Here is a 115343-nt window from a genome sequence, read left to right as displayed (position 1 = left end):
GGTGGAGACGTACGAACCGGCGACCGGGAGGTTGAAGGAGGCGAGGCGGCGGCGCTCGGCCTCACGGGCCGCGCGCTCCTTGGCCTCGCGGATCTCCTGGGCGCGGGCCTCGGCCTTGCGCTTCGCCTCGGCGCGCGCCTTGGCCCGGGCCTCGGCCTCGGCGGCCTCCTGCTCCTGGGCGGCGGCCTGCGCGCTGACCTGGTCGGCGAGGGACTCGTCGGCGATCACCTGGGTGAGGCCGGTGTCCTCGGCGGACCGGTTGTCCGTGTCGGCGGCGAGCGCCGGGGAGGCGAGGGTGCCGACGACGCCGGTGGTGGCGAGGGCGGCGACGCCGGCGATGCCGGCGCTGCGGCGAGCCAGTCGGCTCGCGCCACGGTGCTTCCCGGTGGCACGGGTGAACGCCAAGACGGTTCCTTTCCTTCCTTCTCGCCTACCGGGTTAGCTGACGGGTTCGGAGCAGGAAGGTCTCCTACGGGCCCCTCCGCGTGGCGAAGGCGTCCGATTCACCCCAGGGACTGCGTGGGTCCCCGGCTCCCCAGGCTCGCGCCTGACGGGGACTCGGCGATGGCTGTCCGGGTGCCGCGGGTGCGGCGCGTGCGTCGGGTCGGACAGACGGACCGACGCTAGGCCGGACGGATGTCAATCGCCAAACAGACACGCCCATTTGTAAGACATGCCACAGGGCATACGATCACCCTTATCTCTATAACGGACAAAGCGGAGGTCTCCGGCGCTTCTGCGCATCGGAGACCTCCGCCGGAGCCGACGACGGGTCAGCTCACCACGGTCACCTCGCCGATGCCGAGGGCCCGCACGGGCTCCTCGATCTGCGCGGCGTCGCCCACCAGGACGGTGACGAGCCGGTCCACCGGGAAGGCGCTGACGACCGCGGCCGTGGCCTCGACCGTGCCGGTCTCGGCCAGCCGCGCGTACAGCCGGGCCTGGTAGTCGTCCGGCAGGTGCTGCTCGACCTGGTCGGACAGCGTCGCGGCGACCGAGGCCGCCGTCTCGTACTTGAGCGGGGCCACGCCCACCAGGTTCTGCACCGCGATGTCCCGCTCGGCGTCGGTCAGACCGCCCTCGGCCAGGGTCCTGAGCACCTTCCACAGGTCGTCCAGGGCCGGGCCCGTGTTGGGGGTGTCGATCGAGCCGCTGATCGCGAGCATCGAGGCGCCGTGCCCCTCGCCGTCCGAGCGGAGCACCTGCCCGAAGGCGCGCACGCCGTACGTGTACCCCTTCTCCTCGCGCAGGACGGCGTCCAGACGCGACGTCAGGGTGCCGCCGAGGCAGTAGACCCCGAGGACCTGCGCGGCCCAGACGGCGTCGTGGCGGTCGGGACCGATCCGGCCGATCAGCAGCTGGGTCTGGACGGCCCCGGGGCGGTCGACGATGACGACCCGTCCGGTGTCGTCGGCGGTGATCGGCGGCATCGGCCGCGGGGCGGCCGGCTTGCCGGTCCAGCCGCCGAGGGTCTCGGCCAGCACCTCGTCCAGGTCGACGCCCGTGAGGTCGCCGACGACGACCGCCGTCGCCGCGGCGGGCCGCACGTGCGCGTCGTAGAACGCGCGGACGGCCTCCGCGTCGATGGCCTCCACCGTCTCCTTGGTGCCCTGGCGCGGCCGGGACATCCGGGCGGTGGCCGGGAACAGCTCCTTGTAGAGCTGCTTGGCCGCGCGACGGCTGGGGTTCGCCGCCTCGTGCGGGATCTCGTCGAGCCGGTTGTCCACCAGGCGCTTGACCTCGTCGGCGTCGAAGGCCGGGGAGATCAGGGCCTCGGCGACCAGCCCGAGCGCCTTGCGGAGCCGGGAGACCGGGACCTCCAGGGAGACCCGGACACCGGGGTGGTCCGCGTGCGCGTCGAGGGTGGCGCCGCAGCGCTCCAGCTCGGCCGCGAACTCCTCGGCGCCGCGCTCGGTGGTCCCCTCGGAGAGGGCGCGCGCCATGATGGTGGCGACGCCGTCCAGCCCCTCGGGCTCGGCGTCCAGCGGCGCGTCGACGAAGATCTCGACGGCGACGACCTGCTGGCCGGGGCGGTGGCAGCGCAGCACGGTCAGGCCGTTGTCGAGCGCGCCGCGCTCGGGGGCCGGGAAGGCCCACGGCCTGGCCGCGCCGGGCTGCGGCTGCGGGTGGAACTCCATGCTGGTCAGAGACACGGCGGCGTCGGTCACTGGTCCGCTCCCTCTTCCTCGTCGCTGTTCTCGTCGGCCTCCGGGCCCTCCACGGGCTCGTAGACCAGCACCGCGCGGTTGTCCGGGCGCAGTCGGGCCGCGGCCACCTCGCGCACCTCGTCGGCGGTGACGGCGAGGACGCGGTCGACCGCGGTCAGGGCGAGCTGCGGGTCGCCGAACAGCACGGCGAAGCGGCACAGTTCGTCGGCGCGGCCGGCCACGGTGCCGAGCCGGTCGAGCCACTCGCGCTCCAGCTGGGCCTGGGCGCGCTCCATCTCCTCGGCGGTCGGCCCCTCGGCGGCGAAGCGGGCCAGCTCCTCGTCGACGGCCGCCTCGATGGCGGGCACCTCGACGCCACCGGACGTCTTGACGTCCAGCCAGCCGAGCGAGGGGGCGCCGGCGAGCCGCAGCAGGCCGAAGCCGGCCGCGACGGCGGTGCGGTCACGGCGGACCAACCGGTTGTGCAGGCGGGAGGACTCGCCGCCGCCGAGCACGGTGAGGGCGAGGTCGGCCGCGTCGCACGCGCGCGTGCCGTCCTCCGGGAGCCGGTAGGCGGCCATCAGGGCGCGGGCCGGGACGTCCTCGACGACGACCTCGCGCAGCTGCTCGCCGATGACCTCGGGCAGGCCGCCGTCGCGCGGGGCGGGCTTGCCGTCGTGGCCGGGGATGGAGCCGAAGTACTTCTCGACCCAGGCGAGCGTCTGCTCCGGGTCGATGTCGCCGACGACCGACAGGACCGCGTTGTTGGGCGCGTAGTACGTGCGGAAGAAGGTCCGCGCGTCCTCCAGGGTGGCCGCGTCCAGGTCCGCCATCGAGCCGATGGGGGTGTGGTGGTACGGGTGGCCCTCGGGGTACGCGAGCGCGGTGAGCTTCTCGAAGGCCGTGCCGTACGGCACGTTGTCGTACCGCTGGCGGCGCTCGTTCTTGACGACGTCGCGCTGGTTCTCCATCGACTCGTCGTCGAGGGCGGCCAGCAGCGAGCCCATCCGGTCGGCCTCCAGCCAGAGCGCGAGCTCCAGCTGGTGCGTCGGCATGGTCTCGAAGTAGTTGGTGCGCTCGAAGCTGGTCGTGCCGTTGAGCGAGCCGCCGGCGCCCTGCACCAGCTCGAAGTGCCCGTTCCCGTGCACCTGCTTCGAGCCCTGGAACATCAGGTGCTCGAAGAGGTGGGCGAGGCCCGTGCGCCCCTCGACCTCGTGGCGCGAGCCGACGTCGTACCAGAGGCAGACCGCGGCGACCGGGGTCAGGTGGTCCTCGGAGAGGACCACCCGCAGGCCGTTCGCCAGCCGGTGCTCGGTCGCTGTCAGGCCGCCGGAGCCGGCCTCGGCCGTGGCCGTGTGACCCATGGGCATGTACGTCCCTTCGATCGCGATCTGAAAAGTCCTGCCACTGTATGCAAGCGCGCCGACACCTGGCGAAGTTCCCGGACCCCTGAGATGTCCCTCGTCCGGGTCGCGGTCGGGGTTGTCGGTGGCACGGTCCACAATGGTCCGCGTCAGATCAAGCTTTGTCGGAGAAGGAGCCGCAGCCGCGATGGCCCGCCGCAGCACGAAGACACCGCCGCCGGACGACGCGTACGAGGAGAGGATCCTCGACATCGACGTCGTCGACGAGATGCAGGGCTCCTTCCTCGAGTACGCCTACTCGGTCATCTACTCGCGCGCCCTGCCCGACGCGCGCGACGGCATGAAGCCCGTCCAGCGGCGCATCGTCTACCAGATGAACGAGATGGGCCTGCGCCCCGACCGCGGCTTCGTCAAGTGCGCCCGCGTGGTCGGCGAGGTCATGGGCAAGCTGCACCCGCACGGCGACGCCTCGATCTACGACGCCATGGTGCGCATGGCGCAGCCGTTCTCCATGCGCGTGCCGCTGGTCGACGGCCACGGCAACTTCGGCTCGCTCGGCAACGACGACCCGCCGGCCGCCATGCGGTACACCGAGTCGCGAATGGCCCCGGCCGCCCTGTTGATGACCGACTCCATCGACGAGGACACGGTCGACTTCGCGCCCAACTACGACGGCCAGGAGCGGGAGCCGGTCGCGCTCCCCGCCGCGTACCCGAACCTGCTGGTGAACGGCGCCTCGGGCATCGCGGTCGGCATGGCGACCAACATGCCCCCGCACAACCTCGGCGAGGTGATCGCCGCCGCCCGCCACCTGATCCGCTACCCGAACGCGGACCTGGACGCGCTGATGCGCTTCGTCCCCGGCCCCGACCTGCCGACCGGCGGCCGGATCGTCGGCCTGAACGGCATCCGGGACGCGTACGAGTCGGGCCGCGGCACCTTCAAGATCCGGGCCACCACCACGGTGGAGACCGTCACGGCCCGCCGCAAGGGCATCGTCGTCACCGAACTGCCCTTCTCGGTCGGTCCCGAGAAGGTCATCTCCAAGATCAAGGACCTGGTCGGCTCGAAGAAGCTCCAGGGCATCGCCGACGTCAAGGACCTCACCGACCGGGCCCACGGGCTCCGCCTGGTCATCGAGATCAAGAACGGCTTCGTGCCCGAGGCCGTCCTGGAGCAGCTCTACAAGCTGACGCCGATGGAGGAGTCCTTCGGCATCAACAACGTGGCCCTGGTGGACGGCCAGCCGCTCACCCTCGGCCTCAAGGAGCTCCTGGAGGTCTACCTCGACCACCGCTTCGAGGTCGTCCGCCGCCGCTCCGAGTACCGCCGCGGCAAGAAGCGCGACCGGCTGCACCTGGTCGAGGGCCTGCTCGTCGCCCTCCTCGACATCGACGAGGTCATCCGGCTCATCCGGGAGAGCGACAACTCGGCGCAGGCGAAGGAGCGCCTGATGGAGCGCTTCTCGCTGAGCGAGATCCAGACCCAGTACATCCTGGACACCCCGCTGCGCCGGCTCACGAAGTTCGACCGCCTGGAGCTGGAGACCGAGCGCGACCGGCTGACCGGCGAGATCGACGAGCTGACCGGGATCCTGGACTCCGACCCCGAGCTGCGCAAGCTGGTCTCGGCCGAGCTGGCCGCGGTCGCGAAGAAGTTCGCCACCGACCGGCGCACGGTCCTCCTGGAGTCGGCGGGCGCGCCCGTCTCGGCCGTCCCGCTGGAGGTCGCCGACGACCCGTGCCGGGTGCTGCTCTCCACGACCGGTCTGCTGGCCCGCACGGTCTCGGCGGAGCTGCCGCCGGCCGACCCGGACGCCAAGCGGACCAAGCACGACGCGATCGTCTCGTCGGTGGCGGCCACCCAGCGCGGCGACGTCGGCGCGGTCACGTCGACGGGCCGCCTGCTGCGGATCGCGGTCATCGACCTGCCGCAGCTGCCGGACACGGCCGCCGCGCCGAACCTGGCGGGCGGGGCGCCGCTGAGCGAGTTCCTGTCGCTCGACGGGGACGAGACGGTGATCTGCCTGACCACGCTGGACGAGTCCTCCCCCGGCCTGGCCCTCGGCACCCTCCAGGGAGTGGTCAAGCGGGTGGTGCCGGACTATCCGGCCAACAAGGACGAGCTGGAGGTCATCACCCTCAAGGACGGTGACCGGATCGTCGGCGCGACCGAGCTGCGGACCGGCGACGAGGACCTGGTCTTCATCACCTCCGACGCGCAGCTGCTGCGCTACCCGGCCTCCCAGGTGCGCCCGCAGGGCCGCCCGGCCGGCGGCATGGCGGGCATCAAGCTGACGGCCGGCGCCGAGGTGCTGTCCTTCGGCGCGGTGGACCCGGCGGCGGACGCGGCCGTCTTCACGGTGGCGGGTTCGACCGGAACCCTGGACGGCTCGGCGGCGACCTCGGCGAAGCTGACGCCGTTCGACCAGTACCCGCGCAAGGGCCGGGCCACCGGCGGCGTGCGCTGCCAGCGCTTCCTGAAGGGCGAGGACGTGCTGATCCTGGCCTGGGCGGGCGCCCTGCCGGCCCGTGCCGCGCAGAAGAACGGCACCCCGGTCGAGCTGCCGGAGCCGGACCCGCGCCGTGACGGCTCGGGCACCCCGCTGCCGGCGACGGTCGACGTGGTGGCGGGCCCGGCGAGCTAGCCGGGCGAGACCGCACGACCTCGGGCCCCCCGCTCCGGACGGAGCGGGGGGCTTCGTCGTGCACGGGGCTTCGTCGTGCACGGGGCTTCGTCGTGCACGGGGGCTTCGTCGTGCACGGGGCTTCGTCGTGCACGGGGCTTCGTCGTGGAACGGGTGCGCGGGCGCCCGCGCCCAGGCCCCGCGCCCCGTGCTTCGGGCTCCATGCCCCCGTGCTCCGGGCTCCGCGCTTCGGGCTCCGGGCTCCCGGCTCCGTCAGGCGCGTGCGGCGCCGGGGGCGTACACCGTCTCGATGCCGGCGACGATCAGCCGCAGGCCCTCCTCGAACCGGTCGTCGTAGCCGGCGAAGATCTCCGCGCCGGCCGCCGCCGCGAGCGGGTACGCGGCGAGGCGCCCGGCCCGCTCCTCGATGTCGAAGCCCTCCCGGGGCTCGCCGGGCTGGGACTCGGTGCCCTGCTCCTCGATGACGAACCCGAGCGTGTACATGTACGCCGTCGTACTGGCCCGCACCGCCTCGCGCAGCGAGAACCCGGCGTCGACGAGGGCGCCGAGCTGCCGCTCCATGTCCTGGGCGTGGTCGGTGCCGGTGAACCGGGCACCGCTGTAGACCTTGGCGCCGTCGCGGTAGCGCAGCAGCCCGGCGCGCAGGCCCCGGTTGGCGATGAGCACCAGCTCCTGCCAGCTCTGCCCGGGGGCGGGCCGGGCGGCCGGGTCGGCGACCATCCGGCGGTACATGACGGTCGCCATCTCAGGGCCGGGGCCTGGACGTGCAGTTCCTGGGCGATGGCGCGGAGCGTGAGCCCCTCCAGGCCGCGCTCGTTCAGCAGCCGCAGGGCGGTCTCCGCCACCTGGCCGGGGTCCAGCTTGCTCGTCTTCTTGGTCGCCACCCCGTCACGGTATCCCCTTGACTCCTTAACACCGTTAAGGCGATGCTGTGGGCACCGGCATTTAACATCGTTAAGGACTGGAGGCGGTCAGCCATGACAGCGCACGGGGACACGGACGTCGTCATCACCGGAGCGGGCCCGACGGGACTCGTGCTCGCCCTCGACCTCGCCCGCCGGGGCGTCCGGGCGCTCCTCCTGGAGCGGGCGGACGGACTCTTCCCCGGCTCCCGGGGCAAGGGGCTCCAGCCACGCAGCCAGGAGGTCCTGGACGACCTCGGCGTCCTCCCCGAGGTGCTGGCGGCGGGGGGCCCTTACCCCCGGATGCTGGCCTGGGAGGGCACCGAGCGGCGGGGCGAGTGGGACATGATCGAGCGCTCCGAGCCCACCGAGCGGGTGCCGTACGCGAACACCCTGCTGATCCCGCAGTCCCGCACCCAGGAGCTGCTGTACGCCCGGCTGACGGCGCTCGGCGGCGGCGTCCGGTTCGGGGCCGCGCTCACCGGGCTGCGCCAGGACGACACGGGCGTGGAGGCCCTGCTGAGCACCGGGGAGACGATCCGGGCCGCCTTCCTCGTCGGCGCCGACGGGGGCCGCTCCACGGTCCGCCGGGCGCTCGGCGTCGGCATGACCGGCGAGACCGTCGACCCCCGGCCGATGCTCGTCGCCGACGTGCGGATCTCCCCCGGCGCGGTGGCCGACCGGGACCACTGGCACGTCTGGCGGGCCGCGGACGGCGGGGTGGCGCTCTGCCCGCTGCCGGGCGGTGACGGCCTCTTCCAGCTCGCCGCCACCTTCGAGGACGCGGACGCGGGCGTCGACACCACCCCGGAAGGCGTCCGCGCGCTGCTGGCGGCCCGCACGCCGCTCGCGGCGGAGGAGATCACGGAGGTGCCCTGGGCCTCCGACTACCGGGCCCGGGCGGCGCTCGCGGACCGGTTCCGGGAGGGCCGGGTCTTCCTCGCCGGCGACGCGGCCCACGTCCACTCCCCGGCCGGCGGCCAGGGCCTCAACACCGGCGTCCAGGACGCGTACAACCTCGGCTGGAAGCTCGCCCAGGTGCTGCGGCACGGGGCCCCCGCCGCGCTCCTGGACAGCTACGAGGCCGAGCGCCGCCCGGTCGCGGCGGACGTCCTCGGGCTCAGCACCCGCCTCCACCGGGCGACCGCCGACGGCGACGCCCCCCAGCGGGGCAGGGACGTCCAGCAGCTCGGCGTCGGCTACCGCGACTCGGCGCTCGCGGTGGACACCCGCGCCCAGGGACCGGGTGACGCCGTGCGCGCCGGCGACCGCGCCCCGGACGGGCCGCACGGAGACGGGCGCCTCTTCGACCTCTTCCGGGGCCCGCACTTCACCCTGCTCGCGGTCGGGCCCGCCGAGCCTCCCGCACTGCTCCCCGAGCAGGTCCGCGCGGCCCGGCTCACGGCCTACGAGCCGTACGGCCCCGGTCTCTTCCTGATCCGTCCGGACGGGTACGTGGGCTGGGCCGGCGCGCGCGCCGACGCGAGCCTCGACGCCTACCTGGCGGCGGTCGGTCTGACCCTCGCGGGCGTACGGGCCTGAGCCGGGGCTACGCCTCGCCGGGCGGCTCCTCGCCCTGCGGGTCGTCGCCCCGCGGCACGTACCGGAGGACGCCCCACATGCTGTGCTCGTCCGGGGCGTCCGCGGGTCCGTCGACCTCGCAGCCGGCGAGCTCCTTGCGCAGGGCCGCCGCGTCGACGCCGGTCCCGATCAGGACCAGCTGCGAGAGGCGCTCCTCCCCGGCCGGCCAGGGCTCCGGGTAGAAGCGCAGGAAGCGGCCGACCGCGTGCACCAGATAGCGGTGGTCGGGGTCGGCGGCGCCGAAGTCCACGAAGCCCTTGAGGCGGTACAGCCCCTCGGGACGGGAGTCGAGGAAGGCCATCAGCCGCCGGGGGTGCAGCGGCACCGCCGTGGCCAGGGAGACGGTGTCGTAGGCCGCGTGGGGGTGGGCGTGGCCGTCCTCGTCCGCGTAGAGGACGTCCTCGATCGACATCTGGCCGGCGATCTCGTCCTCCGGGACGACCCGGTCGAAGAGCAGCTCGGGATCGATCCGGCCGTGCGTCGCCTCGATCACCGCCGCCCGGTCCGCGAGCCCGGCGACGGTCTCCCGGACGGCCCTCAGCTCGTCCTCCGAGACGCGGTCGGCCTTGTTGACGACGACCAGGTCGGCGAGGGCGAGGTGGCGGTCGGTCTCGGGGTGCCGCTGCCGGGTGGCGGCGAACTCGGCAGCGTCGACGACCTCCACGAGGCCGCCGTAGACGACCCGCCGGTTCTCGCTGGCGAGCACCATCCGGACCAGCTCCTGCGGCTCGGCGAGCCCGCTGGCCTCGATGACGATCACGTCCAGCCGCAGCTCGGGCCGGGTCAGCACCTCCAGGTACTCGTCCAGCTCGCTCGCGTCCACCGCACAGCACAGACAGCCGTTCCCGAGGGAGACGGTCGACCCCACCTGCCCGGCTACCGTCATCGCGTCGATCCCGATGTCGCCGAAGTCGTTGACCATGACCCCGATCCGGGTCCCCCGGGCACCGCGCAGCAGCTGGTTCAGGAGCGTGGTCTTCCCCGCCCCGAGAAACCCGGCGAGGACGACGACGGGGATCTGCTGCGCGCTCAAGAAGCAAGCCTTTCGCTGGACGGCACGAGGGGCGACTCTCCGACCCCTCCCAGGAGCGGCCGGCCCTCCAGGATAGGCAGCCCACCCCCACGCTCCCCCTGCCCCACGCGCGCGTGGGGCACTCCATCACCCCCCTCGCGGCCCCGGCCCGGCCCACCCCGCCAGGAGCCCCCTCGACGGCGCTCCGCCGGAAACCCGTCCCCCACGCGCGCGTGCCCCGCCGGGGCTCCCGCCCCCCGATCCCGTCGCGTTTCCGGTCGCGCGCGCCGTCCCCGTACCGTTTCGGGCATGACCCGCAGCGCTTCGATCCCCTCCGCACGCCCCGCCGTGCGCCGACGGCGACGGCTGGGATGGCCGCGGCGGGTGTTCTCGCAGGTGCTGCTGATGCAGCTGGCCGTCGCCACCGGCGTCACGGTGCTGGCCACCGGCTTCTTCCTGGCCCCGCTGAGCGCCCAGCTCGACGACCAGGCCATGCGGCGGGCCCTCGCCATCGCGGAGACCATCGCCTCCACCCGTACGGCCGCCGACCTGGCCGGCGGGCCCCCGTCGGCGACCGGGCCGGTGCAGCGCGAGGCGGAACGGGTCCGGGCGGCGACCGGCGCCGAGTACGTGGTCGTCATGGACACCCGCGGCGTGCGCTGGTCGCACCCCGACCCCGTCCAGATCGGCCGGACCGTCTCCACCGACCCGAGCGAGGCCCTGGCGGGCCGCGAGGTCATGGAGATCGACAGCGGCACCCTCGGCCGCTCGGCGCGCGGCAAGGCGCCGCTGCGGAACGCCGACGGCGGGATCGTCGGCGCGGTCTCCGTCGGCATCGCGTACGACAGCGTCCGCGACCGGCTCCTCTCCGCGATCCCCGGCCTCCTGGCCTACGCGGGCGGCGCGCTCGCGGCCGGCGCCCTCGCGGCGTACCTGATCTCCCGGCGCATCCAGCGACAGACCCGTGACCTGGCCTTCTCCGACATCTCGGCACTGCTCGCCGAGCGCGAGGCGATGCTCCACGGCATCCGCGAGGGCGTGGTGGCCCTCGACCGCAAGGGGTCCGTACGGCTCCTCAACGACGAGGCCCAGCGCCTGCTCGGCCTCGGCCCCGACGCCGCCGGACGGCCGCTCGACGCGCTCCTCGGCCCCGGCCGCACCGCGGACGTGCTGACCGGCCGGGTGACCGGCGCCGACCTGGTGACCGTCCAGGGGCACCGGGTGCTGATCGCCAACCGGATGCCCACGGACGACGGCGGCGCCGTGGCGACCCTGCGCGACCGCACCGAGCTGGAGCGGCTCGGCCGGGAGCTGGACTCCACCCGCGGTCTGATCGACGCCCTGCGGGCCCAGGACCACGAGCACGCCAACCGTCTGCACACCCTCCTGGGGCTCCTGGAGCTGGAGCTGTACGAGGAGGCGGCCGACTTCGTCACCGAGGTCGTCGGGGTCCACCGGGCGACCGCCGAGCAGGTCACCGAGAAGGTCCACGACCCGCTGCTCGCCGCCCTCCTGGTCGGCAAGGCGACGGTCGCCGCCGAGCGCGGCGTCGCGCTGCGGATCGCCCCCGACTCGCTGCTCCCGGACCGGCTGGTCGACCCCCGCGAGCTGGTCACCGTCGTCGGCAACCTCGTGGACAACGCCCTGGACGCCGCCTCGGGCGGCCCGGACGCCCGGGTCGAGGTGGCGCTGCGCGCCGACGGCCGGACGGTGGTCCTGCGGGTCGCGGACAGCGGGCCCGGCGTCCCCGAGGAGCGCCGGGAAATGATCTTCACCGAGGGGTGGACGACCAAGGAACCGCCCGCCCACGGCCGGCGCGGCCTCGGCCTGGCACTGGTCCGGCGCCTCGCCGAACGGCGCGGAGGCAGCGCGCGGGTGGCGGCCGGACCGGCCGGCGGCGCGGAGTTCACCGTGGTCCTGCCGGACGCCCTGACGGAGACCGCGCCGCCCGCACCGCGCGGACCGGTGGACCCGACCGCGGCCGAGGAGCTCTCCCGATGATCGACGTGCTCGTCGTCGACGACGACGCCCGCGTGGCGCGGGTGAACGCCGCGTACGTGACCAAGCTGCCCGGCTTCCGGGTCGCCGCCACCGCCCACTCGACGGCCGAGGCCCTGGCCGTGCTGGACGGCCGGCCGGTGGACCTGGTCCTCCTCGACCACTACCTCCCGGACGAGAACGGCCTCGCCGCCATCCGCGAGCTGCGGGCCCGCGGCCACCAGTGCGACGTGATCATGGTGACCGCGGCCCGGGACGTGGCGACCGTGCAGGCGGCGATGCGACACGGCGCCCTCCAGTACCTGGTCAAGCCGTTCAACTTCGCCGGACTGCGCTCCAAGCTGGAGGCGTACGCGACGCTCCGCCGCACCCTGGAGGGCGGCGGCGAGGCCGAACAGGCCGAGGTCGACCGCATCTTCGGCACCCTGGCGGCGGGCGCCGCCACCCCCGACCTGCCCAAGGGGCACTCGCCGACCACGGCCGAGCTGGTCCGCCAGGTGCTGCTGGCCGCCGACGGCCCGCTCTCCACCCAGGAGCTGGCCGAGCGGGCCGGCGTCAGCCGCCAGACCGCCCAGCGCTACCTCAAACTCCTCGAACGCTCCGGGCGGGTACGGCTCTCCCTCCGGTACGGCGAGACCGGTCGCCCCGAGCACCGCTACACCTGGGTCTCCTCGCCCTGACGCGCCGGGAGGGATCAGACGGCCCCGGCCCCGGTGAGCGCCCGCACCTCGGTCTCGGCGTGCCGCGCCTCGTCGGGCGGCTCGGGCGAGGTGACGGTGCCGAGCCAGCCGGCGAGGAAGCCGAGCGGGATGGAGACCACGCCCGGGTTCTGCAGCGGGAAGACCTGGAGGTCGACGCCCGGGAAGAGCGCGTCCGGACTGCCGGAGACCACCGGTGACAGCAGCACCAGGAGCACCGCGGGGACGAGTCCGCCGTAGACGGACCAGACCGCTCCCCGGGTGGTGAAGCGGCGCCAGAAGAGCGAGTAGAGCAGCACCGGGAGGTTGGCCGAGGCGGCGACCGCGAAGGCGAGCCCGACGAGGAAGGCCACGTTGAGGTCGCTGGCCAGCAGCCCCAGTCCGATCGCGGCCGCGCCGATGACGGCGGCGGCCACCCGGGCGACCGCGACCTCGCTGTACTGCCTGCCGTCGGGCCGCCGCAGCGAGGCGTAGAGGTCGTGGGCGACGGAGGCCGAGGAGGCCAGGGTGATCCCGGCGACGACGGCGAGGATGGTCGCGAAGGCGACGGCCGCGACGACCGCGAAGAGCACCGTGCCGCCGGTGGAGCCCGCTCCCCCGCCGAGGTCGAGCGCGAGCAGCGGGACGGCCGTGTTCCCCGAGGCGTTGGAGGCGCGGACCTCGTCGGAGCCGATGAGGGCGGCGGCACCGAAGCCGAGGACGATCGTCATCAGGTAGAAGCCGCCGATGAGGCCGATGGACCAGACGACGGAGCGGCGGGCGGCCCGCGCGGTGGGCACGGTGTAGAAGCGGGACAGGATGTGGGGCAGTCCGGCGGTGCCGAGGACGAGCGCGAGGCCGAGGCTGATGAAGTCGAGCCGGGCCGTCCAGTCGCCGCCGTAGCGCAGCCCGGGGCCGAGGAAGGCGGTTCCGTGCCCGCTGCGCTCGGCGGCGGTGCTGAGCAGGCTGTCGATGTCGCCGTGGAAGCGGATCAGGACGAGCACGGTGAGCGCCACGGTGCCCGCCATCAGCAGCACCGCCTTGACGATCTGGATCCAGGTGGTGGCCCGCATCCCGCCCAGCGACACGTAGATCACCATCAGCGCGCCGACGCCGATGACCGTCCAGGTGCGGGCCGCCTCGCCAGTGCCGCCCAGCAGGAGGGCCACCAGACTGCCGGCGCCGACCATCTGGGCCACGAGGTAGAGCACCGACACGGCCACCGAGGAGGTGCCGGCCGCGATGCGGACGGGCCGTTCGGCCATCCGCGCGGCGACGACGTCGGCGAGGGTGAACCGGCCGCAGTTGCGGACGAGTTCGGCGACGAGCAGCAGCACGACCAGCCAGGCGACCAGGAAGCCGACCGAGTAGAGCATGCCGTCGTAGCCGTAGAGCGCGATGAGGCCGGAGATGCCGAGGAAGGAGGCCGCGGACATGTAGTCGCCGGCGATGGCGAATCCGTTCTCCATCGGCGAGAAGAGCCGGCCGCCGGCGTAGAACTCCTCGGTCGAGCCGTGCCGGTTGCGGCTCACCCAGGTGGTGATGCCGAGGGTCACGGCGACGAAGGCGCTGAAGAGCAGCAGGGCGAGCGTCTGGTGGTCTCCGGTCACCACTGTCCGGCCCCTCTCGTCATCTCCTGGGTGTCCCAGCGCAGTTCGAGCGCCGCCCGGTCCCGGCGCAGCCGCGCGTGGCGCGCGTAGGCCCAGGTGAGGAGGAAGGTGGTGAGGAACTGGCCGAGGCCCGCGACCATCGCCACGTTGACCGCGCCGGCCACCGGGCGGGCCATCAGGCCGGGTGCGGCCGTGGCGGCCACGACGTAGGCGAGGTACCAGAGGAGGAAGGCGACGGTCGCGGGGAAGGCGAAGCGGCGGTAACGGCGCCGCACCTCCTGGAAGGCGGGGCTCCGCTGGACCTCCAGGTAGATCTCGGCCGCCCCGGGCGTCCGGTGCCCGGCCTCGTCGTACCGCGGGCGCGGCACCCCCGTCGCCGCCCCGTCGTCCCGCGCCCCCGCGCGCTCCTGCTCGTCCAGCTGCTCCACCGGTCAACTCTCCTTGTCAGCGAACCGTTTCGGCCGCGTGCCCAAGGATGGACAGAGTGGGCAGATCCCGGACTCTTCTCCCTCCGGTCTTCACCCCATCAGGTGACTCTTCGTCCCGGTTCCTGACCGGACCGCACCGATATGCGTATGGACGCCGCACCCGCCCGGCGCCGGCCGGGCGGGGCCGGGCGGGTGCGGGTCGTGCGGTGGTGCGGGTCGTGCGGTGGTGCGGCTCAGGCGTCGATGCGCGAGCGGTCGAGGGTCGCCGCGGAGCTGGTGATGAACTCCTTGCGCGGCGCCACGTCGTTGCCCATCAGCAGGTCGAAGACCGTCTCGGCCGCGTCCAGGTCGCCGATGTTGATCCGGCGCAGGGTGCGGTGGCGCGGGTCCATCGTGGTCTCCGCGAGCTGGTCGGCGTCCATCTCTCCGAGGCCCTTGTAGCGCTGGATGGAGTCCTTGTAGCGGACCCCCTTGCGCTGGAACTCCAGGAGCGTCTGCCGCAGCTCGTTGTCGGAGTACGTGTACACGTACTTGTCCTGGCCCCTCTTGGGCTGGACCAGCTCGATCCGGTGCAGCGGCGGCACGGCGGCGAACACCCGGCCGGCCTCGACCATCGGGCGCATGTAGCGCTGGAAGAGGGTCAGCAGCAGCGTGCGGATGTGCGAGCCGTCGACGTCGGCGTCGGTCATCATGATGACCTTGCCGTACCGGGCCGCGTCGATGTCGAAGGTGCGGCCGGAGCCCGCTCCTATGACCTGGATGATCGCGCCGCACTCGGCGTTCTTGAGCATGTCCGAGACGGACGACTTCTGGACGTTGAGGATCTTGCCGCGGATCGGCAGCAGGGCCTGGAACTCGCTGTTGCGGGCGAGCTTGGCGGTGCCGAGCGCGGAGTCTCCCTCGACGATGAAGAGCTCGCTGCGCTCGACGTCGTCGCTGCGGCAGTCGGCCAGCTTCGCCGGCAGCGAGGAGGACTCCAGGGCGGTCTTCCGGCGCTGCGCCTCCTTGTGCTGGCGGGCGGCGATCCGGGTCCGGGCCGCGGCGACGGCCTTCTCCAGGACGGCCCGGGCCTGGGCCTTGGCGTCCCGCTTGGTGGAGGTCAGGAAGGCCTTGAGCTCGCGGGCGACCACGGTGGCGACGATCCGGCGGGCCGCCGAGGTGCCGAGGACCTCCTTGGTCTGGCCCTCGAACTGCGGCTCGGCGAGACGCACGGTGACGACCGCGGTCATGCCCTCCAGGGCGTCGTCCTTGACGATGTCGTCCTCGGCGACGCGCAGCATCTTGGCCGAGCGCAGCACCTCGTTCACCGTCTTGGTGATGGCCTGCTCGAAGCCGGAGACGTGGGTGCCGCCCTTGGGGGTGGCGATGATGTTCACGAAGGACCGGACGGTGGTGTCGTACCCGGTGCCCCAGCGCAGGGCGACGTCGACGCCGAGCTCGCGGGTGACCTCGGTGGGGGTCATGTGGCCGCGGTCGTCGAGGACCGGCACGGTCTCCTTGAAGGTGCCCTGGCCGGTGAGGCGCAGCACGTCGCAGACGGCCTTGTCCTGCGCGAGGAACTCGCAGAACTCGCTGATGCCGCCGTCGAAGCGGAAGACCTCCTCGCTCTTGCCGATGCCCTCCAGGTCCCGCTCGTCGCGGACGACGATGGTGAGGCCGGGCACGAGGAAGGCCGTCTGGCGGGCGCGCTGGTGCAGCCCGTCCAGGGCGAGCTTGGCGTCCTTGAGGAAGATCTGGCGGTCGGCCCAGTAGCGGACGCGGGTGCCGGTGCGGGTCTTGGGCACCCGCTTGCCCTTGACCAGACCGCTCGCCGGGTCGAAGGGGCTGTCGGGGCCCTGCTCGGTGAAGATGCCGGGGACGCCGCGCCGGAAGCTGATCGCGTGCGTGGCGCCGTTCCGGTCGACCTCGACGTCGAGGCGGGCCGAGAGGGCGTTGACCACGGAGGCGCCGACGCCGTGCAGACCGCCGGAGGCCGCGTACGAGCCGCCTCCGAACTTTCCGCCGGCGTGCAGCTTGGTCATGACGACCTCGACGCCGGACAGGCCGGTCTTGGGCTCGACGTCGACCGGGATGCCCCGGCCGTTGTCGCGGACCTCGACGGACCCGTCGTCGTGGAGGATGACGTCGATGCGGTCGCAGTAGCCGCCCAGGGCCTCGTCGACCGAGTTGTCGATGATCTCCCAGAGGCAGTGCATCAGGCCACGGCTGTCCGTGGACCCGATGTACATTCCGGGACGCTTGCGGACCGCTTCGAGCCCTTCGAGGACGAGCAGGTGCCGCGCGGTGTAGTTGGAACCGTCACGGTCTGCGGTCAGCAGCGCACTGGACGGCACGGACGTTTCGGCGGTCACGCGGTTCGCTCCTCGCTGAATTTGAGATCTTGCCCGATGGGGTGAGTATCGGCGTCGCTCACCGCACAGAGGGTACCGATGCCTGGTAGGGCCGCTGAAACGCCACCCTCCCGGTTTGCTCATGCTAGTCCAGACTCGTATGGATGTTCGATCCCTCGATGGGGTGACGCGAACATCACGTTCCCTTCCCGGCATGAACCATCTAGGCTCCGGGCACGTCCTCATCAACAACCGGCAACCCCGCCGGGAGGACGGCCGACACACCACAGCAATGCGAAACCCGTAGAGCGACGCAATACGGCTCATTCGCCGCCAACCGGCAGCAAACAGCCACCTTGGGAAAAGTTTCAAGGAAAAGCCACGAGCGGGAACGTTTTCGGCCTGGTTGGATGTTGACCCTGGTACGACAGCTCGTCGAGCTAGAGAAGAGGCGACGTGACTACTGTTCTGACCCCCGCGAGCCCCCTGACGGCCGCTGACCGCTGCGACCGCTGCGGCGCCCAGGCTTACCTGCGTGTCGTCCTGGCCAGCGGAGGTGACTTGCTCTTCTGCGCCCATCACGGTCGCAAGTTCGAGCCGGAACTCAAGAAGATCGCCGTTGAGATACAGGATGAGACGGACCGGCTGACCGACGTGCCGGCCCGCACGGTGGGCGACGAGCACTGACTCCGCGCTACCACGACGAGCTAAGGGCCGGTCTCTGACGACCGGACGACGGGCGGTCATCCCCTGCGGGGGATGACCGCCCGTTCTCGTACCCACGGGGGCACCGCCGTCATCGGACCGCGCCTCCGCTCGCTCCGCGCCCCTGTCGGGCAGGTGTGCCGGTCCGCTGCCGGGCCGCCAAGGGCCCCTGCGGCGCCTCAGAGGCGCTCGGGCAGCACCGTGGACACCCGCGTGTAGACCCCCGGGTTCTCGGCCTGTCCGCAGCCGCTGCCCCAGGACACGAGCCCGACCAGCACTCCGCGTGCCACCAGCGGGCCGCCGCTGTCGCCCTGGCACGCGTCCCGGCCGCCGCGGGGGTCGCCGGCGCACAGCATGGTCTCCTTGCGGTACGAGACCCCGCCGAAGCCGTCCGGGTACGCGCGCTCGCAGGCGGCGTCCGGGAGTACCTGGACGTGCGCGGAGCGGAGCGAGGAGGCGTAGCTGCCGTTCCCGCTCGTGTCGCCCCAGCCGTACACCTCGGCGGCCGTCCCCGGGTTCTCCGCCGCGTCACCGCGCGCGGCCACCTTGATGACGAAGGACTCCGGCAGGGATTCGGCGAGGGTCAGCACGGCGAGGTCGCCCGAGTTGGTCGTCGGGTCGTAGTCGGGGTTCACCCAGGTGTCCGCGATCCGGACCTCCTGCCCGCCCTGCCCGCGCAGCGACGCGCGACCCGCGATCACCGAGAAGTCCCGCAGCTGCCAGGGCTGACCGCCGAGCACCTCGCGCCCCAGGCAGTGGGCCGCGGTGAGCACCTTGGTGGGCGCCACGACGACGCCGCCGCAGAACTGGCCCGCCCGCGTACCCCCGAACCGGTCACGGCTGGACAGGGCCACCACCCAGGGCGCTTCGGTGATCGCGGCCGGGCTGCCGCCCACCACGACGCTGTCCGCCGCGGCCGGGGCGGCACCGGCCACCACTCCTGCCACCGCCGTGACCAGACCCAGGGCACCCGTCAACGCTCGGGCGAAGGGACCACGCATGGAGCCTCCTGACTCTCCGCTGATATCCGTTCACCCAGCGTCCAGCACGGAGGGGTCCCCTGCACCGCGAACGGCCGAAGGGCCCGGCTCCCCGAGCGGGGAACCGGACCCTTCGGCCACTGCCGTGCGTCCCGGACGGACCGGAACGGTCAGTCGAGGTAGTCGCGCAGGACCTGCGAGCGCGACGGGTGGCGCAGCTTCGACATCGTCTTCGACTCGATCTGGCGGATCCGCTCGCGGGTCACGCCGTAGACCTTGCCGATCTCGTCGAGCGTCTTCGGCTGGCCGTCGGTGAGACCGAAGCGCATGGAGACCACGCCGGCCTCACGCTCGGAGAGCGTGTCGAGGACGGAGTGCAGCTGCTCCTGGAGGAGCGTGAAGCTGACCGCGTCGGCCGGGACGACCGCCTCGGAGTCCTCGATGAGGTCACCGAACTCGCTGTCGCCGTCCTCACCCAGGGGGGTGTGGAGGGAGATCGGCTCACGGCCGTACTTCTGGACCTCGATGACCTTCTCGGGGGTCATGTCGAGTTCCTTGGCCAGCTCCTCCGGGGTGGGCTCGCGGCCCAGGTCCTGGAGCATCTGGCGCTGGACGCGCGCGAGCTTGTTGATGACCTCGACCATGTGCACCGGGATACGGATGGTGCGGGCCTGGTCGGCCATGGCGCGGGTGATCGCCTGACGGATCCACCAGGTGGCGTACGTGGAGAACTTGTAGCCCTTGGTGTAGTCGAACTTCTCGACCGCGCGGATCAGACCCAGGTTGCCCTCCTGGATCAGGTCCAGGAAGAGCATGCCGCGGCCGGTGTAACGCTTGGCCAGCGAGACCACCAGACGGAGGTTGGCCTCCAGGAGGTGGTTCTTGGCGCGGCGGCCGTCCTCGGCGATGATCTCCAGCTCGCGCTTGAGCTTGGGAGCGATCTTGTCCGAGTTGGCGAGCTTGTCCTCGGCGAAGAGACCGGCCTCGATGCGCTTGGCGAGCTCGACCTCCTGCTCGGCGTTGAGCAGCGGGACCTTGCCGATCTGCTTCAGGTAGTCCTTGACCGGGTCCGCGGTGGCACCGGCGACGGCGACCTGCTGGGCGGGAGCGTCGTCCTCGTCCTCGTCGGACAGGACGAAGCCCTTGGTCTCGCCCTCGGTCTCCTCCTCGTCCTTGCCCGGCGCGACGTCCTCGAGGAGCTCCTCGCCCTCGATCATTTCGTCGTCGGACTTCTTGGACGCGGTCTTCTTGGCCGCCGTCTTCTTGGCGACGGTCTTCTTGGCCGCCGTCTTCTTGACGGCGGTCTTCTTCGCGGCCGCCTTCTTGGCGGGCGACGCGGCCTCGTCGGCCGGGTCCGCGCTCTCGGCCGCGGGGGCCGCCGAGCCGGTCGCGACGGTGGTCCTCGTCACCGTCGCCGCCCTGGCGGTGACGGTGGTCTTGGCGGCGGTGCGCTTGGCCGGGCTCTTCGCTGCTGCGCTCTTGCGGGCGCGCTTCGGCGACTCCGCTGCACTGACCATCAGCGTCACACCCTCTTCCTCGAGGATCTGATTGAGGCTGCGCAGAACATTCTTCCACTGGGTTGGCGGAATCTGGTCAGCCTCGAAGGCCCGACGCACGTCATCGCCGGCGATCTGCCCATCAGCCTTTCCCCGCTCGATGAGCGCCATCACAGACTCGGACTCGGCGATCTCCGGCGGGAGCGTACGGGATGTGCTGGCCGACACGAACAACCTCTCGGAACGATGGAAACGGCTTCCGGCCCCGCCCGAAGGATCGGACCGGAGCCGACGACCGTCGACGGGGAATGTGCCGACGGCGCGGGCTGGACCGGGGAACTGCACAGCGCCTGCACCGGCAGCTGTATTCCTTCCTCGGCTGTCACCTCTTAGGTCATCGCACGGGTCGGAGGAGTGTTACGCCCAATCTTCGTGTCCCGAGTCACACCGCATCCGCGACGAACCGGGCGGAACGGTACTCAAGCGTACATTCGGCGCCGCCGGAACCCTGGCGCGGTCCGGGGAACCCGGTCGGGCTCCCCGGACCGCGCTCGGATCCGGCGGCTCTCCCTGCGTACGCACCCGTGCGCTTCCGGCCACGGTCCGCGGATCAGTGCTCGCGGGGGGAGGGGACGACGGGGGGCTCCACCCCGGGGTGGACCGTGAGCAGTTGGCGCATGGCGGTCTCGGCGGCCACCGCGTCCCCGGCGGCGAGGGCGTCGACGATGCGGCCGTGGTGGGCCAGGCAGCTCTCGCCGGGGCGGTCGCAGGCGGTGACGGGACCGCCGGAGACCTGGAGGGCGGCGGCGACGATGCCGGAGAGGTGCTCCAGCATGCGGTTGCCGGCGAGCTGGATGAGCAGGGAGTGGAACTCGGTGTCGGCGCGGGAGAAGGTGATGCCGTCACCCTGCGCGTACGCGTGACCCATGATCTCGACCATGTCGGCGAGGCGCTGCTGCACATCCTCGCGGCCGTGACCGGCGGCGAGGCGGGCGGCCAGCGGCTCGATCGTCCAGCGCAGCTCGTTGAGCTCGCGCCGCTGGTCGTCGCGCTGCGGGCCGAAGGCGCGCCACTCGATGATGTCGGGGTCGAGCAGGTTCCAGTCGCTGACCGGGCGGACCCGGGTGCCGACGTTGGGGCGGGCGCTGACGAGGCCCTTGGCCTCCAGGACGCGGAGGGACTCGCGCACGACGGTGCGCGAGACCTCGAAGCGCTGGCCGATCTCCTCGGGGACGAGGGGACGATCCGCGCCGAGGTCGCCGGAGACGATCATCTGGCCGAGCTGCTGGACGAGCTGGCCGTGCAGTCCGCGACCGCGGCTGCCGGCGGTGCGGCGGCCCACGCGGCCGAGGTCCGTCTCCACCCCCTCCCAGGAGGGCGGGCCCACGCGGTCGGCGACGGGGGCCTCCGCGTAGGGGTAGCGGTCGAGATCGCCCGGGGCGCCGAGGCCGGAGTCGACGGAGCGGGCGGCGGTCATCATCGTGTGCGCAAGGGTACTCACGCATCCTTTGTCGGCGTGGCCTCCGTGGCCCTTGAGGTCTTTGGTGAAAAGCACACGAAAGGGTGATCGGCACCCCCTACACAATTGACGATTATTCGGACATAAGCGGCATTGTGCAAGGGAGTTGCGACCCAAGCGGAACATACCGATCCGGAAATGATCACCAACGCGCCTGCCGACGAACCCCGGTGACCAGATAGGCGCAGAGCAGGACCGTCAACGTGAGCAGGAGGGCCACTCCGGCGGGCTGCGCCACTACCTCCAGCGCCCCGGCGATCCACCGGTCGAGGGGTGGCGCCCACCGCGGCCCCGCGAACTCGCCCAGGCGGGCCGGGAGTCCGGCGACGGACCGGACGGCGGGACCGCTCATCACCTGCCGCAGCAGCGGGACGAAGGCGACCGGGACGAAGAGGACCGCCGCCACCCCGGCCGCCGCGGCCCGGAACACCCCCGCCCCCAGCACCCCCGCCCAGGCGCAGCCGACCGAGAGGCCCAGCCAACTCGCCGTCATCGCGTGCCAGTTGTCGGGCACGATGATCAAGTCGGCCCCGTAGAAGAGCCGGAGGGCCGCCAGGTCGGCACCCGCCACCAGCACACCGAGGACCAGGGCGACGGCCGCGGAGACGGCGAGCTTGGCGAGGAGCAGCGCGAGGCGGCGCGGCACGGCCCCGCGGCCGGCGGCGAGCGCGGGGTAGCGGTACTCCTCGCCGAAGGAGAGCGCGCCGATCAGCCCGGCACCGAGCGCCGCGGGCGGCAGCGGCAGGAGGTCGGGCCAGGCGGCGAGCACCGCCGGGAGCGAGGTGCCGCCGCCCCGCCCGAGCAGCACCGCGAGCACGGCCGACACGGCCAGGGCGCCCGCCAGGACCAGCGCCGTGGACGGTACGCCGGTGATCCGGCGCAGCTCGTACCGGAGCGGCCGCAGCGGCGAGCGGACCGGGCGTCGCGCCCCGGCGACCCGGTCCGGAGCGGCGGCACCCGTCCCGGGGAGCGGACCGGGCGCCGCCTCCTCCCCCACCCCGGCGGGACGGCTCTCGCCGGTCTCGTCCGCGAGCCGGTGGACGGGCACGCCGTGCCGGAAGGCCGTGTCCCCCACCTGGGCACAGTCGCCGCCGTACACCAGGAGGAGGTTGCCGTCCTCCGTCACGACCTCGACCGGACGGCGGGCGGCCCTGGCCTCCTGGGTCACGGCGGCGGCGAGCCGTGCGGCCTGCGGGGTGCGGACGACGACCCGGGGCCGCAAGCGGGTGCGGGCGAACTCTCCGGCGTCCTGGGCGGCGGCGAGGCGGCCGCCGTCGAGCGTGACGACGCGGTCGGCGTTCCTCGCCGCGTCCCTGGCGTCCCGGGTGGTGTAGAGGACGGTGCCGCCGGCGTCCGCGTGCGCGCGCAGCAGCGCGTGCAGCCGCCCCCGCTCCTCCGGGGACAGCCCCGCTCCCGGGTCGTCCAGGAGCAGCGCGTGCGGCTCCCCCAACAGAGCTGCGGCCAGGGCGAGTCGGCGCTCGGCCCCGCGCGGCAGACTGCCGAGCCGTCGCCCTTCCAGCCCGGCGAGGCCCACGGCGCGGATCGCCTCGTCGGCCCGGGCGACCGGAACTCCCGCGCCTGCCGCGAGCATCCGCAGCTGCCCGCGGACGGTACGGGACGGGTGTCCGGGTACGTCTCCGAGGACGATCCCGACCTCGCGCGCGGGCTGGGCGATCCGGTGCAGCGGCCGGCCCCGGAAGTAGGAGAGTCCGCGCCCCGGGTCGAGTTCGAGCAGGAGGCGCAGGGCGGTCGTCTTGCCGGCGCCCGGGGGGCCGACGAGGGCGGTCACGGCCCCGGGCGGGGCCTCGAAGGTCAGATCGTCCACGGCGGGCGGGCGATCGCGGCGGGGGTTGCTGGTCAGTCCGATGGCCTGGAGCATCGCTTCTCTCGCGGTAGGAGTCACCGCTCCGCGGCAGGGCGGCGCTATCGCAGCAAGATAACGCCAGATTTCGGACTTTTGGCGCAGGGTTGCCGCCCCGGGGGCGGCGGGGGCGTGTGCCCCTCAGACCTCGGGGCGCAGCATCGGCGGGTTGAGCAGCGTCGCGCCACCGGCCCTGAACAGCTGGGCGGGGCGCCCTCCCTGACGGGTGGTGGTCCCGCCGGTCGGCACGAGGAAGCCGGGGGTGCCGGTGACCTTGCGGTGGAAGTTGCGCGGATCGAGCGAGACGCCCCAGACGGCCTCGTAGACCCGGCGCAGCTCGCCGACGGTGAACTCCGGCGGGCAGAACGCCGTCGCGAGCGAGGAGTACTCGATCTTGGAACGGGCCCGCTCCACGCCGTCGGACAGGATCTGGGCGTGGTCGAAGGCGAGCGCGTCCGGGGAGTCGGGCCCGGCGGCCCGCGCCTGGTCGAGCAGTTCCTCCACGGGGGCCCAGCGCGCGCTGTTGGCGTCGCCGCCGGGCCGGGGGGCGGGCAGATCGGGGGCGAGCGCGAGGTGCGCGACACTCACCACCCTCATCCGCGGGTCGCGCTTGGGGGCGCCGTAGGTCGCGAGCTGCTCCAGGTGCGCGCCGTTGTCCGGCACCGACGCCGCCGACGGGTCGTGGGCGCACAGTCCGGTCTCCTCGGCCAGCTCGCGCGCCGCGGCGGCGCCGAGGTCCTCGTCGTCGCGGACGAAGCCTCCGGGCAGCGCCCACCGTCCCTGGAAGGGCTCTTCCCCCCTGCGGACGACGAGGGTGCACAGGGCGTGACTCCGCACGGTGAGCACGACCAGGTCGACGGTGACGGCGAAGGGCGGGAAGGCCGACGGGTCGTAGGGGGGCATGCCGCGATCATAGTCGTCTTCCTGACGATAAACACGCCTCTCGTGCTCTCCGCCTTCGACGTCCTCGCCCTGTCGCGAGGGTGTCCTCGTCTCCGTGTCCGGCATCCGTCACACCCCCAGCTGCAGGCCCTCGGCGGCCTCCTCGACCATACCGAGTCCGAGACGGCTCACCCGCACGGCGAAGGGCTCCCCGGCGACCACGAGCCCCGAGAGGCGGAGCTCGCCCAGCGGAGCCGAGGCCATCGGCTGCACGGCCACGCTCCGGCCGGGGGCGTCGGGGCGGATGCCGGCCAGGGCGGGGAGCGCGTGGACGGCTCCGGCGGCGGCGCCGGCGGCGGGCCGGCGGGCCGCCGGGTGCGGCACGGGGCGCGCGCCCGCAGTCCTCTGCTCGCCCGCGTACATCTCGGGCAGCCGGTGGCCGAAGTGCTCGGCGGCGTCGAGGAGGCCTCGCAGCAGGGAGGCGGCCTCCTTCTCGTATCCGGCGGCGGCCAGACCGGCGACGGCGACGGCCGTCTCGTGGACGCGGACGGCTCCGGCCCGGTGGCCGAACGGGTTGTGGCCCGGCTCCTTGGCGCCGAGGCCGCGCAGTCCCCAGCCGGAGTCGAGGGCGGGGGTGCCGAGCAGCCGCGCGACCTGTTCGGTCTCCGTCCGGTCGAGCAGCCCCTGGGCGTACCGGCCTCCGTCGAGGAGCCCGGTGTCGAGGAGGTGGGCGGCCCACCCGCCGAGCTGGGGCCAGGAGCGGCCCTCCGGCGCCCGGGCGGCGGCGGGCCGGCCGCCGGACGGGTCGTCGATCCAGAAGGTGCTCCGGAAGCGCTCGCGCAGGGTGCGGGCCGCGGCCCGGAGCTCCGCCCCGCCGGGCCGGCCGCAGGCGTCGAGGAGGCCGGCTCCGAGCAGGGCGGCCCGGTGGGCGTGGGCCTGGGTCTCGGCGCGCCAGGGGCCGCCGGGCGCCGGGTCCGGCAGGAGCCCGTCCGCGGTGAGCCCGCGGCGCAGCCAGCCGAGGCACCGCTCCGCCACCGGAAGGAGCTCGTCCAGGTCGGCGCCGGGGAGGCCCCAGCGCCGGGCCTCGGCGAGGACGACGGGGAAGGCGAGGGTGGCCTCGACGCCGGTGCAGCGGGGCGGTAGGTGCGGCCCCGCGTCCCGCAGCGGGCCGGGGAGGCGCCCGGACTCGGCTCCGCCGGTGAGCTGGGTGCGGCCGAGGGCGCGGAGGGTGCCGGCGGCGAGCCGGGTGCCGAGCGGCAGGGCCATGCGGGCCGCCCAGAGCGCCTCCGCGGTGACCGGTCCGCAGCGCCACGGGACGCCGGCCGCGAGATGGACGTCGGCCGGGTGGGCGGGGTCGCGCTGGAGGAGTGCCCGCAGGTCCTCGACGCAGGTGCGGAGCAGGGCGCCGGTCCTGCGGTCGTCGCCCTCCGCCTGGGCGTCCGGGAGCAGGTGCCCGCCGGGGCGGCCGCCCGCGCCGGGCGGAGCGGCACCGAAGGCCCGGTCGGCGTGGACGCGGAGGTGGAGGGTGGTGGCGGTGCCGGGGGCGAGATCGGTTTCCCAGCGGAGGACGCCGACCGCCGCCAGGGAGTCCGTGGGCGCCGGGTCGGCCGTGACGGCGACGGACCGGCCGTCGGGGGCGGTCCAGCGGAGGCCGGTGCCGTGCACGCTGGGTCGGAGTTCGGGGCAGGGCCGGCCGGACGCGACCGCTCCCAGCTCCGCGAGATCCGTGCCCAGAGCGAGCTCCACCGGGACCCGGACCGTTCGGGCGCAGGCGCTGCGAAGGGTGATCCGCTCGGTTCCGTCGGCGCCGCGGGAGCGTTCGACGGTGACTCCCGGATCGGGTCCGGTGTCGCCGGGGACGCGCAGGGCGCCGACGAACACGGCCCGGTCGGCGGCGGCGAGCCGTCCCTGGAGTGGGACGGGCTCGCGACCGGCGACCCGCAGGACGCTGCGGGAGAGGAGGCGCCGCCCCGACGCGTACACGCCTTCCGGCCCGTGTCCGGTGAGCTGGCCGTGCTCGGGGGAGACGGCGAAGGCGGGCAGGGCGACGCACAGGAGCGCGTCGTGGACCGGGGGGAGTTCGCCGGGTCGGGTGCCGGGGACGCCGCCGGTGCCGCCGCCCGCGGCCGGGCGTCGGAGGGGGTGTCCCGTCGGGTGTCCGGGGGCCGGGACAGGGCTGAGGACCATGGGAGGTGTGGCGTGCTCTCTGTGCGATCCGGACGGCCTGCGGGGCCTCGGCGGCACGGCTCGCCCGGCTCCGCCACAGAGGTGAACGGTCCGGTGGCGGGCGGAGTCACGGTCGTCATCGCCCGCTCCTGGTCCCGCGCCGCCCGCCGCGGTGCGGGGCGGGGTTCCCCGGCCGCGTCGCGGCGCGACCGGCGGGCCGCACGCCCGGCGTCCCCCGGCCCCGGCGGGTGGCACCGCGCCCCGCCCGCGGGAGCGCCGGCCGCGGTCCTCCGGGACGGGCTCCCCGCGTGCGGGTCCGCGTGCGGACGCGGCGGGCGGGTTCGAGGGCCGCCTTCCCGGCCTCGGCCAGGCTCTCCCGCCCCTGTCGCAGGCAGGAGCGCAGCGACTCGGGATCGAGGCCCTGGTTGCACGCCTGGTGCAGGAGGCGGGCGAAGACGTACTCGGGATCGGCCCGGAGGGCCAGGCCGAGGGCGACGCGGGCGGTCGGTTCGTCGCCGGTCGACCAGGACGCCCAGCCGGCGAGGGTCAGCGGTGCCGCCGCGTACTCCTCGTAGGGGGCGACGCAGCGCCGGGCGAGGACCCGCCAGAGCCGCACGGCCGCGGCTCCTTCGGGGCCTTCCATCCACGCGGCGAGGTGGTCGCGGGTGGCGCGGTCCTGGAGGCCCAGGATCACGGCCGCGGCCTCGCCGGGGTCGACGCGGGCGTCGTCGTCGGCCTCGATCGCGGCGCGGCCCCGGCGGGCCCCGTCCTCGCCGATCCGGCGCGGCGGTTCGGCGAACCTGCCCAGGAGCCGACCGGCGAGGGCCAGGGTCGCCTCGCGCAGCCGTGCCCTGCCGTGCTCGTCCGCGCCGTCCACGACGCGGGGGACGATCTCGGCCGCGGCGGCGTCGAGGGCGAGGCGCTGCCGTGCGTCCCCCGGGGCGCCGGTGGGCCTGAAGCTCGCCTCCATCTCCCGCAGCGTTCCGCGCACCTCGATCCCCGCGTACACGGCGGCAGCCGCCGTGGCGGAGGTGCCGCCGAGGGAGAGCGGGGTGCCCTCGGGCGGGCAGCAGCGGATGTCGGGGCAGCAGTAGGAGAAGTGGCGGCCGTCGGAGATGCACAGCACTTCGTAGACGGGGATGTCGAGGACTCCGCAGGCGGTCCGGAGTCGCTGGGCGAGGGGCCGCAGCCGCTCGTGGACCTCGCGGGCGGTCTCACCGGGGCCGGGGTCCTGGCAGAGGAAGCCGACGATGCCGTCGGGTGGCGCGGTGCGCTGGGCGGATGCCTCGACGAGGCACTCGGCCAGATTGTCCGCGGTGGCGTCCCACTCGCCGGGCGAGCGGGGGATGCCGACCCTGATCCGGCCGCCGAAGCGCCCGTTCTCACCGTGCAGGGCGACGAGCACGACGGAGTCGCTCGGGTGGAAACCGAGCACGAACGGCAGGGCGTCGGCGAGCTCGGACGGGCTGCGCAGGGTGATCTGCGGGCCTCGGGCGGATGCGCTGATTTCATGGTGATTCGCGTTCATGGCGAGGACCGTCTCGTGATCTCACGTTTCCGACAACCCCTGTGGATAACTCCGCACATACGGTGTGATGAACCTATTTGCACTGTCCACAGATCGTGGTCTCGTTCGCCGAATGTCCGAGGCATCGGGTTGCATGGACGCATGACCCACGCAGACCGCCCGGAAGACCGCGCCGCGCTCCGCACCGCCGCCGACGCCGTACTGGCCCGACTCGTCGGAGACCCGACCGGAGAGGCGAGACTGCGCGAGGACCAGTGGCGCGCCATCGAGGCGCTCGTCGCCGACCACCGCCGGGCGCTGGTGGTCCAGCGGACCGGCTGGGGCAAGTCGGCTGTCTACTTCGTCGCGACCTCCCTGCTGCGCGAGCGCGGCAGCGGGCCCACCGTCATCGTCTCTCCGCTGCTCGCCCTCATGCGCAACCAGGTGGACGCGGCGGCGCGGGCCGGCATCCGGGCCCGGACGATCAACTCGTCGAACACCGAGGAGTGGGACAGCGTCAACGAGGAGGTCGACGCCGGCGAGGTCGACGTCCTGCTCGTCTCCCCCGAGCGGTTGAACAACCCCGACTTCCGCGACCGGGTCCTCCCCCGGCTCGCGGCGGCGACGGGGCTGCTGGTGGTGGACGAGGCGCACTGCATCTCGGACTGGGGGCACGACTTCCGGCCCGACTACCGCCGGCTGCGCACGATGCTCGCCGACCTCCCGGCCGGCGTTCCCGTGCTCGCCACGACCGCCACGGCGAACGCCCGGGTGACCGCCGACGTCGCCGAACAGCTCGGCACCGGCGCGGGCACCGACGCCCTCGTGCTGCGCGGCCCGCTGGACCGCGAGTCCCTCAGCCTCGGCGTGGTCACCCTGCCCGACGCGGCCCACCGCCTGGCCTGGCTCGCCGACCACCTCGACGAGCTGCCGGGCTCCGGCATCGTCTACACCCTGACCGTCGCCGCCGCCGAGGAGGTCACCGCCTATCTCCGTCAGTGCGGGCACACGGTCGCCTCGTACACCGGCCGGACGGAGAACGCGGACCGCCAGCAGGCCGAGGACGACCTGCTGGCGAACCGGGTGAAGGCGCTGGTAGCGACCTCGGCCCTGGGCATGGGCTTCGACAAGCCGGACCTCGGTTTCGTCGTGCACCTCGGCTCGCCGTCCTCGCCGATCGCGTACTACCAGCAGGTCGGCCGTGCCGGGCGCGGCGTGGAACACGCCGAGGTGCTGCTGCTGCCCGGACAGGAGGACGAGGCGATCTGGCGGTACTTCGCCTCCGTGGCCTTCCCGCCGGAGGAGCAGGTCCGCAGGACCCTCGACGTCCTCGCCTCCGCCGGCCGCCCGATGTCGCTGCCCGCCCTGGAGCCGCTGGTCGAGCTGCGCAGGACCCGCCTGGAGACGATGCTCAAGGTTCTCGACGTGGACGGGGCCGTGCACCGGGTGAAGGGCGGCTGGGAGAGCACGGGCCAGCCGTGGGTCTACGACACCGAGCGGTACGCCTGGGTGGCCCGCCAGCGGTCGGCGGAGCAGCAGGCGATGCGCGAGTACGCCACCACGACCGGTTGCCGGATGGAGTTCCTGCGGCGTCGGCTGGACGACGAGGAGGCCGCGCCCTGCGGCCGCTGCGACAACTGCGCGGGCCCGCGCTTCGATCCGAAGGTGACGGGCTCGGCACTGGACGCGGCCCGCGGCGAGCTGGGCCGCCCGGGTGTGGAGGTGGAGCCGCGCCGTATGTGGCCGACCGGGCTGGCCGCCGCCGGGGTGGACCTGAAGGGCCGGATCCCGGCCGGGGAGCAGGCGTTCGGCGGCCGCGCCCTCGGCCGTCTGTCGGACATCGGCTGGGGCAACCGGCTCCGGCCGCTGCTCGCCGAGACCGCGCCGGACGGCCCGGTACCGGACGACGTGGTGCAGGCGGTGGTCCAGGTGCTCGCCGACTGGGCGAAGGGCCCTGGCGGTTGGGCGTCCGGCGGTCCCGACGCACCGCCCCGGCCGGCCGGTGTGGTCACGGTGGCCTCGCGCCGGCGGCCCACTCTGGTGGGCTCGCTCGGCGCGCGGATCGCCGAGATCGGGCGGATGCCCCTGCTCGGATCGGTGCGGTACGCGCCCGAGGCGGAGGACACGCACCTGTCCCGGACCAACAGCGCCCAGCGCGTGATCGGCCTGCACCGGGCGTTGGAGGTCCCGCCCGAACTGGCGGAGCGGGTGGCCTCGGCGGGTGGTCCGGTGCTCCTGGTGGACGACCTGTCCGACACCGGCTGGACCCTGGCCGTGGGGGCCCGGCTCCTGCGCCGGTCCGGCGCGGAAGGCGTCTTTCCACTGGTGCTCGCCGTCCAGGGCTGAGAAGGACCGGGAAACGGCGAGTGAATACTGGGTAACTGGGCAGGGATATCAGTGGCATAACGGTTGATTACCGTCAGCCGCCTCAATTGCTCGTTGCCGCCCCGCTCGGGCCAAGCAAGAATTGGGGAACCGCCCCACACGGCTCGAAGCGGTCCGGAAGGACTGTGCCGTGCTGCGCCCTCACCCGACCTTGCCCGCCTCGCGGGCGCGTATCCGAAGGGAGGACCGTGACCCTCGGATTCGCTCCGTCCACCGCCTCGCTCGGCTCGAGCTCCGCCTCAGCGAGCCGGCTCGCCCGGATGCTGGAGCCCGCCGATTGGGCCGCGGCCGGAATTCCCTTGCTGCGCAGTCCACGTGAGGTCGTGAGCGGACTGCACTCGCGCCATCGCCCGCTGCCCACGACCGCGGTCGTGGCGGTGCTCGACCACGAGGAGCGTCTCACCGCGAGCGCCTCGTTCGTGCGCCGTCCCGGCCCCGCCGACGGCTGGGAGTTCCGGAACGCGCTCCTGGCCCACCTGCGGCGGGTGGTCCCGCACGACCTCCGGCGGCGCGCCCCCGTCAGGACGGCGGTACTGGTCTACTGCCGCGACGGCGACGAGCGGTGGACGGAGGAGGACGGGGCCTGGATGTGGGGGCTCCGTGACGCCTGCACGCTCCACGGGCTGCGCTGCGGCGCGTACATCACCCTGACCATGGCCGGTTGGCAGGTCTTCGGCGAGGGCCGGGGCGGTCGTCGGCCGAGTTCGGACTCCGTGCCGCTCGCGCTGGGCGAGCCGACCGACGAGCCGGGGCACCTCGCTCCGCGGACGGCGGGCGGGGCGGCCGAACCCCTACGCAGGGTCGCGGCACGCTGAGCGGGCCGGCCGCTCCGCCGGGCCGTTGCCGGTCCGGCGGAGACGCGACCGGTCAGACTCCGGCGCCGAGGACCGTGCCGACCCGCTCCGGGTCTCCGCAGACCACGAGCAGGGCACCGGCGCGGGACCGGGCGACGGGCAGGGCACGGGCGGCCACGTCGTCGCCGCCGTTGACCGCGACGATCACCACGGGGCGGGCGGTGACCCGTTCCACCGAGGCGGCGTCCGCGAAGAACACGTCCTCCGCGGTCTCCTGCTGGGCCCAGTAGGAGGACTCGCCGAAGGACAGCTCGTGCGCGGTCCAGGGGTGGCGATCGCCGGTGGTGAGCACCAGGACCTCACCGGGCGACCTGCCGCTGTCCAGCAGCAGGTCGAGGGCCTCCTCGGCGGCGTCGAGAGCGCCGTCCGCGGAAGCCGGGATGAGCTGGAGCTGGGGGCTGCCGTCGCCGGAACGATTCTCCGGACGGCTCTTGGGCGCGGGCGGGCCCGGAACGGGACGCGGGGCCGGCGGTCCGGGACGGGCCGGGCCGGGAACCGGTCCACCGGGACGCGGGGTGGCCGCGGAACGCGGGCCGGGTACGGGACGAGGGGTCGACGCGGGGCGGCCGGCGGCCGCGGTGGCGCTAGGACCCTGGGCGCTCTCGTGAATCTGAGGCTCCTCGGGAGGGAGAGGCATGGGTGGATGTCTATCAAATGCCGTTTCGGACGGCACCGTCGGGTGGGCACACAGGTGCGCCCCCGGTCCTTCGGATCCTCGTCGGTGAGGTTCCGCGGCCGGAAGATCAGAAGTCGAAGCCGAGTTGGCCCCCGCTCTCCAGAGCGGCCGCCTCCGCGGAGAGACGGACCTTCTTGAGGTGGCGCCATCGGGGCATGGCGTCCAGGTAGGACCAGGAGAGCCGGTGGTACGGGGTGGGTCCCAGCTCTTCGAGGGCGGCCTTGTGGACGGGCGAAGGGTAGCCCGCGTTGGCCGCGAAGCCGAAGCCGGTGCAGTCGGCGACGGAATCCAGCTCGGCCATCATGGCGTCCCGCCGCACCTTCGCGATCACGGAGGCCGCGGCGACGGCGACGCAGGACTGGTCGCCCTTGATCACCGTGCGCACCCGCCAGGGGGTGCCGAGGTAGTCGTGCTTGCCGTCGAGGATCACCGCGTCCGGGCGGACCGGCAGGCCGTCGAGGGCGCGGACGGCCGCGAGGCGCAGGGCGGCGGTCATCCCGAGCTCGTCGATCTCCTGAGGGGACGCCTCGCCGAGCGCGTAGGCGGTGACCCAGCGCTCGAGCTCGACGGCGAGGGTGGTGCGTCGCTTCGGGGTGATCAGTTTGGAGTCGGTCAGGCCCTCGGGCGGACGGCGCAGGCCGGTGACGGCCGCGCAGACGGTGACGGGCCCGGCCCATGCCCCGCGTCCGACCTCGTCGACCCCGGCGACGATCTTGGCGCCGGTGGTGGCTCGGAGCGACCGCTCGACGGTGTGGGTGGGAGGTTCGTACGGCATGGCGCCTGACAGGTTACGCCGCCGAGTACCGCGTGCGGTACCCGGATTCCCGTCAGGCGCCCCTCCCCCGCTCCGCGAGCCCGGTCAGGACGGCGACGAACGCACCAGCGGCAGCATGTTCCGGTCGACGACCTCGGCCATCTCGCCGTCGACCCATTCGCTGCCGCACACCCTCGGCCGGCGCATCATCATCGCCGGGATGACATCGAGGACAAGACCGTCGAGGGCCTCGGGACACACCTCTCCGCGCGCGATCCCGCGCTCCAGGAGGCGTCCGAGGAGCTGTTTCGGAGCTCTTTCAAGGGGCCGACGACGCCCGCCTCGATCAGCGTGCGGAGGCACACGGCGGCTCCCTCGTCGCACTCGTGAAGGGCCGCGCACAGGGCGAGGCCGGGGCGCGAGTTCCTCACGTCGCGGACGCCGTGCACGACACCCTCCACGGTCGGGCCGTTCCAGCCGACGCCGCTCAGCTGGTCGAGCGCCGTGTCCAGGATGGCGCGTTCGAGCACGGCTCCGCGTCTCCTGCTCGCCGTCCGGGCCCTCGAAGGCGTGGGCGGTGCGATCGCCTCGCCGACTTCGCTCGCCCTGATCACTCAGCGGCAAGGCCGAGGCTGCGGGCCCCGTGGCCTGACGGGCTGTGCGGTGGCCCGGGCCCGCGGGCCCGGGCCACCGCGATGTTCAGCTCCGGGCGGGAGCCTGGGGCACCCAGGCGGGGAGCGCCTCCGTGCTGTCCAGCCATGCGGCGGGGGGCGCGCCCTCGGCCGCGGAGGCCACCACGCCGCCGGCGATGGCGCAGGTCGTGTCGACGTCTCCGCCGACCTGGGCCGTCGTCCAGAACGTCGACTCGAAGTCGCCCAGGCCGCGGGCGGCGGACCAGAGGGCGAAGGGAACCGTGTCGTGCGCGGTGGTGCGACGGCCGCTGCCGAGCACGGCCGCGACGGTGCCGGCGTCGCCGTAGTCCAGCATGTCGCGGGCCCGGCGCAGCCCCGCGCCGACCGCGCTGCGCGGGACCAGGGCGATCACCCCGTCGAGCAGCGCCTCGGGGGTGGGAGGACCGGCCGGGTCGGCCGCGAGGGCGGCCGCCGCGGCGACGGCCATGGCGCCGACCACGGCCTCCCGGTGCTGGTGGGTGGGGTAGGCGGAGATCTCGGCCTGATGGGTGGCCTGCTCCGGGTCGTCGGCGTACCAGGCGCCCAGCGGGGCGATGCGCATCGCGGCGCCGTTGCCCCAGGATCCCTGTCCGTTGAAGAGGGCGGCGGACAGTTCGCGCCAGTCACCGCCCTCCCGGATCAACCGGAGCATCCGGTTGACGGCGGGGCCGTAGCCCCGGTCGAAGTCGTGGTGGTCGGCGAAGGAGGCGGCCAGCGCGTCCTGGTCGACGCGGTCGTGTCGGGCGAGGACGGCCAGGACGGAGCAGGCCATCTCCGTGTCGTCGGTCCACTGCCAGGGGCCGGGCGGCAGTTCGCACCGCTTCAGCAGGGGGTAGTGCGCGGGGACGAAGAACTGGGAGCCCAGTGCGTCCCCCACGGCCAGTCCGCGCAGACTGGCGAGGGCGCGGTCGAAGCGCCGGTCGAATGAGGAGTCAGCGGTCATCGGTGCGCCACTCTATCCGGTGGGGCCGTACGGTTCCGGGGTACACCAGCGTTCGAACGGGCGGTCCAGCCGGTAGCGCCCGTCCTCCCCGAGCAGCAGGACCCGGGTCTCCGCGTTGCCCGGATTCGAGAGCGACTCGAATTCGGCCACGCTCCAGTGGAACCATCGCATGCAGAAGAGACGCATGGTCAGCCCGTGGGTGACGAGCAGGACGTTCGGGGGATGGTCGGGGGCCTCGAAGCTGCGGTAGAGGCTCTCCAGGAACGCCCCCACGCGGTCGTACACGTCCGCTCCCGACTCCCCTTGCGCGAAGCGGTAGAAGAAGTGCCCGTACGCGTCCCGGTAGACCTTCTGAAGGCGTACGTCCTCCCGGTCCTGCCAGTTGCCCCAGTCCTGTTCCCGCAGTCGCGGTTCCTCTCGGATCCTCAGTTGCCCCGGTGGCAGCTTGAGGGCGTGGAGGGTCTCGTGGGTCCGCCGGTAGGGCGAGACGTACACGCTGACCGCCTCGTCCCCGAAGAGTTCCCTCAGCCGCTCCCCCGTCTCCTCCGCCTGCCGCCGCCCGGTCGCGGTGAGCCGGAGGGCGTGGTCGGGCTCCCGTTCGTAGACGGTGTCGTCGACATTGCCTTCGGATTCTCCGTGCCGTACGAGAACGATGCGCCGCGGTCGTGCCATGCTCCGACCCTAGAGGGAGACGCCCCGTTCGGCTCAGTCGAGGAGGCGGCCGGAGTCCATCCGGCGTATCCGCCCGGTGAACGCGCGCCGCAGTCCGCGGTCGTGCGAGACCACCACGAGGGCCCCGGGCCACTCCTCCAGGGCCCGCTCCAGCTCCTCGACCAGACCGAGGGCGAGGTGGTTGGCGGGCTCGTCGAGGAGCAGCAGGTCCGCGGGGCGGGCGAGCAGCCGTGCGAGCGCGAGCCGGCGCAGCTGTCCCGCGGAGAGGGCTCCCAGCGGCACGATGAGGTCGTCCGGCCGGAACAGTCCGTACGACAGGAGCCGTTCGGCCAGGCCGTCCTCGTCGAGCCCGAGTCCCAGTCCGTGGCCGAAGGCGGTGAGCAGGGGCTCGGCGGGCCGTCGGACGGTCACCTCCTGGGAGAGGAAGCCGATCCTTCCCTGTCGCCTCACCTCACCCGCGTCGGGCGTGAGCCGACCCGCCATGACGCGCAGCAGGGTGGACTTGCCGGCCCCGTTCTCCCCGTGGACGAGGAGCCGCTCGCCGGCCCGGAGGGTGAGGTCGTCGACGGCGAGCCGTTCGTCGACCCGGACCCCGCGCAGGGCGAGCAGTTCGCCGTGGGCCGCTCCGGCCTGGGGGCGGGCGGTGAAGGCCAGGGGTGGGGCCGGCTCGGACACCGGTTCCGCCCTGAGCCTGCGCAGCCGCTCCCGGGCGTTGCGGACGCGTCCGGACACGGATGCCTGGACGCGGCCGCCGGCCCGGTCGTAGGCCATCTTGTTGTTGTCCTTCATGTCCCGGCCCGCGGCGACGGAGTGGGCCGCTCCCTCCGCGTAGGCCTCCAGGCGCTCGGTCTCGGCACGCCACTCCTCGTACTCCTGCCGCCGGCGACGGCGGGTGGCCTCGTGTGCGGCGCGGAATCCCGCGTATCCCTCACCGTGCCGGACGAGGGCCTTCCGGTCGGTGTCGACCTCGACGAGGGCGGTGGTGACTCCCTCCAGGAAGACGCGGTCGTGGGAGACGGCGACGATCGTCCCCCGGTGGCTCCGGAGGGACTCCTCCAGCCAGTCGAGCGCCCCGGCGTCGAGGTGGTTGGTGGGTTCGTCGAGCAGGAGGACCTCGGGTGCGGCGGCGATGGCGCAGGCGATGCCGAGCCGGGCCTGTTCCCCTCCGGAGAGGCTGCCGAGCCTGCGGTCCCGGGCAATGTGGGCGATCCCGAGGGCGTGCAGCGCCTTGTCGACGCGGGCGTCGGCCTCGTATCCCCCGCGGAGCTCGTAGGCGGTGAGCAGTTCGCCGTATGCGGCGAGGTCGTCGGCGGCGGCGCGGTCCAGGCGAGCCTCGAGGGCGCGCAGTCGGGCCTCCATGGCACGTAAGTCGGCGAGCGCGGCGTCGACGGCGTCGGCCACCGTGTCCTCCGGCGGCAGCTCGGGGGTCTGGTGGACGAGCCGCAGGCCGCCGTCGGTCAGGACTGTGACCCGCCCCTCGTGCGGCGCGATCCTGCCGGCGAGCAGGTGGAGGAGGGTGGACTTGCCCGCGCCGTTCTCCCCCACGATTCCCACGCGCTCGCCGGGGCGGACGGCGAGCGAGACGTCGTCGAGGAGTAGCCGCTCCCCACGGGAGACGGTCACGTCGTGGAGCGAGATCTGTGCAGGCATGGCACCTCCCGGAACGGAATGCAAACACAACCCTTGTTGCGTTAATGGCGAGTGTGGCACACTCGGAACCACTAATGCAACGGGAGTAGCAATTGAGCGAGACGAGTGAAGACTCCGGCGCCCCCGCGCCAGGCAGCCGGCGCCCCGGCGGACGCACCGCCCGCACCCGGACCGCCGTCCGCGACGCCGTCCTGACCGGACTCACGGAACACGGGTACCCCGCCCTGACGGTGGAGTACGTGGCGGAGCACTCCGGCGTGCACAAGACGACGCTCTACCGCCGCTGGGGCGGGGTGGAGGGCATGGTGGCCGACGCCCTCGACCTCGCCGGGGAGGACGCGTGGACTCCGCCCGACACCGGCAGCCTCGCCGGCGACCTGCGCGCCCTCGCCCGCGAGGTCGTCGAGGGGTTCAGTGACCCGGCCCATGCCGCCGCGCCCACCGCCTTCGTCGGCGCCGCGTTCCAGTCACCGCGCGCCGCAGACGCCCTGCGCTCCTTCTACGCCGAGCGGTTCCGCCGCTGCGAGGAGGTCGTGACCAGGGCGATGGACCGCGGCGAGGCCCCCGCCGCCACGGACGCCGGGGCGGTGGTCCGGGCGGTCTCCGCCCCTCTCTTCCTCCGCCTCTTCGTCACCCGTGAACCCGTCGACGAGAGCGTGGCGGACCAGGCCGCGGACGCGGCGCTGGCAGCGGTGAACGCGGGCGTCTTCGGCAGACGGACCGAGCGCCCGGGCCAGGCGTCGGCCCCCGGCGCGGCCGTCGGCACGTCCGCCGCCGGGAGCTGAACGGTCAGACGGTCCAGGTCGGTTCGAGCCGCACCACGTCACCCGTGAGCGCGGCCACGTCGGCCTCGGTCTGCGCCCGCAGGCCGAGGCGTTCGACCCGCTCCTCGCGGTACTTGCCGTGCTCCGCAGCGGAGTTCCACAGGGAGAGCACCAGGAACTCGTGGCCCGGCGACTCGCCGAAGAGTCCCCGCAGCATGCCGGGGGACCCGGCCATCGCCGGGTTCCACACCTTCTCCTGCATGAGGGCGAAGTGCTCCACCCGCTCCTCATGGACGCGGCAGTGCGCCACCCGCGCGACGTCCGCGTCGGCGAACTTCGGCTCGAAGCCGGTCTTCACGTCGAAGCGGTGGTCGAAGAGCTTGATCTGCGCGTCCTTGAACGTGCCGGACTGCGCGGCGGCGAGCCGGTCGTGCGAGCGGGCCATGAAGGAGTCGTAGAAGGCCCGGCTCTCCCAGAAGGAGAAGATGTGCGCGACCTCGGGGCGGGCGCGGCTCCAACCGCCGCCCTGCCCCCGGAAACCCGGCTCCCCGAGCAGCCCCGCCCACTTCCGCTGCCCCCGCTCGAACCCTCGACGGTCCACGACGGCGCAGCGAATCCACTTGACCAGCACCGCGCCATCGTACGGGTCAGGGGAGCGCCCCGGCAGACCGTCGCCCCAGATGGACAACGGCGCTTGAGGTGCCGTCAGGCACCCCTTCCTTTCAGGCCAGTCGGGCGTCGAGTTTCCGGCACGTCCCGCCCCGGAACAGCACTCGGAGACCTCAGCCGACCCAACTGTCCTACGTGCGTGACACCATGAAGAAGGACCCGGGGCGACGGGCCCGCACAGGTGATCGGGGAGAGGGGAAGCATCGTGAGCGGACTCAACAAGGGCGTCGGCAAGGTCGAGGTGGCGCTCAAGTGGGACCCGGCGCCGGCGGGCGCGCCCGCGCACGACCTGGACCTCGTCGCCGCCGTCTTCACCGCCGACGACCCGCACGGGACGCCCGCCCAGCTGGTCCACTTCGGCAGCCGCTCCCCCGACGGGACGATCACCCTCCTCCGCGACAGCCGCACGGGGCAGGGATTCGGCTACGACGAGGCGATGACCCTGGAGCTCGACCGGCTCGCGCCGCGCTACGTCCGCGTCGTGGTCGGCGTGGCGATACAGCAGTCCGGCGGCCGGATCGTCTTCGGCTCCATAGCCCAGACCGCCGTGCGGGTCAGCGAGGGCTACACCGAACTGCTCGACGACGACCTCTCGGCAGCCGCCGACGCGACCGCGGCGACGGTCGTCGAGTTCACCCGGGACGGCTCGGCGGGCTGGACCTTCCGACGCCTGTCCCGAGGGTTCGACACCGACCCGGCGACCTTCGGCTCGCTCATGGGCTCCGCGCGCGCCTGACCCGGCGCTCCCACCGCCCCGGCGCCCGCCGGAACGGTCCGGACACGACGAAGGGCGGCGGAACCGGCGTCCGGTCCCACCGCCCGCCCGCCGGGATCACTCCCGGCGGGTTCATCGCCTCAGGTCAGCTGCAGCCGCTGGTGGAGCCGCAGCCCTCGCAGATGTAGCAGGAGCCGGCGCGCTGCATCTTCGTACCGCAGGAGAAGCAGAGCGGGGCGTCGGCGCTGATGCCGAGCTGCATCTCGACGAGCTCCGCCGAGGTGTGCGCCTGCTTCGGGGCCGGAACCTCGGCCTTGACCACCGGAGCCGGGGCGGCGACGGCCTTCAGCTCCGTGGCGACCGGGGCGGACTGGGCCAGGCCCTCGACGTCCACGTCCTCGTCGGACTGCTCGTAGGAGCCGGTCTCCAGGTGACGCTGACGCTCCTCGGCGGAGTGGATGCCGAGCGCGGAGCGGGTCTCGAAGGGCAGGAAGTCCAGCGCCAGGCGGCGGAAGATGTAGTCGACGATCGACTGCGCCATCCGCACGTCCGGGTCGTCCGTCATGCCGGCCGGCTCGAAGCGCATGTTGGTGAACTTCGAGACGTAGGTCTCCAGCGGCACGCCGTACTGCAGACCGACGGAGACGGCGATGGAGAAGGCGTCCATCATGCCCGCGAGGGTCGAACCCTGCTTCGACATCTTCAGGAAGACCTCGCCGAGACCGTCGTCCGGGTAGGAGTTGGCGGTCATGTAGCCCTCGGCGCCACCGACGGTGAAGGAGGTGGTGATCCCCGGGCGGCCCTTCGGGAGACGCTTGCGGACCGGGCGGTACTCGACGACCTTCTCGACGGCCTCGCGGATCGTCGCCTCGGTCTTCGCGGTCACCTCGGCCTTCTCGTCCTCCTTCTTCTTGGCGGAGAGCGGCTGGCCGACCTTGCAGTTGTCGCGGTAGATCGCGAGCGCCTTGACGCCCATCTTCCACGCCTCGAAGTAGACCTCCTCGACGTCCTCGACCGTGGCCGTCTCCGGCAGGTTCACGGTCTTGGAGAGGGCGCCGGAGATCCACGGCTGGATGGCGGCCATCATGCGGACGTGGCCCATCGCGGAGATGGAGCGCTCGCCCATGGCGCAGTCGAAGACCTCGTAGTGCTCGGTCTTCAGACCCGGGGCGTCGATCACATTGCCGTGCTCGGCGATGTGGGCGACGATCGCCTCGATCTGCTCCTCCTGGTAGCCCAGGCGGCGCAGGGCCTGCGGGACGGTGCCGTTGACGATCTGCATCGAGCCGCCGCCGACGAGCTTCTTGAACTTGACCAGGGCGAGGTCGGGCTCGAGGCCGGTGGTGTCGCAGGACATCGCGAGACCGATGGTGCCGGTCGGGGCGATGACGGACGCCTGGGCGTTGCGGAAGCCGTTCTTGGCGCCGAGGCGGATCACGTCCTGCCAGGCCTCCGTGGCGGCGGCCCAGATCGGCGAGTCCAGGTCGTCCACGCGGACGGCCGTCTCGTTGGCGTCGGCGTGCTGCTTCATGACGCGCTGGTGCGGCTCGGCGTTGCGGGCGTAGCCGTCGTAGGCGCCGACGACCGCGGCGAGCTCGGCGGAGCGCTTGTACGAGGTGCCGGTCATCAGGGAGCTGATGGCACCGGCGAGCGCGCGGCCGCCGTCGGAGTCGTACGCGTGGCCGGTCGCCATCAGCAGGGCGCCGAGGTTGGCGTAGCCGATGCCGAGCTGGCGGAAGGCGCGGGTGTTCTCGCCGATCTTCTCGGTCGGGAAGTCGGCGAAGCAGATGGAGATGTCCATCGCGGTGATGACGAGCTCGACGACCTTGGCGAAGCGCTCGACGTCGAACGACTGGTTGCCCTTGCCGTCGTCCTTGAGGAACTTCATGAGGTTCAGCGAGGCGAGGTTGCAGGACGTGTTGTCCAGGTGCATGTACTCGCTGCACGGGTTCGAGCCGTTGATGCGGCCGGACTCGGGGCAGGTGTGCCAGCGGTTGATCGTGTCGTCGTACTGGATGCCCGGGTCGGCGCAGGCCCACGCGGCCTCGGCCATCTTGCGGAAGAGCGACTTGGCGTCGACCTTCTCGATGACCTCACCGGTCATGCGGGCACGGAGACCGAAGGTGCCGCCGGACTCCACGGCCTTCATGAACTCGTCGTTCACGCGGACGGAGTTGTTGGCGTTCTGGTACTGGACGGACGTGATGTCGTCGCCGCCCAGGTCCATGTCGAAGCCCGCGTCACGGAGGGCGCGGATCTTCTCCTCCTCCTTGACCTTGGTCTCGATGAAGTTCTCGATGTCGGGGTGGTCGACGTCGAGGATGACCATCTTGGCGGCGCGGCGGGTGGCGCCACCGGACTTGATCGTTCCCGCGGAGGCGTCGGCGCCGCGCATGAAGGAGACCGGGCCGGAGGCGTTGCCGCCGGAGGAGAGGAGCTCCTTGGAGGAGCGGATGCGGGAGAGGTTCAGGCCGGCGCCCGAGCCGCCCTTGAAGATCATGCCCTCTTCCTTGTACCAGTCGAGGATCGACTCCATGGAGTCGTCGACGGACAGGATGAAGCAGGCGGAGACCTGCTGGGGCTGGGGCGTGCCGACGTTGAACCAGACCGGCGAGTTGAAGCTGAAGATCTGGTGGAGGAGGGCGTACGTGAGCTCGTGCTCGAAGATCTCGGCGTCGGCGGGCGAGGCGAAGTAGCCGTAGTCCTCGCCGGCCTTCGTGTAGGTCTTCACGATGCGGTCGATGAGCTGCTTCAGACCGGTCTCGCGCTGCGGGGTGCCGACGGCCCCGCGGAAGTACTTGCTGGTGACGATGTTGACCGCGTTCACCGACCAGAAGTCGGGGAACTCGACGCCGCGCTGCTCGAAGTTGATCGAGCCGTCGCGCCAGTTGGTCATGACGACGTCACGGCGCTCCCAGTTCACCTCGTCGTACGGATGCACGCCGGGGGTGGTGTGGATGCGCTCGATCCGCAGGCCCTTGCTCGCCGCCTTGGCTCCCTTGGTGCGGGAACCACGTGCCGGGCCGCTCGCCGTCTCTGTCATGCCGCCTCCCATATACGGGCAAAACACCCTTTGGCGCCCAGATAATTCCAGAGCACCGTCTTCTGTACTACGTTCTGTACTGCTTGACCCGCGGGCACCACGGAGGTCGCCCGGGGCAGGTCTTCACGGCCGCACGGCGGCCGGTCGCCGGGCCGCGAGGGCCCGGGCCGCCGTCAGTCGGCGGCGCCGGCGGGAACGGACACCTCGGGGGTGCCGGTCCCGCCCTTCTCAGCGGGAGGCCGCACGCGGAGTTCCGCGATGGCGGCCTCGAAGTCTTCGAGCCCCTCGAAAGCCTTGTACACGGACGCGAAGCGCAGGTACGCGACGAGGTCGAGCTCCCCCAGCGGTCCGAGGATGGCCAGGCCCACGTCGTGCGTGGTCAGCTCGGCACTGCCGGTGGCGCGCACCGCCTCCTCGACCCGCTGGCCGAGCTTGGCGAGGGCGTCCTCGGTGACCGGCCGCCCCTGACACGCCTTGCGGACGCCGGAGATGACCTTGGTACGACTGAAGGGTTCGGTGACGCCGGAGCGCTTGACCACCATGAGCGAACAGGTCTCCACCGTGGTGAAACGGCGGGCGCAGTCGGTGCACTGACGGCGGCGTCGGATGGACGTGCCGTCATCGGTGGTGCGACTGTCGACGACCCGGCTGTCGGGGTGCCTGCAGAAGGGGCAGTGCATTGGTTACGACCCTCTCCTCACGGCATGACCGAACAGCCTCGCCAGGCCCGTCAAGGCCCTCGAAGCGACCACCAGCATAGGCGATGGACGGCACCCCGGCAGACCGGGGACCACTATCCCTGGGTGGCCGGTGACATCCAACCACTAGATCTTGGGTTGGGGACGTTGCGACACCCCCGCGTGTCGCGGGACCCCCGGAGCCGCGTCCGTGCCCCGCGAATGGGAGACTGGGAGGGCGTGCCGGGGCCGGACAACCCAGCGGCGAAGGCTACCGTAAGGGCGGGCGCGGCCCCCTCGGCCCCCTCGGGCCCCACCCCCATACACCCCCACCCCCGCACACGTAAGGCAATCTGCGGATTTTCACTCGAACGTGTGTTTGGCGCAACCTTTCGAAAGCTACTACCGTTGTGCCAGCCAGGGAGACCATTCGAGAGGGGCCGACGACGTGACCACCACCGCAGACAGCGCCACCATCACCGCCCAGGACCGCTCCCAGGGCCGACTCGAGCCGGTGCACGCCATGAACGACACAGCCATGAACGGCGAGGAGCCCGGGCGTCCCGCCCGAGCCCTCCCCGGAAGGCCTCCAGGCATCAGGGCCGACAGCTCCGGTCTCACCGACCGCCAGCGCCGGGTCATCGAAGTCATCCGCGACTCGGTCCAGCGGCGGGGCTACCCGCCGTCGATGCGCGAGATCGGTCAGGCGGTGGGGCTCTCCAGCACATCGTCGGTGGCGCACCAGCTGATGGCCCTGGAGCGCAAGGGCTTCCTCCGCCGCGACCCGCACCGTCCCCGGGCGTACGAGGTGCGCGGCTCGGACCAGCCCAGCACGCAGCCGACCGACACCACCGGCAAGCCCGCCGCGTCGTACGTGCCGCTCGTCGGCCGGATCGCGGCTGGCGGCCCCATCCTGGCCGAGGAGTCCGTCGAGGACGTGTTCCCCCTCCCCCGGCAGCTGGTCGGTGACGGCGAGCTCTTCGTCCTCAAGGTCGTCGGCGACTCCATGATCGAGGCCGCCATCTGCGACGGCGACTGGGTCACGGTCCGCCGCCAGCCCGTCGCGGAGAACGGCGACATCGTCGCCGCCATGCTCGACGGCGAGGCCACCGTGAAGCGCTTCAAGCGCGAGGACGGCCACGTGTGGCTGCTCCCGCACAACGCCGCGTACCAGCCCATCCCCGGCGACGAGGCGACGATCCTCGGCAAGGTGGTCGCCGTACTGCGGCGGGTCTGACCTCACCCGCCGGCTCGGACCGGGCCCCGGGACCCACTGCGCCGGTCCCGGGGCTCGCTGTACGTTCCCGCTTTCCTGGCTCGCGTCCGGCCCCGGTTCACCGCCGGGGCCGGAGGTGTGCCCGGGTCCGGCGGCTCAGGCGCCGTCGGCCTTCGCCTTCGCGTCGATCGCCGCCAGCGACCTGCGCACCTGGTTGCGGTCGGTCGTGTACCAGAAGTCGGGCATCGAAGCCTTCAGATAGCTGCCGTACCGCGCGGTGGCGAGCCGCTGGTCGAGGACGGCCACCACTCCCCGGTCACCGGTCGCGCGGACCAGGCGACCCGCGCCCTGGGCCATCAGCAGCGCCGCGTGCGTCGCCGCCACGGCCATGAAGCCGTTCCCCCCGCCCTCCTCGACCGCCTTCTGGCGCGCGCTCATCAGCGGGTCGTCGGGGCGCGGGAACGGGATCTTGTCCATGACGACCAGCTGGCAGCTGGGCCCCGGCACGTCCACGCCCTGCCACAGCGACAGCGTGCCGAAGAGACAGGTCTGCGGATCGGCCGAGAAGTTCTTGATCAGCTCGCCGAGGGTGTCCTCGCCCTGGAGCAGGATCGGGAACTCCGGGATGCGGCTCCGCAGCTCCTCCGCCGCCAGCTGGGCCGCACGCATCGAGGAGAAAAGCCCCAGGGTCCGGCCGCCGGCTGCCTGGATCAGCTCGGTGAGTTCGTCCAGCATGTCGCCGCGGTCGCCGTCCCTGGCGGGCTTGGCCAGGTGCTTGGCGACGTACATGATCCCCTGCTTGGGGTAGTCGAACGGGGAGCCGACGTCGATGCCCTTCCACACGGGCAGGTCGTCCCCGGTGGTGCCCTCGGGGGCCAGGCCGAGCGAGGCGCCCACCCCGTTGAAGTCGCCGCCCAGCTTGAGCGTGGCCGAGGCGAGGACGACGGAGCGCTCGGTGAAGAGCTTCTCCCGCAGCAGTCCGGAGACCGAGAGCGGTGCGACCCTGAGCGAGGCGCCGAAGCGGTCGTGGCGCTCGTACCAGACGACGTCGTACTCGGACCCCTGGGTGATCCGCTCGGCGACGCCGTGCACCGTCTCGACCGAGGCCATCGCCTGCTTGCGGACGGCGTCCTCGTCCTGCACCGAGCGGTCGCGGGTGTTCCCGAGCGCGGTGATCACGGCGCGGGCCGCGTCGCGCAGCGCCATCAGCGCGTACGCCAGGTCCTCCGGGATCTTCTCCAGGCGGCCCGGCAGGGCCAGCTCCATGACCCGCTCGAAGCCTTCGGCGGCGGTCTGGAGCTGGTCGGCGACCTTCTCGTCCACCAGCTTGGCGGACCGGCGGACCGCCCGGTTCACCTGGCCCGGGGTGAGCTCGCCGGTGGCCACGCCGGTGACCCGGGAGACCAGCTCGTGCGCCTCGTCGACGATCAGGACCTCGTGCTGGGGCAGCACCGGGGCGCCCTCGATCGCGTCGATGGCGAGCAGGGCGTGGTTGGTGACGACGACGTCGGCGAGCTTGGCGCGCTCACGGGCCGCCTCGGCGAAGCATTCCGCCCCGTAGGCGCACTTGCTCGCGCCGAGGCACTCCCGGGAGGAGACCGAGACCTGGGCCCAGGCCCGGTCGGAGACGCCGGGCGTCAGGTCGTCCCGGTCTCCGGTCTCCGTCTCGTCCGACCAGTCGCGCAGCCGGAGCAGGTCCTGACCGAGCTTGCTGGTGGGGGCGGCCGCCTCGAAGGGGTCGAACAGGCCGTCCTCCTCGTCCTGCGGGACCCCCTCGTGGAGACGGTGCAGGCACAGGTAGTTCGACCGGCCCTTGAGCATGGCGAACTGGGGGCGGCGGCGCAGCTGCGGGTGGAGCGCGTCGACCGTCCGCGGCAGGTCGCGCTCGACGAGCTGGCGCTGGAGCGCCAGGGTGGCGGTGGCCACCACCACCCTCTCCCCGTGCGCGAGCGCCGGCACGAGGTAGCCGAGCGACTTTCCGGTGCCGGTGCCCGCCTGGACGAGCAGGTGGGAGTTGTCGTCGATGGCCTCGGCCACGGCCTCGGCCATGGTGACCTGGCCGGGCCGCTCCGTGCCGCCGACGGCGGCGACGGCGGCGTGGAGGAGGTCGGGGAGGGATGGCTTCGTCATAGCGTTCCCAGCCTAAGGGGCCGCACCGACAGCGGAGGCACCCCTCCGGATCACGCGAGGGGGTTGGGGACGGTGCCGTGGACGGCGGCGTGGGGGCGGTCGGAGCGGTCGCGGTAGCCGTCCATGTGCAGCCGGTTGCGGTTGAGACAGAGCCGTTCGATCCGGGGCGTGAGCAGGTCGAAGAGCTCGAACCGGTCCTTGAGCTCGGGGAAGCGTTCCTGGTGGCGGATGATCTCGGCCCGGACGAGGGCCCAGAAGTCCGCTTCGGGGACGTCGAGTTGTTCCTCGCACAGCGGGGCGAGGTAGCGGAAGACGCCGACGAAGAGCCCCGAATGGATGAACTGGGTGAGGAAGCCGGGTTCCTCGGTGAGGAGGACGGCCCGGACGTCGTCGGGCATCGTCCCGTGCTCGGGGAGCGGGTGGGCGCTGATGTTGACGTCGTCGACGAAGTCCTTGATCGCCAGGCGGACGGGGACGTCCTGCTCGTCGAAGACGACGATCGCGTTCTCGCCGTGCGGGGAGAAGACGGTGCCGTAGCGGTAGAGGAAGTGGAGCAGGGGCGGCAGCAGGGCGGCGAAGAGGCGCCGGAGCCACACGGCGGGGGTCAGACCGGAGCGCTCGACGAGTTCGGCGACGAAGGCGCGGCCCTCGGGATCGGTGTGGAGCAGGGAGGCGAGGGTGCGGGCGCGCTCGCCGGGCGGCAGGCGGAGCGGTTCGCGCCAGATCGCGCCGAGCAGCTCCTTGTACTGGTACGGGACTTCGGGCAGCCGGTCGTAGAGGGGGTGCTCGACGGTGACCGAGGCGACCTCGCCGAGGAGGATCACGCCGCATTCGTCCCGGAGGAAGGGGTCGGCGTCGCGCAGGCCGTGGACCCAGGCGGTGACGGCGGGGGCGGCGAGGGTGCGTTCGGTGGGGAGTCCACGCCAGACGAGGGTGTTGAGGACGGAGAGCGGCAGTTTGACGGTGTGCCGGTCGGGTCGGCTGGTGTTGAGGAAGGTACGGATGGACTGCTGCGGCAGCCGGAGGTCGCCGTCGGCGGGGAGCGGGACGAGGGTGCCGGCGGCGATGGCGGGGGCGTAGAGCGGGAGCAGGACCTCGTCCCACTGCCAGGGGTGGACGGGCAGCAGCAGGTAGGTGTCGGGGTCGAAGCCGCGGGCGGTGAGTGCGGAGCGGAAGGCGTCGAGGACGGGCGGGTCGAGTTCGCCCGCGTACAGCTGGTCGGGGGTGTCGAGTCCTTCGACTCCGCGGTAGGCGGCGATGCGGTCGCTGACCGCGATCCATGGGAGGCGGGTGGCGCGGCGGGCTTCGGGGGCCCAGCGGGCGGCGTCGCCGGCGGAGAAGCCGATGCGTCCCTTGTTGAGGACGAGCCAGGGGTGTCCGGTCTGGTGGCCTTCGAGCGCGGCGTAGGACAGGTCGGCGAGGCGGTCGGCGGTGAGGGCGGTGTGGTCGAGGCGGGCCTCGGCGGCGAGGGTGGTGGAGAGCTCGCGGATGAGGTGACCGAGGGTGGCGCCGTCGAGGCCGAGGAGGCGGCGGGCGCCGACGAGCAGGTCGAGGGGGTCGGTCAGCGGGTGGCCGTCGCGGGTGATCGTGTCGGGGTCGACGCGCCAGCCGCCGTAGGCGCCGCGGCGGGCGGTGAAGGCGAGGACGCGGCCGTCGTCGAGGGCGAGGGAGTACCGGTCGGGAGAGTCGGCGGGGACGGGAGTGAGGATCTCCTCGTAGGCGAACTCGCCGAGGGCCTTGGCGAGGGTGCGGGCGGAGGCGCGGGTCCAGGCGGTGGGGTTGAGCTCGGGGGGCGCGAGCAGTTCGGGGACGGGAGGGGTGGCCGCGGGTCGTGCGGAGTCGTGGGGTGCTGGGGACGTCGTCACAAAGACTCCTCGAAGTGGGAACCGCTGTGGGTCGAGCGGTGTATCAAAGACAGAGGGTGTTCACAGAACGTGACGGAGGGCCCGGTCACGGATCATGAGCGCGGCTCGTTTGTCGGGAAGGTCGATTTCCGCCGCGTAGCGGAAGCCGGCGCTGAGGAAGGCCGAGACGGAGGGGGTGTTGCGGATGTCGGGTTCGGCGACGACGCGGGTGCAGCGGGGACGGTGGTCGAGGACCAGATCAGCCACGGCTCGCAGGAGTGCGGTGCCCACGCCGCGGCCACGGTCCGTGACGCCTCCGAGGAGGAGATGGATACCCGTGTCGTGCGGGCGGGCCGGGTAGGCGCGGGCGAGCGGGTCGAGGTCGGCGCGGTAGAGCTCGAAGTAACTCATCGGCGTGGAGTCGAGCACGCCGAGGCAGGGGACGCTGCGGCCGTCGCCTTCGAGCTGGGCGCGGACGTGGTCGGCGGTGACGGTGTCGGGCCCGGCGAGTTCCCAGAAGGCGGCGACGGCGGGGTCGTTCATCCACCGCGCGAGCAGGGGCAGGTCGCGTCCCAGGCGGACGGGGACGAGGCGGAAGCCGCCGAAGCGGGTGTCCGCCGGTGCCCAGGAGGCGACGGAGTCGAGCAGGTCGCCGTCGAGCCGGCTGTCGCCGGAGTCGCTGGTGGGGGCGGCGGTGGCCGGTGGTGTCGGCCGTCCGCCGGTGAGGAGGGCGACGAGGTCGTCGACGCGGAGGTCGAGGGTGTCGTCCCCCGCCGGGTCGGCCCGTGGCGGTTCGGCGGTGAGGGCGGCGGCCGTGGTGTCGGCTTCGTGGCCGGCGTGGTGTCCGTGGTCCGGATGTATGGACATGGGGCGGGTCTTCCGTGGGTCGTGGGCGTCCCCGCGGTGAGGGGCGGGGGACGCGCCGGTGGATGCGGTGCGGCCGTGGGCGGCGAGGGATGGGCCGCCCGGGGCTCAGGCCCGGAGGGGGTTGGTGATGGTGACGTAGACGGACTGGGTGTCGACGGGGCCGACGAGTTCGTCGAGGCCGTGGAGGCGGGTGAGGAGGTTGGCCTTGCTGCGGAGGGTGGCCGCTTCGAGGAGGCGGTGCGGGAGGGGTGAGCCGAGACCGGTGGCGGAGGTGAGGAAGGAGCGGAAGGCGGCGAGCAGGATCCGCTCGTCGCCGAGGTGCTGGGCGCCGAAGGCGCCGATCAGGCCGAGGACGTTGTTGATGCCGAGGTAGTAGGCGAAGCGCTCGTCGGTGACCTGGTCGGACACGAAGGTGTCGCTGTCGGCGCCGATGCCGGGGAGGCGGCTCTCCAGCTCGGCCCGGTGGGACTCGCGGAAGTAGTAGCCCTGGTTGTCGCGGTAGCGACCGCCGGCGGGCCAGCCGTCGGTGTCCAGGAGGACCAGGGTGTTCTGCTGGTGGGCTTCCAGTGCGATGCCGGCGTGGCCGTCGAGCCAGAGGACGGGGCGGACGACCTGGTCGAGGTAGCGGAGGAACCACTCGGCGGCGACGGCGGCGACGGGGCGGCCGGTGCGGGTGGAGAGGCGGTGCACGAGGTCGGCGAGCCGGGAGCTCATGCCGGGGGTGCCGGGCCAGGGACGGGGGGAGGTGAGGGCCGCGAGGCAGACGGCGTCGTCGCCGGGGCCGAAGGGGTTGTGCCGGATCATCAGGTCGAGTCCGGGTACGGGGGTGCCGTCGGGAGCGTCGACGGCGAGCCAGGCGGGGTCGCGGACGATGTCGAAGCCGGGGTGGGCGGCCTGCCACTCGTCGACGAGTCCGGTGCGCAGGAGGCGGTGGACCTCGACGCCTCGGTGGAGTTCCTTGCGGAGGTTCTCTCGGCGGGAGTTGGTGATGCGCAGGCCGAGGGAGAGCTTGAGCATGGCGCGGGCGCCGGGGCGGTGGACGGTGCGGACGGAGGAGGTGGGGTGCCAGTGGCTGCCGTGGGGGCCCAGGTCGTGGAGGAGGCCCTGGTCGAGGAGCGCCTGGACGTCGGGGCGGTGGAGGAGTTCGCGGGCCTGCCAGGGGTGCAGGGGCAGGGGGGTGGTGCCGGCGGGGTGGGCGAGTCCTTCGGCGAGGCCGGTGGCGAGCTGTTCGGCGGTGACGGGACGGCCCTGCTCGGTCCAGGCGGAGTCGGAGGCGAGGAGCGCGTGGTCGACGGCGAACCAGTGGAGGGGGAAGGAGCCGTGGAGTTCGGGTGAGTAGAGGCGGGACTCGGCCTCGGAGAGTCCTTCGCGGCTCTTGGGGGTGGGGTGGAGCGGGTGGCCGAGGAGGAGGGACTGTTCGGCGGCGAGGAAGAGGTCGGCGGCGGGGTGGGGCCGGGGGTCGCGGCGGCCGGCGGCGAGGAAGTCGGCGGTGCGGCGGGCCGAGTCGGCGACGCGTCCGACGAGTTCGGTGGCCTCCGCGCGGCCGGTCTCGCGGCTGAGGAGGGCGGCGAGGGTGACGGCGTCGACGGCGGGCGCGGAGGAGGGGAGGCCCTCCAGGGTGGGGGTGCCGAAGCGGTGCCAGCCGGTGGGCGACCAGTACGGGACGGGGACGAGGAGGGCGGTGCCGCTGGCGTCGAGGGGGATGCGCAGGGTGCCTGCGTCGGGGGCGGGGAGGTTCTTCTCCCGGACCCAGCAGCGGAGGAGGTTCTCGACGGCGGCGGTGTCGGCGGCCCGCTGGGGGTCGGGGTCGTCGAGCGGGTCGGCGGCGGGGGTGCCGGGCCGGTGCGGGTCGGTGGCCGGTGCCGCTCCGGGGCGGGACGTCCTCGGGAGGCTGGGGCCGGTGTGCTGGCGCGGGACCGTGGGCTCCTCCGCGTCGGGGTGGGTCGCGGTCTCGGTCAGCTGGGTGGTGGGGGTGGCGTTCACGCGGGATTCCTTGGAGAGGGGGCCGTGGGCGGTCCGGTTCAGTGGGACGGTCCGGGGGCGGGCCGGTGGGGGGCGGGCGGCCGGGGGACGTGGGCCCGTTCGGCGGCGGCGAGGGCGTCGGCGAATCGGTCCAGGACGGCGGTGGCCTGCTCGTCGGTGAGGGTGAGCGGGGGAAGGAGGCGCACGACGGCGGAGTGGCGGCCGCCGAGTTCGACGATGAGGCCGCGGGCGAGGCACTCCTGCCGGACGGCCCGGGCGAGGGCCGGGGCGGCGGGCGGGACGGCGGCGTCGGGGCCGGCGGCCTCGGGGTCGGCGAGCTCGATGCCGATCATGAGGCCGCGGCCGCGGACGTCGCCGACGCAGGGGTGGGCGGCCTGGAGGCCCTGGAGACGGCCGAGCATCCGGGCGCCGAGGGTGGCGGCCCGTTCGGCGAGGCGGTTCTCGCGGACGTACGCGAGGGTGGCCGTGCCGGCGGCCATGGCGAGCTGGTTGCCGCGGAAGGTGCCGGCGTGGGCGCCGGGTTCCCAGGCGTCGAGCCCGGAGCGGTACACGATGACGGCCAGCGGGAGGGAGCCGCCGATGGCCTTGGAGAGGACCATGACGTCGGGGACGACGCCGCTGTGCTCGACGGCCCAGAAGGCTCCGGTGCGGCCGACGCCTGTCTGGACCTCGTCGACGACGAGGGGGACGGAGTGCCGGGCGGTGATGCTCCGCATGCGGCGCAGCCAGGCGTCGGGGGCGGGGAGGACGCCGCCCTCGCCCTGGACGGCCTCGACGATCATCCCGGCCGGGATGGTGACGCCGCTCTTGGGGTCGTCGAGGAGGGTCTCGGTCCAGCGGGCGGAGAGTTCGGCGCCGCGCTCGCCGCCGACGCCGTAGGGGCAGCGGTACGACTGGGGGTACGGGAGCCGGGTGACGCGGACGTCGTCGGCGCCGCCGGAGACGGCGAGGGCCCCGGCGGTCATGCCGTGGTAGGCGCCCGTGAAGGCGAACAGGCCGCGCCGGCCGGTGGCGGTGCGGACCAGTTTCAGGGCGGCCTCGACGGCGTCGGTGCCGGCGGGCCCGCAGAACTGGATCCGGGCGTCGGCGGCGAGTTCCGGCGGGAGGGTGGCGAACAGCTCGGAGGTGAAGGCGTCCTTGACCGGGGTGGCGAGGTCGAGGACGTGGAGGGGGGCGCCGGAGTCGAGGACCTTGCGGATGGCTTCGAGGACGACCGGGTGGTTGTGGCCGAGCGCGAGGGTGCCGGCGCCGGAGAGGCAGTCGAGGTAGCGACGGCCGTCGGCGCCCTCGATGGTCAGACCGCGGGCCCGGACCGGGACGATCGGCAGCGAGCGAGCGTAGGTGCGGGCGGCGGACTCGCGCTGCGTCTGGCGCCGCAGGATGGCCTCGTACCCGCCCCCGGCCGCCGTGCCGTATCCCCGCCGGGTGGACGCGGCGGGACCGGCCGGCGCCGGACCTGTCGGGGGGCCTTCGGCGGCGGCCGGGCCCGCGCCGGGGGCCGGGGGCCGGGTGGGGGCGGTGGCTGGAGCTGATTCGGTCACGGCCACGGCTCGGTGTCCTCCCGCGGTAACAGTTGCGTTGCACATCGGCGGGCCGCCCGGCCGTGCTCAAAGGCCGCTTCGAGCGCCGCCGTTGTGTCCCCCGTACGTACCAACGACGGGAACTGCCGGGGAACACGGGCCGCAGGCAAGATCCTTGGCGTGTCGCGGATCACGGCATGACAACGGCCGGACCGGCTCCGGAACCGTCGGCGGGGCGCGTACCGTCCCCTCCGGCACCGGCATAGTGGGGGCCGTCGTACTCGGGTCCGTCCGGACACGAGTACGACCGAAGCTCAGACATGCACCAGTTGACGTAGTCCCAGGGGGATCACGAGATGCGATCGATTCGTCCGCTGCTGATGGCGGCGTCCGCCGTCGCGGCGCTGACGCTCACCGCGACGGCCTGCGGCCCGACCGAGGAGAACGCAGGAGACAAGCCCAGCGCGCCGGTGAGCGAGAACCCGGTCGACAAGATCAAGATTCCGGAGGACCTGAAGCAGCGGCTGAAGGACCACGGGATCGATCTCGACAAGTGGCGCGACGGCGAGTGGAAGAACTGGGACAAGGACAAGTGGCTTCGTGAGGCGAAGGACTTCGTCAACCCGATCATCGAGGACCTCTGGGACCCGGACCGGATGCGGGACGCCGAGCGTCCCGAGCGTCCGGTCGAGGAGGAGGACATCTCGGGCGACGAGGGTGTCACCGACCCGACTCCGGACCCGGTGAAGGCGAAGCCGGTGCCGGCGAAGTACCACGCCAACTCGCCCGCCTCCGGCAAGGTCTTCTTCGACGGCCCCGAGGGCTCGATGGTCTGCTCGGCCACCGTGGTGAAGGACCCGGCCCACCCCGGCAAGTCCAACCTGGTGTGGACCGCCGGACACTGCGTCCACAAGGGCAAGGAGGGCGGCTGGTACCGGAACATCGCCTTCGTCCCCTCGTACAACGACGCCGCGCTGCCCACCTCCGACCTGGAGAAGGCGACCCGCGAGCAGATCGCGCCGTACGGCGTGTGGTGGGCGGACTGGGTGAAGACCTCCGACCAGTGGATCGCGCAGGGCGCGTCCACCGGCGGCGCGGGCGCCCCGTACGACTTCGCGGTCATCCAGGTGACCCCGGAGAAGGGCTCGTCCGGCAAGTCGCTGGAGGAGACGGTCGGTACGGCCCTGCCGGTCGAGTTCAACGCCCCGGCGGTGCCGAAGATCGCGAGCATGACGGCGACGGGCTACCCGGCGGCGCCGCCGTTCGACGGCCAGAAGATGTTCCAGTGCGCGGACAAGCCGGGCCGTCTCTCGCTGAAGGCGGAGCAGCCGACGATGTACCGCATCGGCTGCACCATGACGGCCGGTTCGTCCGGTGGCGGCTGGGTCGCCCAGGGCCAGGACGGTCAGCCGGCGCTGGTGTCGAACACCTCGATCGGCCCCTCGACGGCCGGCTGGCTGGCTGGGCCGCGCTTCGGCCCCGAGGCCAAGGCGATCTTCGACGAGGTCAGCAAGAAGTACGCCGGCCAGTAGTCCGGTGACAGCGCGGGTCTGAGGGAGGCGGGACCGGTCGGTCCCGCCTCCCTTCGCACGCTCAGCACACCTTCCAGGGGGAAACCACCAGATGCGTTCCGTACGACTCATACCCACGGCCCTCGGCGTGGCGGCGGCGCTCGCGCTGACCGCCACGGCCTGCGGGCCGACCGAGACGCCGGCGGCGGGCGGGGCGGGCACCTCCGCGTCCGCGCCCTCCACGGCGGCCCCGTCCGAGGGGGCCGGTGGCGCGGACGGCCTCGCGGGCGACCTCGCCGACAAGCTCAAGAAGCACGGCGTCGACCTCGACGCGTGGAAGCGGGGCGGGTGGCGGGACTGGGACACCGGCACCTGGCTGCGCGAGGCCGAGGACTTCGTCAATCCGGTCATCGAGGACCTGTGGGACCCGGCGCGCATGCAGTCGGCGAAGAGCCCGGACCCGACGATCACCGCGCAGGCCGGGGCCTCCGGCTCGGACCCGGTGCCGCGGCCGGTGACGGCGCAGCGCGAGAAGACGCCGTACCACTCCCACGCCGCCCCCGTCGGCAAGATCTTCTTCGACTCCCCGCAGGGGTCGATGGTCTGCTCGGGCACGATCGTGAAGGACCCGCGCCGGCCCGGGAAGTCCAACCTGGTCTGGACGGCCGGTCACTGCGTCCACGCCGGGCAGCGCGGCGGCTGGTACCGCAACATCACCTTCGTCCCGGCCTTCAACGACCTGGGCAAGAGCCCGTCCGCGCTGCGGAACGCGCGGCCGCACGAGGTCTACCCGTACGGCCAGTACTGGGCGGACTGGGCGGTGACCTCGGGCGAGTGGCTCCAGCGCGGCGGCACGAACCAGGCGTGGCCGTACGACTACGCCGTCCTGCACGTCCAGCCCCAGCGCGGCGGCAAGTCGCTGGAGGAGACCGTCGGCGCGGCGCTGCCGGTCGACTTCTCCGCCCCGGCGCCGGCCGGCGCCGGGACCGTGGGGGCCTGGGGCTACCCGCAGGCGGCCCCATACGACGGCGTGATCATGCACAAGTGCCTGGACCGGCCGTCCCGGCTCACGACGGCCCCGGCGACGCCGGTCATGTACCGGATCGGCTGCACGATGACGGCGGGTTCGTCGGGCGGCGGCTGGTTCCGGGTGCTGCCGGGCGGGAAGACGGCGCTGGTGTCGAACACGTCGATCGGCCCGGCGGGCAGCCGCGGCTGGTTGGCCGGCCCCCAGCTCGGCCGCGGGGCCAAGGCGGCGTACGACATGGTCAGCGCGAAGTTCGCCCGCTGACCCGATCCCCACGGCCACTCACCACCGACCCTCTGGTCGGTGACCGCAGACCCGCTGATCGGTGACCACCGGCCCGATGGTCGGTGACCACTGGCCGGGGACCGCTGTCCACTGGCCGGCGACGGCGACAGGCGGCCGCCGCACGAGAACGGCTCCGGCCCCCCTCCCTGGTCGGGAGGGGGGCCGGAGCGTTGCTGCGGGTCGGTCTCCGCTCAGTGCGCGGCGGGGACGTACGGCGCGAGGGCCGCCGCCAGTTCCTCGTGCACCCGGGCCTTGACCAGGGTGCCCTCCGGGGTGTGCTCCTCGGAGAGCATCTCGCCCTCGGCGTGGACGCGGGAGACGAGGCCGCCCTGCGTGTACGGCAGCAGGGCCTCGATCTCCACCTCCGGGCGCGGCAGCTCGCGGTCGATCAGGGCGAGCAGCTCCTCGATGCCCTCGCCCGAGCGGGCGGAGACGGCCATGGAGTGCTTCTCGACGCGGAGCAGGCGCTGGAGGACCAGCGGGTCGGCCGCGTCGGCCTTGTTGATGATCACGATCTCCGGCACGTTCACCGCGCCGACGTCGCGGAAGACCTCGCGGACGGCGGCCAGCTGCTCCTCCGGGACGGGGTGCGAGCCGTCCACCACGTGCAGGATGAGGTCCGCGTCGGCGACCTCCTCCATGGTGGAGCGGAACGCCTCGACCAGGTGGTGCGGCAGGTGCCGGACGAAGCCGACGGTGTCGGCCAGGGTGTAGACCCGGCCGGACGGCGTCTCGGCCCGGCGGACGGTCGGGTCCAGGGTGGCGAACAGCGCGTTCTCCACCAGGACGCCGGCGCCCGTGAGGCGGTTGAGCAGCGAGGACTTGCCCGCGTTGGTGTATCCGGCGATGGCGACCGACGGCACCTTGTTGCGACGCCGTTCCTGCCGCTTGATGTCACGGCCGGTCTTCATCTCCGCGATCTCCCGGCGCATCTTCGCCATCTTCTCGCGGATGCGGCGCCGGTCGGTCTCGATCTTGGTCTCACCGGGGCCGCGGGTGGCCATGCCGCCACCGCCGCCGCCACCCATCTGCCGGGACAGCGACTGACCCCAGCCGCGCAGGCGCGGCAGCATGTACTGCATCTGCGCGAGGGCGACCTGTGCCTTGCCCTCTCGGGACTTGGCGTGCTGGGCGAAGATGTCGAGGATCAGGGCGGTCCGGTCGACCACCTTGACCTTGACCACGTCTTCGAGGGCGATGAGCTGGCCGGGGCTGAGCTCGCCGTCGCAGACGACGGTGTCGGCGCCGGTCTCGACGACGATGTCCCGCAGCTCCTGGGCCTTGCCGGAACCGATGAAGGTGGCCGGGTCGGGCTTGTCGCGGCGCTGGATCACGCCGTCGAGGACGAGGGCACCGGCCGTCTCGGCGAGGGCGGCGAGCTCCGCGAGGGAGTTCTCCGCGTCCTGCACGGTCCCCGAGGTCCAGACGCCGACGAGCACGACGCGCTCCAGGCGCAGCTGTCGGTACTCGACCTCGGTGACGTCCTCGAGCTCGGTGGAGAGGCCCACGACACGGCGCAGGGCCGCGCGCTCGGAGCGGTCGAACTGCTCGCCGTCCCGCTCTCCGTCGATCTCGTGGCTCCAGGCGACGTCCTCTTCCATCAGGGCATCGGCCCGAAGGCTCTCGGTGCGGCGCGACTGCGCGAAGCTCTGCTCGTCCTGGGAAGGGGAAGAAGAGGAGGTCATTGGATCCTTACGTCGGTGGAAACGATGGTGTCGGTAGAACGTGCGGCGGCACCGGAAGATTCCCTCGGGAACTCCCGGTCGGCCTCGTCGCCGACCTGAAAATGGTGACACGGCCTCCCCGCGCCCGTCACGCGGGTTTCCTCAGTGTTCCGCGCCGGCGGGCGCGTGGACGCGCCAGTCGGGGTGTCCGGGCATCGGCGGGGTCTTCTCGCCGTACAGCCAGCCGTCGAAGAAGGCGTCGAGGTCCTGTCCGGAGACCTGTTCGGCCAGGGCGGCGAAGTCGGCGGTCGAGGCGGTGCCGTCCCGGTGTCCGGCGACCCAGCGCCGCTCCAGCCGCTCGAAGGCGCCGGTGCCGATCGTCTCCCGGAGGGCGTAGAGCACGAGGGCGCTGCCGTCGTAGACGACGGGCCGGAAGAGGCTGATCTTCTGTCCGGGCGCGGGCGGGCGGGGCGCGGCGGGCGGTCCGCCGTCCGCGCGCCAGCCGTCGGAGGCGGCGTACGCGGCCTCCATCCGGCGCTCCATGGACTTGCCGGCCGTCTCGTCGGCGTACAGGGCCTCGTACCAGCTGGCGTGTCCCTCGTTGAGCCACAGGTCGGACCAGGTGCGCGGGGAGACGCTGTCGCCGAACCACTGGTGGGCCAGCTCGTGGACCATGACCGCGTCGACGTACCACTCGGGGAAGCGCGGGTCGGTGAAGAGCCGCCGCTCGAAGAGGGACAGGGTCTGGGTCTCCAGCTCGAAGCCGGTGGTGGCGTCGGCGATGAGCACGCCGTACGTCTCGAAGGGGTACGGGCCGACCTTGCCCTCCATCCACTCGAGGTGGCCGGGGGTCCTGCGCAGCCAGGGTTCCATCGTCTCGCGGTCCTGCGCGCGGACCACGTCCCGGACGGGGATGCCGCGCGGGCCGGTGCGGTGCAGGACGGTGGAGCGGCCGACGGAGACCTGGGCGAGTTCGGTGGCCATGGGGTGGCGGGTGCGGTAGGTCCAGGTGGTGGTGGCGCCGTGGTCGGCGCGGCCGACGGGTAGGCCGTTGGCGACGGCGGTCAGGTCGCTGGGGGCGGTGATCCGGAAGGTGAAGGCGGCCTTGTCGGAGGGGTGGTCGTTGGAGGGGAAGACGCGGTGGGCGGCGTCGGCCTGGTTGGCCATGGCGAGGCCGTCGGAGGTGCGGACCCAGCCGCCGTTGGAGGCGGGGCCGCGGGGGTCGCTGGTGTGGCGGACGGTGACGGTGACGGGTTCGCCCGCGTCGATCGGGGCGGCGGGCGTGACGACGAGGTCCTCGCCGCTGGTCCGGTAGGCGGCGGGCACGCCGTCGACGGTGACGCCGGAGACGGTGCCGTGGGTGAAGTCGAGGTGGAGCCGGTCGAGGTCGGCGGTGGCGAGGGCGTCGACGCGGGTGACGGCGTCGAGCGGCTCGGTGTTCACGCCGGAGTAGGTGAGGGCGATGTCGTAGGCGAGGACGTCGTAGCCGGGGTTGCCGAGGTACGGGAAGAGCGGGTCGCCGATGCCGAGCGGGGCGGGGGCGGGCAGCGCGGCCGCGACCAGTCCGGCGGTGGCGGCGACGAGCCCGGAGGCCCGGAGCCAGGGCGCGCGGGCGCGCCGCGCGGGGCCCCTGGCGTACGGGGCGGGGCGTGGGTACGGGGGCGGTCGGGGGTGCGGGGCTGGTGCGGACTGTGAGGGCGGTGCGGGCGACGGGGAAGTGAGCGGCATGGGCCAGGGCTACCAGGGCCCCGGCCCGCCCCCCGAGCCGACGCGCGCACCCGCCACCCGAAGGAGTCACGCGCGCGTGGACGGAGCCGAGCCGACGGCAGGACCGGGGCGCTGGGGCTGGGGGGCGGAGGCGAGCCTGGGGGGCGGAGGCGAGCCTGGGGGGGGCGGAGGCGAGCCTGGGCCAGAGCCAGGCCCGGGCCGGGGCCAGGGCCATGGCGGGGACCAGGGCCCGGACCGGTCCCGATCCCGTCCCCGTCCCCGTCCCCGTCCCCGTCCCCGTCCCCGTCCCCGTCCCCGTCCCCGGCGAGCCGTGTGGGTGCCGGGTTCCCGAGGAAACCCGGCTCAGAGACGGTGGGTGCGGCCGACGTCGTAGACGCCGGGGACGTCGCGCATGGCGCGCATGAGGTTGGGGAGTTCGGCGGCGTCGGTGAGCTGGAGGGTGTACGTGTGGCGGACGCGTTGCTCGTTCGGCGGCTCGACGGTGGCGGAGACGACCTCGGCGCCCGCGGTGGCGATGGCCTCGGTGAGATCGGCGAGCAGACCGGGGCGGCCGAACGATTCGGCGACCAGCGTGACCCGGCAGTGCGCGGCGTCGCCCCAGCGGACGGGGACGACGGCGCGGCCGAGCCGGTGCATGACGTCGACGGCCGGACAGCCGGTGCGGTGGGCGGTGACGGAGCCGCCGCGGACCCGGAAGCCGGTGATCGTGTCGGGGGGTACGGGGGTGCAGCAGCCGGCCGGGCGGACGGGGGCGGGCGGGGCGCCGTCGAGGTCGGCGTGGAGTTCCGCGCCGGAGCTGCGGTCGGCGGCGACGCTGAGCGGCGCACGGGGGGCCGCGGCGGGCTGGGCGGCGGCCTCGGGGTGTGCCTGGAGCCAGGCGGTGATCGCGATCCGGGCGGCGGGGGTACGGGCGTGGTCCAGCCACTGCGGGGAGGGGCCGGAGTGGCTGTCCTGGGCGAGGAGCAGCTGCACGGTGTCGCCGTCGGCCAGGACGGTGCTCAGCGGGGCGAGCCGGCCGTTGACGCGGGCGCCGAGGCAGGCGTGGGCGGCCTCGCCGTGCTGGGCGTAGGCGGCGTCGACACAGGTGGATCCGGCGGGCAGGCCGAGGGTGCCGGCGTCGGCGCGGAAGACGGTGATCTCGTGGTCCTCGGCGAGGTCGGCGCGGAGCGAACTCCAGAAGGTATCCGGGTCGGGGGCGGACTCCTGCCAGTCGAGGAGGCGGGCGAGCCAGCCGGGCCGGGTGGGGTCGGTGCGCTCGCCGTCCTCGGCGGGATCGGGTCCTTCGGCGGGTTCCGCCTGGTCGGGGGCGGTGCCGTGGGGGCTGCCGAGGGCGACGACGCCGGCCTCGGCGACCTTGTGCATGCGGTGGGTGCGGATGAGGACCTCAACGACGGCCCCGTCGGGGGCGGCGATCGCGGTGTGCAGCGACTGGTAGAGGTTGAACTTGGGGGCCGCGATGAAGTCCTTGAACTCCGAGATCAGCGGGGTGAAGCAGGTGTGCAGCTCGCCGAGGACCGCATAGCAGTCGGCGTCCTCGGCGACGAGGACGAGGAGCCGTCCGAAGTCGCAGCCGCGCAGCTCGCCGCGCTTGAGGCGGACGCGGTGGACGGAGACGAAGTGGCGCGGGCGGACGAGGACTTCGGCGGCGATGTCCGCCTCGCGCAGGACGGTGCCGACGTGCTCGGCGACGGCGGCGAGCGCGTCCGGGGAGCCGGAGCCGGTGGCCTCCGCGATGAGCGCCCGGGTGGTCTCGTACTCCTCGGGGTGGAGGATGGCGAAGACCAGGTCCTCCAGCTCGGTCTTGAGGGCCTGGACGCCGAGCCGTTCGGCGAGGGGGATGAGGACGTCCCGGGTGACCTTGGCGATGCGGGCCTGTTTCTCGGGGCGCATCACGCCGAGGGTGCGCATGTTGTGGAGCCGGTCGGCGAGTTTGATCGACATGACGCGGACGTCGTCGCCGGTGGCGACGAGCATCTTGCGGAAGGTCTCGGGCTCGGCGGCGGCGCCGTAGTCGATCTTCTCGACCTTGGTGACGCCGTCGACGAGGTACGCGACCTCGTCGCCGAACTCCCGGCGCACCTGATCGAGCGTCACCTCGGTGTCCTCTACGGTGTCGTGGAGGAGGGAGGCGGTGAGGGTGACGGTCTCGGCGCCCAGCTCGGCGAGGATGAGGGTGACGGCGAGCGGATGCGTGATGTACGGCTCGCCGCTCTTGCGGAACTGCCCCCGGTGCGAGGACTCGGCCAGGACGTAGGCCCGGCGGAGCACCGACAGGTCGGCCTCGGGATGGTGGGCGCGGTGGGCCTCGGCGACGTGGCTGATGGCGTCGGGCAGCCGGTCGCGCGGGGCGGGGCCCGCGGTGGCGCCGAGCAGGGCGGCGCGGCCGATCCTCCGCAGCTCCAGCCGGGCGCGGCCGCGCCTGCGGACGCCCGTGTCGGTGACTGCGGCCTCGGCCGCGCTCACGGGGTTCGTGGCCTCTGCGCTCATGGGGCACCTCCGGCGACGTCGACCGGCGGTGGACGGGCGAGAGGAGCCCGGGGGGCCGGTGCTTGATGCTACCGACCCCACCACGTGGCGCAGTCCCGCTCTCGCCCAGCGTGAAACGGATCACCCATTCGAGCGACGCGGGAGTCGTTGACTGTTTCGATTACGCCGCCCGGACGGCGGGGTCCTTCGGCCGTCGGCGCTCAGCCGGCGGCGAGCCAGGAGGGCTCCAGGGTGCCCTCGCCGACGATGACGGCCGGTCCGGTCATCTCGATCTCCCCGTCGGGGTGCTCGGTGATGACGAGGGTGCCGCCGAGGACGTCCACGGTGTACGTGACGGGGGTGCCGGTCGCGGCCGGGTCCGTGCCGTCGCGGCGGGCGGTGGCGACGGCCACGGCGCAGGCGCCGGTGCCGCAGGAGCGGGTCTCGGCGGCGCCCCGCTCGTGGACCCGCATGGCGACGTGGCGGGGGCCCCGGTCGGCGACGAACTCGATGTTGACCCCCTCCGGGTAGACGGAGGCCGGCTCGTAGGGCGGCTCGTCGTACAGGGTGCCCGCGTGGGCGAGGTCCTCGACGAAGGCGACCGCGTGGGGGTTGCCCATGTTCACGTTGCGCGCCGGCCAGCTGCGGCCGTCGACGGCGACGGTGACGCCCGCCTCGGGGAGGACGGCGCGGCCCATGGAGACGGTGACGGAGCCGTTCTTGTCGAGGTGGACGCGCTTGACGCCGCCGCGGGTGGCGACGGCGATCTCGCCGGCGGTGACGTGGCCGGCGTGCTCCAGGTAGCGGGCGAAGACCCGGACCCCGTTCCCGCACATCTCGGCGACCGAGCCGTCGGCGTTGCGGTAGTCCATGAACCATTCGGCCTCGTCGGCCATGGCGCGGGCCTCGGGGTGGGCGGCGCTGCGCACGACGTGCAGCACGCCGTCCCCGCCGAGTCCGGCCCGGCGGTCGCAGAGCCGGGCGACGAGCGCGGGGGGCAGGTCGATCTCGTTCTCCGCGTCGGGGACGATCACGAAGTCGTTCTCGGTGCCGTGGCCCTTGAGGTAACGGAGCGGGGTGGTCTGCGTGCTGGTCACGAGATCAACTGTACGGTGCCGCCCGGACAGCCGTTCCGGTTGTCCACAGGGCGGCCCACGCATCGTCCACAGGGAGGCCCGCAGGCCGTCCGCGGGACCAGGCGCCTCCGAGCGGCCCTCTCCGGGACCGGGCGGCCGGGTGCGCCCCGGCCTGCTCAGCGCAGGCGGGCGACGCGCCAGACCGCGAGGGCGACGAGGGCCGCGATGGTGATCACGTAGAGGGCGAGGACCCGCCAGTTCGGCCGCTCGCCGGAGCCGCGCTGCGGCAGCCCGGGCCAGGTGTAGCCGACCTTGCGGGCGGCCATCACGCCCCAGCCGGCGGCGCAGAAGCTGATGAGCAGTCCGAGCATGGCGACGACCGCGCCGCCGTCCCCGGAGCCGAAGGCGAGGGGGAAGGCGAACATCAGGGAGCCGACGGCGGCGAGCCCCACGATCGGGGCGAGCTGCCAGATCCTCAGCAGGCGCCGGGGGCGCAGCTCGACCTCGACCTCGTCGGCGATCTCGACCGCGGTGCCCTCCGCGTCGTCGGGACCGTCGGGCGTCAGCCCCGGGGCACCCCCGGGGACCGACTCGTGCTGTTCTCTGTCACGAGGGCCGGCCTCCATCGCCACGCGCCCTCCCCACTCGGACTCCACTTGGTCGATCGATGCTCGATGATGGCACGCTCCCGACCGCCGAAATGACGGGCAGGGCGTCCCGATGCCATCACGTGATCAGGCTGTAACCGCTCGTTCGACCAACGAGAGCGCCTCCCGCGGGAGTTCCCCGCGGTGATCGGCGGCCCCGCTGAGCCAGTGGACGCGCGGGTCGCGGCGGAACCACGAGTCCTGGCGGCGGGCGAAGCGCTTGGTGGCGCGCACGGTCTCGGCGCGTGCCTCGTCCTCGGTGCACTCCCCCACGAGCGCCGCGAGCACCTGCTGGTAGCCGAGCGCGCGGGAGGCCGTGCGCCCCTCGCGCAGTCCGAGCGCCTCCAGGGCGCGGACCTCGTCGACGAGGCCCGCCTCCCACATGCGGTCCACGCGGGTGGCGATCCGCTCGTCGAGCTCGGGGCGGGCGACGTCCACACCGATCTGAACCGTGTCGTAGACGGACTCGTGGCCGGGGAGGTTGGCCGTGAAGGGCTTGCCGGTGATCTCGATGACCTCCAGGGCGCGGACGATCCGCCGCCCGTTGCTGGGGAGGATCGCGCGGGCCGCCTCGGGGTCGGCGGCGGCGAGCCGGGCGTGCAGCACGCCGGAGCCGCGCTCCTCCAGCTCCGCCTCCAGACGGGCCCGGACCTCGGGGTCCGTGCCGGGGAACTCCAGGGCGTCCACGGCGCCGCGCACGTACAGGCCGGAACCGCCGACGAGGACGGGGGTGCGGCCCTCGGCGAGCAGGCGGTCGATCTCGGCGCGGGCGAGCCGCTGGTACTCGGCGACGCTGGCGGCCTCGGTGACGTCCCAGATGTCGAGGAGGTGGTGCGGCACGCCGCCGCGTTCCTCCGGCGTCAGTTTGGCGGTCCCGATGTCCATCCCGCGGTAGAGCTGCATCGAGTCGGCGTTGACGACCTCGCCGCCGAGCTGCTGGGCCAGGAACACACCCAGATCGGACTTTCCGGCCGCCGTGGGGCCGACGACGGCGATGACCCGCGGTGCGGGAGCTGCGCTTCTCACCGCCCCAGTCTCGCAAACCTCGGGGGGCGTCCCCGAACGAGCGACGTGACAGGGGGGTGAGGGGTTCGTTGCGCGTTGCGTGGTTCCGGCCGTTTCGCGTGGCGTTCCGGCCGTGTTCCGGCCGTCGATCCCCCGCACGGCACCTCCCGACACGTAGGCTTGGAGTAGTTATGGGTGTTTTCGCAATGTTTCGCCGGAAGAAGAAGGGCGCCGCGGAGGACGCGGCGGTCGCGACCGAGGCGGCCGCGGTGACCGAAGCGACCGAGACCGACGTCACGACGGACATCACGGAGGACGGTGGCGTGACGCGGGTGGTGGTCGCGGGACTGACCGCTGCGGTGGAGTCGGAGACGGCGGAGCCGGCCCCGACGGAATCGGCCCTGCGGGAATCGGCCCCGGAGGGATCGGTTTCGGACAGGTCCGCTTCTGACGGGTCCGCCGCGGACGAGTCCGCTTCGCGGGCGTCTTCCGGGGAAGGCGCTTCGGAGGCGGAGTCCGAGGAGGCGGTCGCCGAGGTCGTGGAGATCCCGCGGCAGCAGTCGGTCGATACCGCCGCCGACACGGACAGCGAGACGGGCGAGACCGCCCGCAGGTAGGCAGGACACGGACACGGAGAGGTGCCCCATGGGTCTCCTGGATTCACTCAAGGCCAAGCTGGGCCCGGCCAAGGACAAGGTCTCGGACCTCGCGCACCAGCACGGGGACAAGATCGACCAGGGCCTGGACAAGGCCGCGAAGATGGTCGACGAGAAGACCAAGGGCAAGTACAGCGGCAAGATCCAGTCCGGCACCGGCAAGGCCAAGGAGGCCATCGACCGGATCGGGCACAAGGACGGCGGCACCCCCGGGACCGGGACCGGCGGCGCACCGGGCACCGGCGGCGTCCCCGGCACGGGCGACACGCCCGGCACGCCCCCGCCGCCGCCTCCGGCCGCCTAGGGACCTGCCCGCAGGGACGTGGAAGCGCGACGGACGGCCGCGGAGTGCGTGCTCCGCGGCCGTCCGTCGCGCTTCCGCGTCCCTGCGCCGTGCCGTGCCGTCCGACTCGCGCGGTCCCGCCGCTCAGGACCAGACGGCGACCAGGTACCCGACGCCGTAGGGCGCGTCCTCGTGGAGGAGGCGGCCCTCCAGGCCCGCGCCCTCGGCGGCGCCCGCGAGGACCTGCCAGGGGGCGCGTCCGGTCGCCTTCAGTTCGTACGCGAGGCCGGGGTCGAGCGCGAGGACGCCGGGGACGTCGGCGGAGCCCAGGACCCGGGCGGCCTCGGCGTCGAAGCCGGCGGCGCGCTCGTCGAAGTAGCCGGGCGCCTTCACGGTCCGGCAGGCGCTGCCGTCGCCCAGGACGAGCAGGGCGACCCGCTCGGCCGAGGCGGCGAGCGCGCGTCCGGTCGCGGCGCACTCCTCGGCCGTGGCCCGCTCGTCGACTCCGAGCCCCTCGACGGGGACGTCGGACCGTTCGGTACGGGAGAGCAGCCAGGCGCCCACGGCGAGCGGGCCCGGCAGCGGGCGGGCGCCCCCGGGGCCTTCGCCGAGGCGCACGGAGAGGTCGACGCCGAACCCGGCGAAGGAGCCGGCGGAACCGGCCGGGAAGGCGCCGAGGGCGTCCTCGGGCGCGGGCCCGACGACGTACAGCCGGTCGGGCCGGGCGGCGGCGAGCACCCCGAGGGCGTCCGCGCAGCGCGCCCGCGCGTCCTCCAGCTCGGGGGCGGCACCGCTCGCGACCTCGGGCACGAGGAGCGGCGGGCAGGGGCACACGGCTGCGGCGACAAGCATGATCCGCAGCCTACTGCCCCACGGCCCTGGTCAGCGGCCGGTCAGCGGCCTTTCGGCGTCAGCCGGACCGCAGCCGTCCCACAACCTGTCGGCGCCCGCCGGACCGCAGCCGTCCCACAGCTTGTCGGCGTCCGTCGGACCGACAGCCGTCCCAGAACCCGTCGGCGTCCGCCGGACCGCAGCCGTCCCACGGCCTTTCGACGACCGTCACCCCGGCCCCGTCACCCCAGCCCCGTCAGCCGCCCGCGCCCCGTCCGGCCGGCGCGGGCCCCGTCAGTGGCCGGCGCCGCAAGCCGGGGCGTCGGCCGCCGGGAGGGGGGCCGGGACGCCGATCTGCGGCAGGCCGAGCAGGACGCCGGCCGGCTTGGCGGCGGCCGCGGCGGTGCGCTTCTCCCAGGCGTCGCCCGCGCGGGTGCGGCGGACGGCGGTGGTGGGGCCCTCGGCGAGGAGGTGGTGGGGGGCGGCGTAGGTGATCTCGACGGTCACCACGTCGCCGGGGCGGACGTCCTCGTCGGGCTTGGTGAAGTGGACGAGCCGGTTGTCGGGCGCGCGGCCGGAGAGGCGGTGCGTGGCGCCGTCCTTGCGGCCCTCGCCCTCGGCGACCATGACGTCCAGGGTGCGGCCGACCTGCTTCTTGTTCTCGTCCCAGGAGATCTCCTCCTGGAGGGCGACCAGGCGCTCGTAGCGGGCCTGCACGACCTCCTTGGGGATCTGGCCGTCCATCTCGGCGGCCGGGGTCCCGGGGCGCTTGGAGTACTGGAAGGTGAAGGCGTTGGCGAAGCGGGCCTCGCGGACGACGTGCATGGTCTGCTCGAAGTCCTCCTCGGTCTCGCCGGGGAAGCCGACGATGATGTCCGTGGAGAGGGCGGCGTGCGGGATCGCGGCGCGCACCTTCTCGATGATGCCGAGGAAGCGCTCCTGGCGGTAGGAGCGACGCATGGCCTTGAGGATCGGGTCCGAGCCGGACTGGAGCGGCATGTGCAGCTGGGGCATCACGTTGGGCGTCTCGGCCATGGCGGCGATGACGTCGTCGGTGAAGTCGCGCGGGTGCGGCGAGGTGAAGCGGACCCGCTCCAGACCGTCGATGGAGCCGCAGGCGCGGAGCAGCTTGCTGAAGGCCTCGCGGTCGCCGAGGTCGGAGCCGTACGCGTTCACGTTCTGACCGAGCAGGGTGATCTCGGAGACGCCCTCGGCGACCAGCGCCTCGATCTCGGCGAGGATGTCGCCGGGGCGGCGGTCCTCCTCCTTCCCGCGCAGGGCGGGGACGATGCAGAAGGTGCAGGTGTTGTTGCAGCCGACCGAGATCGAGACCCAGGCCGCGTACGCCGACTCGCGGCGGGTCGGCAGGGTGGAGGGGAACGCCTCCAGGGACTCGGCGATCTCGACCTGCGCCTCCTGCTGCACGCGGGCGCGCTCCAGCAGGACCGGCAGCTTGCCGATGTTGTGGGTGCCGAAGACCACGTCGACCCAGGGGGCCCGCTTGACGATGGTGTCGCGGTCCTTCTGGGCGAGGCAGCCGCCGACGGCGATCTGCATGCCCGGGCGGGCGGTCTTCATCGGGGCGAGGTGGCCGAGGTTGCCGTACAGCTTGTTGTCGGCGTTCTCGCGGACCGCGCAGGTGTTGAAGACGACGACGTCGGCGCCGTCGGCCTCCTTGGGGGCGCGGACGTAGCCCGCCTCTTCCAGCAGACCGGAGAGCCGCTCGGAGTCGTGGACGTTCATCTGACACCCGTAGGTGCGAATGTCGTAGGTCTTCGGTCCTTCGATGCCCACTGTGAGACTCCGGTCGCTGCTGCTGGTCATGCCTTCAAGAGTATTCAAGAGTAGGCGCTCCCCGGCGGGCTCCCGGCCGCACGTCCGACGGTGTGCCCGGCCGCACGCCAGGGGCCCCGGGCGTGCGGGACCGCACGCCTGACGCCCGGGACCCGGCCGCGCGCCCGGCGGAGGCGCGGGTGTCCGGATGTGACAGGGAATCGTCATTGCCGTCACGGGGCGGGGCGGGCGAAGGTGGGGGCATGTCCGAGACGACCTCCACCACGGCCCCCGCGGCGCATCCGGTCCACCGGGTCGTCGTCGCGGTCTTCCCGGACGTGGACCTCCTCGACGTCACCGGGCCGGCCGAGGTCTTCGCGCTGGCCAACCGGGAGACGGGCGCCGTCCGCTACCAGGTGCGGCTGGCCGCGCCCGGTGGCGCCGGGGAGGTGCGGACCTCGGCGGGGGTCCGGCTGGTCGCGGACCTGGGCTTCGACGAGGTCGGCGCGGACGTGGACACACTGCTCGTGCCGGGGGCGGTGGACCCGGCGGAGAACGGCGGGGTCGTCGCCCGGCTCGACCCTGAGGTCGTGCGGTGGGTGCGGGAGACCGCGCCGCACGCCCGCCGGGTGGCGTCGGTCTGCGTCGGCGCCCACGTCCTCGCGGCGGCCGGTCTGCTCGACGGGAAGTCCGCGACGACCCACTGGTCGACGGCCGCACAGCTGGCGGCCGACCACCCGGAGGTCACCGTCGACCCCGATCCGATCTTCGTACGGACGGACCGGGGCCGACTGTGGACCGGGGCCGGGATCAGCGCCTGCCTCGACCTGTCCCTCGCCCTGGTGGCCGAGGACCTGGGCGAGGAGACCGCGCTGGCGGTCGCCCGACAGCTCGTGATGTACCTGAAGCGGCAGGGCGGCCAGAGCCAGTTCTCGGTACCGCTGAGCCGTCCGGCGGCCGGCCGGAGGGACATCGACGAGCTGCGGCTCTGGATCGCGGACCACCTCGACGAGGACCTGTCCGCGGAGCGGCTGGCCGGCCGGATGTGCCTGAGCGAGCGGCACTTCGCCCGGGTCTTCGCGCAGGAGACGGGGTCGAGCCCCGCCGCCTATGTGGAGGCGGCCCGGATCGAGGTGGCCCGGCGCCACCTGGAGACCTCGGACGCGCCGCTCGCCGAGGTGGCGGCACGGGCCGGGCTCGGCTCGGTGGAGACCCTGCACCGGGCGTTCCGCCGGCAGCTGGCGACCACGCCGGCGGCCTATCGCCGCCGGTTCCGCACGGGGAGCGGCTGACGGGCCCGCCGTCGCGCGCCCTCTGCCGTGCGTGGTGCGTGGCCCCGCCGTCGCCCGTCCCGCCGTGCGTGGTGCGTGGCCCCGCCTTCGCCCGTCCCCTGCCGTGCGTGGTGCGTGGCTCCACCCTGCCTCCCCAGCACCTTTTTCCATCGATTCATCCGTATTCGCATGCATTCGCAACGATTTCGACGAAGGGTAAAGAAATGACCGTCACCCCCTCCACTCCCCTCCGTGCCCTCTCCGGTCTGACCGACGAGCCGGCCCGCCTCTCCGACGCGGTCCTGATCCTCATCGACATCCAGAACACCTACCGCTCCGGCGTCATGGCGCTGGAGGGCGCCGAGGAGGCCGTCGCCGAGGCGGCGCGGCTGCTCGCCCGTGCCCGGGCGGCCGGCGCCCCGGTGGTGCACGTCCAGCACGACAGCGGCGAGGGCTCCCCGTACGACCTCACGGCGCACGTCGGCGCGATCAGCGACGAGGTGGCTCCGACCGAGGGCGAGCCGGTCGTGGTGAAGAACTTCCCGAACGCCTTCCACGCCACCGACCTGGAGAAGGTCCTGACGGACCTCGGTTTCGCGGCGGGCGGCGGGAAGGACCTGGTCCTGGCCGGGTTCATGACCCACATGTGCGTGAACTACACCGCCCAGGCCGCGTTCAACCTGGGCTACCGGCCGACCGTCGTCGCCGAGGCGACGGCCACCCGGTCCCTCACCGCGCCGGACGGGACGGTCGTGCCGGCCGCCGAGCTCAAGCGGGCCGCGCTGACCGGGCTGACCGACGTCTTCGCGGTCGTGGTGCCGACGGCGGCGGACCTGCCGGCCTGATCGCCGGGCACCCCGCGGTTTTCCGCAGGGGCACCGGGCGGGAACGCGCATACCGGCTCCGGGCCGCGCTTCCTAGGTTGGTGAGGGCCGCCGGGCGCGCAAGCCGGCGGCCTTCCCCGTGACCCTGGAGGACTCATGACGCCGTTCCCGACCACCCTCGCGCAGGAGCCCGCCGGCGGCGTCGCCGGCTGGGCCACCGGTCTCGTCGACACCCTCGGCGGGCCGGGCGCGGGCGTCGCCATCGCGCTGGAGAACCTCTTCCCGCCGCTGCCGAGCGAGGTGATCCTGCCGCTGACCGGCTTCGCCGCCGGGCAGGGCGTGCTGAGCCTCGCCTCCGCCCTGTTCTGGACGACGCTCGGCTCGGTGGTGGGCGCGCTCGCGCTCTACGCGATCGGCGCGCTCTTCGGCCGGGAGCGGATGCACGCGGTGTGGGCCCGGCTGCCGCTGGTGCGGGTCTCGGACCTGGAGCGGACCGAGGAGTGGTTCCGGCGGCACGGCACGAAGGCGGTGCTCCTCGGCCGGATGGTGCCGATCTTCCGCAGCCTGATCTCGGTGCCCGCCGGGGTGGAACGGATGCCGGTCCCCCTCTTCCTCCTGCTCACCACCGTGGGCAGCCTCGTCTGGAACAGCGTCCTCGTCCTCGCCGGCTACGCCCTCGGCGACCGCTGGGAGCTGGTCGAGACGTACGTGGGCGTGGCCTCCAAGGCCGTCGTCCTCCTGGTCCTCGCGGCGGCCGCGACCTGGCTCGTCGTACGGCTCCGGGGGCGCGGGGCGGAGCCGCGTCACCGCCGCGCCTAGGGTGGGGCGGGTGAGCGGGGGCGAAGGATCGCGGGCGCCGGAAGCGGCGCGGGCGGCGAAGGCGACGGGGGTGGCGGCCGGCTGCGCGACGGCCGTGCCGGGGCTGCTGTACCTGGTGGGGGCGGGGGTGCCGCTCGGGGCCTTCCTGCTGTGGCCGCGCACGCGCGCGTACGCCCTCCGGCTGCTCACCCGGGGCGCCCGGCCGCTCGTGGAACTGGAGCGGAGGCGGCGGACCCGTTTCTTCGCCGACCGGTTCCCCGAGGCGTACGAGGGCGAGGGCGGCGCCCTGAGGTACCTGGCGGTCCGGTCCTGGACGGGGCTCGTGTGCGGGCTCGTGCTGGGGCTGCTCGGCTACGGCGTGGTGCTCGCGGGGCTGCTGGCCGGTGGCGTGGCGGGCGGGACCACCGGGGCGGCGGAGCTGCTGACGCAGCTGGTCCTCGGCGGCGTCCTGCTGTTCCTCGGCCTCCAGGGGCTGGCCGCGCTGACCGCGCTCGACGCCCGACTGGCCCGGGAGCACTTCGGGCCCTCGGAGCGGGAGCTGCTGCGGCGCCGGATCGACGAGCTCTCCGTGAGCCGGGCCGCCGTCGTGGCGGCCGTGGACGCGGAGCGCCGCCGGATCGAGCGGGACCTCCACGACGGGGTGCAGCAGCGGCTCGTGGCGCTCGCCATGCTGATCGGGCGGGCGCGCCGGAGCGGCGGGCGGGACCCGGAGCGGGCGGTCGAACTGCTCGGGCAGGCGCACCGGGAGGCGGGGGAGGTGCTGGCCGAGCTGCGCGAGGTGGCCTGGCGGGCCTACCCGTCGGCGCTGGACAGCCTCGGCCTGGAGGAGGCGATCGGCGGGGTCGCGCAGCGGTGCGCGCTGCCGCTGCGGATCGCGTACGAGGTGACCGGCCCGCTCCCCCGCCCGGTGGAGACGGCCGCGTACTTCGTCGTCTCCGAAGCGGTCACCAACGCCACCAAGCACTCCGCCGCCGGCTCCGTCTCGGTACGGGTGGCCGGGGCGCCCGGCGGGCCGCTGACCGTGCGGGTCGAGGACGACGGCCGGGGCGGCGCGGACCCGGCGGGCAGCGGCCTGACCGGCCTGCGCGGGCGGGTCGCCGCGCTCGACGGCGTCCTGCACGTCGACAGCCCCCTCGGGGGACCCACCACCATCGTCGCGGAGCTGCCGTGCGCGTGATCCTGGCCGAGGACTCGATTCTGCTGCGGGAGGGCCTGGCCCGGCTGCTCGCGGAGGAGGGGCACGAGGTCGTCGGGGCGTTCGGTGACGCGGAGACGCTGGTCGGCGCGACCGAGGCACTGCGCCCGGACGTGGTCGTCGTGGACATCCGGATGCCGCCCACCCACACCGACGAGGGCCTGCGGGCGGCCGTCGAGATCCGCGAACGGCTGCCCGGGACCGGCGTCCTGGTCCTCTCGCAGCACGTCGAGCGGAGCTACGCGGCCCGGCTGCTCGCGACCGGGGCCGAACGGGTCGGCTACCTGCTGAAGGACCGGGTGGCGCAGGTCGAGGAGTTCCTCGACGCGCTGGAACGGATCGGCGCGGGCGGGGCGGCGATCGACCCGGAGGTCGTCCGGCAGCTGGTGGTCCGCAGCGCGCACGCCGATCCGCTGTCCCGGCTGACGCCGCGCGAACGGGAGGTCCTCCAGGTGCTCGCGGAGGGGTGCACGAACGCGGCGATCGGCCGTCGGCTGCACCTGTCCCTGAGCGCCGTGGAGAAGCACCTCAACGCGGTCTTCGACAAGCTGGAGCTGCGCGGGACCGAGGGCCACAGCCCCCGGATCCTCGCGGTGCTGCGCTACCTGGAGGCGTGACCCTCAGGACGGGACGCGGGTCAGCAGGGCGTGCAGGCGGACAAGGGTCCGCTCGTCGCCGAAGCCGCCCGCCTTGATGACGACGGGGACCCGCGGGGCGTCCGCCGGGCCGGCGAGGGTGCCGCGCGCGATGCCCGGTTCGGGCTCGTCGTGGAGGTCGATGCCGTGGGCGCCGAGCGCGCGCAGCACGGCCTCGGCCGTCTCCCCGCCGGTGAGCACCAGCCCGTCGAAGGGGGCGTGCCCGGCCAGGGCCGCCACGGAGGCGGCGAGCGCCCGGGTCAGCTCGCCGGGGTCGGCCCGCCGTTCGTGGGGCGTGTGGAGGATGCGTACGGGGGTGTCGGCGGCCCGCAGCGGGTCGGCGGCCACCGCGCTGACCGCGCCCGGCTCGGCGGCCAGCAGGGCGAGCTGCCTGCGGGTGGCGGGGTTGGCGCTGCCGACCGCGACCAAGGGCCGTACGGAGGGCGGGAGTTCGGCGGACGAAGCGCTGGTGCGCGCGTGATGGCGGGCGAGGGCCGCGGCCAGGCCCGGGGAGCCGACCCACAGGACGGCCCGGTGGTCGGGGACGGCGGCGACGATCCGGTCCAGGTCCGCGTCGGTGGCGGCGGAGCAGACGAAGAGGCCGCCTTCCGGAAGGAGTTCAAACAGCGCATCCGGGCGTCCGGCGTCGACGAGGACGGCCTCCGGGAGGATCCGGGCGAGGTCGGCGGTACGGACGGGGTGCGCGGGGTCGCGGGCGAACTCGCTCTCGTCGACGCGCACTTCGCGGACGTACTGCACGCCGTCGCGGGTGGTCCTGCCCTCGGCCGGGAAAGCGGGCGCGATCACGACGGCCCGCCGCCCCGAACCCTCCAGCGCCGCGCGGATCTCGGCGGCCACGTGCCCCCGGAGCGTCGAGTCGACGGTCTTGAGGAGCAGCCCCGCACCGGCGAGCGCGCGGGCCGCCGCGCGCGTACGGGCGACCGCCCCGGCCTCGTCCAGGAGCCGGCTGCCGAGGTCGACGGCGAGGACCCCGTCCTCCTGCCCGTGCCCGTCGAGCGGGCTGCCGGAGAGCAGCACCCGGGCCGGGTGACCGGCCCTGCGGAAGGGTGCCGCCCCGTCCCCCGCACTGGTCAGGTCGTCGGCGAGGACGGCGACGCGGGGCGGGCTGACGGACGGGGCGGAGTGCATCGGCGGCTTCCTCGGGGTCGTACGGGCGGGGTCGGCTCGCGCCGTCGGCGCGGACCCGGCGCGCGGGCCCGACCCGTGGCGCCCGGCGGGCGCGCTCGCCCCAGCCTCACCCGTGCGGCCCGCTCAGTCCAGCGACCGCCGGAAGCCGTCCCTTCCGGCGCGGCCCGGAGGGCGGGGCCGGGCGAGGACGGTCAGCGCGGCGGCTCCGGCGCGGCGGCACACGGGTGCCGGGTTCACGGGCATGCGGAAACTCCCTTGGGACAGGGGTGGGTTGTCGGCTCGGCGGGGGCCAGGGGCGGGCAGAGGGGACTGCCCTCAAGATCACCGAGCCGTGCCCGACGCTAGCCGGACACCCCCCGGCGCCCCGGCAGGACACACGGCACGACGCCCCTCCCGACACCCGCTCACCGCTTCGGCGGAGCGCGAACGGGGTCGTCCGGCGCGTGCGGGAAGGCGCCGCCGCCGGGGGGCGGGGTGGTGGCGACGGCGGGCGGCGCGGCACGGCGGGGGCGGCCGCCGATCCCGGCCGCTCCCCTTCCGGCGGGGCGCCCGCCGCCCCGGCCCCTCCCCCTCCCCTCCGGCGTGACCACCGGACCCCGCCCTCTCCCCTCCCGCACGAACCCGGCGCGACGCCCGGCCCGGCCCCGGGCTCCCCCCTTCCGGCTCGCCCCCGGGCTCCCACCCTCCGACACACCCCCCCGGCTCGCCCCCGGCCCCGTTCCCGATCGCCGGAACGGGCCGGAATCGGCCCGCATCGGCCGGCAGGCGCCCCGCCGTGGGGCCCGGTGGTCCCGCCGCCACCGGGAGCCACGGGGCAGTGGACGTCACAGTCGTCCGCGTCCCGCGTCCCTGGCCAGCGGCGTCGGCCACCTGGCAGGATCGACGGCATGTTCGCCTCCCTCACCCGCGCCGCCCGCCGCCGCGTCCTCGCGCTCGCGGCCGTGCTGCTCGTGGTGTGCGGGGTGCTGCTGTGGTGGCTGGCGCCCTTCGGAAGCCCGACGCCCCGCGGCTCGATCACGTTCAGCACCGGCGTCCCCTCCGGCGTGTACGAGCGCTACGGCGTGCTGCTGAAGCAGTCGATGGCCAAGGACCTCCCCGAGGTGTCGATCACCCTCACGGACAGCGAGGGCTCCCAGCAGAACCTGGCGCGGGTCGCCTCGGGCGAGGCCGACTTCACGGTGGCGACCGCCGACGCCGTGGCGCAGTACATCCGCGACCGCCGGCCCGGCTTCGAGCGGCTGCGCGGCTGCGCCCGGCTCTACGACGACTACGTCCAGCTCGTGGTGCGCAAGGGCGCCTCCGCCCAGAGCGTCTCCGACCTGCGCGGGCTGCGGGTCGGCGTCGGCCAGGACGGCTCGGGCGTCCGGCTGATAGCGGACCGGGTCCTCGCGGCCGCCGGGCTCACCCCCAACCGGGACGTGACCGCGGTGCCGGTCGGCATCGACTCGATGCCCCGGATGCTGGAGCGGGGCGAGCTGGACGCCTTCTTCTGGTCCGGCGGACTGCCGACCCAGGCCGTGCAGTCGCTGTCGGAGCGGGCCGAGGTCCGGCTGATCCCGATGGACACCGCGCTCGTGGAGGCGCTGCGGGACGTGGGCGAGTCGACGCGCCACTACCGCTCGGCGGTGATCCCGGCCGACGCGTACGCGGCCGCCCAGGACGGGCAGCGGGTGGAGACGCTCGCGGTGGCGAACCTGATGGTGACGACGGCCGAGGCCGATCCGGACCTGGTGGAGGGCTTCACCCGGTCGGTGATCGACAGCCGGGACGCCATCGGCAGCCGGGTGCACCCGGCGCAGCTGGTGGACCTGCGGACGGCCATCTACACGGAGCCGCTCACCCTGCACGACGGCGCCCGCCGCTACTACCGGTCGGTCAAGCCCTGAGCCGTACGGGCTCCGCGCTCACCGCTCGGTCAAGCCCTGAGCCGTACGGACTCCGCGCTCACCGTTCGGCCAAGCCCTGAGTCGTACGGGCTCCGCGCTCACCGTTCGGTCGGCTCGTAGCGCGGCACGGTGACCGTCACGCGGAGGCCGTGGGGGTCGTTCGGGGCGAAGGAGATGCCGCCGCCGGTGGCGGTGAGCAGGACGCGGGCGATGGAGAGGCCGAGCCCCGAGCCCTTGACGTTCTGGTGGCGTCCGGAGCGCCAGAAGCGGTCGCCGACCCGGCTCAGCTCCTCGTCGGTGAGGCCGGGGCCGAGGTCCGCGACGACGACCTCGACGGCGCCCTTGCCGGGCAGGACCCGGACCGTGACCCGCTCGCCCGCCGGCGTGAACTTGAGCGCGTTGTCGACGACCGCGTCGAGCGCGCTGGACAGCGCCACCGGATCCGCCCAGCCGGTGGCCGCGCCGCACTCCCCGACCAACCGCACGCCCTTGTCGTCGGCGACCGGCCGCCAGGAGGCGATCCGCTCGGCGGTGAGCGCGCCGACGTCGGTCAGCCGCAGGTCGGCGGAGGCGTGCTCGGCGAGGGCCAGGTCGAGCAGGTCGTCGAGGACCTGGGCGAGCCGCTTGCCCTCGGTGCGGACGGAGGCGATCTCCTCGTTGCCCTCGGGGAGTTCGAGGGCCAGCAGCTCGATGCGGAGGAGCAGCGCGGCGAGCGGGTTGCGCAGCTGGTGCGAGGCGTCGGCGACGAACGCCCGCTGCTGCTCCAGGGATTCCTCGACGTGGTCGGCCATCTCGTTGAACGAGCGGGCCAGGCGGCGCAGTTCGGGCGGTCCGCCGGCCTCGGCGACCCGGGAGTTCATCCGGCCGGTGGCGATGTCGTGGATGACGCCGTCCAGGACCCGGACCGGGCGCAGGACCCAGCCGGTGAGGCGTACGGCGGCGCCGACGGCGAGGAGCATGGCGGCGGCCTCGCCGGCGAAGATCACCAGCCAGCCGCGCAGGATGCGGGCGCGGAGCTCGCCGGTGGGCGAGTCGGTGACGACGACGGCGACGACGTCCCCGTCGCGGACCACCGGGGAGGCGATGGTGAGGCGGGCGTGCGGCTGCCAGGGCCAGACCTGCGGCGGGTCGTGGCTGCGGCGGCCGAGCAGGGCCTCGTTGAAGGCGCGGCGGCCCTCGCCCTCGTAGGGGACGACCCAGTCCTCGGGGGCGGCGGCCATGGCGCGGTTGTCGCGGTAGAAGATGCCGGCCCGGATGCCGTACACGTCGTGGTAGCTGGCGAGCTCGCCGCCGAGGGTGGTGCGGCGCTCGTCACTGCCGGTGGCGGGGTCTCCGACGAACTGGGCGAGCGCGGCGAAGCGGGCGGCGTCGTCGAGGCGGTCGACGACGACCCGCTGCTGCTGGGCGGCGGCGAGGCTGGCGGCGAGCGGGAAGCCGAGGGCGAGGAGGACCCCGGCCATCAGGACGATGAGCAGGGGGAGGAGTCGGGTGCGCACGGGCGGGGCGGCCGGGGGTTACGCGGCCGGGGCGACCAGGCGGTAGCCGACGCCCCGCACGGTCTCGATCAGGGCGGGCATCCGCAGCTTGGAGCGGAGCGAGGCGACGTGCACCTCCAGGGTGCGGCCGGTCCCCTCCCAACTGGTCTGCCAGACCTCGGAGATGATCTGCTCGCGGCGGAAGACGACACCGGGCCGCTGGGCGAGGAGGGCGAGGAGGTCGAACTCCTTGCGGGTGAGCGCGACGGGCTCGCCGTCGACGCTGACGCGCCGGGTGGGCAGCTCGACGGCGACGGCGCCGAGGCGGAGCACGGCGGAGTCGGCGGCGGAGCCCGTACCGCCGGCGGTCTCCTCGGGTCCGGGTCCCGCGGTGCGCCGGGAGACGGCGTGGATGCGGGCGAGCAGTTCGCCGGTGTCGTAGGGCTTGACGACGTAGTCGTCGGCGCCGAGGTTGAGGCCGTGGATCCGGGAGCGCACGTCGGCGCGGGCGGTCACCATGATCACCGGGGTGGTGGTGAGCTTCCGGATGCGGGCGCAGACCTGGTAGCCGTCCTGGTCGGGGAGGCCGAGGTCGAGCAGGATCACGCCGTACGAGGGCCGGTCGCCCTGTGCGGTGGGGAGGACGGCCTGGAGGGCCTCCTCGCCGTTGCGGGCGTGGGTGACGGCGAAGCCGTGCCTGGCGAGGATCGCGGAGAGGGCCGCGGCGACGTGGTCGTCGTCCTCGACGAGCAGCAGTCGCATGGTCTTCTCCTCTCGTTCGCCGGGGTGCCCCGGGGCCGGGGCATGAACGCCCATGAACGCCGATCACCGCCGCCCCAGTCAAGTGTCCCCCGGCGGCCCGTCCGCTTCCGTTATCCACCCGGTACGGCCTCCGAGCCCGGCTTCACCCAGAGTGCCCGACTGTAGTCCTATCGTTATCCTCAATTTCCGCTCAGATGTGATGACGGCCGTCCGGACGTGTCTCTAGTGTCCTCCCAACCGAGGAGGACGGAGCAAGAGGCCGATGAGCGGAGTGGCAGTGTCCAAGGATCACGAGGACTCCCCGCGGGCGCAGGAGGACCTGGTCGTCCTGTCCGGGGTGAACAAGCACTTCGGCGCGCTGCACGTGCTGCAGGACATCGACCTCACGATCGGCCGCGGTGAAGTCGTCGTCGTCATCGGGCCGTCGGGATCCGGCAAGTCGACGCTGTGCCGCACGATCAACCGCCTGGAGACCATCGACGCGGGATCGATCTCGATCGACGGCAAGCCGCTGCCCGCGGAGGGCAGGGAGCTGGCCCGGCTGCGGTCGGACGTCGGCATGGTCTTCCAGTCGTTCAATCTCTTCGCGCACAAGACCGTGCTCGAGAACGTGATGCTGGGCCAGATCAAGGTCCGCGGCACGGAGAAGAAGGCGGCGGAGGCCAAGGCCCGCACCCTGCTGGAGCGGGTGGGCGTGGCCGCGCAGGCGGAGAAGTACCCGGCGCAGCTCTCCGGCGGCCAGCAGCAGCGCGTGGCGATCGCCCGCGCGCTCGCCATGGGCCCGAAGGTCATGCTCTTCGACGAGCCGACCTCGGCCCTGGACCCCGAGATGATCAACGAGGTCCTGGAGGTCATGCAGCAGCTGGCCCGCGAGGGCATGACGATGGTGGTCGTGACCCACGAGATGGGCTTCGCCCGCTCCGCGGCGGACCGGGTCGTCTTCATGGCCGACGGCAGGATCGTCGAACAGGCCAGCCCCGAGGAGTTCTTCAGCAACCCGCGCAGCGACCGGGCGAAGGACTTCCTCTCCAAAATCCTGCACCACTGAGCGAGTCGACGATCTAGTCTTCGCAACTCACCGCTACCCAAGGGACGTTCACCCATGAAGCTTCGCAACGCCTCCGCGGCCGCCGCGGCCGCCGTCGTCCTCGCCCTGACCGCCACCGCCTGCGGCTCCGGCTCGGACTCGGGCAGCAACGGCGACAAGATCACCATCGGCATCAAGTTCGACCAGCCGGGTCTCGGCCTGAAGACCCCGGACGGCTCGTACGCGGGCTTCGACGTGGACGTCGCCAAGTACGTCGCCAAGGAGCTGGGCTACGACGAGGGCAAGATCAACTGGAAGCAGGCGCCCTCCGCCGAGCGCGAGAACCTCATCAAGAACGGTGACGTCAAGTTCGTCGTCGCGAGCTACTCGATCAACGAGAAGCGCCTCAAGGAGGTCGACTTCGCGGGTCCGTACTTCCTGACCCACCAGGACCTGCTGGTCCGCGCCGACGACTCCTCGATCACCAAGGTCGAGGACCTCAACTCCAAGAAGCTCTGCTCGGTCACCGGCTCGACCTCCGCGCAGAACGTCAAGGAGAAGCTGGCCCCGCAGGCCGACCTCCAGCAGCTCGGCGGGTACTCGGAGTGCCTGACCGGCCTGGAGAACAAGGCCGTCGACGCCCTCACCACGGACGCCTCCATCCTCGCGGGCTACGCCTCGCAGAAGGAGCACCAGGGCAAGTTCAAGCTCGCGGGCCTCTCGATGAGCGACGAGAACTACGGCATCGGCATCAAGAAGGGCGACTCCGAGCTCAAGGGCAAGATCAACAAGGCCCTGGAGAAGATGGTGTCCGACGGCACCTGGGACAAGCTCGTGAAGACGCACTTCGGCCCGTCGGGCTACAAGAACGAGCCGGCCCCGAAGATCGCGGGCTGACCTCGCCCCTCGCCGTGACGGCCGCCCCCGCGGGGCGCGGCCGCCACGGCACCACCGGCCGCTGCCGACGCACCGGCCGTCCGACCGACCGACCACCAGGGGAGAGCGCGGGGCATCGTGTTCGACTTTCTTGATTCCGGGCAGTACGACCTGCTCGGCGCCTTCTGGGTGACGGCTCAGCTCGCCCTCTACTCGGCGATCGGATCGCTGATCTGGGGCACCGCCCTGGTCGCCATGCGGGTCAGTCCGGTCCCGCTGATGCGCGGCTTCGGCACCGCGTACGTGAACCTCGTCCGCAACACCCCGCTGACCGTGGTCATCGTGGCCTGCTCCTTCGGCCTCAACCAGACCCTCCAGGTCACCCTCGGCGGCGACGACTTCGAGCAGATCGGCTTCCGGCTCGCGGTCCTCGGACTCACCGCGTACACAGGCACGTTCGTCTGCGAGGCACTGCGCTCCGGCATCAACACGGTCCCGGCCGGCCAGGCGGAGGCGGCCCGCGCCCTGGGCATGAGCTTCACCCAGGTCCTGACGCTGGTGATCCTGCCGCAGGCGTTCCGCGCGGCCATCACCCCGCTCGCCAACGTGCTCATCGCCCTCACCAAGAACACGACGGTGGCGGCGGCGATCGGCGCGACCGAGGCGGCCCTCCTGATGAAGGAGATGATCGAGAACGAGGCCCAGGCGCTCTTCACCGTCTTCGGGATCTTCGCCTTCGGCTTCATCGTCCTGACCCTCCCCACCGGCCTCTTCATGGGCTGGGCGGCCAAGCGACTGGCGGTGAAGCGATGAACTCCGTCCTCTACGACGTCCCCGGCCCCAAGGCCAAGGCGCGCAACGTCGTCTACACGATCGTCTTCCTCGCCGTCCTGGGCCTGGCGGCCTACTGGGTGCTCTCCGCCATGGCGGACAAGCACCAGCTGGAAGCCGCCAAGTGGAGCCCGTTCGTCACCGACTCCCAGGTCTGGACGACGTACCTGCTGCCCGGCCTGGTCGAGACCCTGAAGGCCGCCGCGCTCTCCATCCTCATCGCGCTGCCGCTCGGCGCGGCCCTCGGCATCGGCCGGCTCTCCGACCACCGCTGGGTGCGGGTCCCGGTGGGCGTGGTCGTCGAGTTCTTCCGGGCCATCCCGGTGCTGCTGCTGATGATGTTCGCCAGCGCCGTCTACGCCCAGTTCACGCCCGTCAGCTCCGACTTCCGCCCCCTGTACGCGGTCGTCACCGGCCTGGTGCTCTACAACGCCTCCGTCATCGCCGAGATCGTCCGCGCCGGCGTCCTCTCGCTCCCCCGGGGCCAGGGCGACGCGGCCGTCGCGCTCGGCATGCGCAAGGGCCAGACCATGCTGTACGTGCTGCTGCCGCAGGCCGTCACGGTCATGCTCCCCGCCCTGGTCAGCCAGCTCGTCGTCATCGTGAAGGACACCGCGCTCGGCGGCGCGCTCCTCGGCTTCGGCGAACTGCTCAGCCAGAACCGGCAGATCACCGCGAACTACGGCGCCAACACCATCGCCGCCTTCACCGTCATCGCCCTCATCTACATCGCGCTCAACGCCCTCCTCACCTACCTCGCCGCCCGCCTGGAGCAGCGGCTCCGGCAGGGCCGCAAGGCCACCGCGGTGAAGGACGTCGCCCCCGTCGTGAACGTCGAGATGGGCGGGGCGAGCACCGGCGGCCTCTGAGCCCCACCCGTACGACCACCACCCCGACGGCCCGGTTTCCCCCAAGTTCCGCGCCCGTCCACTTCCGGCCCCGTCGCCTTCACCCGGACCGCCCGCTTCCGGTGAAAGCGCCGGGGCCGGAGGTCCTGGTGGGGCCGGAAGGGGTACCCGAGGTCGCCCGGACCCCCTCGCGGCGGGCCTTCCGGCACGCCGGCCGCACCACGCCCACCGCGTCACTTGACGCAAAACACCCTGACTGGGTTGCATACGGTCTGTGATCAAGCACCGGGCTCGTGCCACACTCTGCTGTGCTGCCCCCATGACTTTCCGGCCTTTTGGAGCCGCGCCGTGGACCCGGTGATCATCGTGGGCGCGGGGCCGGTCGGCCTCGCGCTCTCCCTCGCGCTCGCCGCGCAGGGCGTGCCCAGCGTCGTCCTCGACGAGACCTCCGGCAAGGAGGAACCGCGCCCCGCGCGGACCGTCGTGCTGCGCGCCGACATGGCCGCCCTGGTCGAGCGGCTGGGCTGCGCCACCGTCCGGGACGAGGGACTGCGCTGGGTCGGCTGGCGCGGCATGCGGCGGCGCCAGCAGCCTCGCGAGGTCGCCTTCGACCTGGGGCTCGGCGGCACCGAGGAGTGGTCCGAGGACCCCGACTCCCCCGCCGCGCCGGCCGCTCCCCTGCACATCCCGCAGCACGCGCTGGCCCGCGGGCTGCGCGACGCCATCGCCCGCGAACCCCTCGTCCGGCTCGTCACCGACGCCCGTCTGGACACCGTCGAGCAGGACCGCACCGGGGTCACGGCCCACACCCGCGGCCCGGACGGCACATGGTGGCGCGGCAGCCACCTCGTCGGCTGCGACGGCGCCCGCTCGACCGTCCGCAAGCTGCTCGGCGTCCGCTTCCCCGGCCGCACCGCCGTCGAGCGGCACGCGGTCGCCGCCCTGCGCACCGAACTCCCCTGGCCCGGCGAGTCCCTGCTGCACCGTCAGCCCCCGTGGCGCGGGGTCGGCGAGGAGATCACCGCCCGTCCACTGCCCGACGGGGTGTGGCGGATCGACTGGCTGCTGCCGCCCCGCGGCGAACTCGTCACCCCGGACGCCCTGGTCACCCGGATCCGCGAGACCCTGGCGGGCTGGTGCGAGGGCACGACTCCCCCGTACGAGCTCCTCGACACCGGCGTGCACACCCTGCACCACCGGCTCGCCCGCCGGTGGCGCGTCGACCGGGTGCTGCTCGCCGGGGACGCGGCCCACCTGCTGGGCGCGGTCGGCACCCAGGGCCTCGACGAGGGACTCCGGGACGTCGACAACCTCGCCTGGAAGCTCGCCCTCACCTGGCACCGCTCCGCCCCGGACGCGCTGCTCGACAGCTACCAGAGCGAGCGCCGGACGGCGATCGCCGCACGGCTGCGCGCGGCCGACCAGGCCCTGCCCGCGCTGCGCGGCGGCGGGGGTCTGCGGACCTACCTGCCGGGCGTGATGCGCGGCCACGACGCCCTGCTGACCGACGGGCACCTGGGCCGGGGCCCGCTGGGCGCCTCGCCCGCCTACCCGCACTCGCCGCTCGCCGCGCCCTTCAGCGAGGGCATGGTCCCGGTGGGCACCCCGCTCGGCGCGCCGGTCGAGGACGTGCGGGTCACCGCACCCGACGACACGACGGTACGGCTCCGGGACCGGCTGGGGCAGGCCCGCTTCCTGGTCCTGCTCGTCGCCCCCGGCTCCGGGGTGTGGGAGCGCAGGCACTGGCGGACGGCCGGTCTGATGCCCCGTCTGGAGGAGGCCGCGGAGGCGCTTCCGGTGGCCTCCGAGGTGCTGGTGACCGACGCCTATCCGGGCGCCCCGGCCCACGCCGTCCTGCTCGTCCGCCCCGACGGCCACCTGGTCGCCGCCTTCGCGGGCGTACGCCCCGAGGAGCTCCACGCGGCGGCGGAGGCGGCCCGCGGCAGCGCCCCGGAAGAGGCCCTGGAGGAGGGGCCTGAGGGACGGCAGGAGAAGGCCGGACGATCCGGGGCCGCGTCCCCGGAGCCGGTGGTCCCGGTGGAGGTCCCCGCACCGGCCGAGGCGTCCCTGGGACACGACCGGACCGTGGACGTCCATTGATTCGCGCGGGCGCGCGTGGTGTACTCCGGAACGTGACCGACACCGATGTGCGCCTGTGGCGGAGGGTCCATATGGACCTGATCCGCTATGCGGGCTGCGTGTGTCGCCCGTCCTTCTGAACTCGCTTCCCTTCCCCCGCGCGCCCGCCCGCCCCGGACACCCGTCCGTCGCGGTGTCCTCGGCGACCCCCGGGCCTCCCGGCCGGTCCCCCGGCGGCACGCGCACCCCAGCGACTCCAGGACGGTCCTCCGTGCCCGCGTCTTCTGTCACTCCCTCCCCCTCCCCCGCCCGGGCGGCCGCCGGTCCGCCGACGGCGGCCGAGCTGCTCGACTTCGTCCGCCGCACCGCGGCCGACCAGGCCCTCGTCGACTCCCTGCCGCTCGATCCCGAGGGCCGCACCTGGGTACGTCTGGACGGCCCCGGCGGCAGTGAGGCATGGCTCATCGGCTGGCCGCCCGGCACCGGCACCGGCTGGCACGACCACGCCGAGTCCTTCGGCGCCTTCGCCACCGCGCGCGGCAGTCTGACCGAGCACGCGCTCGCCGTCCGTCTCCCGGCGGGCGGCTGGAAGACCCTGGAGCTGGCCGAGGGACTCGACCGCTCCCGCCGGCTCGACGCGGGCACCGGCCGCGCCTTCGGCCGCGACCACGTGCACGAGGTCCTGAACGCCTCCCCCGACGGCCACGCGATCTCGGTGCACGCCTACTACCCGCCGCTCCCGCTGATCCGGCGCTTCAGCCGGACGGGCGCGGTGCTCCGTCTGGAGCAGGTCGAGCGTCCGGAGGACTGGCAGTGAGCGGCGAGCGCGTCGGCATCGACGAACTGCTGGAGCGGGTCCGGTCCGGTCTCGACCGGATCGACGCCCGCACCGCGTACGAGGAGTACGAGTCGGGCGCGGCCCTCCTGGTCGACACCCGCTACGCGGCCCTGCGCGAGCGGGACGGCCTGGTCCCGGGCGCGCTGGTCGTGGAACGCAACGAGCTGGAGTGGCGGCTCGACCCCCTGGGCAGCCACCGCTCCCCGCGAGCCACCGGCCATGACCTGCGGGTGGTGGTCTTCTGCAACGAGGGCTACGCCTCCTCCCTGGCAGCGGAGTCCCTCCGCCGTCTGGGCCTGCACCGGGCGACCGACCTGATCGGCGGTTTCCAGGCGTGGAAGGCGGCGGGCCTCCCGGTCCTCCTGCCCGCGGGCCGGACGGCACCCTGACGGACGGCCCGGTCCTCCGGTGATGGCTGGGGCCCGGCCCCCGGGCGACGGCTACAGTCCGGTCCCCCGGGTGACGGCTGGGCCCGGTCCTCCAGGTGACGACTACGGCCCGGTCCTTCAGGTGGCGGCTGAGGCCCGGTCCTCCGGGTGGCGGGCTGGGGCGGGCGGCTCGCCGGAGGGCTCTAGTAGCCCTCCTCCAGTCCGTCGGTGGACTCGCCCTCCTCCTCCAGCGCCTGGCGGACCACCCGCAGGGCCATGCCCTCGGGGTAGCCCTTGCGGGCGAGCATCCCGGCGAGGCGTCTGAGCCGGCGGTCGCGCTCGAGACCGCGGGTGGCGCGGAGCTTGCGCTCCACCAGCTCGCGCGCGGTGACCTCCTCCTGCTCGGAGTCCAGTTGGTTGACGGCCTCCTGCACGAGACCGGGGTCGATGCCCTTGGTGCGCAGCTCGCGGGCGAGGGCGCGACGGGCGAGGCCCCGCCCGTGGTGGCGGGACTCCACCCAGGCGTCGGCGAAGGCGGCGTCGTCGATGAGGCCCACGTCCTCGAAGCGGGCGAGGACCTCATCGGCGATGTCGTCGGGGATCTCCCGCTTGCGCAGGGCATCGGCCAGCTGCCTGCGCGTGCGGGGGGTTCCGGTGAGCAGGCGCAGGCAGATCGCCCGCGCCCGCTCAGCCGGATCCTGGGGTGACAGCTCCTTCTCGGCCCTCGACGAGTCGGGGCTGTCACCCGGCCATTCGGTGCGCCCGGTCACCGGTTCAGCTCTTGGCCGCGGTGGCCTTGGTCGCCTTGGCGGTCTTGGCCGCGGCGGCCGGGGCGGCCTTGGCGTCGTCGGTGCCGGCCGGGTCCGCCGCGTCGGCCGGGTCGGTGGCCGGCTCGGCCGTGGCGGCCTCGGGACGGACGCCGACGCCCAGCTTCTCCTTGATCTTCTTCTCGATCTCGTTGGCGAGGTCGGGGTTGTCCTTCAGGAAGTTGCGGGCGTTCTCCTTGCCCTGGCCGAGCTGGTCGCCCTCGTACGTGTACCAGGCGCCGGCCTTGCGGACGAAGCCGTGCTCCACGCCCATGTCGATCAGGCCGCCCTCGCGGCTGATGCCCTGGCCGTAGAGGATGTCGAACTCGGCCTGCTTGAACGGCGGCGCGACCTTGTTCTTCACGACCTTGCAGCGGGTGCGGTTGCCGACCGCGTCGGTGCCGTCCTTGAGGGTCTCGATGCGGCGGATGTCGATGCGCACCGAGGCGTAGAACTTGAGCGCGCGGCCACCGGTCGTGGTCTCCGGCGAGCCGAACATCACGCCGATCTTCTCGCGGAGCTGGTTGATGAAGATCGCGGTGGTCTTGGACTGGTTGAGCGCGCTGGTGATCTTCCGGAGGGCCTGGCTCATCAGTCGGGCCTGGAGACCCACGTGGGAGTCGCCCATCTCGCCCTCGATCTCCGCGCGCGGGACGAGCGCGGCGACGGAGTCGATGACGATGAGGTCGAGGGCGCCGGAGCGCACCAGCATGTCGACGATCTCGAGGGCCTGCTCGCCGTTGTCCGGCTGGGACAGGATGAGGTTGTCGATGTCGACGCCCAGCTTGCGGGCGTACTCGGGGTCGAGGGCGTGCTCGGCGTCGATGAAGGCGACCTGTCCGCCGCTCTTCTGCGCGTTGGCCACGGCGTGCAGGGTCAGGGTCGTCTTGCCGGAGGACTCCGGGCCGTAGATCTCCACGACACGGCCACGCGGCAGACCGCCGACGCCGAGGGCGACGTCGAGGGCGGTCGATCCGGTGGAGATCACCTCGATCGGCTCCTGGGTACGGTCACCCATGCGCATCACGGCGCCCTTGCCGAATTGGCGTTCAATCTGTGCGAGCGCGGCGTCGAGCGCCTTCTCGCGGTCGGTTCCTGCCATGGGTTCCACCCGGGGTGCTTGAGTCGATCGCTTCATGTGAAAGACGCTAACCCCTGCCACTGACAATGGGCCCTCGCGTCTCTCCGACCTGTGGACAACTCGCCGAGATGCCCGCGATTCCAAGGGCCGGAGCCTTCATGAGAATAGATGTTCGATTTTCGTGTCAAGCGCGCCACGCCCGCCCTGTGGACAACCTCCGGTCCCGTCGGCGAGGCCGTCCCGCGGCGGCGCCACCACCCCTACCGACCGCCCGTCCCGCCGGCGTCCCCCACCCCGTCGAAGCCCGGTCCCGCCTCCCGGTCGGCCCGCGACAGCGTCTCGCCGATCATGCGGGTGGCGAAGTCGCGGTCCCCGGCGATCCGGTTGATGTGCTCGGCGAGCAGGAGCGCGGTGGCCTCCAAGGCGGTCATCTCCTCCTTGGTCCAGTCCCCGTACTGCCTGCGCCAGAGGCTCGGACTCAGGCCGGTGCCCGCCGCGATCACCAGGCCGGCCATGGTGGGGATCGCCTCCGGACGGACGCTCCGGGGCATCATCCGCAGCGTGACCACGAGACTGGGGACCACGTACTCGATCACGTCCCGGTCGTGCTCCTCGTGGACCTGGCGCAGCCACTTCATGAAGATGAAGACGAGCGTGCAGGCGCCGTCCAGGAGGTCGTGGACGCCCCGCAGGTCCAGGGACGCGGTGAGCTGGTCGAGCAGCTTCTGCTGCTCGGGGTCGGTCCCGGTCCTGCCGTCCTGGACGGCCCTGAGCCGGGAGTCGATCACCATGAGCGCCCCGTCCACGTCACCGGCGGGGGCGTATCGGGGGTCGCAGGGCGATGACACAGGATTCCTCCTCGTAGGACCGCGTCGGCACGGTCAGTCCGTACGGTAGGAGGCTCATCGGACGACTTCCGGCGGATCGCAGGAAACGCCCTTCAGACGACTGAAAGCGGACCCGGCACGTTGACCGGCGGAACCGGCGGCCGAGGGACCCGGCGAGTGGACCGGCGGAACCGGCGACCGACGGACACGGCGAGTCGACCGGCCGAACCAGCGGCCGACGGCCCAGCCTGCCGACCCGCCCGGCCTCAGCTCCCGGGGAGGCCGTCGTGGACCGCGCTCCGGCCGGCCGGAACCACCGGCAGCAGCTCCGGGCGCTTGGCGGCCCGGCCGTCGCCGGAGGACCGGCCGCGCACCCGGCGCGCGAGCCAGGGCCCGAGGAAGGATCCGGCCCAGGCGAGTTCACCGGCGGCGGCGCGCAGGCGCGTGGGGGCCGGGCGGGGCGGCAGCGGCCGGGCCCACCCGTCGCCGCTGCCGGGGAGGGAGAGCGCGTCGGCGACGGCCTCCGCGATGCGCGCGTGCCCGAGCGGGGAGGCGTGCAGCCGGTCGGCGCTCCACATCCGGGGGTCGGTGACGACCTCGTGGTGGGCGGTCTCGGCGACGGTCACGCCGTGCCGGCGGGCGGCCTCCCGGATCCGGTCGTTGAGGGCGTGGACCCGGGGCGCGAGGGGGCGGGCGAGCGGGGTGATGCGGCCGACGTCGGGGAAGGTGAGGGTCGCCACGTGGACGCCCTGACCGGTCAGGGCCGCGAAGACGGCCTCCAGGTGGCCGGCGGTCTCGTCGGCGTCGAAGCCCGGCCGGAGCAGGTCGTTCACTCCGGCGACGACGGTGGCGAGGTCGGGCCGCAGCGCGAGGGCCGCCGGCAGCTGTTCCGCCCGCACCGCGCCGGCCAGCCGGCCCCGCACGGCGAGGTTGGCGTACCGGACGCCGGGGTCGGTGCGGGCGAGGTGCTCGGCCAGCCGGTCGGCCCAGCCGCGCAGGCCGGTGAGGTCGTCCCCGTCGCCGACGCCCTCGGTCTGACTGTCGCCGAGGGCCACGTACCGCCGGTATCCGTGCGCGCTCATCCGCAGGCCACCTTCCCGTCTCTTCCTACCCGACCCGCTACCTATTCAACTCTTTTACTATAGGGCGACCGAACGGCCCGCGCCGCCCACCCCGCCTATCCTTCGACCCATGCGCCTCCCGCCCCGGACCGCCGACGCCCTGATCGCCGGCCTGGTCCTCCTCCTGGTGACGGTCTGGACGCTGATCTCGGGGTGGCACACGCACGAGTCCGCCGAGCGCGCCGCGCTCGGCTGGGCCCTCGTGCTCGTCGGCTGCGGCGCCCTCGCCCTCCGGCGCGCGTGGCCCGTCGCCGTCGCCGTCGTCACCCTCCTCGCGTGCGTGGCCTACTACCCGCTCTCCGAGCAGGACGGGCCGCTCATGATCGCCTTCGCGCTCGCGCTCTACACCACCGCCGCGGAGGGCCGGTTCGCCGCCGCCGTGGCGCTCGCGGCGGTCACCCTGCTCGCGGTCGGCCTCGGGGAGGCCCGCCAGCGGCCGGGCCACCGCCAGATCGACGAGACCGCGCTCGCCATGCTCGCCGGCTGGCTGATCAGCCTGGTCGCGGTCGGCCGCGCCCAGCGCACCCGGACCGCCTACCTCCACGAGGTGGAGCAGCGCGCCCTCGCCGCCGAGCGCGAGCAGGAGGCCCGTGCCCGGCAGAGCGCCACCGAGGAACGGCTGCGGATCGCCCGCGAACTCCACGACGTCCTCGGCCACACCGTCTCCCTCATCAACGTGCAGTCCGGCGCCGCCCTGCACCGGCTCGCCAAGCGCCCCGACCCCGAGAGCGCGCTGACGACCGCCACCGAGGCCCTGACGGCGGTCCGCACCACCAGCAAGGACGCCCTCCGGGAGCTGCGCGCCACGCTCGGGGTGCTGCGCGGCGCCGACGAGGCGGCGCCGACCGCCCCGCCCGCTTCCGGTCTGGCCCTCCTCGGCGAGCTGACCGCCCGGGCCCGCGCCGCCAGCCTCGACGTGCGCACCCGGGTCACCGGCACGCCCGTCCCGCTGCCGCCGCCCGTCGACCTCGCCGCGTACCGCATCGTGCAGGAGTCGCTCACGAACGTGACCCGCCACTCGGCCGCCGGGACCGTCACCGTCACCCTGGACTGGGCGGCGGAGACCGGTACCGTACGGATCCGGGTCGCGGACGACGGCGGGGGCGCGGCACCGGACCCCGTGGGTCCGGACGGCTCCGGGGCGTCCGGCGGCAGCGGCGTCCGGGGCATGGCCGAGCGGGCCCGCGCCCTCGGCGGGACGCTCACCGCGGGACCGGCCGGCGGCGGCTTCGCCGTCGACGCCCGGCTCCCCACGACCCTCGCCCCGCGGGAAGGGAAGCAACGATGATCCGCGTCGTGCTCGCCGACGACCAGACGCTCGTCCGTGCCGGCTTCCGGTCGATCCTCTCCGACGAGGAGGACATCGAGGTCGCCGGCGAGGCCGGGGACGGCGCGCGAGCCGTCGCGCTCGCCGCCGAACTCCACCCGGACGTCGTCCTCATGGACATCCGGATGCCCGTGCTCGACGGCCTGGAGGCCACCCGCCGGATCACCGCCGACCCGCGGCTCGACGGCGTGAAGGTCGTCATCCTCACCACCTTCGACGAGGACGAGCACGTGTACGGGGCGCTACGCGCCGGCGCGTCCGGGTTCCTCGTCAAGGACACCGAGCCGATGGAACTGCTGCACGCGGTGCGGGTCGTGGCCCGGGGCGACGCGCTCATCGCCCCGGCGGTGACCCGCCGGCTGATCGCGGAGTTCGCGGGGCGCGCCGACCCGTCCGGTCGCCGCCCGGACCCGGCCGGGCGCCTGGACGCCCTCACCGACCGCGAGCGGGAGGTGCTGGGCCTGGTCGGGGCCGGGCTGTCGAACGACGAGATCGCGGGCCGCCTCGTCCTCTCCCCCGCCACCGCCAAGACCCACGTCAGCCGGATCATGACCAAGCTGGAGGTCCGGGACCGGGCCCAGCTGGTCGTCCTGGCCTACGAGTCGGGGATGATCACCCCCGGCTGGCTGGCCTGACGGTCCCGCACGGCCCCCTCGGCTCGGGGTCACCCTTAGGGGACCGGGACCGCCCCGATCAACTTTCGTGGTACTCCGGCGACCGCACCTGTCATCCGGGGTTGTACGGCGCCCGCCGCCGATTGTCACCCCTGGTCAGATGTGGGGCGGGGGGCCGCCCGCGCATGCTGACGGAGTGCATCAGGACGTACTCGATCTCGCGCGGCTGCAGTTCGGCCTCACCGCCGCAGGCCACTTCCTCTTCGTCGCCCTCACGCTGGGCCTCGGCACGATCGTGGCCGTCCTCCAGACCCGCGCCACGCTCACCCGGCGGCCGGAGGACGACCGCCAGGTCCGCTTCTGGGGCCAGCTGTACGTGATCAACTACGCGGTCGGGATCGTCACCGGCCTCGTCATGGAGTTCCAGTTCGGCATGGCCTGGAGCGGCCTCACGCACGAGGCGGGCAACATACTCGGCGCGTCCCTGGCCGTGGAGACGCTCGTCGCGTTCTTCGTCGAGTCCACCTTCCTCGGCCTGTGGATCTTCGGCTGGCACCGGCTCGGGCGCTGGGCGCACCTGGCGACGATCTGGGTCGTCGTCCTGACCGCCTACCTCTCCGCGTACTGGATCCTCGTCTCCAACGGCTTCCTCAACCACCCGGTGGGGTACGGCTCCGAGGACGGCACGCTGGTCCTCACCGACCCCGCAGCGGTCCTCACCAATCCGGCGGCGCTCCTCCCGCTCGTCCACATCCTGGCGGGCGCGCTGCTCACGGCGGGCTTCCTGATGGCGGGGATCAGCGCCTACCACCTCTTCCGGCGGACGGCGGAGGCGGACTTCTTCCGGCGCGGCCTGCGCACCGGGGTGTACGTCGCGGCGCCGGCGCTGTTGGCGGCGGCGGTGAGCGGCGGGCTCCAGTTCGCCGCCCTCGCCTCCTTCCAGCCGATGAAGTCGGCCGTCTTCGGGGGCCGGGCGGCCGAGGTGGCCCGGGTGCAGGCCGAGTTGACGAGCCGGTTCGGCCCCGGCGACTACATACCGTCGGAGGGCTGGACCCAGGGCGGCGGTCTGGTGATGCTGATCTCCTTCGGCCTGATGATGTACCTCTGCTTCGCCGGGGTGATCCTGGCCGCCTTCCGGAAGGTCGTCCTGCGCTTCCGGCTCTGGCACCTGGTCCTGATGGCCTCCGTGCCGCTGCCGTACCTCGCCATGACCGGCGGCTGGGTCTTCCGCGAGGCGGGCCGGCAGCCCTGGGTGGTGTACGGCCTGCTGAGGACCGAGGACGCCGTCTCGGACCTCTCCCCCGGCACCATGCGGCTCTCGCTGACCGTGTTCGCCACGCTCTTCCTGCTCCTCGCGGTCCTCAACGGCTGGCTGATGGCCCGGCACGCCCGCCGCGGCCCCGACGATCCGGGTCTCGGCCGGGACGAGCGCGCCGCCGGGGACTCACCGCCCGTGCCGGCCACACCCCTGTCCCGCTACTGACCCGTACCGCCCCGCCCCCTGTCTTCGGCACGAGGAGAACCGTGGAAACCCTGGCCGTCGTCCTGCTCGCCTGCTGCGTCACCGGCTGGTTCGTGCTCGCCGGCACGGACATCGGCAGCGGCATGCTGCTGCCCTGGCTCGGCCGCGGCGACGCCGAGCGCCGGCTCGTCCTTGCCTCCTTCGCCCCCTTCTTCCTGGGGAACGAGGTGTGGCTGGTCGCCACCGCCGGCGTCCTCGTCGGCTGCTTCCCCGCGCTGGAGGGCGAGCTGCTGAGCGGTCAGGCGCCGGTCCTCGTGGCCCTGCTGGCCGGGTGGATCGTGCGGGACGCGGGGCTGTGGTCGCGGGGTCGGGGGCCGGGGCCCCGCTGGCGGGCGGCCTGCGACGCCGCCGTGACGGTTGGCAGCTGGGCGGTCGCGCTGTCCTGGGGCCTGCTGCTCGCGGCCCTCCTCACCGGCAGACCGTACGAGCCCGCTGCCGGGCCCGTCGCGGTCGTGGCCGCGCCGGCGGTCGCCGCCCTGTTCGCGGCGCACGGTCTCGGCTTCGCCTCGCTGCGGCTCACCGGCGCCCCCTACCAGCGGGCCCGGCGGCTGGTCGGCCGTGCCGGGCGGCCCTGGCACCCGCTCGCCCTCACCGCCGTCCTGCTGGGCGGGCTGCCGCTCTGGGCGGGGACGGCGCTGCCGCTGGCCGAGCGGGCGGCCAGCGCCGGGACGCTCGCGCTGCTCGTCCTGGCGCTGGCCGTGGTCACCCCGCTGCTCGTCGCGGTCCAGGCTTGGGTCTGGTACGCGTTCCGGGGCCGCGTCACCGGGCCCTCGTACCTGTGAGCCGTCCCGTCACGCGTCCTCGGAGCCGCCCGAGCCGTCCTTCTTGTGCTGGAGGGCCTTCTGGAGCCGTGCCACCACCGCCTCGCCGTACCGCCGGTGGCCGTGCACCCGCGGGTCGTCCATGACGGCGTACCGCTTCACGTATGCCCCCAGGAAGGCCTGGAGGGTGGCCACGGCCGGGATGGCGATCAGCGCGCCGACCGCGCCGAGCAGGGCCGTGCCCGCGATCACCGAGCCGAAGGCCACCGCCGGGTGGATGTCGACCGTCTTGGAGGTGAGCTTCGGCTGGAGGACGTAGTTCTCGAACTGCTGGTAGACCACGACGAAGCCGAGCACCCACAGGGCGTACCAGGGGTTCACGGTGAAGGCGATCAGCATCGGGAGCGCACCGGCCAGATAGGTGCCGATGGTGGGGATGAACTGCGAGACCAGGCCGACCCAGACGGCGAGCGCGGGGGCGTACGGCACGTCCAGGATCTCGAAGAGCACGAAGTGCGCGATGCCGGAGATGAGGGCCATCAGACCGCGCGAGTAGAGGTAGCCGCCGGTCTTGTCGACGGCGATCTCCCAGGCGCGCAACACCTCGGCCTGCCGGGCGGGCGGCAGGACGGAGCAGAGCGCGCGGCGCAGCCGGGGTCCGTCGGCGGCGAAGTAGAAGGCGAAGAGGAAGATCGTCAGGAGCCGGAAGAGCCCGCCGAGGACGGTGGCCGAGACGTCGAGGACACCGGTGGCGCTGTTCTGCACGTACTTCTGCAGCCAGTCCGACTTGAGCACGCTGTCCTGGACCTCGACCCGGGAGAGCTCGGTGTGGAAGGTCTGGTTGATCCAGTTGATCAGCGAGTCGAGGTACTTGGGGAAGTTCTCGACCATGTCGACGATCTGCCCGGCGAGCATCGAGCCGAGCAGCACGACGAAGCCGATGCCGAAGGCGAGGACGCCGAAGAAGACGAGGAAGGTGGCGAGTCCCCGGCGCATCCCGCGCGCCGCCATGCGGCCGACGGCGGGTTCGATGGCGAGGGCGAGGAAGAAGGCGAGCAGGACGTTGACGAGCAGGCCGACGAGTTGGTGGAAGGCCCAGTTGCCGAGCTGGAAGCAGGCGTAGAGGGCGAGGGCGAGGACCATCGCGCGGGGCAGCCAGCGGGGCATGCGCGGCCCGGGCGCCGAAGGGGTGGCGGGAAGCCCGGAGGGCGGCCGCCCCCCGGAGTCGCCGGCGGGGTCGCCGGACGACGCGCTCGCGTCGGGCGTCACGCCCGGGGCGACGACGGGCGTCGCGGGTGTCTTCCGGGCGGTCTTCTCGGTGTCGTCAGTCGGAGCCACCCCGCAAGTCTCGCGCACCCGGCGGACAATCCGCCCGGGTCCTCGCGGATCGCCCCGGGAGGCCGTTCAGCGCTTCTCGGCCGGGACGTCCATGGCGCCGCAGACGACCCGCCACACGTCCTTCGCCTCCCAGCCGGCGTCCAGCGCCTCGTGGACGGTCCGGCCGCCCAGTTCGGACAGGACGTGGTCCCGCGCGAAGGAGTCCGCGTACCCGGAGCCGAAGTGGTCGGCCATCCGCTCCCAGAAAATCGTCAACCGCATGACTCCAGTATCCCGCTCCCAAGAGTGCAGCCCGGCCGCCGGGGCTTGCCACCGCGCGGTTCCGCCCTACGGTCGGAACATGGCCGAAAAACCCCTCTCTTCCCCGCCCTCTCCGTCGGCGGCCCCCGGGTCGCCGCTGGCCCGCGCCGAGCGGTTCGTCTGGCTGACGGCCCGCGTGCTCGAACAGCGCCGTTTCGCCTACCACTTCCTGCGCGGCGGCGCGGACCCGGTGGAGGCGGCCCTGACCGCGTACCTCGACGAGGACGGCGGTTACGGCCACGCGCTCGAACCGGACCTGCGGGGCCCGGTCAGCCAGCCGCTGCACACCGCGCACGCGCTGCGGGTCCTGGACTCCATCGGGCGCTGCGGTGGACTGCGGGTGGAGCGGATCTGCCGCTATCTGACGGCGGTCTCCACGCACGAGGGGGCACTGCCGGCGATCCACCCCTCCCAGCGGGCCTATCCGTCGGCTCCGTTCGTGCCGGTCGTCGACGACCCGCCCGGCGAGCTGCTCTCGACCGGCCCGGTGGTCGGCACGCTCCATCGCAACCAGGTGTGGCACGCCTGGCTGTTCCGGGCCACCGAGTTCTGCTGGACGGCGGTGGAGTCGCTGGAGAAGTCGCATCCGTACGAGGTGCAGGCGGCGGTTGCCTTCCTCGACTCCGCTCCGGACCGGCCCCGGGCCGAGGCGGCGGCCGACCGGCTCGGGCGGCTGGTGCGCGAGCAGCGGCTCGCCGTCCTGGACCCGGACCGCCCCGAGGAGTTCCCGGTGGCCGACGGGTACGCGCCCGGCGAGCACCACTATCCGCACGACTACGCGCGCGTGCCGGACTCGCTCGCCCGCGGCTGGTTCACCGACGAGGAGCTGTCCCGCTCGCTGGACTTCCTCGCGGCGGAGCAGTCCGAGGACGGGGGCTGGCCGCTGCGTTGGCGGGCCTGGGCGCCGGGCTCGGCCCTGGAGTGGCGGCCGATCGTCACGATCGAGGCGCTGCGCACCCTGCGCGCCTACGGACGGCCCCTGGACGGCTGATCCCGGTCCACGCGCGCGTGGACCGGGAGACCGGTTCCCGTGCGGGCGCGATCAGCCGCCCAGGGCCCGTACCCCCGCGGTCACCGCGACGGCGGCGCCCACGACGACCAGGAAGGGCGCGCGCAGGACGAGGGCGAGCGCGGCGGCGGCCACGCCCGCGGCCCGCGCGTCGACGGTGAGGGAGGTGCCGGTGGCGAAGGTCTGCTGGGCGGTGAGCGCCGCGAGCAGGGCGACGGGAAGGAGGGCGGCGAGCCTCTGGACGAGCGGCCGCTCCAGGGTCTGGGCCGGGACGAGCAGACCGGCCAGCTTGACCAGGTAGCAGCCGGCGACGGTGAGTCCGATCGCGATCCAGACCTGGGTGGTGTTCAGGGCGTTCATCGGGCGGTCTCCTCTTCCTGTTCCGGCCGCTTCCCCGCCCGGCGGCCCCGGGCCCAGAGCACGGCCGGGGCGGCGAGCGCCGCGACCAGGACCGGGACGCCGGCCGGGAGCACCGGCAGCAGGCCCAGGCCGAGGACGACGGCGATCCCGGCGGTGGCCCGCTCGGTCGCCGTCCTCAGCATCGGGGCGAGCAGCGCCAGGAAGACGGCCGGGCCCGCGGCGTCCAGGCCCCAGGCGGCGGTGTCGCCGATGGCCTCGGCGCCGAGCGCCCCGAGCAGCGTGGTGAGGTTCCACAGGACGTAGAGGGTGAGCCCGGTGACGGTGAAGCCGAGCCGGGCGGACCTGCGGTCCGGCTGGGCGAGGGCGACGGCGGTGGTCTCGTCGATGACCCACTGCGCGGCGAACGGCTTCACGGGCCTCGGCAGGGCGAGCAGCTGGGAGAGCCGCAGCCCGTAGAAGGCGTTGCGGGTGCCGAGGAAGAACGCGCCCGCGGCGGCCGTGAACGGGTTCCCGCCGCCGGCGAGGGCGCCGACGAGGGCGAACTGCGAGGCGCCCGTGAAGACGAGCAGGCTGAGCGCGCAGGTCTGGAGCAGGGTGAGCCCGGCACCGGCCGAGGTCACGCCGAAGGCGAAGCCGGAGAGCCCGACGGCGACGCCGACGCCGAGCGCGTCCCGGACGACGGCCGCTTCGGGCTTGCTCGCGGCGCCGGCCCCGGCCGGCCCGCTCCCGGCCGTACCGGCGGACGGGTCCTCGCGTATGTCCCGCGTGGCGGGGTGTGCTGTCTTTTCTGCCACGCGTCCGACGTTACGGAGCGTCCGGCGGCGGGTCTTGTACGTTCTTGCGCCGCAGGCCGCGGGCCCGCTGGTAGGCCCCGGGCGGGACGCCGACGCTGCGGGTGAAGTGGCGGTTCAGGTGGGGCTGATCCGTGAAGCCGACGGTGACGGCGGCCTCGGCCGGTGGCGTCCCGGCGTCCAGGAGCCGCCGGGCCCGTCGCACGCGCGCGTCCGTGAGCCAGGTGTGCGGGGGCATGCCGTACTCGGCGCGGAAGGCCCGCAGCAGGGCGAACGGGCTGGTGCCGAGGTCGGTGGCGAGCCGCTCCAGGGTGGGCGGCTCGGCCATCCGCTCCTCCAGGACGGCACGCGCGCGTGCCGCGTCCCGGGCGCCCGCGCCCCGGGGCGTGAGCGGGCTCAGCCGGCCGCCGTGGCTGCGCAGCATCCGGGCGGTGACCAGCCGCAGCAGGCTGTCGGCGGCGAGCGCGTTGCCCTCCTCGGCGGCCCGGTGCACGCCGATGACGAGCTGGGCGGCGTAGGGGTCGTCGACGACGGGCTGGGTGAAGCCGACCGGACCTCGGACGGCGAGGACGTCGGCGGCGATGGACCGGATGAGCTCCGGGTCCGGGTAGATGGTGCGGTAGGTCCAGCCCTCGGGGATGCCGGCGTGCCCGGTGTGCATGGTGTCCGGGTTCACCAGGGCGATCTGTCCGGGGCCGGCGTGGACCAGCTCGTTCCGGTAGTGGAACGCCTCGACGCCCTCGGTGATCGCGGCGTAGACGAAGGTCTCGTGGGTGTGGCGGGAGAAGGTCTTCTCGATGTAGTGGGCGTGCAGCAGGTCGACGCCGGGCAGCTCGGCGTACTGCCAGTACCGTGCCCGCTCGCCCCTCGCCATGCCTCCATTCTGCGTCGGTGCCGCCCCGGCGACGACCGGGTGTCCACAGGTCAGGACGGCACCGGTCATGGTTTTCCACAGGTCCCGGCGGTTGTCGGTGGTCGGGTGCACGATGGGGGGCATGGTCACGTCCGCGCTCGAAGACTTCTCCCCGGCCACCCGCGGGTGGTTCACCGGGGCGTTCACCGCGCCCACCGCCGCCCAGGAGGGCGCCTGGCGGGCGATCGGCGCGGGCGCGGACGTGCTCGTCGTGGCGCCGACCGGCTCGGGCAAGACGCTCGCCGCCTTCCTCGCCTCCCTGGACCGGCTGGCGTCCGCCCCCGCCCCCGCAGACCCGAAGAAGCGCTGCCGGGTGCTGTACGTCTCCCCGCTGAAGGCGCTCGCGGTGGACGTGGAGCGGAACCTCCGCTCACCGCTGACCGGCATCCGCCAGGAGTCCGTCCGCCTCGGGCTCCCCGAGCCGGACGTGCGGGTCGGCATCCGGTCCGGCGACACACCGGCCGCCGAGCGCCGCGCGCTCGCCACCAAGCCCCCGGACATCCTGATCACCACCCCGGAGTCGCTCTTCCTCATGCTGACCTCGGCCACCCGGGAGGCCCTGGCCGGCGTGGAGACGGTCATCCTGGACGAGGTCCACGCCGTCGCCGGCACCAAGCGCGGCGCGCATCTCGCCCTCACCCTGGAGCGGCTCGACGAGCTGCTGCCCCGTCCCGCGCGCCGGATCGGCCTGTCGGCCACCGTCCGCCCGGTCGACGAGGTCGCCCGCTTCCTCTCCCCCGGCCGCCAGGTGGAGATCGTCCAGCCGCCGTCGGGCAAGGAGTTCGACCTTTCCGTCGTCGTGCCCGTGGAGGACATGGGCGAGCTGGGCGGCTCCCCCGCCTCCGAGGGCAAGGACGGCGGCGACAAACCGTCCATCTGGCCGCACGTCGAGGAGCGGATCGCGGACCTGGTGCAGGCCCACCGCTCCACGATCGTCTTCGCCAACTCCCGGCGCCTCGCCGAGCGGCTCTGCAACCGGCTCAACGAGATCGCCTACGAGCGGGCGACCGGGCAGCCCGCCCCCGAGGGCGCACCGCCCGCCGAGATCATGGCCCAGTCCGGCGCGGCCAAGGGCGCCCCGGCGCTGCTCGCCCGCGCCCACCACGGCTCGGTGTCCAAGGAGCAGCGCGCCCAGGTCGAGGAGGACCTGAAGGCGGGCCGGCTGCCCGCGGTGGTCGCCACCTCCAGCCTGGAGCTCGGCATCGATATGGGCGCCGTCGACCTGGTCGTGCAGGTCGAGTCCCCGCCGTCGGTGGCCTCCGGCCTCCAGCGCGTGGGCCGCGCGGGGCACCAGGTCGGCGCCGTCTCGACGGGCGTGGTCTTCCCCAAGTACCGCGGCGACCTGGTGCAGGCCGCCGTGGTCACCGAGCGGATGCGCTCCGGCTCCATCGAGTCGCTGCGGATCCCGGCCAACCCGCTGGACGTACTGGCCCAGCAGCTGGTCGCGATGGTCTCCCTCGACACCTGGCAGGTGGACGACCTGCTGACGGTGGTGCGCCGGGCCGCCCCCTTCGCCTCCCTGCCGGAGTCGGCCTTCACGGGCGTCCTCGACATGCTCGCGGGCCGCTACCCCTCGGACGCGTTCGCCGAGCTGCGCCCGCGCGTGGTGTGGGACCGCGTCGCGGGGACGGTCACCGGCCGGCCGGGCGCCCAGCGGCTCGCGGTCACCTCCGGCGGCACCATCCCCGACCGGGGCCTGTTCGGCGTCTTCCTGGCCGGGGCCGACCCGAAGAAGGGCGGCGGCCGGGTCGGCGAGCTCGACGAGGAGATGGTGTACGAGTCGCGGGTCGGCGACGTCTTCACCCTGGGCACCACCTCCTGGCGGATCGAGGACATCACCCGGGACCGGGTCCTGGTGACGCCGGCGCCCGGCGTGCCCGGCCGGCTGCCGTTCTGGAAGGGCGACCAGCTGGGCCGCCCGCTCGAACTGGGCCGCGCGGTCGGCGCCTTCCTGCGCGAGCTGGGCGCGCTCGGCGGGGAGGACGCCCGGCTGCGGCTGATCGCGGCGGGTCTGGACTCCTGGGCCGCGGACAACGTCCTGGCGTACCTGAAGGAGCAGCGCGAGGCGTGCGGCCACGTGCCGGACGACCGCACGATCCTGGTGGAGCGGTTCCGCGACGAGCTGGGCGACTGGCGGGTCGTCGTCCACTCCCCGTTCGGCGCGCAGGTGCACGCGCCGTGGGCTCTGGCCCTGGGCGCCCGGCTGGCCGAGCGGTACGGCATGGACGCGCAGGTGATGCACGCGGACGACGGCATCGTGCTGCGCCTGCCCGACGCCGACCTGATGGGCCTCGACATGGGGCTCGACCTGCTGGACCACGAGCCGGTCGACCCGGGCCGCCACCAGGACACGGCGTACGACGCCGACCAGGCGCCGGTGGGCGCGGCGGACACGGTCTTCGACAAGGGCGAGGTCGCGCAGATCGTCACCGACCAGGTGGGCGGCTCCGCGCTCTTCGCCTCCCGCTTCCGGGAGTGCGCCGCCCGCGCCCTGCTGCTGCCGAAGCGGAACCCGGGGAAGCGGACCCCGCTCTGGCAGCAGCGCCAGCGGGCCGCCCAGCTGCTCCAGGTGGCGAGCGAGTTCGGCTCCTTCCCGATCGTCCTGGAGGCGGTCCGCGAATGCCTCCAGGACGTCTTCGACGTCCCCGGTCTGACCGAGCTGATGGGCGACATCGAGGCCCGCCGGGTCCGCCTCGTCGAGGTCACCACCCCCGAGCCGTCCCCCTTCGCCCGCTCCCTGCTCTTCGGCTACGTGGCGCAGTTCCTGTACGAGGGCGACTCCCCGCTCGCCGAGCGCCGGGCGGCCGCGCTCTCCCTGGACTCCCGGCTCCTGGCGGAGCTGCTGGGCCAGGCGGAGCTGCGCGAGCTCCTCGACCCCGAGGTCCTGGCCGAGCTGGAGCGCGAGCTCCAGTGGCTCACCGAGGACCGGCGGATCAAGGACTCCGAGGGCGTCGCCGACCTGCTCCGGGTCCTCGGCCCGCTGACCGACGCCGAGCTGGCCGCGCGCGGCGCCGAGGAGGACTGGGTGCGCGAGCTGGCCCGGTCCCGGCGCGCGATCGCGGTGCGGATCTCGGGCACCGAGCACTGGGCGGCGATCGAGGACGCGGGCCGGCTGCGGGACGCGCTGGGCACCGCGCTGCCGGTCGGCGTCCCCGAGGCGTTCACCGAGCCGGTCAAGGACCCGCTCGGCGACCTCCTGGCCCGGTACGCGCGCACCCACGGCCCCTTCACCTCCTCCCAGGCCGCCGCCCGCTTCGGTCTCGGCACCGCCGTCACCGACGGCGCGCTCCAGCGGCTCGCCGCGGCCGGCCGGGTCGTCCAGGGCGAGTTCCACCCCTCGGGCATCGGCCAGGAGTGGTGCGACGCGGCCGTGCTGCGCCGGCTGCGCCGCCGCTCCCTGGCGGCCCTGCGCCACGAGCTGGAGCCGGTGCCCCCGGCGGCCCTGGCCACCTTCCTGCCCCAGTGGCAGCACCTGGGCGGCAGCAGCCTGCGCGGGATCGACGGTCTGGCGCGCGCGGTGGAGCAGCTCCAGGGCGCGCCCGTGCCCGCGTCGGCGCTGGAGAAGCTGGTCCTGCCGTCCCGGGTGCGGGACTACTCCCCGGCGATGCTCGACGAGCTGACGACCACCGGCGAGCTCGTCTGGGCCGGGGCGGGCTCGCTGCCCGGCAAGGACGGCTGGGTCTCGCTCTACCTGGCGGACGCGGCCCCGCTGCTGCTGCCCCCGGCGCACCCGCTGGAGCTGACCGCCCTCCACGAGTCGGTGCTGACGGCCCTGACCGGCGGGTACGGCCTCTTCTTCCGGCAGATCGCCGACCAGGTCCGGATCACCACCCACCCGGACGCCACCGATCCGCAGCTCGCCGACGCCCTGTGGGACCTGGCCTGGTCGGGCCGGCTCACCAACGACACCCTGGCGCCGCTGCGCGCCCTCCTCGGCTCGGGCCGCACCGCGGGCTCCACCGCCCACCGGGCCCGGCGCACGGTGCCGCGCGGCCGGTTCGGGACGCTCGGCGCCACCCGTCCGGCCTCCCGGTCGGGGCCGCCGACGGTCTCGGGCCGCTGGGCGCTGCTGCCGCCCACCGAGCCCGAGCCGACCCAGCGGGCGCACGCCCTCGCCCGTACGCTCCTGGACCGACACGGCGTGGTGACCCGCGGCGCCGTGGCCGCCGAGGGCGTCGAGGGCGGCTTCTCCGCGGTCTACCGGATCCTGTCCGCATTCGAGGACAGCGGCCAGGCCCGGCGCGGCTACGTGGTGGAGGGGCTCGGCGCGGCCCAGTTCGCGATGGACGGGGCGGTGGACCGGCTGCGGGCGGCGGCGACCGCGCGGGACCGGGGAGCGGAGGCGGGCACGGGTCCGCGCGCGGTGGTGCTGGCCGCCGCCGACCCGGCGAACGCGTACGGGGCCGCCCTGCCGTGGCCCGAGCCGCCGGCCGACGCCGGTCACAAGCCGGGCCGCAAGGCGGGCGCCCTGGTGGTGCTGGTCGACGGCGAGCTGACCCTCTACGTGGAGCGCGGCGGCAAGTCGGTGCTGTCCTGGCCGACGGAGCCGGACGCGCCCGCGCTGACGGCGGCGGCCGACGCCCTGGCCGAGGCCGCCCGGGCGGGAGCCCTGGGCACGGTCACGATCGAGCGCCTGAACGGCGCGACGGCCCTGACCTCGCCCCTCGCCCGCCCCCTGGAGGCGGCCGGCTTCGTGGCCACCCCGCGCGGCCTGCGCCTGAGACCCTGACGGACGGGCCGCCCCGGGCGGAGCCCCACGAGTGCCAAGCGGCCGGAGTTCCCGGACCGGCGCCCCCGGATGCGGACGGGCCGCCCCGGCGGAGCTCCCGGCGGGGACCGAGCGGGCGGAGCACCCGCACGCGGCATGATGGCCCCATGCCCGAAGGAGACACCGTCTGGCAGGCCGCCCGCCGGCTGCACGCCGCGCTCGCCGGGCGGGTGCTGACCCGTGCCGACCTGCGGGTGCCCCGTTTCGCGACCGCCGACCTCACCGGCCGCGCGGTCCTGGACGTCACCCCGCGGGGCAAGCACCTCCTGACCCGGATCGACGGCGGGCTCACCCTCCACTCGCATCTGCGGATGGACGGCGCCTGGAGGGTGTACCCGACCGGACAGCGCCCGCACGGCGGCCCCGAGCACCAGATCCGCGCCGTCCTCGGGAACGAGGAGCAGACCGCGTACGGCTACCGCCTGCCGGTCCTGGAGCTGCTCCGCACCGCCGAGGAGGGCCGGGTGGTGGGCCATCTCGGCCCCGATCTGCTGGGGCCGGACTGGGATCCGGAGGAGGCCGCCCGCCGTCTCCTCTCCGACCCGTCGCGCACGCTCGGCGAGGCCCTGCTCGACCAGCGCAATCTGGCCGGCATCGGGAACGTCTACAAGTCGGAGCTGGCCTTCCTGGCGGCCGTCAGCCCCTGGCTCCCGGTCGGCGAGCTGGCCCCCGACGTCCCGCCCCGCCTGGTGGCGACCGCCCATCGCCTCCTGGAGGCGAACAAGGACCGTCCCGACCGGCGCACCACGACGACCCGTCGCCCGGGCACCCCGCTGCACGTGTACGGCCGGAAGGGCCGCCCGTGTCTGCGCTGCGGCACGGCCGTCCGCAAGGCGGAGCTGGGCGAGCGCGTGACGTACTGGTGCCCGGGCTGCCAGCCCGGGCCCGCCGGAGATTCCACGGATCCCCGCCCACCACACAATTGACGATCCGTCAGATCCGGTCGTACGGTCCCGGCATGAACCTCTCGGCGTACGACCTCACCGGCCGCACCGCGTTCGTGACCGGCGCCGCGAGCGGCATCGGCCGCGCGAGCGCCGTCCTCCTCGCCCGGGCGGGCGCGACCCTGCACCTGGCGGACCGCGACGAGCCGGGCCTGAAGGAGACGGCGGCCCTCATCGCCCGCGAGGGCGGCACGGCCCGCGTCCACCCGCTCGACGTGACCGACCGGTCCGCGCTCGCCGCCGCCGTCGACACCGCCGGCCCGCTCCACGTGATGGCGGCGGTCGCCGGGATCATGCACACCAGCACGGTCCTGGAGACCCGCGAGGAGGACCTCGACCGCGTTCTCGCCGTCAACTTCAAGGGGGTGCTCCACGCCTGCCAGGAGGCGGCCCGTTCGATGATCGCCTCCGGCACCCGGGGATCGATCGTCACCATGGCCTCCGGCGCGATGGACACCGCCAGTCCGGGTCTGCTCTGCTACAGCGTCGCCAAGGCCGCCGTCGTCCAGCTCACCAAGACGCTCGCGGTCGAGGCGGGCCCGCACGGCATCCGGGTCAACGCGGTCGCGCCCGGCTGGATCCGGACGCCCATGACGGACCGCCACGAGCCGGCCGCCCAGGAGCAGGCCGAGGCGGCGATGGCCCGTCACTCACCGCTGCGGCGGGTCGGCGAGCCCGAGGACATCGCGCACGCGGTCCTCCATCTCGCCTGCGACGCCTCCTCGTTCACGACGGGCCAGATCCTGCGCCCGAACGGCGGCGTCGCCATGCCTTGGTGAGCCGCGTCGGCCGTGCGGAGGCGGCCACGTGCACCGGCAACAGGCTCAGCCCCCAGCCGCCCGCGACCACCGCCCCCTCGACCGGTCCGGCCTCACCCGGAACCAGCAGCAGGCGCAGCACCGCCCACCACCAGAGCCCCCCGACCACCAGCCCGACCGCGATCAGCGTGAGCGTCACCAGCGGAACCCGTCGCCGTACCATGGCCGCCTCCTGCGCTCGACGCTAGACCGGCAGGATCACCCTGCGGGAGGGCGCACCGGTGTCATCCCCGGCGCGCACCCCGCGCGCGATCCGGCGGACGCCCCCGCGCGCGGGACAGTGACCGCCCCGGACGACACCCCGGACGCCCCCGCCGGCGGCTCCCCGGGGGTCGCCGCCTCGTCCCGCCCCGCCGCGCACCCCGCACGTCACCTCGCCCCCGGACCCGGGCATCGCCACGCCGGACGCCTAGGCGCTCTCCGCCTGGAACATCCAGGAATGCTTCTCCAGGTCGGCGGTGAGGGAGATGAGGATGTCCTGGCTGACGGGGTCGGGGTCACCGGTGGCGTCGACCCGCTCCCGCATCCGGGTGATGACCGCGCCGAGCGAGGCCACCAGGATCCCGACGGCCTCCGCGTCCTTGATCCAGCCCTCGGGCACCGTGCCGATCGCACTGGTGGAGGCCACCGTCGCCGCCCGCCCGTCGGGGTTCACCCCTATCGCCGAGGCCCGCTCGGCCACGGTGTCGGAGTGCAGCCGGGCGGTGTCCACCACCTCGTCCAGCTGGAGGTGGACGGAGCGGAAGCGCGGCCCGACGACGTTCCAGTGCACCTGCTTGGCGACCAGCGCCAGGTCGATGAGGTCGACCAGGGCTCCTTGGAGCGCTTCGCCGACCGTCTTGAGGTCGGCGTCGGACAGCGGGCTCTTCACGACAGACATACGGGATCTCCAACCAGTCGTACGTATCCCCCACCATGGCACGCATGTCCGGAATCCGGCATCTCAAACAAATGCCCCCAAGACCGCCGGGATCGCACGACGAAGCCCCGGCCGGCACCCCCGTGCGGGGGCATCGACCGGGGCTTCGACCCGTTCGTGGTGTCAGGCGGCGACGACGTCCACGGCCTCCGCGGGCGCCTTGATGGTCACCCGCTCGGTGGACACACCGGCCACCGACGTCACCGACACCGAATTGAGCATCGGACGGACCGGCGACGGCACCGGTTCGCTGGAAGCTGCCGACTCGGCCAGTTCGGCCAGTGACAGCTCGTCGCTCACTTCGCGCATGAGCTCGGACATCCGTACGTCCAGCGCGTCGCAGATCGCGGAGAGCAGCTCGGAGGAAGCCTCCTTCTGCCCCCGCTCCACCTCGGAGAGATAGCCGAGCGAGACTCGGGCGGACGAGGAGACTTCGCGCAGAGTACGGCCCTGGCGCTGGCGCTGCCGACGCAGCACGTCACCCAGCAGGCGACGGAGCAGAATCATCGGTGGCTCCCTCCTCGGACCGCGTAGCCGCATCCTTCACGCCCCACCGTACCGCCTCGCGCCGCGGCCGTGCGGGGAGCGATGTCGTGTTCACTCAGGGCTGCAAACATCAATTCCCCCCGTTCTGTTCCGTATCCTGTGCCCGCGCATTTCCCGAGAGTTCCGCGAGGAGCAGTTCCAGCACGCTCCGCACACTCTCTCTACGAATGTCCGCGCGGTCGCCGTTCAATCTCAACGACACCACTTTCCCGGCCGCGGCGCCTGTCGTGGCGGGTCCTGCCACCGCCACGTAGACGGTCCCGACGGGCTGTCCGTCCTGCGGATCGGGCCCCGCGACCCCGGTCGTCGCCATTCCCCAGTCGGCGCCGAGCCGGTCGCGCGCACCCCGTGCCATCTGCACCGCGACCTCGGGGTCCACCGCTCCGCGCTCCCGCAGCAGGCCGGCCTCCACCCCCAGCAGCGCGTGCTTGAGGGGGGTCGCGTAGGCGGTCACGGAGCCGAGGAAGGCGCGGGAGGCCCCGGGCACCCCGGTCAGCTCCGCGGCCACCAGTCCCCCGGTGAGCGACTCGGCGGCGGCCAGCGTCTGGCCCCGCTCCGCGAGCAGACCGAGCACCCGGGCGGCCGCCGCGCTCATCGCGCCGAAGCCTCCGACGCCTCCGCGCGGGCGGCGGCCCGCTCGGCCGCGAGCCCCTGGCGTCTCAGTACGACCGCCTGTCGCACATAATCCAGACCGGTGACGACGGTCAGCACGACGGCCACCGTCATCACCCAGAAGCGCATCGTCGCCAGCGGGCCGGTGAGCATCAGCACGTACATGCCGACGGCCGTGCCCTGGGCGAGCGTCTTCATCTTGCCGCCCCGGCTGGCGGGGATCACCCCGTGCCGGATCACCCAGAAGCGCATCAGCGTGATCCCCAGCTCGCGCGCCAGGATCACTCCGGTGACCCACCAGGGCAGGTCGCCGAGGCCCGAGAGGCAGATCAGTCCGGCCGCCATGATCGCCTTGTCGGCGATCGGGTCGGCGATCTTCCCGAAGTCGGTGACCAGGTTGTACGTGCGGGCCAGATGTCCGTCGAAGACGTCCGTGATCATGGCGACGGCGAAGGCCGCCCACGCCCAGGCCCGCCAGACGGGGTCGTGCCCGCCGTCCTGGAGGAGCAGCACCACGAAGGCCGGCACGAGGACGAGCCGGATCATGGTGAGGATGTTGGCGATGTTCCACACGCTGACGGGGTTCACGGCGGCCGTGCCCAGCTTGCCGCGGGGCGCGGGCCTTCCGGTCCCGCCCGTCGCGGATGCCGGGACTCCGGTCATCTGCCCACCTCCTCGACACACTCCGCCACGAGGTCGACGCCTTCCGTGCTCACGACCTTGGCCCTGACCATACGGCCCGGGGTCAGGTCGAGGCCCGCGCCACCACCGTCGACGAGGTAGACCTGTCCGTCCGTCTCCGGGGCCTGGTGGGCGGCGCGGCCGATCCAGCCGTCCTCCTCGTCCTCGGTCTCCACCAGTACCTCCAGCATCTCTCCGATCCGCTCCTCCGCGCGCTGCGCGGTGAGCTCCTCGGCGAGCCGGGAGAGGTGGGCGAGACGGGCGTCCACGACCTCCTGGTCGAGCTTGTGCTCGTACGTGGCGGCCTCGGTGCCGTCCTCGTCGGAGTAGCCGAAGACGCCGATGGCGTCCAGGCGGGCGTGGGTGATGAAGCGTTCCAGCTCGGCGAAGTCGGCCTCGGTCTCGCCGGGGAAGCCGACGATGAAGTTGGAGCGGGCACCGGCCTCCGGGGCCTTGTCGCGGATCGTCGCGAGCAGGTCGAGGAAACGGTCGGTGTCGCCGAAGCGGCGCATGGCGCGCAGCACGTCCGGGGCGCTGTGCTGGAACGACAGGTCGAAGTAGGGCACGACCTTGTCGGTGGAGGTCAGCACGTCGATCAGGCCGGGCCGCATCTCGGCCGGCTGGAGGTAGCTGACCCGGACGCGCTCGATGCCGTCGACGGCCGCCAGCTCGGGCAGCAGGCCCTCCAGGAGGCGGATGTCGCCGAGGTCCTTGCCGTACGAGGTGTTGTTCTCGGAGACCAGCATGACCTCCTTCACGCCCTGCTCGGCGAGCCAGCGCGTCTCGTTCAGCACGTCCGAGGGACGGCGGGAGACGAAGCTGCCGCGGAAGGACGGGATGGCGCAGAAGGAGCACCGGCGGTCGCAGCCGGAGGCCAGCTTGACGGAGGCGACCGGGCTGCGGTCGAGACGGCGGCGGAGCGGGGCGCGCGGGCCGGAGGCGGGGGCGAGACCGTCGGGCAGGTCGCCCGGGACGTTCTGCGGCTCCTCGGCGTCTCCGTGGCCCGGCAGGGCGACCTCGGCGGCGGCCTGCTGGCGGTCGACCGGGGAGAGCGGGAGGAGCTTGCGCCGGTCACGCGGGGTGTGCGCCTCGACACTGCCACCGCTGAGGATGGTCTGGAGGCGGTTGGAGATGTCGGAGTAGTCGTCGAAACCGAGCACTCCGTCGGCTTCCGGGAGGGCCTCGGCCAGCTCCTTGCCGTAGCGCTCGGCCATGCAGCCGACGGCGACGACGGCCTGGGTGCGGCCGTGGTCCTTCAGATCATTGGCTTCGAGGAGCGCGTCGACGGAGTCCTTCTTGGCGGCTTCGACGAAGCCACAGGTGTTGACGACGGCGACGTCTGCGTCCTCGGCGTTCTCGACGAGCTCCCAGCCGTCCGCTGCCAAGCGGCCTGCGAGCTCCTCCGAGTCCACCTCGTTACGGGCGCAGCCGAGAGTGACAAGGGCGACGGTACGGCGTTCGGGCATGGACTCAAGACTACTTCGTCCCGGACGCGACCCCGTCGCGCAGGGTTCACCTGCGCGACGGAGGTCACACCGGACGCTCCGGTCCCGTGAGGGATCAGCCGGCCTCGGGGTCGCCCTGGGTGTAGCTGAGGCGCTCCACCTGGCCGTCCTCGAACTTGTCGGAGACCTTCTTGCCGTTGACGTACAGCTCGATCGCGCCCGCGTTGCCGAGGACGAGGTCGACCTGCTCGTCGTCCTGGAAGGTCTTGGTGTCGCCTTCCTGGAGGAAGCCGTCGAAGAGCATCTTGCCGTCGGACGCCTTGGCCGAGATCCAGCTCTTGCCGTCGGCGGTGAGCTTCACCGTGACCTTGTCGGCCGGGACCGCCGCGATGGCGCTGCCGGACGGCTTGGGCGCGGGCTTGACCGGCTTCGGCTTGGCGGCGGAGGTCGCCTTCTCCGGGGCGGGCGCCGGACCGCCCTCGGCGGCCGTGGTCCCCTTCGGCTCCTCGGCGCCGTTGAACATCGTGAAGCCGACGAAGCCGACGACGGCGACGATCGCCGCGACCATGGCCGCGGTCCAGTTGGGCCGCCGGGGCTCGGGACGGATGCGTTCCGCCTCGAAGAGCGGCGCGGCGGGGGTGGGCGAGGGACGGCCGCCGTGCTCGGCGTCGTACCACTCGATCAGCGGCGCCGGATCGAGCCCGACGGCGCGCGCGAGCGTGCGGATGTGACCCCGCGCGTAGACGTCGCCGCCGCAGCGCGAGAAGTCGTCCTCCTCGATGCCGTGCACGATCGGGATCCGGACACGTGTGGAGGCGCTGACCTCTTCGACGCTGAGGCCGGCGGCGATGCGGGCCTGCTGGAGGGTGCGACCGATCGGTTCCCGGTCGTCTGACGGGAACGTCCGGTCGTCTTCGGGGGAGTTGCCGATGGACACGAGAGCGCCTTTCGAGCGTGTAGCCACCTGCTGGACGTTCAGTCTATGGGTGGTACGAAAGGGTGGGGCAACCGGGCGGGTGCGGTTTGTACGCCATGAGGTTGTACATCGTGGCGGGGGACATCGTCCGAGGGGACATCCTCTTCCCCTCCGTCCAACTTGACGTACGGCCAGGGGAAACGGTTGCCCCCGTTTCCCTTACGAGTGAGTCTCGGCCAGGTCTCGAACGGGTACCCCGCCCCCGCCGCCCCACGCGCCCCGTCCGGTCACTCCGCCGACTCGCCCCGGATGACCGCGAGGACCCCGTCCAGCTCGTCCGGCTTGACGAGCACGTCGCGCGCCTTGGAGCCCTCGCTCGGGCCCACGATGTTCCGCGACTCCATCAGGTCCATCAGCCGGCCGGCCTTCGCGAAGCCGACCCGCAGCTTCCGCTGGAGCATCGAGGTCGAGCCGAACTGGGTCGACACGACCAGCTCGGCCGCCTGGCACAGCAGGTCGAGGTCGTCGCCGATCTCCTCGTCGATCTCCTTCTTCTGCTTGGTGCCGACGGTGACGTCGTCCCGGAAGACCGGCGTCATCTGGTCCTTGCAGTGCTGCACGACGGCCGCGACCTCGGCCTCGGTGACGAAGGCGCCCTGCATGCGGGTCGGCTTGTTCGCGCCCATCGGCAGGAAGAGCCCGTCGCCCTTGCCGATCAGCTTCTCCGCGCCGGGCTGGTCGAGGATGACCCGGCTGTCGGCGAGCGAGGAGGTGGCGAAGGCGAGCCGGGACGGCACGTTCGCCTTGATCAGACCGGTGACGACGTCCACCGACGGCCGCTGGGTGGCGAGCACCAGGTGGATGCCGGCGGCGCGGGCCAACTGGGTGATGCGGACGATCGCGTCCTCGACGTCCCGGGGCGCGACCATCATCAGGTCGGCGAGCTCGTCGACGATCACCAGCAGGTACGGGTACGTCTTGAGCTCTCGCTCGCTGCCGGGCGGCAGCTGCACCTTGCCGTCGCGGATCGCCTGGTTGAAGTCGTCGATGTGCCGGAAGCCGAAGGCGGCCAGGTCGTCGTAGCGCAGGTCCATCTCGCGCACCACCCACTGGAGGGCCTCGGCGGCCCTCTTGGGGTTGGTGATGATCGGGGTGATCAGGTGCGGGATGCCCTCGTAGGCGGTGAGCTCGACCCGCTTGGGGTCGACGAGCACCATCCGGACGTCCTCCGGGGTCGCCCTTATCATCACCGAGGTGATCAGGCAGTTGATGCAGGAGGACTTGCCGGATCCGGTGGCGCCGGCCACCAGGACGTGCGGCATCTTCGCCAGGTTGGCCATCACGTAGCCGCCCTCGACGTCCTTGCCGAGCGCGACCAGCATCGGGTGCTCGTCCCCGGCCGCGTCCGCGAGCCGCAGCACGTCCCCGAGGTTCACCATCTCCCGGTCGCTGTTCGGGATCTCGATGCCGACGGCGGACTTGCCGGGGATCGGCGAGATGATCCGCACGTCCGGCGAGGCCACCGCGTAGGCGATGTTCTTCGTCAGGGCGGTGATCTTCTCGACCTTCACGGCCGGCCCGAGCTCGACCTCGTACCGCGTGACCGTCGGCCCGCGGGTGAAGCCGGTGACGGCCGCGTCCACCTTGAACTCGGTGAAGACGTTCGACAGCGCGTCCACGACGGCGTCGTTCGCGGCGCTGCGGGTCTTGCCCGGCCCGCCCCGCTCCAGGAGGTCCAGCGCCGGCAGCGAGTAGGTGACGTCCCCGGAGAGCTGGAGCTGCTCGGCCCGCGCCGGCAGGTCCGTCGGCTCCGGCGCCGGCTTGGTCAGATCGGGTACCGGCCCGCCCGCCTGCCGCCTGTCCCCGCCCCGCGCGGTCGGCACGTTCGGCGGCGTCTTCGGCATGGGCGGTACGGGCCCGGTGGCCTCGTCCGTCGCCCCGCCGGCCCCCTCGGCCAGGGCCGCGTCCCGCTCGGCCGTCACGTCCCTGGTCAGGTCGGCGACCAGCGGCGACGGCGGCATCCCGTTCAGCACCGCGCCGTCCAGCGCGGCGGCCGCGGCCGCGGGCACGTCGACGGGGTCCAGGCCGTGGTCGTGGTCGGCCGCGGCCGTACGGGACCGGGCGGAGCGGCCGCGCCGCTCCAGCGCCGCCGCCTCGGCCCGGTCCACGTCGTACGGATCGGCGGGGCCGCCGGTCCGGCGCCGGACCGGCCGGGCGGCGCGCGGCGGCGCCTCCCGCCAGTCGTCCTCGTACGGCTCCTGGTCCGCGTACTCCTCGACGGGCTCCTCGTACGCGGGCTCGACCAGACCGAGCCGGACGCCGAGGGCGCGCAGCCGCTGCGGGATCGCGTTGACCGGGGTGGCCGTGACGACCAGCAGCCCGAAGAGGGTGAGCAGCACCAGGAGGGGGACGGCCAGGGCCTCCCCCGTCATGAAGACCAGCGGCTGCGAGGAGGCCCAGCCGATCAGCCCGCCCGCGTCCTGCATCGCCTCGGATCCGGCGTCCCGGCCGGGCGACCCGCAGGCGATGTGGACCTGGCCGAGGACGCCGATGACCAGCGCGGAGAGCCCGATGACGATCCGGCCGTTGGCCTCGGGACGCTCCGGATAGCAGAAGAGCCGGAAGGAGATGGCGCCCAGCAGCAGCGGGACCAGCAGGTCGAGCCGGCCGAAGGCACCGGTGACCAGCATCTCGACGAGGTCTCCGACCGGGTTGTCCAGGTGGGACCAGGTGCCCGCGGCGACGATCAGCGCGGCACCGAGCAGCAGCAGCGCGAGCCCGTCCTTGCGGTGGGCGGGGTCGAGCCCCTTGGCTCCCCGCCCTATCCCCCGGAACATCGCGCCGACGCCGTGCGCCGCACCCCGCGCCACCTTGTGGACGCCCCCGGTGGGGGACGGAGCCGGCCGGGGCGCGGGCCGCTTCGCCGCGGCCTTCTTCGCGGGCGTCCGCTTGGCGGGCGCGGCCTTCCTGGCCGCCGACTTCTTCGCGGGCGGCTTGGCCGGGGACTTCGCCGTGGACTTGGCGGCCGCCTTCTTCGCGGCGCCCGACGTCCGGCCGGCGCGCGATGGTGCGGTGCCCTGTGAACCCTTGCCGGACGTCCGTGAAGCCATGATGCTGAGGTTACCGGTGAGCGGCCGGGCTGTCCGCCTCACCCGAACGTGTCGTCCCCGCCCCGGCACGGAGCTGACGGCCGGTCACCTTCCCCGGCCGCCTCCTGACGGTGGTTCAGCCCTGCGCGGGAAGCGAGGGGGCGCCACCGGTGCCGGGCTCCAGCGCGTCCAGCGCCCGCCGCAGTCCGGTGAGCTTGCGCTCCAGATGCGCGGCGGTGGCGACGGCTGCCGCGTCGGCCGACTCGTCGTCGAGCTGCTTGGAGAGCGCCTCGGCCTGCTCCTCGACCGCGGCGAGCCGGGCGGACAGCTCGGCGAGCAGCCCGGCGGACTCCTTGCCCTGGCCGCCCTCGCCGCCGCCCTCCAACTGGAGCCGCAGCAGCGCCGCCTGCTCGCGCAGCTTGCAGTTCTTCATGTAGAGCTCGACGAAGACGGAGACCTTGGCGCGCAGCACCCACGGGTCGAACGGCTTCGAGATGTAGTCGACCGCGCCCGCCGCGTACCCCCGGAAGGTGTGGTGGGGGCCGTGGTTGATCGCGGTGAGGAAGATGATCGGGATGTCCCGGGTCCGCTCGCGGCGCTTGATGTGCGCGGCGGTCTCGAAGCCGTCCATGCCGGGCATCTGGACGTCGAGCAGGATGACCGCGAAGTCGTCCGTCAGCAGCGCCTTGAGCGCTTCCTCCCCGGACGATGCCCGCACCAGCGTCTGATCGAGCGCGGAGAGAATGGCCTCCAGCGCCAGCAGATTCTCCGGCCGGTCATCGACCAGGAGGATCTTGGCCTTCTGCACCATGCCCCGTCCTCCTCGTCCCGGCAACGGCTCGACCCTGCTTCCGGAACCGCTTCCGGAACCGGGAAAAGCACCGGGCGCCGCCCCGGAGGACGGCTTCCTGGTGCCGTCCGTCCTTGTGCCGGTCATCGTAGCCGCACGCCGCCCGTCGCCACACCCTGTCACCGTGATGTCACTGTGCACATCGCGGTAACGGCGCGCGGGTCGAGAAGGTTCCCCGGATCCGGTCTCCTCACACGCCGACGGCGACAGGACGCCGCCCGCCGCGGTGCGGGGCCCGCGCGGGCCCCGCACCGGAACGCACCGGCCTCACTCCCCCCGCATCCACTGCTCCATGACGGACAGCAGGTAGTCGGGGTCGACCGGCTTGGTGACGTAGTCGGAGGCACCCGACTCGATCGCCTTCTCCCGGTCGCCCTTCATCGCCTTCGCGGTGAGCGCGATGATCGGAAGCCCGGCGAACTGCGGCATCCGCCGGATCGCGGTCGTCGTCGCGTACCCGTCCATCTCCGGCATCATGATGTCCATCAGGACGACCGTCACGTCGTCGTTCTGCTCCAGGACCTCGATGCCCTCCCGCCCGTTCTCCGCGTACAGCACCGCGAGCCCGTGCTGCTCCAGCACGCTGGTGAGGGCGAAGACGTTGCGGATGTCGTCGTCGACGATGAGGACCTTCTCGCCGGCGAAGGAGTACGTGCGGCGCGGCGCCGGACCGCTCTCCTCCTCCGTCCCGGCACCCTCGCCGAAGCCCTCCGGCAGCTCCTGCGGGCCCGGCTGTCCGGGCACCCCGCCCCGGACCTCGGCCGCGCCGGCCCCCTCCGGAGCCTCCGCCGCCGCGCCCGTCTTGCGCCGGTGCCGGAAGAGCGCCCCGGACCGCGCCTCGCTCCGCACCGGCGCGGGCGGGAAGTGCGGGAAGGCGTGCCCGGAGCGGCCGTCCCCGGTCTCCTGCCCGGGCTCGTCCGTCTCGCCCTGCCCGTACCCGTGCTGCGGCACCTCGATCGGGTTCAGCGCCAGGTAGAGGGTGAAGGTGGAGCCGCGGCCGGGCTCGCTCACCGCGAAGATCTCGCCGCCGAGCAGCCGCGCGATCTCCCGGCTGATCGACAGCCCCAGGCCCGTGCCGCCGTACTTGCGGCTGGTCGTGCCGTCGGCCTGCTTGAACGCCTCGAAGATGACCCGCATCTTGCTGGCCGCGATGCCGATGCCGGTGTCGGTGACCGAGAAGGCGATCAGGTCGGCGTCGGCGTCCCGCAGCGAACCCGCCTCCAGGAGCTGCTCCCGGATGGACTGCGGCACGTCCGCGCCGGCCGGCCGGATCACCAGCTCCACCGCGCCCGAGTCGGTGAACTTCACCGCGTTGGACAGCAGGTTGCGCAGCACCTGGAGGAGCCGCTGCTCGTCCGTGTGGAGGGTGGCGGGCAGCTCGGGCGAGACCCGGACCGAGAAGTCCAGGCCCTTCTCCGCGGTGAGCGGGCGGAAGGTCGCCTCCACGTAGTCGACGAGCTGGACGAGGGCGATCCGGGTCGGGGAGACGTCCATCTTGCCCGCCTCGACCTTCGACAGGTCGAGGATGTCGTTGATGAGCTGGAGCAGGTCGGAGCCCGCGCCGTGGATGGTCTCGGCGAACTCGACCTGCTTCGGCGTGAGGTTGGTCTCCGCGTTGTCGGCGAGCAGCTTGGCCAGGATGAGCAGCGAGTTGAGCGGCGTGCGCAGCTCGTGCGACATGTTGGCGAGGAACTCGGACTTGTAGCGCATGGAGACGGCGAGCTGTTCGGCGCGCTCCTCCAGGACCTGCCGGGCCTCCTCGATCTCGGTGTTCTTGACCTCGATGTCGCGGTTCTGGCGGGCCAGCAGTTCGGCCTTGTCCTCCAGTTCGGCGTTGGAGTTCTGCAGCTCCTTCTGCCGGTGCTCCAGCTCGGCCGAGCGCTCCTTGAGCTGCTCGGTCAGCTCCTGCGACTGCTGGAGCAGCACCTCGGTCTTGGTGTTGACGCTGATGGTGTTGACCGTGGTCGCGATCAGCTCGGCGATCTGGTTGAGGAAGTCCCGCTGGATCTGGGTGAAGGGCTGGAAGGAGGCCAGCTCGATGACGCCGAGGACCTTCCCCTCGAAGAGCACCGGGAGCACGATCACGTGCGCGGGCGAGGCCTCGCCGAGCCCGGACGAGATCTTGAGGTAGCCCGGCGGCACGTTGACCTGGATGGTCCGCTTCTCCTCGGCCGCCGTCCCGATGAGGGTCTCGCCGGGGCGGAAGGAGGTCGGCATGGAGCCGGCGGAGTATCCGTAACTCCCGCGCATGCGCAGCTCGTACGAGCCGCCGCCCTCGCCGACGAGTTCGGTGTCGTGGTTGGCGGAGCCGGTCGGCGTCGCCACGAAGAAGGCGCCGTGCTGGGCGGAGACCACCGGGGTCAGCTCGCTCATGATGAGCGAGGCGACGTCGTCGAGGTCCCGGCGGCCCTGCATCAGGCCGGAGATGCGGGCCAGGTTGGACTTGAGCCAGTCCTGCTCGTCGTTGGCGAGGGTGGTGTCGCGCAGGTTGGCGATCATCGTGTTGATGTTGTCCTGGAGGGCCTGGATCTCACCGGCCGCGTCCACACCGTCGATCTTGACGTTGAGGTCGCCGCGGGTCACCGCGGTGGCGACGGCCGCGATCGCGCGCACCTGCCGGGTGAGGTTCCCGGCCATCTCGTTCACGGAGAGGGTGAGGTCGCTCCAGGTGCCCTCCACGTCCCGGACCCGCGCCTGGCCGCCGAGCTGTCCGTCGGTGCCCACCTCGCGGGCGACGCGGGTGACCTCCTCGGCGAAGTTCGACAGCTGGTCGACCATCGTGTTGATGGTGTTCTTCAGCTCCTGGATCTCGCCCCGGGCGTCGATGTCGATCTTCCGGGTGAGGTCGCCCTTGGCGATGGCCGTGGTGACCGCGGCGATCTGCCGCACCTGACCCGTCAGGTTGTCGGCCATGCTGTTCACCGAGTCGGTGAGGTCCTTCCAGGTGCCGGAACCGCCGGGCACCCGCGCCTGGCCGCCCAGGATGCCGTCGGTGCCCACCTCGCGGGCCACCCGGGTCACCTCGTCGGCGAACGCGGACAGGGTCGTCACCATCGTGTTGACGGTCTCGGCGAGTTCGGCGACCTCGCCGCGCGCCTCCACCGTGACCTTCTTCGTCAGATCGCCGTTGGCGACCGCCGAGGAGACCCGGGCGATGTTCCGCACCTGACTGGTCAGGTTGTTGGCCATCAGGTTGACGTTGTCGCTCAGGTCCTTCCAGATGCCGGTGACCCCGCGCACCCGCGCCTGACCGCCCAGGATGCCCTCGGTGCCCACCTCGCGGGCCACCCGGGTCACCTCGTCGG

94 protein-coding genes, 1 pseudogene and 1 riboswitch (1 of these 96 running past the window's edge) are annotated in these 115343 nt (G+C 73.4%); of the genes and pseudogenes, 36 read left to right on the top strand and 59 right to left on the bottom strand.

Annotation, left to right across the window (positions count from 1 at the left end; genetic code table 11):
* From IE321_RS06225 to IE321_RS06215, 3 genes are all read right to left on the bottom strand, one after another.
* On the bottom strand, positions 1–405 hold the 5' portion of the coding sequence (locus tag IE321_RS06225; protein ID WP_043227252.1) for a M23 family metallopeptidase. It extends 366 nt beyond the left edge of the window; 405 of the gene's 771 nt are visible here — the first part of the coding sequence; it begins with the start codon at positions 403–405; its stop codon lies beyond the left edge, outside the window.
* Positions 406–413: 8 nt separating this feature from the next.
* Positions 414–574, bottom strand: a riboswitch (cyclic di-AMP (ydaO/yuaA leader).
* Positions 575–773: 199 nt separating this feature from the next.
* Positions 774–2138: a M16 family metallopeptidase gene (locus tag IE321_RS06220; RefSeq protein ID WP_043227292.1), complete on the bottom strand. Its 1365-nt coding sequence runs from the start codon at positions 2136–2138 to the stop codon at positions 774–776.
* A 26-nt stretch (positions 2139–2164) separates the two neighbouring features.
* The gene (locus IE321_RS06215; protein WP_079022255.1) at positions 2165–3517 is read right to left on the bottom strand and encodes a M16 family metallopeptidase; all 1353 of its coding nucleotides are present in this window, start codon (positions 3515–3517) and stop codon (positions 2165–2167) included.
* 181 nt (positions 3518–3698) lie between these two features.
* Here IE321_RS06215 and IE321_RS06210 point away from each other — a divergent pair, with 181 nt between their 5' ends.
* Entirely contained in the window at positions 3699–6158 is a 2460-nt protein-coding gene (locus IE321_RS06210) for a DNA gyrase/topoisomerase IV subunit A (protein ID WP_043227254.1), read from the top strand.
* A gap of 252 nt (positions 6159–6410) precedes the next feature.
* Here IE321_RS06210 and IE321_RS06205 read toward each other — a convergent pair.
* Positions 6411–7042, bottom strand: a pseudogene (locus IE321_RS06205) (TetR/AcrR family transcriptional regulator C-terminal domain-containing protein).
* A 93-nt stretch (positions 7043–7135) separates the two neighbouring features.
* Between IE321_RS06205 and IE321_RS06200 the strand changes: the two are divergent.
* Positions 7136–8602, top strand: coding sequence for an FAD-dependent monooxygenase (locus tag IE321_RS06200; protein WP_190222058.1), 1467 nt, complete (start codon positions 7136–7138; stop codon positions 8600–8602).
* 7 nt (positions 8603–8609) lie between these two features.
* On the opposite strand, the gene IE321_RS06195 is transcribed toward IE321_RS06200, so the two are convergent.
* The gene (locus tag IE321_RS06195) at positions 8610–9674 is read right to left on the bottom strand and encodes a CobW family GTP-binding protein (protein ID WP_190222057.1); all 1065 of its coding nucleotides are present in this window, start codon (positions 9672–9674) and stop codon (positions 8610–8612) included.
* A 288-nt stretch (positions 9675–9962) separates the two neighbouring features.
* On the opposite strand from IE321_RS06195, the gene IE321_RS06190 reads away from it, so the two are divergent.
* Complete coding sequence (locus tag IE321_RS06190) at positions 9963–11654, top strand: sensor histidine kinase (protein WP_190222056.1); 1692 nt, start codon at positions 9963–9965, stop codon at positions 11652–11654.
* On the top strand, positions 11651–12331 hold the full coding sequence (locus IE321_RS06185; RefSeq protein WP_190222055.1) for a response regulator: 681 nt from the start codon (positions 11651–11653) through the stop codon (positions 12329–12331). Before IE321_RS06190 ends, IE321_RS06185 begins: the two co-directional genes overlap by 4 nt.
* A gap of 14 nt (positions 12332–12345) precedes the next feature.
* Here the strand turns inward: IE321_RS06185 and IE321_RS06180 are convergent, their stop codons facing one another.
* From IE321_RS06180 to IE321_RS06170, 3 genes are all read right to left on the bottom strand, one after another.
* A complete protein-coding gene (locus IE321_RS06180; protein WP_190222054.1) occupies positions 12346–13938 on the bottom strand; it encodes a monocarboxylic acid transporter in 1593 nt (530 codons plus the stop codon).
* Positions 13935–14366 carry a DUF485 domain-containing protein gene (locus IE321_RS06175; protein ID WP_372470201.1) on the bottom strand — a complete coding sequence of 144 codons (432 nt, stop codon included), beginning with the start codon at positions 14364–14366 and terminating at the stop codon, positions 13935–13937. Before IE321_RS06175 ends, IE321_RS06180 begins: the two co-directional genes overlap by 4 nt.
* A gap of 233 nt (positions 14367–14599) precedes the next feature.
* Positions 14600–16717, bottom strand: coding sequence for a DNA gyrase/topoisomerase IV subunit B (locus IE321_RS06170; protein ID WP_190222053.1), 2118 nt, complete (start codon positions 16715–16717; stop codon positions 14600–14602).
* 435 nt (positions 16718–17152) lie between these two features.
* Between IE321_RS06170 and IE321_RS06165 the strand changes: the two genes are divergently transcribed.
* On the top strand, positions 17153–17383 hold the full coding sequence (locus IE321_RS06165; RefSeq protein WP_030495106.1) for a DUF7455 domain-containing protein: 231 nt from the start codon (positions 17153–17155) through the stop codon (positions 17381–17383).
* A gap of 197 nt (positions 17384–17580) precedes the next feature.
* Here IE321_RS06165 and IE321_RS06160 read toward each other — a convergent pair whose 3' ends face one another.
* From IE321_RS06160 to IE321_RS06130, 7 genes are all read right to left on the bottom strand, one after another.
* Complete coding sequence (locus IE321_RS06160; protein WP_190222052.1) at positions 17581–18402, bottom strand: S1 family serine peptidase; 822 nt, start codon at positions 18400–18402, stop codon at positions 17581–17583.
* A 149-nt stretch (positions 18403–18551) separates the two neighbouring features.
* Complete coding sequence (locus tag IE321_RS06155; RefSeq protein WP_043227265.1) at positions 18552–20105, bottom strand: RNA polymerase sigma factor; 1554 nt, start codon at positions 20103–20105, stop codon at positions 18552–18554.
* Between the two features lie 382 nt (positions 20106–20487).
* Positions 20488–21378 carry a FadR/GntR family transcriptional regulator gene (locus IE321_RS06150; protein ID WP_043227267.1) on the bottom strand — a complete coding sequence of 297 codons (891 nt, stop codon included), beginning with the start codon at positions 21376–21378 and terminating at the stop codon, positions 20488–20490.
* A gap of 160 nt (positions 21379–21538) precedes the next feature.
* Positions 21539–23275, bottom strand: a complete 1737-nt coding sequence (locus IE321_RS06145; protein WP_190222051.1) for an ATP-binding cassette domain-containing protein — start codon at positions 23273–23275, stop codon at positions 21539–21541.
* A 123-nt stretch (positions 23276–23398) separates the two neighbouring features.
* On the bottom strand, positions 23399–24160 hold the full coding sequence (locus IE321_RS06140; protein ID WP_190222050.1) for an NUDIX hydrolase: 762 nt from the start codon (positions 24158–24160) through the stop codon (positions 23399–23401).
* Positions 24161–24268: 108 nt separating this feature from the next.
* A complete protein-coding gene (locus IE321_RS06135; protein ID WP_190222049.1) occupies positions 24269–26326 on the bottom strand; it encodes a glycogen debranching N-terminal domain-containing protein in 2058 nt (685 codons plus the stop codon).
* A 115-nt stretch (positions 26327–26441) separates the two neighbouring features.
* Entirely contained in the window at positions 26442–27833 is a 1392-nt protein-coding gene (locus IE321_RS06130) for a DUF4192 domain-containing protein (RefSeq protein ID WP_190222048.1), read from the bottom strand.
* A gap of 141 nt (positions 27834–27974) precedes the next feature.
* Between IE321_RS06130 and IE321_RS06125 the strand changes: the two genes are divergently transcribed.
* Complete coding sequence (locus IE321_RS06125; RefSeq protein WP_190222047.1) at positions 27975–30158, top strand: RecQ family ATP-dependent DNA helicase; 2184 nt, start codon at positions 27975–27977, stop codon at positions 30156–30158.
* 227 nt (positions 30159–30385) lie between these two features.
* A complete protein-coding gene (locus IE321_RS06120; RefSeq protein WP_043227273.1) occupies positions 30386–31012 on the top strand; it encodes a hypothetical protein in 627 nt (208 codons plus the stop codon).
* 52 nt (positions 31013–31064) lie between these two features.
* Here IE321_RS06120 and IE321_RS06115 read toward each other — a convergent pair whose 3' ends face one another.
* From IE321_RS06115 to IE321_RS06090, 6 genes are all read right to left on the bottom strand, one after another.
* Positions 31065–31688 carry a hypothetical protein gene (locus tag IE321_RS06115; RefSeq protein WP_190222046.1) on the bottom strand — a complete coding sequence of 208 codons (624 nt, stop codon included), beginning with the start codon at positions 31686–31688 and terminating at the stop codon, positions 31065–31067.
* Between the two features lie 106 nt (positions 31689–31794).
* Positions 31795–32502 carry a ribonuclease HII gene (gene rnhB, locus IE321_RS06110; RefSeq protein WP_043227275.1) on the bottom strand — a complete coding sequence of 236 codons (708 nt, stop codon included), beginning with the start codon at positions 32500–32502 and terminating at the stop codon, positions 31795–31797.
* A gap of 188 nt (positions 32503–32690) precedes the next feature.
* A complete protein-coding gene (locus tag IE321_RS06105) occupies positions 32691–33011 on the bottom strand; it encodes a hypothetical protein (protein ID WP_372470200.1) in 321 nt (106 codons plus the stop codon).
* Between the two features lie 169 nt (positions 33012–33180).
* A complete protein-coding gene (locus tag IE321_RS06100) occupies positions 33181–34095 on the bottom strand; it encodes an ADP-ribosylglycohydrolase family protein (protein ID WP_190222045.1) in 915 nt (304 codons plus the stop codon).
* 12 nt (positions 34096–34107) lie between these two features.
* Positions 34108–34767 (bottom strand): histidine phosphatase family protein, encoded by a 660-nt coding sequence (locus IE321_RS06095; protein WP_043227278.1) that lies wholly within the window; start codon positions 34765–34767, stop codon positions 34108–34110.
* 33 nt (positions 34768–34800) lie between these two features.
* The gene (locus tag IE321_RS06090; RefSeq protein WP_190222044.1) at positions 34801–36417 is read right to left on the bottom strand and encodes an ABC-F family ATP-binding cassette domain-containing protein; all 1617 of its coding nucleotides are present in this window, start codon (positions 36415–36417) and stop codon (positions 34801–34803) included.
* Positions 36418–36509: 92 nt separating this feature from the next.
* On the opposite strand from IE321_RS06090, the gene IE321_RS06085 reads away from it, so the two are divergent.
* Complete coding sequence (locus tag IE321_RS06085; protein ID WP_190222043.1) at positions 36510–37202, top strand: TetR/AcrR family transcriptional regulator; 693 nt, start codon at positions 36510–36512, stop codon at positions 37200–37202.
* Positions 37203–37206: 4 nt separating this feature from the next.
* Here IE321_RS06085 and IE321_RS06080 read toward each other — a convergent pair whose 3' ends face one another.
* Positions 37207–37812: a YdbC family protein gene (locus IE321_RS06080; RefSeq protein WP_043227300.1), complete on the bottom strand. Its 606-nt coding sequence runs from the start codon at positions 37810–37812 to the stop codon at positions 37207–37209.
* Between the two features lie 243 nt (positions 37813–38055).
* On the opposite strand from IE321_RS06080, the gene IE321_RS06075 reads away from it, so the two are divergent.
* Positions 38056–38586, top strand: coding sequence for a TerD family protein (locus tag IE321_RS06075; protein ID WP_190222042.1), 531 nt, complete (start codon positions 38056–38058; stop codon positions 38584–38586).
* A gap of 124 nt (positions 38587–38710) precedes the next feature.
* Here the strand turns inward: IE321_RS06075 and IE321_RS06070 are convergent, their stop codons facing one another.
* Both IE321_RS06070 and nrdR read right to left on the bottom strand, forming a co-directional pair.
* Positions 38711–41608 carry a vitamin B12-dependent ribonucleotide reductase gene (locus IE321_RS06070; protein WP_043227282.1) on the bottom strand — a complete coding sequence of 966 codons (2898 nt, stop codon included), beginning with the start codon at positions 41606–41608 and terminating at the stop codon, positions 38711–38713.
* A gap of 173 nt (positions 41609–41781) precedes the next feature.
* The gene (gene nrdR / locus IE321_RS06065; RefSeq protein WP_043227284.1) at positions 41782–42288 is read right to left on the bottom strand and encodes a transcriptional regulator NrdR; all 507 of its coding nucleotides are present in this window, start codon (positions 42286–42288) and stop codon (positions 41782–41784) included.
* 445 nt (positions 42289–42733) lie between these two features.
* On the opposite strand from nrdR, the gene lexA reads away from it, so the two are divergent.
* Complete coding sequence (gene lexA, locus IE321_RS06060; RefSeq protein WP_031010805.1) at positions 42734–43522, top strand: transcriptional repressor LexA; 789 nt, start codon at positions 42734–42736, stop codon at positions 43520–43522.
* Between the two features lie 135 nt (positions 43523–43657).
* Here lexA and IE321_RS06055 read toward each other — a convergent pair whose 3' ends face one another.
* From IE321_RS06055 to IE321_RS06035, 5 genes are all read right to left on the bottom strand, one after another.
* The gene (locus IE321_RS06055; RefSeq protein ID WP_190222041.1) at positions 43658–45631 is read right to left on the bottom strand and encodes an ATP-dependent DNA helicase; all 1974 of its coding nucleotides are present in this window, start codon (positions 45629–45631) and stop codon (positions 43658–43660) included.
* 50 nt (positions 45632–45681) lie between these two features.
* The gene (locus IE321_RS06050; protein ID WP_190222040.1) at positions 45682–47496 is read right to left on the bottom strand and encodes an IucA/IucC family protein; all 1815 of its coding nucleotides are present in this window, start codon (positions 47494–47496) and stop codon (positions 45682–45684) included.
* 60 nt (positions 47497–47556) lie between these two features.
* Positions 47557–48342, bottom strand: a complete 786-nt coding sequence (locus IE321_RS06045; protein WP_190222039.1) for a GNAT family N-acetyltransferase — start codon at positions 48340–48342, stop codon at positions 47557–47559.
* A gap of 105 nt (positions 48343–48447) precedes the next feature.
* Complete coding sequence (locus tag IE321_RS06040) at positions 48448–50325, bottom strand: IucA/IucC family protein (RefSeq protein WP_190222038.1); 1878 nt, start codon at positions 50323–50325, stop codon at positions 48448–48450.
* A gap of 38 nt (positions 50326–50363) precedes the next feature.
* Positions 50364–51872, bottom strand: coding sequence for a diaminobutyrate--2-oxoglutarate transaminase family protein (locus IE321_RS06035; protein ID WP_373316607.1), 1509 nt, complete (start codon positions 51870–51872; stop codon positions 50364–50366).
* Positions 51873–52201: 329 nt separating this feature from the next.
* Here IE321_RS06035 and IE321_RS06030 point away from each other — a divergent pair, with 329 nt between their 5' ends.
* Positions 52202–53377 carry a trypsin-like serine peptidase gene (locus IE321_RS06030; protein ID WP_043232462.1) on the top strand — a complete coding sequence of 392 codons (1176 nt, stop codon included), beginning with the start codon at positions 52202–52204 and terminating at the stop codon, positions 53375–53377.
* A gap of 91 nt (positions 53378–53468) precedes the next feature.
* The gene (locus IE321_RS06025) at positions 53469–54647 is read left to right on the top strand and encodes a trypsin-like serine peptidase (protein ID WP_190222037.1); all 1179 of its coding nucleotides are present in this window, start codon (positions 53469–53471) and stop codon (positions 54645–54647) included.
* 212 nt (positions 54648–54859) lie between these two features.
* Here IE321_RS06025 and hflX read toward each other — a convergent pair whose 3' ends face one another.
* The 6 genes from hflX to miaA form a co-directional block, all read right to left on the bottom strand.
* Positions 54860–56353, bottom strand: a complete 1494-nt coding sequence (hflX, locus tag IE321_RS06020) for a GTPase HflX (RefSeq protein ID WP_043232468.1) — start codon at positions 56351–56353, stop codon at positions 54860–54862.
* 141 nt (positions 56354–56494) lie between these two features.
* A complete protein-coding gene (locus IE321_RS06015; protein ID WP_190222036.1) occupies positions 56495–58060 on the bottom strand; it encodes a M1 family metallopeptidase in 1566 nt (521 codons plus the stop codon).
* 342 nt (positions 58061–58402) lie between these two features.
* Positions 58403–60547: a RelA/SpoT family protein gene (locus IE321_RS06010; RefSeq protein WP_190222035.1), complete on the bottom strand. Its 2145-nt coding sequence runs from the start codon at positions 60545–60547 to the stop codon at positions 58403–58405.
* A gap of 200 nt (positions 60548–60747) precedes the next feature.
* Complete coding sequence (dapF, locus tag IE321_RS06005) at positions 60748–61623, bottom strand: diaminopimelate epimerase (RefSeq protein WP_043228257.1); 876 nt, start codon at positions 61621–61623, stop codon at positions 60748–60750.
* A gap of 155 nt (positions 61624–61778) precedes the next feature.
* Complete coding sequence (locus tag IE321_RS06000; RefSeq protein WP_043228255.1) at positions 61779–62228, bottom strand: hypothetical protein; 450 nt, start codon at positions 62226–62228, stop codon at positions 61779–61781.
* Positions 62229–62336: 108 nt separating this feature from the next.
* On the bottom strand, positions 62337–63275 hold the full coding sequence (gene miaA, locus IE321_RS05995; protein WP_043228254.1) for a tRNA (adenosine(37)-N6)-dimethylallyltransferase MiaA: 939 nt from the start codon (positions 63273–63275) through the stop codon (positions 62337–62339).
* A gap of 98 nt (positions 63276–63373) precedes the next feature.
* Between miaA and IE321_RS05990 the strand changes: the two genes are divergently transcribed.
* Positions 63374–63871, top strand: coding sequence for a hypothetical protein (locus tag IE321_RS05990; RefSeq protein ID WP_229916319.1), 498 nt, complete (start codon positions 63374–63376; stop codon positions 63869–63871).
* A gap of 28 nt (positions 63872–63899) precedes the next feature.
* The gene (locus IE321_RS05985; protein WP_190222033.1) at positions 63900–64214 is read left to right on the top strand and encodes an antitoxin; all 315 of its coding nucleotides are present in this window, start codon (positions 63900–63902) and stop codon (positions 64212–64214) included.
* 123 nt (positions 64215–64337) lie between these two features.
* Here the strand turns inward: IE321_RS05985 and IE321_RS05980 are convergent, their stop codons facing one another.
* Together IE321_RS05980 and miaB are read right to left on the bottom strand one after the other, a co-directional pair.
* The gene (locus tag IE321_RS05980; RefSeq protein ID WP_190222032.1) at positions 64338–65045 is read right to left on the bottom strand and encodes a class III extradiol dioxygenase subunit B-like domain-containing protein; all 708 of its coding nucleotides are present in this window, start codon (positions 65043–65045) and stop codon (positions 64338–64340) included.
* A 273-nt stretch (positions 65046–65318) separates the two neighbouring features.
* Positions 65319–66848, bottom strand: coding sequence for a tRNA (N6-isopentenyl adenosine(37)-C2)-methylthiotransferase MiaB (miaB, locus tag IE321_RS05975; RefSeq protein WP_190222031.1), 1530 nt, complete (start codon positions 66846–66848; stop codon positions 65319–65321).
* 212 nt (positions 66849–67060) lie between these two features.
* Here miaB and IE321_RS05970 point away from each other — a divergent pair, with 212 nt between their 5' ends.
* The 5 genes from IE321_RS05970 to IE321_RS05950 all read left to right on the top strand — a co-directional run bounded on the left by IE321_RS05970 (position 67061) and on the right by IE321_RS05950 (position 71523).
* Positions 67061–68089, top strand: a complete 1029-nt coding sequence (locus tag IE321_RS05970) for a GlxA family transcriptional regulator (RefSeq protein WP_190222030.1) — start codon at positions 67061–67063, stop codon at positions 68087–68089.
* Between the two features lie 203 nt (positions 68090–68292).
* Complete coding sequence (locus IE321_RS05965; protein WP_190222029.1) at positions 68293–68913, top strand: isochorismatase family protein; 621 nt, start codon at positions 68293–68295, stop codon at positions 68911–68913.
* Between the two features lie 135 nt (positions 68914–69048).
* The gene (locus IE321_RS05960; RefSeq protein ID WP_043228242.1) at positions 69049–69711 is read left to right on the top strand and encodes a DedA family protein; all 663 of its coding nucleotides are present in this window, start codon (positions 69049–69051) and stop codon (positions 69709–69711) included.
* A gap of 10 nt (positions 69712–69721) precedes the next feature.
* Positions 69722–70888: a sensor histidine kinase gene (locus IE321_RS05955; RefSeq protein ID WP_226651401.1), complete on the top strand. Its 1167-nt coding sequence runs from the start codon at positions 69722–69724 to the stop codon at positions 70886–70888.
* Positions 70879–71523, top strand: coding sequence for a response regulator transcription factor (locus IE321_RS05950; protein ID WP_190222027.1), 645 nt, complete (start codon positions 70879–70881; stop codon positions 71521–71523). The genes IE321_RS05955 and IE321_RS05950 overlap by 10 nt, the downstream gene beginning before the upstream one ends.
* Before the next feature lie 3 nt (positions 71524–71526).
* Here IE321_RS05950 and IE321_RS05945 read toward each other — a convergent pair whose 3' ends face one another.
* Complete coding sequence (locus IE321_RS05945) at positions 71527–72690, bottom strand: four-carbon acid sugar kinase family protein (RefSeq protein ID WP_190222026.1); 1164 nt, start codon at positions 72688–72690, stop codon at positions 71527–71529.
* Between the two features lie 887 nt (positions 72691–73577).
* Between IE321_RS05945 and IE321_RS05940 the strand changes: the two genes are divergently transcribed.
* Positions 73578–74576, top strand: a complete 999-nt coding sequence (locus tag IE321_RS05940; protein WP_190222025.1) for a TAXI family TRAP transporter solute-binding subunit — start codon at positions 73578–73580, stop codon at positions 74574–74576.
* Between the two features lie 98 nt (positions 74577–74674).
* Here the strand turns inward: IE321_RS05940 and IE321_RS05935 are convergent, their stop codons facing one another.
* Both IE321_RS05935 and IE321_RS05930 read right to left on the bottom strand, forming a co-directional pair.
* Positions 74675–76072: a sensor histidine kinase gene (locus tag IE321_RS05935; protein ID WP_190222024.1), complete on the bottom strand. Its 1398-nt coding sequence runs from the start codon at positions 76070–76072 to the stop codon at positions 74675–74677.
* A gap of 18 nt (positions 76073–76090) precedes the next feature.
* Entirely contained in the window at positions 76091–76813 is a 723-nt protein-coding gene (locus IE321_RS05930; RefSeq protein ID WP_043228233.1) for a response regulator transcription factor, read from the bottom strand.
* Between the two features lie 262 nt (positions 76814–77075).
* On the opposite strand from IE321_RS05930, the gene IE321_RS05925 reads away from it, so the two are divergent.
* The 8 genes from IE321_RS05925 to IE321_RS05895 all read left to right on the top strand — a co-directional run bounded on the left by IE321_RS05925 (position 77076) and on the right by IE321_RS05895 (position 83701).
* A complete protein-coding gene (locus tag IE321_RS05925; RefSeq protein ID WP_043228232.1) occupies positions 77076–77861 on the top strand; it encodes an amino acid ABC transporter ATP-binding protein in 786 nt (261 codons plus the stop codon).
* Between the two features lie 54 nt (positions 77862–77915).
* Entirely contained in the window at positions 77916–78737 is an 822-nt protein-coding gene (locus IE321_RS05920) for a glutamate ABC transporter substrate-binding protein (RefSeq protein WP_043228230.1), read from the top strand.
* 117 nt (positions 78738–78854) lie between these two features.
* On the top strand, positions 78855–79529 hold the full coding sequence (locus IE321_RS05915; RefSeq protein ID WP_190222023.1) for an amino acid ABC transporter permease: 675 nt from the start codon (positions 78855–78857) through the stop codon (positions 79527–79529).
* Entirely contained in the window at positions 79526–80416 is an 891-nt protein-coding gene (locus tag IE321_RS05910; RefSeq protein ID WP_190222022.1) for an amino acid ABC transporter permease, read from the top strand. The genes IE321_RS05915 and IE321_RS05910 overlap by 4 nt, the downstream gene beginning before the upstream one ends.
* Before the next feature lie 327 nt (positions 80417–80743).
* Entirely contained in the window at positions 80744–82495 is a 1752-nt protein-coding gene (locus IE321_RS05905; RefSeq protein ID WP_190222021.1) for an FAD-dependent monooxygenase, read from the top strand.
* A gap of 32 nt (positions 82496–82527) precedes the next feature.
* A complete protein-coding gene (locus IE321_RS43140) occupies positions 82528–82614 on the top strand; it encodes a putative leader peptide (RefSeq protein ID WP_346768519.1) in 87 nt (28 codons plus the stop codon).
* A gap of 131 nt (positions 82615–82745) precedes the next feature.
* Positions 82746–83291, top strand: coding sequence for a cupin domain-containing protein (locus tag IE321_RS05900; protein ID WP_190222020.1), 546 nt, complete (start codon positions 82746–82748; stop codon positions 83289–83291).
* Complete coding sequence (locus tag IE321_RS05895) at positions 83288–83701, top strand: rhodanese-like domain-containing protein (RefSeq protein ID WP_190222019.1); 414 nt, start codon at positions 83288–83290, stop codon at positions 83699–83701. Before IE321_RS05900 ends, IE321_RS05895 begins: the two co-directional genes overlap by 4 nt.
* Before the next feature lie 182 nt (positions 83702–83883).
* On the opposite strand, the gene recX is transcribed toward IE321_RS05895, so the two are convergent.
* The 4 genes from recX to IE321_RS05875 all read right to left on the bottom strand — a co-directional run bounded on the left by recX (position 83884) and on the right by IE321_RS05875 (position 87476).
* Positions 83884–84450: a recombination regulator RecX gene (recX, locus tag IE321_RS05890; RefSeq protein WP_190222018.1), complete on the bottom strand. Its 567-nt coding sequence runs from the start codon at positions 84448–84450 to the stop codon at positions 83884–83886.
* A gap of 4 nt (positions 84451–84454) precedes the next feature.
* The gene (gene recA / locus IE321_RS05885) at positions 84455–85588 is read right to left on the bottom strand and encodes a recombinase RecA (RefSeq protein WP_190222017.1); all 1134 of its coding nucleotides are present in this window, start codon (positions 85586–85588) and stop codon (positions 84455–84457) included.
* A gap of 239 nt (positions 85589–85827) precedes the next feature.
* Positions 85828–86415 (bottom strand): hypothetical protein, encoded by a 588-nt coding sequence (locus IE321_RS05880; protein WP_190222016.1) that lies wholly within the window; start codon positions 86413–86415, stop codon positions 85828–85830.
* A 245-nt stretch (positions 86416–86660) separates the two neighbouring features.
* Positions 86661–87476: an SGNH/GDSL hydrolase family protein gene (locus tag IE321_RS05875; protein WP_190222015.1), complete on the bottom strand. Its 816-nt coding sequence runs from the start codon at positions 87474–87476 to the stop codon at positions 86661–86663.
* A 109-nt stretch (positions 87477–87585) separates the two neighbouring features.
* On the opposite strand from IE321_RS05875, the gene IE321_RS05870 reads away from it, so the two are divergent.
* From IE321_RS05870 to IE321_RS05855, 4 genes are all read left to right on the top strand, one after another.
* On the top strand, positions 87586–88803 hold the full coding sequence (locus IE321_RS05870; protein ID WP_190222014.1) for a sensor histidine kinase: 1218 nt from the start codon (positions 87586–87588) through the stop codon (positions 88801–88803).
* Complete coding sequence (locus IE321_RS05865) at positions 88800–89477, top strand: response regulator (RefSeq protein WP_043228220.1); 678 nt, start codon at positions 88800–88802, stop codon at positions 89475–89477. Before IE321_RS05870 ends, IE321_RS05865 begins: the two co-directional genes overlap by 4 nt.
* 175 nt (positions 89478–89652) lie before the next feature.
* Positions 89653–90939 carry a cytochrome ubiquinol oxidase subunit I gene (locus tag IE321_RS05860; protein ID WP_190222013.1) on the top strand — a complete coding sequence of 429 codons (1287 nt, stop codon included), beginning with the start codon at positions 89653–89655 and terminating at the stop codon, positions 90937–90939.
* Between the two features lie 41 nt (positions 90940–90980).
* Complete coding sequence (locus IE321_RS05855) at positions 90981–91760, top strand: cytochrome d ubiquinol oxidase subunit II (protein WP_190222012.1); 780 nt, start codon at positions 90981–90983, stop codon at positions 91758–91760.
* A 9-nt stretch (positions 91761–91769) separates the two neighbouring features.
* Here the strand turns inward: IE321_RS05855 and IE321_RS05850 are convergent, their stop codons facing one another.
* Positions 91770–92906, bottom strand: coding sequence for an AI-2E family transporter (locus tag IE321_RS05850; RefSeq protein WP_043228264.1), 1137 nt, complete (start codon positions 92904–92906; stop codon positions 91770–91772).
* A gap of 237 nt (positions 92907–93143) precedes the next feature.
* A complete protein-coding gene (locus tag IE321_RS05845; protein WP_043228215.1) occupies positions 93144–93338 on the bottom strand; it encodes a DUF3046 domain-containing protein in 195 nt (64 codons plus the stop codon).
* A 79-nt stretch (positions 93339–93417) separates the two neighbouring features.
* Between IE321_RS05845 and IE321_RS05840 the strand changes: the two genes are divergently transcribed.
* Positions 93418–94368, top strand: a complete 951-nt coding sequence (locus IE321_RS05840; protein ID WP_043228212.1) for a hypothetical protein — start codon at positions 93418–93420, stop codon at positions 94366–94368.
* A gap of 51 nt (positions 94369–94419) precedes the next feature.
* Here IE321_RS05840 and IE321_RS05835 read toward each other — a convergent pair whose 3' ends face one another.
* Genes IE321_RS05835 through IE321_RS05825 form a run of 3 tightly spaced genes read right to left on the bottom strand, consistent with a single transcriptional unit; the run spans position 94420 to position 96534 of the window.
* Positions 94420–94746, bottom strand: coding sequence for an AzlD domain-containing protein (locus IE321_RS05835; RefSeq protein ID WP_043228211.1), 327 nt, complete (start codon positions 94744–94746; stop codon positions 94420–94422).
* Positions 94743–95540, bottom strand: a complete 798-nt coding sequence (locus IE321_RS05830; protein WP_372470198.1) for an AzlC family ABC transporter permease — start codon at positions 95538–95540, stop codon at positions 94743–94745. The genes IE321_RS05835 and IE321_RS05830 overlap by 4 nt, the downstream gene beginning before the upstream one ends.
* A 10-nt stretch (positions 95541–95550) precedes the next feature.
* Complete coding sequence (locus IE321_RS05825) at positions 95551–96534, bottom strand: AraC family transcriptional regulator (protein ID WP_372470197.1); 984 nt, start codon at positions 96532–96534, stop codon at positions 95551–95553.
* Between IE321_RS05825 and IE321_RS05820 the strand changes: the two genes are divergently transcribed.
* From IE321_RS05820 to IE321_RS05810, 3 genes are all read left to right on the top strand, one after another.
* A complete protein-coding gene (locus tag IE321_RS05820) occupies positions 96533–101179 on the top strand; it encodes an Lhr family ATP-dependent helicase (RefSeq protein WP_190222011.1) in 4647 nt (1548 codons plus the stop codon). The genes IE321_RS05825 and IE321_RS05820 overlap by 2 nt on opposite strands.
* Positions 101180–101325: 146 nt before the next feature.
* On the top strand, positions 101326–102144 hold the full coding sequence (locus IE321_RS05815) for an Fpg/Nei family DNA glycosylase (protein WP_190222010.1): 819 nt from the start codon (positions 101326–101328) through the stop codon (positions 102142–102144).
* 32 nt (positions 102145–102176) lie between these two features.
* Positions 102177–102941: an SDR family NAD(P)-dependent oxidoreductase gene (locus IE321_RS05810; protein WP_043228261.1), complete on the top strand. Its 765-nt coding sequence runs from the start codon at positions 102177–102179 to the stop codon at positions 102939–102941.
* Here IE321_RS05810 and IE321_RS05805 read toward each other — a convergent pair.
* The 10 genes from IE321_RS05805 to IE321_RS05760 all read right to left on the bottom strand — a co-directional run.
* Positions 102889–103143: a hypothetical protein gene (locus tag IE321_RS05805; protein WP_190222009.1), complete on the bottom strand. Its 255-nt coding sequence runs from the start codon at positions 103141–103143 to the stop codon at positions 102889–102891. The genes IE321_RS05810 and IE321_RS05805 overlap by 53 nt on opposite strands.
* 246 nt (positions 103144–103389) lie before the next feature.
* Positions 103390–103860, bottom strand: a complete 471-nt coding sequence (locus tag IE321_RS05800) for a Dps family protein (RefSeq protein ID WP_043228208.1) — start codon at positions 103858–103860, stop codon at positions 103390–103392.
* 162 nt (positions 103861–104022) lie between these two features.
* Positions 104023–104406: a helix-turn-helix domain-containing protein gene (locus IE321_RS05795; protein WP_043228207.1), complete on the bottom strand. Its 384-nt coding sequence runs from the start codon at positions 104404–104406 to the stop codon at positions 104023–104025.
* Between the two features lie 109 nt (positions 104407–104515).
* Positions 104516–105040, bottom strand: a complete 525-nt coding sequence (locus IE321_RS05790; RefSeq protein ID WP_043228205.1) for a CinA family protein — start codon at positions 105038–105040, stop codon at positions 104516–104518.
* Positions 105037–105720 (bottom strand): CDP-diacylglycerol--glycerol-3-phosphate 3-phosphatidyltransferase, encoded by a 684-nt coding sequence (gene pgsA / locus IE321_RS05785; RefSeq protein WP_043228204.1) that lies wholly within the window; start codon positions 105718–105720, stop codon positions 105037–105039. Before pgsA ends, IE321_RS05790 begins: the two co-directional genes overlap by 4 nt.
* Positions 105717–107204 carry a 30S ribosomal protein S12 methylthiotransferase RimO gene (gene rimO / locus IE321_RS05780; protein WP_190222008.1) on the bottom strand — a complete coding sequence of 496 codons (1488 nt, stop codon included), beginning with the start codon at positions 107202–107204 and terminating at the stop codon, positions 105717–105719. Before rimO ends, pgsA begins: the two co-directional genes overlap by 4 nt.
* A gap of 94 nt (positions 107205–107298) precedes the next feature.
* Complete coding sequence (locus tag IE321_RS05775; protein WP_043228202.1) at positions 107299–108120, bottom strand: helix-turn-helix domain-containing protein; 822 nt, start codon at positions 108118–108120, stop codon at positions 107299–107301.
* A gap of 266 nt (positions 108121–108386) precedes the next feature.
* Positions 108387–111209 (bottom strand): DNA translocase FtsK, encoded by a 2823-nt coding sequence (locus IE321_RS05770; protein WP_190222007.1) that lies wholly within the window; start codon positions 111207–111209, stop codon positions 108387–108389.
* 115 nt (positions 111210–111324) lie between these two features.
* The gene (locus tag IE321_RS05765; protein WP_043228199.1) at positions 111325–111999 is read right to left on the bottom strand and encodes a response regulator; all 675 of its coding nucleotides are present in this window, start codon (positions 111997–111999) and stop codon (positions 111325–111327) included.
* 306 nt (positions 112000–112305) lie between these two features.
* The coding region (locus tag IE321_RS05760) for a HAMP domain-containing protein (RefSeq protein ID WP_190222006.1) at positions 112306–115343 on the bottom strand (3038 nt) is incomplete at its 5' end.

The sequence above is a fragment of the Streptomyces hydrogenans genome (genome assembly GCF_014656075.1).
GTDB lineage: Bacteria > Actinomycetota > Actinomycetes > Streptomycetales > Streptomycetaceae > Streptomyces > Streptomyces hydrogenans.
This window is presented reverse-complemented; position numbering and strand designations above follow the sequence as displayed.

Coding starts and splice junctions, on each gene's coding strand:
- IE321_RS05970 (WP_190222030.1), top strand. CDS start 67,061: ATGTCCGAGACGACCTCCACCACGGCCCCCGCGGCGCATCCGGTCCAC.
- hflX (WP_043232468.1), bottom strand. CDS start 56,353: ATGACCTCCTCTTCTTCCCCTTCCCAGGACGAGCAGAGCTTCGCGCAG.
- IE321_RS06185 (WP_190222055.1), top strand. CDS start 11,651: ATGATCGACGTGCTCGTCGTCGACGACGACGCCCGCGTGGCGCGGGTG.
- nrdR (WP_043227284.1), bottom strand. CDS start 42,288: ATGCACTGCCCCTTCTGCAGGCACCCCGACAGCCGGGTCGTCGACAGT.
- IE321_RS06215 (WP_079022255.1), bottom strand. CDS start 3,517: ATGCCCATGGGTCACACGGCCACGGCCGAGGCCGGCTCCGGCGGCCTG.
- IE321_RS05985 (WP_190222033.1), top strand. CDS start 63,900: ATGGGTCTCCTGGATTCACTCAAGGCCAAGCTGGGCCCGGCCAAGGAC.
- rimO (WP_190222008.1), bottom strand. CDS start 107,204: ATGCCCGAACGCCGTACCGTCGCCCTTGTCACTCTCGGCTGCGCCCGT.
- IE321_RS06025 (WP_190222037.1), top strand. CDS start 53,469: ATGCGTTCCGTACGACTCATACCCACGGCCCTCGGCGTGGCGGCGGCG.
- IE321_RS05980 (WP_190222032.1), bottom strand. CDS start 65,045: ATGCTTGTCGCCGCAGCCGTGTGCCCCTGCCCGCCGCTCCTCGTGCCC.
- IE321_RS06200 (WP_190222058.1), top strand. CDS start 7,136: ATGACAGCGCACGGGGACACGGACGTCGTCATCACCGGAGCGGGCCCG.
- IE321_RS06030 (WP_043232462.1), top strand. CDS start 52,202: ATGCGATCGATTCGTCCGCTGCTGATGGCGGCGTCCGCCGTCGCGGCG.
- IE321_RS05850 (WP_043228264.1), bottom strand. CDS start 92,906: ATGCCCCGCTGGCTGCCCCGCGCGATGGTCCTCGCCCTCGCCCTCTAC.
- rnhB (WP_043227275.1), bottom strand. CDS start 32,502: ATGCCGTACGAACCTCCCACCCACACCGTCGAGCGGTCGCTCCGAGCC.
- IE321_RS05845 (WP_043228215.1), bottom strand. CDS start 93,338: ATGCGGTTGACGATTTTCTGGGAGCGGATGGCCGACCACTTCGGCTCC.
- IE321_RS06015 (WP_190222036.1), bottom strand. CDS start 58,060: ATGCCGCTCACTTCCCCGTCGCCCGCACCGCCCTCACAGTCCGCACCA.
- IE321_RS06055 (WP_190222041.1), bottom strand. CDS start 45,631: ATGACGAAGCCATCCCTCCCCGACCTCCTCCACGCCGCCGTCGCCGCC.
- IE321_RS06090 (WP_190222044.1), bottom strand. CDS start 36,417: ATGCCTGCACAGATCTCGCTCCACGACGTGACCGTCTCCCGTGGGGAG.
- miaB (WP_190222031.1), bottom strand. CDS start 66,848: ATGACCAGCAGCAGCGACCGGAGTCTCACAGTGGGCATCGAAGGACCG.
- IE321_RS06130 (WP_190222048.1), bottom strand. CDS start 27,833: ATGAACGCGAATCACCATGAAATCAGCGCATCCGCCCGAGGCCCGCAG.
- IE321_RS05765 (WP_043228199.1), bottom strand. CDS start 111,999: ATGGTGCAGAAGGCCAAGATCCTCCTGGTCGATGACCGGCCGGAGAAT.
- IE321_RS05825 (WP_372470197.1), bottom strand. CDS start 96,534: ATGCCCCCCATCGTGCACCCGACCACCGACAACCGCCGGGACCTGTGG.
- IE321_RS05960 (WP_043228242.1), top strand. CDS start 69,049: ATGACGCCGTTCCCGACCACCCTCGCGCAGGAGCCCGCCGGCGGCGTC.
- IE321_RS05790 (WP_043228205.1), bottom strand. CDS start 105,040: ATGAGCGCGGCGGCCGCCCGGGTGCTCGGTCTGCTCGCGGAGCGGGGC.
- IE321_RS06115 (WP_190222046.1), bottom strand. CDS start 31,688: ATGCCTCTCCCTCCCGAGGAGCCTCAGATTCACGAGAGCGCCCAGGGT.
- IE321_RS06000 (WP_043228255.1), bottom strand. CDS start 62,228: ATGGAGGCCGGCCCTCGTGACAGAGAACAGCACGAGTCGGTCCCCGGG.
- IE321_RS05920 (WP_043228230.1), top strand. CDS start 77,916: ATGAAGCTTCGCAACGCCTCCGCGGCCGCCGCGGCCGCCGTCGTCCTC.
- IE321_RS05945 (WP_190222026.1), bottom strand. CDS start 72,690: ATGCACTCCGCCCCGTCCGTCAGCCCGCCCCGCGTCGCCGTCCTCGCC.
- IE321_RS05865 (WP_043228220.1), top strand. CDS start 88,800: ATGATCCGCGTCGTGCTCGCCGACGACCAGACGCTCGTCCGTGCCGGC.
- pgsA (WP_043228204.1), bottom strand. CDS start 105,720: ATGACCGGAGTCCCGGCATCCGCGACGGGCGGGACCGGAAGGCCCGCG.
- IE321_RS06070 (WP_043227282.1), bottom strand. CDS start 41,608: ATGACAGAGACGGCGAGCGGCCCGGCACGTGGTTCCCGCACCAAGGGA.
- IE321_RS06100 (WP_190222045.1), bottom strand. CDS start 34,095: ATGACCGCTGACTCCTCATTCGACCGGCGCTTCGACCGCGCCCTCGCC.
- IE321_RS05835 (WP_043228211.1), bottom strand. CDS start 94,746: ATGAACGCCCTGAACACCACCCAGGTCTGGATCGCGATCGGACTCACC.
- IE321_RS05770 (WP_190222007.1), bottom strand. CDS start 111,209: ATGGCTTCACGGACGTCCGGCAAGGGTTCACAGGGCACCGCACCATCG.
- IE321_RS05875 (WP_190222015.1), bottom strand. CDS start 87,476: ATGAGCGCGCACGGATACCGGCGGTACGTGGCCCTCGGCGACAGTCAG.
- IE321_RS06145 (WP_190222051.1), bottom strand. CDS start 23,275: ATGCTCCAGGCCATCGGACTGACCAGCAACCCCCGCCGCGATCGCCCG.
- IE321_RS05940 (WP_190222025.1), top strand. CDS start 73,578: ATGTTCGCCTCCCTCACCCGCGCCGCCCGCCGCCGCGTCCTCGCGCTC.
- IE321_RS05925 (WP_043228232.1), top strand. CDS start 77,076: ATGAGCGGAGTGGCAGTGTCCAAGGATCACGAGGACTCCCCGCGGGCG.
- IE321_RS05870 (WP_190222014.1), top strand. CDS start 87,586: ATGCGCCTCCCGCCCCGGACCGCCGACGCCCTGATCGCCGGCCTGGTC.
- IE321_RS06010 (WP_190222035.1), bottom strand. CDS start 60,547: ATGAGCGCAGAGGCCACGAACCCCGTGAGCGCGGCCGAGGCCGCAGTC.
- IE321_RS06125 (WP_190222047.1), top strand. CDS start 27,975: ATGACCCACGCAGACCGCCCGGAAGACCGCGCCGCGCTCCGCACCGCC.
- IE321_RS06220 (WP_043227292.1), bottom strand. CDS start 2,138: ATGGAGTTCCACCCGCAGCCGCAGCCCGGCGCGGCCAGGCCGTGGGCC.
- IE321_RS06160 (WP_190222052.1), bottom strand. CDS start 18,402: ATGCGTGGTCCCTTCGCCCGAGCGTTGACGGGTGCCCTGGGTCTGGTC.
- IE321_RS06140 (WP_190222050.1), bottom strand. CDS start 24,160: ATGCCCCCCTACGACCCGTCGGCCTTCCCGCCCTTCGCCGTCACCGTC.
- IE321_RS06190 (WP_190222056.1), top strand. CDS start 9,963: ATGACCCGCAGCGCTTCGATCCCCTCCGCACGCCCCGCCGTGCGCCGA.
- IE321_RS06210 (WP_043227254.1), top strand. CDS start 3,699: ATGGCCCGCCGCAGCACGAAGACACCGCCGCCGGACGACGCGTACGAG.
- IE321_RS05930 (WP_043228233.1), bottom strand. CDS start 76,813: ATGCGACTGCTGCTCGTCGAGGACGACGACCACGTCGCCGCGGCCCTC.
- IE321_RS05800 (WP_043228208.1), bottom strand. CDS start 103,860: ATGTCTGTCGTGAAGAGCCCGCTGTCCGACGCCGACCTCAAGACGGTC.
- IE321_RS06095 (WP_043227278.1), bottom strand. CDS start 34,767: ATGGCACGACCGCGGCGCATCGTTCTCGTACGGCACGGAGAATCCGAA.
- IE321_RS05805 (WP_190222009.1), bottom strand. CDS start 103,143: ATGGTACGGCGACGGGTTCCGCTGGTGACGCTCACGCTGATCGCGGTC.
- IE321_RS05795 (WP_043228207.1), bottom strand. CDS start 104,406: ATGATTCTGCTCCGTCGCCTGCTGGGTGACGTGCTGCGTCGGCAGCGC.
- IE321_RS06135 (WP_190222049.1), bottom strand. CDS start 26,326: ATGGTCCTCAGCCCTGTCCCGGCCCCCGGACACCCGACGGGACACCCC.
- IE321_RS05840 (WP_043228212.1), top strand. CDS start 93,418: ATGGCCGAAAAACCCCTCTCTTCCCCGCCCTCTCCGTCGGCGGCCCCC.
- IE321_RS05810 (WP_043228261.1), top strand. CDS start 102,177: ATGAACCTCTCGGCGTACGACCTCACCGGCCGCACCGCGTTCGTGACC.
- IE321_RS06045 (WP_190222039.1), bottom strand. CDS start 48,342: ATGTCCATACATCCGGACCACGGACACCACGCCGGCCACGAAGCCGAC.
- IE321_RS05910 (WP_190222022.1), top strand. CDS start 79,526: ATGAACTCCGTCCTCTACGACGTCCCCGGCCCCAAGGCCAAGGCGCGC.
- IE321_RS05820 (WP_190222011.1), top strand. CDS start 96,533: ATGGTCACGTCCGCGCTCGAAGACTTCTCCCCGGCCACCCGCGGGTGG.
- recA (WP_190222017.1), bottom strand. CDS start 85,588: ATGGCAGGAACCGACCGCGAGAAGGCGCTCGACGCCGCGCTCGCACAG.
- IE321_RS05815 (WP_190222010.1), top strand. CDS start 101,326: ATGCCCGAAGGAGACACCGTCTGGCAGGCCGCCCGCCGGCTGCACGCC.
- IE321_RS05965 (WP_190222029.1), top strand. CDS start 68,293: ATGACCGTCACCCCCTCCACTCCCCTCCGTGCCCTCTCCGGTCTGACC.